113 protein-coding genes and 2 tRNA genes (2 of these 115 only partly in view) are annotated in these 115,343 nt (G+C 39.4%); 29 read left to right on the plus strand and 86 right to left on the minus strand.

Features of this window, described 5'->3' with window-relative positions; translation table 11 throughout:
- From C9J51_RS05180 to flgK, 28 genes are all read right to left on the minus strand, one after another.
- Positions 1-599, minus strand: partial view of a MinD/ParA family protein gene (locus C9J51_RS05180; RefSeq protein WP_045036572.1) — the 5' portion only. 292 nt of this gene lie to the left of the window's left edge; only the first 599 of its 891 coding nucleotides appear in the window; it begins with the start codon at positions 597-599; its stop codon lies off the left edge, out of view.
- Positions 592-2,196 (minus strand): flagellar biosynthesis protein FlhF, encoded by a 1,605-nt coding sequence (flhF, locus tag C9J51_RS05185; protein ID WP_045036573.1) that lies wholly within the window; start codon positions 2,194-2,196, stop codon positions 592-594. Before flhF ends, C9J51_RS05180 begins: the two co-directional genes overlap by 8 nt.
- 51 nt (positions 2,197-2,247) lie before the next feature.
- On the minus strand, positions 2,248-4,344 hold the full coding sequence (gene flhA, locus C9J51_RS05190; RefSeq protein ID WP_045036574.1) for a flagellar biosynthesis protein FlhA: 2,097 nt from the start codon (positions 4,342-4,344) through the stop codon (positions 2,248-2,250).
- Positions 4,345-4,508: 164 nt separating this feature from the next.
- The gene (gene flhB, locus C9J51_RS05195; protein WP_045039249.1) at positions 4,509-5,639 is read right to left on the minus strand and encodes a flagellar biosynthesis protein FlhB; all 1,131 of its coding nucleotides are present in this window, start codon (positions 5,637-5,639) and stop codon (positions 4,509-4,511) included.
- Positions 5,640-5,736: 97 nt separating this feature from the next.
- Positions 5,737-6,519 carry a flagellar biosynthetic protein FliR gene (gene fliR / locus C9J51_RS05200; protein ID WP_045036576.1) on the minus strand — a complete coding sequence of 261 codons (783 nt, stop codon included), beginning with the start codon at positions 6,517-6,519 and terminating at the stop codon, positions 5,737-5,739.
- Positions 6,520-6,571: 52 nt separating this feature from the next.
- Complete coding sequence (gene fliQ, locus C9J51_RS05205; protein WP_036795654.1) at positions 6,572-6,841, minus strand: flagellar biosynthesis protein FliQ; 270 nt, start codon at positions 6,839-6,841, stop codon at positions 6,572-6,574.
- Positions 6,842-6,872: 31 nt separating this feature from the next.
- Positions 6,873-7,712 carry a flagellar type III secretion system pore protein FliP gene (fliP, locus tag C9J51_RS05210; protein ID WP_045039248.1) on the minus strand — a complete coding sequence of 280 codons (840 nt, stop codon included), beginning with the start codon at positions 7,710-7,712 and terminating at the stop codon, positions 6,873-6,875.
- Positions 7,699-8,055 carry a flagellar biosynthetic protein FliO gene (gene fliO, locus C9J51_RS05215; protein WP_045039247.1) on the minus strand — a complete coding sequence of 119 codons (357 nt, stop codon included), beginning with the start codon at positions 8,053-8,055 and terminating at the stop codon, positions 7,699-7,701. The genes fliP and fliO overlap by 14 nt, the downstream gene beginning before the upstream one ends.
- Before the next feature lie 9 nt (positions 8,056-8,064).
- A complete protein-coding gene (gene fliN / locus C9J51_RS05220; RefSeq protein ID WP_045036579.1) occupies positions 8,065-8,454 on the minus strand; it encodes a flagellar motor switch protein FliN in 390 nt (129 codons plus the stop codon).
- Between the two features lie 20 nt (positions 8,455-8,474).
- On the minus strand, positions 8,475-9,527 hold the full coding sequence (gene fliM, locus C9J51_RS05225; protein ID WP_045039246.1) for a flagellar motor switch protein FliM: 1,053 nt from the start codon (positions 9,525-9,527) through the stop codon (positions 8,475-8,477).
- 7 nt (positions 9,528-9,534) lie between these two features.
- Positions 9,535-10,002 carry a flagellar basal body-associated protein FliL gene (fliL, locus tag C9J51_RS05230; protein ID WP_045036581.1) on the minus strand — a complete coding sequence of 156 codons (468 nt, stop codon included), beginning with the start codon at positions 10,000-10,002 and terminating at the stop codon, positions 9,535-9,537.
- Positions 10,003-10,105: 103 nt separating this feature from the next.
- Positions 10,106-11,548 carry a flagellar hook-length control protein FliK gene (locus C9J51_RS05235; protein ID WP_052667748.1) on the minus strand — a complete coding sequence of 481 codons (1,443 nt, stop codon included), beginning with the start codon at positions 11,546-11,548 and terminating at the stop codon, positions 10,106-10,108.
- Positions 11,549-11,680: 132 nt separating this feature from the next.
- Positions 11,681-12,124: a flagellar export protein FliJ gene (gene fliJ, locus C9J51_RS05240; protein WP_045039245.1), complete on the minus strand. Its 444-nt coding sequence runs from the start codon at positions 12,122-12,124 to the stop codon at positions 11,681-11,683.
- A gap of 43 nt (positions 12,125-12,167) precedes the next feature.
- Positions 12,168-13,484, minus strand: a complete 1,317-nt coding sequence (gene fliI, locus C9J51_RS05245; RefSeq protein WP_045039244.1) for a flagellar protein export ATPase FliI — start codon at positions 13,482-13,484, stop codon at positions 12,168-12,170.
- On the minus strand, positions 13,481-14,305 hold the full coding sequence (gene fliH / locus C9J51_RS05250) for a flagellar assembly protein FliH (protein WP_045039243.1): 825 nt from the start codon (positions 14,303-14,305) through the stop codon (positions 13,481-13,483). The genes fliI and fliH overlap by 4 nt, the downstream gene beginning before the upstream one ends.
- 45 nt (positions 14,306-14,350) lie before the next feature.
- On the minus strand, positions 14,351-15,391 hold the full coding sequence (gene fliG, locus C9J51_RS05255) for a flagellar motor switch protein FliG (RefSeq protein WP_107274889.1): 1,041 nt from the start codon (positions 15,389-15,391) through the stop codon (positions 14,351-14,353).
- On the minus strand, positions 15,384-17,099 hold the full coding sequence (gene fliF / locus C9J51_RS05260; RefSeq protein ID WP_045039315.1) for a flagellar basal-body MS-ring/collar protein FliF: 1,716 nt from the start codon (positions 17,097-17,099) through the stop codon (positions 15,384-15,386). The genes fliG and fliF overlap by 8 nt, the downstream gene beginning before the upstream one ends.
- Positions 17,100-17,190: 91 nt before the next feature.
- Entirely contained in the window at positions 17,191-17,502 is a 312-nt protein-coding gene (gene fliE, locus C9J51_RS05265) for a flagellar hook-basal body complex protein FliE (protein ID WP_045039242.1), read from the minus strand.
- Between the two features lie 62 nt (positions 17,503-17,564).
- The gene (locus C9J51_RS05270) at positions 17,565-18,956 is read right to left on the minus strand and encodes a sigma-54-dependent transcriptional regulator (RefSeq protein WP_045039241.1); all 1,392 of its coding nucleotides are present in this window, start codon (positions 18,954-18,956) and stop codon (positions 17,565-17,567) included.
- 38 nt (positions 18,957-18,994) lie between these two features.
- On the minus strand, positions 18,995-20,008 hold the full coding sequence (locus tag C9J51_RS05275) for a sensor histidine kinase (protein ID WP_045039240.1): 1,014 nt from the start codon (positions 20,006-20,008) through the stop codon (positions 18,995-18,997).
- A 316-nt stretch (positions 20,009-20,324) separates the two neighbouring features.
- Positions 20,325-21,770, minus strand: a complete 1,446-nt coding sequence (locus C9J51_RS05280) for a sigma-54 dependent transcriptional regulator (RefSeq protein ID WP_045039239.1) — start codon at positions 21,768-21,770, stop codon at positions 20,325-20,327.
- A gap of 250 nt (positions 21,771-22,020) precedes the next feature.
- The gene (fliS, locus tag C9J51_RS05285) at positions 22,021-22,422 is read right to left on the minus strand and encodes a flagellar export chaperone FliS (RefSeq protein ID WP_045039238.1); all 402 of its coding nucleotides are present in this window, start codon (positions 22,420-22,422) and stop codon (positions 22,021-22,023) included.
- A 55-nt stretch (positions 22,423-22,477) separates the two neighbouring features.
- The gene (locus C9J51_RS05290; protein WP_045039237.1) at positions 22,478-22,777 is read right to left on the minus strand and encodes a hypothetical protein; all 300 of its coding nucleotides are present in this window, start codon (positions 22,775-22,777) and stop codon (positions 22,478-22,480) included.
- Positions 22,778-22,789: 12 nt separating this feature from the next.
- On the minus strand, positions 22,790-24,175 hold the full coding sequence (gene fliD / locus C9J51_RS05295) for a flagellar filament capping protein FliD (RefSeq protein ID WP_045039236.1): 1,386 nt from the start codon (positions 24,173-24,175) through the stop codon (positions 22,790-22,792).
- A gap of 15 nt (positions 24,176-24,190) precedes the next feature.
- A complete protein-coding gene (locus tag C9J51_RS05300) occupies positions 24,191-24,589 on the minus strand; it encodes a flagellar protein FlaG (RefSeq protein WP_045039235.1) in 399 nt (132 codons plus the stop codon).
- A gap of 87 nt (positions 24,590-24,676) precedes the next feature.
- On the minus strand, positions 24,677-26,101 hold the full coding sequence (locus tag C9J51_RS05305) for a flagellin (protein WP_045039234.1): 1,425 nt from the start codon (positions 26,099-26,101) through the stop codon (positions 24,677-24,679).
- Between the two features lie 745 nt (positions 26,102-26,846).
- Positions 26,847-28,103, minus strand: coding sequence for a flagellar hook-associated protein FlgL (flgL, locus tag C9J51_RS05310; protein ID WP_045039233.1), 1,257 nt, complete (start codon positions 28,101-28,103; stop codon positions 26,847-26,849).
- A 12-nt stretch (positions 28,104-28,115) separates the two neighbouring features.
- Positions 28,116-30,092: a flagellar hook-associated protein FlgK gene (flgK, locus tag C9J51_RS05315; RefSeq protein WP_249030600.1), complete on the minus strand. Its 1,977-nt coding sequence runs from the start codon at positions 30,090-30,092 to the stop codon at positions 28,116-28,118.
- A gap of 209 nt (positions 30,093-30,301) precedes the next feature.
- On the opposite strand from flgK, the gene C9J51_RS05320 reads away from it, so the two are divergent.
- Positions 30,302-30,487 carry a hypothetical protein gene (locus tag C9J51_RS05320; RefSeq protein WP_045039232.1) on the plus strand — a complete coding sequence of 62 codons (186 nt, stop codon included), beginning with the start codon at positions 30,302-30,304 and terminating at the stop codon, positions 30,485-30,487.
- Between the two features lie 102 nt (positions 30,488-30,589).
- Here C9J51_RS05320 and flgJ read toward each other — a convergent pair whose 3' ends face one another.
- The 11 genes from flgJ to C9J51_RS05375 form a co-directional block, all read right to left on the minus strand.
- Positions 30,590-31,582, minus strand: a complete 993-nt coding sequence (gene flgJ / locus C9J51_RS05325; protein WP_045039231.1) for a flagellar assembly peptidoglycan hydrolase FlgJ — start codon at positions 31,580-31,582, stop codon at positions 30,590-30,592.
- A 17-nt stretch (positions 31,583-31,599) separates the two neighbouring features.
- Positions 31,600-32,691, minus strand: a complete 1,092-nt coding sequence (locus C9J51_RS05330; RefSeq protein WP_045039230.1) for a flagellar basal body P-ring protein FlgI — start codon at positions 32,689-32,691, stop codon at positions 31,600-31,602.
- Positions 32,692-32,772: 81 nt separating this feature from the next.
- Complete coding sequence (locus tag C9J51_RS05335; RefSeq protein WP_107274899.1) at positions 32,773-33,495, minus strand: flagellar basal body L-ring protein FlgH; 723 nt, start codon at positions 33,493-33,495, stop codon at positions 32,773-32,775.
- Between the two features lie 91 nt (positions 33,496-33,586).
- A complete protein-coding gene (gene flgG, locus C9J51_RS05340; RefSeq protein WP_045036597.1) occupies positions 33,587-34,375 on the minus strand; it encodes a flagellar basal-body rod protein FlgG in 789 nt (262 codons plus the stop codon).
- 19 nt (positions 34,376-34,394) lie between these two features.
- A complete protein-coding gene (flgF, locus tag C9J51_RS05345) occupies positions 34,395-35,144 on the minus strand; it encodes a flagellar basal-body rod protein FlgF (RefSeq protein WP_045039229.1) in 750 nt (249 codons plus the stop codon).
- A gap of 160 nt (positions 35,145-35,304) precedes the next feature.
- Entirely contained in the window at positions 35,305-36,690 is a 1,386-nt protein-coding gene (gene flgE / locus C9J51_RS05350) for a flagellar hook protein FlgE (protein ID WP_045039228.1), read from the minus strand.
- 6 nt (positions 36,691-36,696) lie between these two features.
- On the minus strand, positions 36,697-37,443 hold the full coding sequence (flgD, locus tag C9J51_RS05355) for a flagellar hook assembly protein FlgD (protein WP_045036600.1): 747 nt from the start codon (positions 37,441-37,443) through the stop codon (positions 36,697-36,699).
- 17 nt (positions 37,444-37,460) lie between these two features.
- Positions 37,461-37,874, minus strand: coding sequence for a flagellar basal body rod protein FlgC (flgC, locus tag C9J51_RS05360; protein ID WP_045036601.1), 414 nt, complete (start codon positions 37,872-37,874; stop codon positions 37,461-37,463).
- 3 nt (positions 37,875-37,877) lie between these two features.
- Positions 37,878-38,273 (minus strand): flagellar basal body rod protein FlgB, encoded by a 396-nt coding sequence (flgB, locus tag C9J51_RS05365; protein WP_045039227.1) that lies wholly within the window; start codon positions 38,271-38,273, stop codon positions 37,878-37,880.
- Between the two features lie 205 nt (positions 38,274-38,478).
- Positions 38,479-39,306, minus strand: coding sequence for a CheR family methyltransferase (locus C9J51_RS05370; protein WP_045036603.1), 828 nt, complete (start codon positions 39,304-39,306; stop codon positions 38,479-38,481).
- Positions 39,307-39,358: 52 nt separating this feature from the next.
- The gene (locus C9J51_RS05375) at positions 39,359-40,300 is read right to left on the minus strand and encodes a chemotaxis protein CheV (protein WP_107236658.1); all 942 of its coding nucleotides are present in this window, start codon (positions 40,298-40,300) and stop codon (positions 39,359-39,361) included.
- 118 nt (positions 40,301-40,418) lie between these two features.
- Between C9J51_RS05375 and flgA the strand changes: the two genes are divergently transcribed.
- The 3 genes from flgA to C9J51_RS05390 all read left to right on the plus strand — a co-directional run bounded on the left by flgA (position 40,419) and on the right by C9J51_RS05390 (position 42,090).
- Entirely contained in the window at positions 40,419-41,126 is a 708-nt protein-coding gene (gene flgA, locus C9J51_RS05380; protein ID WP_082064165.1) for a flagellar basal body P-ring formation chaperone FlgA, read from the plus strand.
- A gap of 139 nt (positions 41,127-41,265) precedes the next feature.
- A complete protein-coding gene (gene flgM, locus C9J51_RS05385) occupies positions 41,266-41,574 on the plus strand; it encodes a flagellar biosynthesis anti-sigma factor FlgM (protein ID WP_045036605.1) in 309 nt (102 codons plus the stop codon).
- An 87-nt stretch (positions 41,575-41,661) separates the two neighbouring features.
- Positions 41,662-42,090: a flagella synthesis protein FlgN gene (locus C9J51_RS05390; RefSeq protein ID WP_045036606.1), complete on the plus strand. Its 429-nt coding sequence runs from the start codon at positions 41,662-41,664 to the stop codon at positions 42,088-42,090.
- Positions 42,091-42,093: 3 nt separating this feature from the next.
- Here the strand turns inward: C9J51_RS05390 and C9J51_RS05395 are convergent, their stop codons facing one another.
- Complete coding sequence (locus C9J51_RS05395) at positions 42,094-42,540, minus strand: LPP20 family lipoprotein (RefSeq protein WP_107236656.1); 447 nt, start codon at positions 42,538-42,540, stop codon at positions 42,094-42,096.
- Positions 42,541-42,551: 11 nt separating this feature from the next.
- The gene (locus C9J51_RS05400; RefSeq protein ID WP_045036608.1) at positions 42,552-43,187 is read right to left on the minus strand and encodes a FlgO family outer membrane protein; all 636 of its coding nucleotides are present in this window, start codon (positions 43,185-43,187) and stop codon (positions 42,552-42,554) included.
- A 146-nt stretch (positions 43,188-43,333) separates the two neighbouring features.
- Between C9J51_RS05400 and C9J51_RS05405 the strand changes: the two genes are divergently transcribed.
- On the plus strand, positions 43,334-44,470 hold the full coding sequence (locus C9J51_RS05405) for a flagella assembly protein FlgT (RefSeq protein ID WP_045036639.1): 1,137 nt from the start codon (positions 43,334-43,336) through the stop codon (positions 44,468-44,470).
- Between the two features lie 46 nt (positions 44,471-44,516).
- Positions 44,517-44,593: transfer RNA gene (locus C9J51_RS05410), tRNA-Arg, on the plus strand.
- Positions 44,594-44,651: 58 nt separating this feature from the next.
- Here C9J51_RS05410 and wecA read toward each other — a convergent pair.
- The 13 genes from wecA to C9J51_RS05475 all read right to left on the minus strand — a co-directional run bounded on the left by wecA (position 44,652) and on the right by C9J51_RS05475 (position 60,720).
- Positions 44,652-45,731: a UDP-N-acetylglucosamine--undecaprenyl-phosphate N-acetylglucosaminephosphotransferase gene (gene wecA / locus C9J51_RS05415; protein WP_045039225.1), complete on the minus strand. Its 1,080-nt coding sequence runs from the start codon at positions 45,729-45,731 to the stop codon at positions 44,652-44,654.
- Between the two features lie 150 nt (positions 45,732-45,881).
- Entirely contained in the window at positions 45,882-47,048 is a 1,167-nt protein-coding gene (locus C9J51_RS05420; protein WP_045036610.1) for a nucleotide sugar dehydrogenase, read from the minus strand.
- Between the two features lie 10 nt (positions 47,049-47,058).
- Positions 47,059-48,171, minus strand: coding sequence for a glycosyltransferase family 4 protein (locus tag C9J51_RS05425; protein WP_045039224.1), 1,113 nt, complete (start codon positions 48,169-48,171; stop codon positions 47,059-47,061).
- A gap of 9 nt (positions 48,172-48,180) precedes the next feature.
- Positions 48,181-49,188: an NAD-dependent epimerase gene (locus C9J51_RS05430; protein ID WP_045039223.1), complete on the minus strand. Its 1,008-nt coding sequence runs from the start codon at positions 49,186-49,188 to the stop codon at positions 48,181-48,183.
- Entirely contained in the window at positions 49,188-50,060 is an 873-nt protein-coding gene (locus C9J51_RS05435) for an ATP-grasp fold amidoligase family protein (protein ID WP_045036613.1), read from the minus strand. The genes C9J51_RS05430 and C9J51_RS05435 overlap by 1 nt, the downstream gene beginning before the upstream one ends.
- A gap of 9 nt (positions 50,061-50,069) precedes the next feature.
- Positions 50,070-51,077: a sugar-transfer associated ATP-grasp domain-containing protein gene (locus tag C9J51_RS05440; RefSeq protein WP_052667742.1), complete on the minus strand. Its 1,008-nt coding sequence runs from the start codon at positions 51,075-51,077 to the stop codon at positions 50,070-50,072.
- 364 nt (positions 51,078-51,441) lie between these two features.
- Positions 51,442-52,452: a sugar-transfer associated ATP-grasp domain-containing protein gene (locus C9J51_RS05445; protein WP_045036615.1), complete on the minus strand. Its 1,011-nt coding sequence runs from the start codon at positions 52,450-52,452 to the stop codon at positions 51,442-51,444.
- A 127-nt stretch (positions 52,453-52,579) separates the two neighbouring features.
- Positions 52,580-53,740: a glycosyltransferase family 4 protein gene (locus C9J51_RS05450; protein ID WP_107249577.1), complete on the minus strand. Its 1,161-nt coding sequence runs from the start codon at positions 53,738-53,740 to the stop codon at positions 52,580-52,582.
- Positions 53,741-53,746: 6 nt separating this feature from the next.
- Positions 53,747-54,817, minus strand: coding sequence for a glycosyltransferase (locus C9J51_RS05455; protein ID WP_045036617.1), 1,071 nt, complete (start codon positions 54,815-54,817; stop codon positions 53,747-53,749).
- 44 nt (positions 54,818-54,861) lie between these two features.
- Complete coding sequence (locus C9J51_RS05460; protein ID WP_170073306.1) at positions 54,862-56,250, minus strand: lipopolysaccharide biosynthesis protein; 1,389 nt, start codon at positions 56,248-56,250, stop codon at positions 54,862-54,864.
- Positions 56,251-56,268: 18 nt separating this feature from the next.
- Complete coding sequence (locus tag C9J51_RS05465) at positions 56,269-57,480, minus strand: hypothetical protein (protein ID WP_146144491.1); 1,212 nt, start codon at positions 57,478-57,480, stop codon at positions 56,269-56,271.
- Positions 57,481-57,625: 145 nt separating this feature from the next.
- Positions 57,626-58,525 (minus strand): ATP-grasp fold amidoligase family protein, encoded by a 900-nt coding sequence (locus tag C9J51_RS05470; protein WP_107274891.1) that lies wholly within the window; start codon positions 58,523-58,525, stop codon positions 57,626-57,628.
- An 86-nt stretch (positions 58,526-58,611) separates the two neighbouring features.
- Positions 58,612-60,720, minus strand: coding sequence for a polysaccharide biosynthesis tyrosine autokinase (locus C9J51_RS05475; RefSeq protein ID WP_045036622.1), 2,109 nt, complete (start codon positions 60,718-60,720; stop codon positions 58,612-58,614).
- Positions 60,721-61,599: 879 nt separating this feature from the next.
- Here C9J51_RS05475 and C9J51_RS05480 point away from each other — a divergent pair.
- Complete coding sequence (locus C9J51_RS05480) at positions 61,600-62,136, plus strand: hypothetical protein (RefSeq protein WP_045036623.1); 537 nt, start codon at positions 61,600-61,602, stop codon at positions 62,134-62,136.
- Between the two features lie 51 nt (positions 62,137-62,187).
- Here the strand turns inward: C9J51_RS05480 and C9J51_RS05485 are convergent.
- The 6 genes from C9J51_RS05485 to zipA form a co-directional block, all read right to left on the minus strand.
- Positions 62,188-62,263 (minus strand) — tRNA-Ala (locus C9J51_RS05485).
- Between the two features lie 136 nt (positions 62,264-62,399).
- Positions 62,400-63,824, minus strand: coding sequence for a glutamate--tRNA ligase (gene gltX, locus C9J51_RS05490; RefSeq protein WP_045036624.1), 1,425 nt, complete (start codon positions 63,822-63,824; stop codon positions 62,400-62,402).
- 174 nt (positions 63,825-63,998) lie between these two features.
- Positions 63,999-64,187 carry a hypothetical protein gene (locus tag C9J51_RS19400; RefSeq protein WP_128081749.1) on the minus strand — a complete coding sequence of 63 codons (189 nt, stop codon included), beginning with the start codon at positions 64,185-64,187 and terminating at the stop codon, positions 63,999-64,001.
- A gap of 132 nt (positions 64,188-64,319) precedes the next feature.
- Positions 64,320-65,729, minus strand: coding sequence for an OprD family porin (locus C9J51_RS05500; protein ID WP_045039215.1), 1,410 nt, complete (start codon positions 65,727-65,729; stop codon positions 64,320-64,322).
- Between the two features lie 524 nt (positions 65,730-66,253).
- The gene (gene ligA, locus C9J51_RS05505) at positions 66,254-68,272 is read right to left on the minus strand and encodes an NAD-dependent DNA ligase LigA (RefSeq protein WP_045036627.1); all 2,019 of its coding nucleotides are present in this window, start codon (positions 68,270-68,272) and stop codon (positions 66,254-66,256) included.
- A gap of 137 nt (positions 68,273-68,409) precedes the next feature.
- A complete protein-coding gene (gene zipA / locus C9J51_RS05510; protein ID WP_107274892.1) occupies positions 68,410-69,783 on the minus strand; it encodes a cell division protein ZipA in 1,374 nt (457 codons plus the stop codon).
- Positions 69,784-70,135: 352 nt separating this feature from the next.
- Here zipA and cysZ point away from each other — a divergent pair, with 352 nt between their 5' ends.
- The 5 genes from cysZ to crr all read left to right on the plus strand — a co-directional run bounded on the left by cysZ (position 70,136) and on the right by crr (position 75,051).
- The gene (cysZ, locus tag C9J51_RS05515) at positions 70,136-70,897 is read left to right on the plus strand and encodes a sulfate transporter CysZ (RefSeq protein ID WP_045037606.1); all 762 of its coding nucleotides are present in this window, start codon (positions 70,136-70,138) and stop codon (positions 70,895-70,897) included.
- 245 nt (positions 70,898-71,142) lie between these two features.
- Positions 71,143-72,111, plus strand: a complete 969-nt coding sequence (gene cysK, locus C9J51_RS05520; protein WP_045037605.1) for a cysteine synthase A — start codon at positions 71,143-71,145, stop codon at positions 72,109-72,111.
- Between the two features lie 319 nt (positions 72,112-72,430).
- The gene (locus C9J51_RS05525) at positions 72,431-72,718 is read left to right on the plus strand and encodes an HPr family phosphocarrier protein (RefSeq protein WP_045037604.1); all 288 of its coding nucleotides are present in this window, start codon (positions 72,431-72,433) and stop codon (positions 72,716-72,718) included.
- Between the two features lie 55 nt (positions 72,719-72,773).
- Entirely contained in the window at positions 72,774-74,498 is a 1,725-nt protein-coding gene (gene ptsI / locus C9J51_RS05530) for a phosphoenolpyruvate-protein phosphotransferase PtsI (RefSeq protein WP_045039214.1), read from the plus strand.
- A gap of 43 nt (positions 74,499-74,541) precedes the next feature.
- Positions 74,542-75,051, plus strand: a complete 510-nt coding sequence (crr, locus tag C9J51_RS05535) for a PTS glucose transporter subunit IIA (RefSeq protein ID WP_045037603.1) — start codon at positions 74,542-74,544, stop codon at positions 75,049-75,051.
- Between the two features lie 251 nt (positions 75,052-75,302).
- On the opposite strand, the gene C9J51_RS05540 is transcribed toward crr, so the two are convergent.
- Positions 75,303-75,719 carry a hypothetical protein gene (locus tag C9J51_RS05540; protein ID WP_231579413.1) on the minus strand — a complete coding sequence of 139 codons (417 nt, stop codon included), beginning with the start codon at positions 75,717-75,719 and terminating at the stop codon, positions 75,303-75,305.
- A gap of 20 nt (positions 75,720-75,739) precedes the next feature.
- Positions 75,740-76,186, minus strand: a complete 447-nt coding sequence (locus tag C9J51_RS05545; protein WP_045039213.1) for a DUF2919 domain-containing protein — start codon at positions 76,184-76,186, stop codon at positions 75,740-75,742.
- Between the two features lie 449 nt (positions 76,187-76,635).
- Here C9J51_RS05545 and C9J51_RS05550 point away from each other — a divergent pair, with 449 nt between their 5' ends.
- Entirely contained in the window at positions 76,636-76,980 is a 345-nt protein-coding gene (locus tag C9J51_RS05550) for a DUF2956 domain-containing protein (protein ID WP_045039313.1), read from the plus strand.
- Positions 76,977-77,447 carry a DUF1499 domain-containing protein gene (locus C9J51_RS05555; protein ID WP_244907429.1) on the plus strand — a complete coding sequence of 157 codons (471 nt, stop codon included), beginning with the start codon at positions 76,977-76,979 and terminating at the stop codon, positions 77,445-77,447. The genes C9J51_RS05550 and C9J51_RS05555 overlap by 4 nt, the downstream gene beginning before the upstream one ends.
- A 92-nt stretch (positions 77,448-77,539) precedes the next feature.
- Here the strand turns inward: C9J51_RS05555 and C9J51_RS05560 are convergent, their stop codons facing one another.
- The 6 genes from C9J51_RS05560 to napF all read right to left on the minus strand — a co-directional run bounded on the left by C9J51_RS05560 (position 77,540) and on the right by napF (position 82,156).
- Positions 77,540-77,677: a TIGR02808 family protein gene (locus C9J51_RS05560; protein WP_082064212.1), complete on the minus strand. Its 138-nt coding sequence runs from the start codon at positions 77,675-77,677 to the stop codon at positions 77,540-77,542.
- Between the two features lie 14 nt (positions 77,678-77,691).
- Complete coding sequence (locus tag C9J51_RS05565) at positions 77,692-78,267, minus strand: NapC/NirT family cytochrome c (RefSeq protein WP_045037600.1); 576 nt, start codon at positions 78,265-78,267, stop codon at positions 77,692-77,694.
- 29 nt (positions 78,268-78,296) lie between these two features.
- Positions 78,297-78,824 carry a nitrate reductase cytochrome c-type subunit gene (locus C9J51_RS05570; RefSeq protein WP_045039212.1) on the minus strand — a complete coding sequence of 176 codons (528 nt, stop codon included), beginning with the start codon at positions 78,822-78,824 and terminating at the stop codon, positions 78,297-78,299.
- Between the two features lie 68 nt (positions 78,825-78,892).
- Positions 78,893-81,379 carry a periplasmic nitrate reductase subunit alpha gene (gene napA, locus C9J51_RS05575; protein WP_045039211.1) on the minus strand — a complete coding sequence of 829 codons (2,487 nt, stop codon included), beginning with the start codon at positions 81,377-81,379 and terminating at the stop codon, positions 78,893-78,895.
- On the minus strand, positions 81,376-81,648 hold the full coding sequence (locus tag C9J51_RS05580) for a chaperone NapD (protein WP_045039210.1): 273 nt from the start codon (positions 81,646-81,648) through the stop codon (positions 81,376-81,378). The genes napA and C9J51_RS05580 overlap by 4 nt, the downstream gene beginning before the upstream one ends.
- 25 nt (positions 81,649-81,673) lie before the next feature.
- Positions 81,674-82,156: a ferredoxin-type protein NapF gene (gene napF / locus C9J51_RS05585; RefSeq protein ID WP_045037596.1), complete on the minus strand. Its 483-nt coding sequence runs from the start codon at positions 82,154-82,156 to the stop codon at positions 81,674-81,676.
- A gap of 308 nt (positions 82,157-82,464) precedes the next feature.
- Between napF and narQ the strand changes: the two genes are divergently transcribed.
- Together narQ and C9J51_RS05595 are read left to right on the plus strand one after the other, a co-directional pair.
- The gene (gene narQ / locus C9J51_RS05590) at positions 82,465-84,177 is read left to right on the plus strand and encodes a nitrate/nitrite two-component system sensor histidine kinase NarQ (RefSeq protein WP_045039209.1); all 1,713 of its coding nucleotides are present in this window, start codon (positions 82,465-82,467) and stop codon (positions 84,175-84,177) included.
- 4 nt (positions 84,178-84,181) lie between these two features.
- Positions 84,182-84,808 carry a response regulator gene (locus C9J51_RS05595; protein WP_045037594.1) on the plus strand — a complete coding sequence of 209 codons (627 nt, stop codon included), beginning with the start codon at positions 84,182-84,184 and terminating at the stop codon, positions 84,806-84,808.
- A gap of 61 nt (positions 84,809-84,869) precedes the next feature.
- Here the strand turns inward: C9J51_RS05595 and C9J51_RS05600 are convergent, their stop codons facing one another.
- Positions 84,870-85,151: a winged helix-turn-helix domain-containing protein gene (locus tag C9J51_RS05600; RefSeq protein WP_036795756.1), complete on the minus strand. Its 282-nt coding sequence runs from the start codon at positions 85,149-85,151 to the stop codon at positions 84,870-84,872.
- A gap of 236 nt (positions 85,152-85,387) precedes the next feature.
- On the opposite strand from C9J51_RS05600, the gene C9J51_RS05605 reads away from it, so the two are divergent.
- The 4 genes from C9J51_RS05605 to C9J51_RS05620 all read left to right on the plus strand — a co-directional run bounded on the left by C9J51_RS05605 (position 85,388) and on the right by C9J51_RS05620 (position 87,853).
- A complete protein-coding gene (locus C9J51_RS05605; protein WP_107236648.1) occupies positions 85,388-85,741 on the plus strand; it encodes an ArsC family reductase in 354 nt (117 codons plus the stop codon).
- A gap of 13 nt (positions 85,742-85,754) precedes the next feature.
- Positions 85,755-86,885 (plus strand): succinyl-diaminopimelate desuccinylase, encoded by a 1,131-nt coding sequence (dapE, locus tag C9J51_RS05610; protein WP_045039207.1) that lies wholly within the window; start codon positions 85,755-85,757, stop codon positions 86,883-86,885.
- A gap of 220 nt (positions 86,886-87,105) precedes the next feature.
- Entirely contained in the window at positions 87,106-87,318 is a 213-nt protein-coding gene (locus C9J51_RS05615) for a DUF2897 family protein (RefSeq protein ID WP_045039206.1), read from the plus strand.
- Positions 87,311-87,853, plus strand: coding sequence for an NUDIX domain-containing protein (locus tag C9J51_RS05620; RefSeq protein ID WP_045037591.1), 543 nt, complete (start codon positions 87,311-87,313; stop codon positions 87,851-87,853). The genes C9J51_RS05615 and C9J51_RS05620 overlap by 8 nt, the downstream gene beginning before the upstream one ends.
- A 100-nt stretch (positions 87,854-87,953) precedes the next feature.
- On the opposite strand, the gene C9J51_RS05625 is transcribed toward C9J51_RS05620, so the two are convergent.
- From C9J51_RS05625 to C9J51_RS05650, 6 genes are all read right to left on the minus strand, one after another.
- Entirely contained in the window at positions 87,954-89,195 is a 1,242-nt protein-coding gene (locus C9J51_RS05625) for a glutamate-5-semialdehyde dehydrogenase (RefSeq protein ID WP_170073307.1), read from the minus strand.
- An 80-nt stretch (positions 89,196-89,275) separates the two neighbouring features.
- Positions 89,276-90,430: a glutamate 5-kinase gene (gene proB, locus C9J51_RS05630; RefSeq protein ID WP_045039205.1), complete on the minus strand. Its 1,155-nt coding sequence runs from the start codon at positions 90,428-90,430 to the stop codon at positions 89,276-89,278.
- A 246-nt stretch (positions 90,431-90,676) separates the two neighbouring features.
- Positions 90,677-91,087: a sigma factor-binding protein Crl gene (crl, locus tag C9J51_RS05635; protein WP_045037589.1), complete on the minus strand. Its 411-nt coding sequence runs from the start codon at positions 91,085-91,087 to the stop codon at positions 90,677-90,679.
- A gap of 254 nt (positions 91,088-91,341) precedes the next feature.
- Positions 91,342-92,601, minus strand: coding sequence for an esterase FrsA (gene frsA, locus C9J51_RS05640; RefSeq protein ID WP_045037588.1), 1,260 nt, complete (start codon positions 92,599-92,601; stop codon positions 91,342-91,344).
- Between the two features lie 184 nt (positions 92,602-92,785).
- Entirely contained in the window at positions 92,786-93,244 is a 459-nt protein-coding gene (gene gpt, locus C9J51_RS05645) for a xanthine phosphoribosyltransferase (RefSeq protein ID WP_045037587.1), read from the minus strand.
- A gap of 69 nt (positions 93,245-93,313) precedes the next feature.
- Positions 93,314-94,603, minus strand: a complete 1,290-nt coding sequence (locus C9J51_RS05650) for an NCS2 family permease (RefSeq protein ID WP_045039204.1) — start codon at positions 94,601-94,603, stop codon at positions 93,314-93,316.
- Between the two features lie 1,091 nt (positions 94,604-95,694).
- Here C9J51_RS05650 and C9J51_RS05655 point away from each other — a divergent pair.
- Positions 95,695-97,155 carry an aminoacyl-histidine dipeptidase gene (locus C9J51_RS05655; RefSeq protein WP_107274894.1) on the plus strand — a complete coding sequence of 487 codons (1,461 nt, stop codon included), beginning with the start codon at positions 95,695-95,697 and terminating at the stop codon, positions 97,153-97,155.
- Between the two features lie 82 nt (positions 97,156-97,237).
- Here the strand turns inward: C9J51_RS05655 and dinB are convergent, their stop codons facing one another.
- The 10 genes from dinB to bolA all read right to left on the minus strand — a co-directional run bounded on the left by dinB (position 97,238) and on the right by bolA (position 106,718).
- Complete coding sequence (gene dinB / locus C9J51_RS05660) at positions 97,238-98,311, minus strand: DNA polymerase IV (protein WP_045037584.1); 1,074 nt, start codon at positions 98,309-98,311, stop codon at positions 97,238-97,240.
- Between the two features lie 267 nt (positions 98,312-98,578).
- On the minus strand, positions 98,579-98,800 hold the full coding sequence (gene nqrM, locus C9J51_RS05665; RefSeq protein ID WP_045037583.1) for a (Na+)-NQR maturation NqrM: 222 nt from the start codon (positions 98,798-98,800) through the stop codon (positions 98,579-98,581).
- 11 nt (positions 98,801-98,811) lie between these two features.
- A complete protein-coding gene (locus C9J51_RS05670) occupies positions 98,812-99,837 on the minus strand; it encodes an FAD:protein FMN transferase (protein WP_045037582.1) in 1,026 nt (341 codons plus the stop codon).
- A gap of 162 nt (positions 99,838-99,999) precedes the next feature.
- Positions 100,000-101,223 (minus strand): NADH:ubiquinone reductase (Na(+)-transporting) subunit F, encoded by a 1,224-nt coding sequence (nqrF, locus tag C9J51_RS05675; protein WP_045037581.1) that lies wholly within the window; start codon positions 101,221-101,223, stop codon positions 100,000-100,002.
- Positions 101,224-101,246: 23 nt separating this feature from the next.
- A complete protein-coding gene (gene nqrE / locus C9J51_RS05680; RefSeq protein ID WP_045037580.1) occupies positions 101,247-101,843 on the minus strand; it encodes an NADH:ubiquinone reductase (Na(+)-transporting) subunit E in 597 nt (198 codons plus the stop codon).
- Positions 101,844-101,850: 7 nt separating this feature from the next.
- On the minus strand, positions 101,851-102,483 hold the full coding sequence (locus C9J51_RS05685; protein WP_036795778.1) for an NADH:ubiquinone reductase (Na(+)-transporting) subunit D: 633 nt from the start codon (positions 102,481-102,483) through the stop codon (positions 101,851-101,853).
- Complete coding sequence (locus C9J51_RS05690; protein ID WP_045039203.1) at positions 102,476-103,267, minus strand: Na(+)-translocating NADH-quinone reductase subunit C; 792 nt, start codon at positions 103,265-103,267, stop codon at positions 102,476-102,478. The genes C9J51_RS05685 and C9J51_RS05690 overlap by 8 nt, the downstream gene beginning before the upstream one ends.
- A complete protein-coding gene (locus C9J51_RS19565; RefSeq protein ID WP_045037578.1) occupies positions 103,257-104,501 on the minus strand; it encodes an NADH:ubiquinone reductase (Na(+)-transporting) subunit B in 1,245 nt (414 codons plus the stop codon). The genes C9J51_RS05690 and C9J51_RS19565 overlap by 11 nt, the downstream gene beginning before the upstream one ends.
- A gap of 3 nt (positions 104,502-104,504) precedes the next feature.
- Positions 104,505-105,845, minus strand: a complete 1,341-nt coding sequence (locus C9J51_RS19570) for a Na(+)-translocating NADH-quinone reductase subunit A (protein WP_107236754.1) — start codon at positions 105,843-105,845, stop codon at positions 104,505-104,507.
- 558 nt (positions 105,846-106,403) lie between these two features.
- Positions 106,404-106,718: a transcriptional regulator BolA gene (bolA, locus tag C9J51_RS05700; protein WP_045037577.1), complete on the minus strand. Its 315-nt coding sequence runs from the start codon at positions 106,716-106,718 to the stop codon at positions 106,404-106,406.
- A gap of 150 nt (positions 106,719-106,868) precedes the next feature.
- On the opposite strand from bolA, the gene C9J51_RS05705 reads away from it, so the two are divergent.
- The 8 genes from C9J51_RS05705 (at position 106,869) to C9J51_RS05740 (ending at position 113,917) form a co-directional block, all read left to right on the plus strand.
- Positions 106,869-107,993, plus strand: coding sequence for a methyltransferase (locus tag C9J51_RS05705; RefSeq protein WP_107274895.1), 1,125 nt, complete (start codon positions 106,869-106,871; stop codon positions 107,991-107,993).
- An 82-nt stretch (positions 107,994-108,075) separates the two neighbouring features.
- Complete coding sequence (locus C9J51_RS05710) at positions 108,076-108,651, plus strand: YajG family lipoprotein (protein WP_052667731.1); 576 nt, start codon at positions 108,076-108,078, stop codon at positions 108,649-108,651.
- The gene (locus tag C9J51_RS05715) at positions 108,651-109,202 is read left to right on the plus strand and encodes a peptidylprolyl isomerase (protein ID WP_045037575.1); all 552 of its coding nucleotides are present in this window, start codon (positions 108,651-108,653) and stop codon (positions 109,200-109,202) included. Before C9J51_RS05710 ends, C9J51_RS05715 begins: the two co-directional genes overlap by 1 nt.
- A 48-nt stretch (positions 109,203-109,250) precedes the next feature.
- Complete coding sequence (locus C9J51_RS05720; protein ID WP_045037574.1) at positions 109,251-109,619, plus strand: hypothetical protein; 369 nt, start codon at positions 109,251-109,253, stop codon at positions 109,617-109,619.
- 179 nt (positions 109,620-109,798) lie between these two features.
- The gene (locus tag C9J51_RS05725) at positions 109,799-111,187 is read left to right on the plus strand and encodes an AmpG family muropeptide MFS transporter (RefSeq protein ID WP_045039201.1); all 1,389 of its coding nucleotides are present in this window, start codon (positions 109,799-109,801) and stop codon (positions 111,185-111,187) included.
- 308 nt (positions 111,188-111,495) lie between these two features.
- Entirely contained in the window at positions 111,496-112,302 is an 807-nt protein-coding gene (locus C9J51_RS05730; RefSeq protein WP_045037573.1) for a nucleoside-specific channel-forming Tsx family protein, read from the plus strand.
- 108 nt (positions 112,303-112,410) lie between these two features.
- Positions 112,411-113,316 carry a 2-dehydropantoate 2-reductase gene (gene panE, locus C9J51_RS05735; protein WP_045037572.1) on the plus strand — a complete coding sequence of 302 codons (906 nt, stop codon included), beginning with the start codon at positions 112,411-112,413 and terminating at the stop codon, positions 113,314-113,316.
- Complete coding sequence (locus C9J51_RS05740; protein ID WP_045037571.1) at positions 113,309-113,917, plus strand: DJ-1 family glyoxalase III; 609 nt, start codon at positions 113,309-113,311, stop codon at positions 113,915-113,917. Before panE ends, C9J51_RS05740 begins: the two co-directional genes overlap by 8 nt.
- 100 nt (positions 113,918-114,017) lie before the next feature.
- Here the strand turns inward: C9J51_RS05740 and thiI are convergent, their stop codons facing one another.
- Positions 114,018-115,343: the 3' portion of a tRNA uracil 4-sulfurtransferase ThiI gene (gene thiI / locus C9J51_RS05745; RefSeq protein WP_045039200.1), read on the minus strand. Its footprint extends 126 nt past the window's final position; 1,326 of the gene's 1,452 nt are visible here — the last part of the coding sequence; its start codon lies off the right edge, out of view; its stop codon occupies positions 114,018-114,020.

Genomic DNA, 115,343 nt, shown 5'->3' on the forward strand with positions numbered 1-115,343 from the left:
TCACGATAACTTCGAACCATATTGGCAACAATCTTAAACCGTTGAATATCGTACTCACGACTCAAAATTTTCATTAATGCGTATGCATCTGTGATCGATGTCGGTTCATCACAAACAACAATAACAACATCTTGAGCTGCGCGAGCAAAACTCAACACCATGTCTGAAATACCCGCAGCAGTATCAACTAAGAAAAAATCAAGATCATACTGTAAGTTACTAAATGCTCGAATTAGACCGATATGTTGCGTCGGGGTTAATTCAGCCATGTTCTGCGTACCAGAAGCCGAAGGGATAATTTTTACGCCATAAGGTCCTTCGATAATAATATCTTCAAGTTCACACACCCCGGCAAGTACATGCGACAGATTTCGTCCCGCACGCAAACCAAGCATTACGTCGACATTTGCTAATCCAAGATCAGCATCAAGTACCATGACCCGCTTACCTTGACGAGCCATTGAAATTGCCATATTAAGGGTGACATTGGTTTTACCCACGCCGCCTTTACCACCTGTAATAGTAATGACTTTCGTCGACGTTAATTGGGTCATTCGACGTAAACCACTCGCTTGATCGTACATGATATTCTCAGTCATAAAAATCAGCCGAAATGTTATCTGAGCTATCACTAGACCAGAGATGAGATTGCTGTGAAAGTTCTAGCTCTAACAACTCATTTGCGCGCGAAACAAGATAATTTCCAGTCGCCACTTTCAAATCTTCAGGAACCCGTTGACCATCCGCTAAATAGGCAATAGGTAACGCATTTTGAATAGCGACACCGATGATTTCACCCAAACTCAACGATTCATCCAACTTAGTTAACACACAACCAGATAAAGGAATACGACGAAAATGTTCAAGTGTTTCTTGTAGCACTCGTCGTTGTGATGTCGCTGGCATAACTAAATAGCTGCGAATTTTGGCGCCACTATTTTGCATTAAAGTATCTAATTGCTCTGATAATCGAATATCACGCTGTCCCATACCAGCAGTATCAAGCAGCACTAATCGGCGATGACGTAACTGATGAAGTATATCGGCCAGTTCCTGTGCATCTTTAGCAACTCTTACAGGGCACCCCATAATTCGCCCATAAGTGGCCAATTGTTCATGGGCACCAATTCGATAATTATCAGTAGTTACTAATGCTATTTGCTGAGGACCAAACTCCATTGCCGCACGCGCAGCCAACTTTGCGACTGTGGTTGTTTTCCCAACCCCAGTAGGGCCAAGTAATGCCACCACACCGCCAGCTTCTAAAATACAATCATTGGTGGTGATGAGTTGATCGGCTAATAAATCGAGTAAAGCGGGCCATGCTTCATTAGTGGGTAAATCTTCAGGTATATAACACGCTAATTGATCCGCTAATTGATCTGATAAACCCATTTTTTCAAGCCGCTTGATCATCATCGCTCGCATCGGTTCTTGGCGTTCAACTTCTTGCCACATTAGCCCAGATAATTGATGTTCTAATAAGCGTCGAATAGAAACGATATCTGCTCGCATGGCATCTAAATCATCTTCTTTTCTCATGCCTTTAGCTTCATAACGACTCGGATCTAAACGTGGTTTACGGGCGTCATTACGGCTCACCGTTGTCTCGCGTTCATAATGTTTTGATGATGGACGAGCATAGTCGCCGACATTGAGATTGTGTGCAGGATCATCATAACGACGAGCGGGTTTTAATTGCGGGGATAACCTTTGTCTGTCGGTGCTAGCATGTTGACGCTGTTGTTCATGACTATCACTGTGATAATAATGCTGTCGAACTTGATCACGACTAAGATCACTTGAACTGTTCGCTTGGGGTTGTTGCTGATGTTTAGATTGGCGTTGCAATAAAGCGGTTAATGAATCAACTGACGCCATATTGTCAGTCCCCTCTGTCGCAGAGGCATAATTTTGCAACACGCTGGCAAACTGCTTTGATATTGAAGGACTAACATTAACTTTATCATCGGCCAGTTTGCGCCGAGCTTGGCCTAAGCCTTGTTCTAATTCATCGCGTGCTACATGATTGGTTTTCACCGCAGGTTGGCTAGTCTCGACATCAACCGCAGCGACTATTTCAACCCCACCTGAGACTTTTTTATTTGACATAATCACCGCATCGGGGCCAAGTTCTTCTTTGACTTCGCTAAGTGCGGTTCTCATATCCTTGGCAAAAAATCGTTTAATTTTCAAAATTAATTCCCTATCAGCAAGTGCTTAAATTAGTGTTCACTTTCAACATTATTAATGACCCACGGCATTAACAATTCGAATTTGCTTTTCATCGGGCACTTCTTGATAAGAAAGTACTCTCAAGGTCGGAATGGTATTTTTGACAAATTTTGCCAAGGTAGAACGCAAAACACCGGAAGTTAATAACACCGCAGGTTCACCTTTTAGTTCTTGTTGCTGAGTCGCTTCTGTTAACGAACGCTGCAAACGCTCAGCTAATCCTGGTTCAATACCTGACGATTCGCCCCCCGCAGACTGCATCGTTTGATGCAATATCTGTTCCAACTCAGGAACTAACGTAATAACGGGTAATTCTGCTTCTATTCCATTGATTTCCTGACAAATTAAACGTTTTAAACCGATACGTGCAGCGGCAGTTAAAATGTCAGGATCTTGACTCTTACTCGAATACTCAGACAAAGTTTGAACAATGGTTCGAATATCCCGTAATGGAATCGCTTCGTTAAGTAAGTTTTGCATCACTTTCACAACAGCCCCAAGTGGCAATTGATCTGGAACAAAACCATCAACCAATTTAGGTGTTGATTGCCCCAGCATTTCAAGCAAGTTTTGTACTTCTTCATGGCCCAGCAATTGAGCAGCATGGTTGGTGAGTAATTGACTTAAATGGGTGGCAAGTACAGTGGCAGAATCCACCACGGTGTACCCTAACGCTTGGGCATGTTCACGTTGGGAAATTTGGATCCACACCGCTTCTAAACCAAACGCAGGATCAAGCGTACGTTCACCATCAATACTGCCAAACACTTGACCGGGATTAATGGCTAAATCCATATTGGGGTGAATATTAGCTTCACCACAGGTGACACCCATAAGGCTGATACGGTAACTATTAGGCGGGAGTTCTAAATTATCGCGAATATGTACCGGTGGTACGAGGAAACCAAAATCTTGAGACAGTTTTTTACGTACGCCTTTAACGCGTTCTAGTAACTCGCCACCTTGGTCTTTATCTACCATTGAAATAAGTCGATAACCAACCTCAAGCCCAATGGTATCAACTGGCTGAACATCATCCCATGACAACTCTTTCATCGGTTGAATCATCGCCATATCATGCGTTGGTGGTTCTTTTTCAACTAACGCTGCGATCTGATCTTTTTTGTAACGCCAATAAGCCGCGCCACCAATAATAGCGGCCAAAAATAGAAACGGCACATGGGGCATGCCAGGAACAATTCCCATGACAAATAAAATAACCCCAGTAATAATCAAGGCTTGAGGGTTATTAAACATCTGAAAATACATCTGCTGGCCCATATCCTCGTCAGTATTTTGACGAGTAACCAACATCGCGGCACCAATAGACAACAACAACGATGGAATCTGTGCGACTAAGCCATCACCAATGGTGAGTAGACTATAAATCTCCATCGCTTCCATAAAGCCTAAGCCGTATTGCGTCATACCAATGATCAAGCCACCAATAATATTGATAAACAAAATCAAAATACCAGCGATCGCATCCCCTTTAACAAACTTAGATGCACCGTCCATCGAACCATAAAAATCCGCTTCTTTGGTCACTTCAAAACGACGCGTTCGTGCTTGCTCTTGATCAATTAAACCTGCATTTAAATCCGCATCGATCGCCATTTGTTTACCGGGCAAAGCATCTAGCGTAAAGCGAGCACTAACTTCTGAAATACGCCCAGCACCTTTGGTAACAACCATGAAATTGATGATCATAAGGATAAGGAATACCACCAAACCGACGGCATAGTTACCACCAATAACTACCGAGCCAAACGCATCAATCACCTGCCCTGCGGCATCTGAACCTTCATGACCATGCAATAACACCACCCGTGTTGAAGCCACGTTGAGGGCTAAACGTAATAAGGTCGCGATAAGTAATACGGTAGGAAAAGCGGCGAAATCGAGAGGACGACGGGTGTAAACAGTCACTAACAACACCACTAATGACAACGCAATATTAAAGGTAAATGTCATATCCAATAATAATGGTGGCATTGGCAGAATAATCATCGCCAAGGTGGCTAACACCATCACTGGTGCACCAATAGCGGGCATATTCTGTAAACGCGCTAACGGTAAGCGCGAAGCAAAAGGAATTGAAAGCTTCATTCTATTGTCATCAAATCACGATTATTTACATAAAAGTGAGGTTATGACTCTATACAGAACCATAAGCCATCACGAAGACTTATGGTTAAGCAATTATCATGCCGCATAATTATGCCATTATTTTGACAGTAAAATTATACTGTTAGTGTTCGGTTCTATTTTTATTAATGACGTAATTCTTCGGGGATATTCGTGGCAGCAGCTGACAATATTGGCCTTTGCCCTTTACCACGTCGATAGGCTTTTAATTGAAAAACGTAAGCAAGCACTTGCGCTACTGCAACAAACAACCCATCAGGCACTTGTTGATCTAACTCGGTGGTGTAATAAATCGCACGTGCTAATGGTGCCGCGGGAACAATATCAATGTTGTGCTTGTTGGCGATTTCACGAATTTTCAGGGCTAAGTGATCGCCACCTTTGGCAATCACTACTGGCGCGGCATCTAATTTAGGATCATAACGCAATGCCACTGAAAAGTGTTCAGGGTTGGTGATCACAACATCCGCTTGAGGAACATCCGCCATCATCCGTCGCTGTGCCATTTCGCGCTGTAGCATACGAATACGGCCTTTAACTTCTGGCTTACCTTCTGAGTCTTTATATTCATCTTTAATTTCTTGCTTGGTCATTTTTAATTGATCGCTAAAATGCCAAATTTGATACGGCACATCAATCGCCACCACAATCAGCAACGAACAACAGATCAGCAATACAAAATTCAATAGAATATCTAAGGCATGAAAATAATTAGCCGGAAAAGTTTCGATACTGAGCTGAAAAAAATCATTCAAACTTGAATAAATTAAATATCCAGCCACACTCGCCACTAACCCAACCTTGAGTATCGATTTAATTAATTCAACCCAACTTTGACTGCCAAACATGCGTTTAAGGCCGCTCATTGGGTTCATTTTTGATAATTTCGGCATCGCCGCTTCAGAAGAAAAGCGCACGCCACCTAACCCCGTAGCACCAATCAAGGCTGCAGTAAATAAAAACACTAGAATAATAACCAGCGGTAAAAACACCTGCCATATCGCCGTAGAAATTACCGAAAACAGTAGCTGGACATCAAATGCTTCCTCTCGACTAAGAGTAAACATTCGACTCATGACCTTGCCTAATGCCGTCCCTAATCCATCACCAAACCACATTAAACCCACAGCACCCGAAACCAATACGGCTACGGAGGCTAATTCTCTTGAGCGCGGTACTTGACCTTTTTCTCGCGCCTGCTCGCGTTTTCGCGCGGTGGCGTCTTCGGTACGTTCTTGACCGTCAGCATCCGACATTGTGATTCGTCCATGGTGAATTAAGCTGGTGAATGAAGAAGATGAAGATAATAAAAAATAAACAACGCAATAATCCGCTATAAAACGGAAATTAGCGTTAACAATCTAGCCGAGCTAAACGACAAACTTGATCGAGCCCTGTTTGCCAAATAGCCTCATATTGCGGCACGATCCCCAGCACAATAAACCAACTGATCGCAAGCCCGAGTAACAACGCAAATGAAAAACCTAATGAGAAAATATTTAGCTGGGGCGCAGCGCGGGTCATCACACCAAATGACAGGTTAACGGTTAATAATGCAATAACACCAGCTAGCGCCATATCAACCCCAGCTTTAAAAATATGTCCAAACCATCCTGCTAATTGGTGATAGTCAGCGGCAACTAACATGCTGCCGCCTACGGGTAAGGTCGAAAAACTCAGCACCACCACATTGAGCATCGTCAAATGACCATCCGTGGCTAAGAACAATAATATCGCCAGAAACATATAAAACTGCCCCAGCACTGGCGTATTTTGACCATTGGCAGGATCCACCATTGAGGCAAAACCCAAACTGGATTGCATGCCTAATATTTGCCCTAACAATACAAAAGTTTGCGTAATAAACTGCGTAACCAGCCCCATCGCTACCCCAATAATAATTTGTTGAAAGGTAACAATAAATCCTGCCAAAGAGAGCAATTCAATATCGGTCGGCACTTTAGGTAAGATTGGCATTACGGCAAAAGTGATCGCTAACGCAAGGTATAACCGAATTTTAGGTGACACAAAGCGCGCCCCAAAAAAGGTCATTGCCATCATCATTGAAGAAATACGAGTAAACGGCCAAAAATAATTGGCAATCCACTCTAATAACACGCTGGAGGTATAGTGCATAAACAGTGATTACTCACGAAACAAACACGGTAACGTGCTGCTATCAATACAATTAGTACAGCAATTGTGGAATTTGATCGATAATACGAAAAAAATAATCCATCAACATGCGTGTCATCATGTGACCAAAAAACATCAGTGCTAATAACGTCACCACTAAACGCGGTAGGAAACTCAATGTTTGCTCGTTAATCGAGGTTGCCGCTTGAAATACCGCCACCACCAAACCAATTAATAAGCCGGGAATAACGATCGCGCATACCATGATCAATACCATGTACAACGCTTCTTGAAAAATGCCGACAAACGCTTCGGGAGTCATCGTCTATTTATCCTTACTCTTTAAGTAGGCTTTATAAGGTGCCAAAACTGGCGGCTAACGTAGACAGAATTAAATTCCAGCCGTCGACTAAAACAAACAACATCAACTTAAACGGCAATGACACAATCATCGGAGAAAGCATCATCATACCCATAGCCATTAATACCGACGCCACCACTAAATCAATAATTAAGAATGGTAAAAACAGCATAAATCCAATCTGAAACGCCGTCTTAAGTTCAGAAGTAATAAAGGCGGGCACCAACACCGTGATAGGAACAGTTTGTGGATCCGTCGCAGTTGAACCTGAAATATTAACAAAGGTTTCCAGATCTTTAACTCGCGTTTGCTTCAACATAAACTGTCGCATTGGGGCTTCAGCGTTGGTTAATGCTTGCTTGGCGCTGATCTGTTCATTGATATAAGGCTGCACTGCATCGGTATTAATTTTATCGATAACTGGCGACATCACAAAGAAAGTCAAAAACATCGCGATACCAATAATGACCTGATTTGATGGTGTTTGTTGTAAACCCATCGCTTGACGCAAAATTGACATCACCACCACAATACGAGTAAATGACGTCATTAAAATCACCACCGCAGGCAAAAATCCCAACGCGGTCATTAACGCTAATATTTGCAAGGTGATGGAGTAATCTTCACTGCCATCAGGGTTCATGGTGACGGATAATGCAGGAATACCACCATGGCCAGTTCCTGCGATTAAATGTGAAGCACTACTTTCCGCTATCATCGCCGCTTGAGTAATGCTCTCGGTTGCCCAAACGGGGGGTGTTATGATCCAACTGCTGCTCAGCAACAATAATAAAGCGATTTTGAAATACATTGCGGGGCTATTTTTTATCATTGGTGGTTATCAATCGGCTCAGCTGAGATGCAAAATCGTTGGCTGGCACATCTTCCATGATTAAAGGTTGTTCAAGCTTACTCAGCAACGAAATATTATGCTGGGTGATGCCGACTAACAGCTGTTCATCACCCACTTGAATCAGCGCAATTCGCTCTCGTTGCCCAAGTGTTAGCTGCTTTACAATTGTGAGTCGCTGATCACTACTGTGCACACCCACTAAGCGCATTTTTTTTAACACCCACGCCAAAAATAGAATAATAACAATCACCAACACCAATGACGCTAAGGTTGTGGCTAAATTAAGGTCGGGGGCTTGCCCTAAGGTCACTGACTGATCCATCGTTAGCTCTTACCGTAATTTTTTAATGCGTTCGGTTTGGCTAATCACGTCGGTTAAACGAATACCAAATTTATCATTGACCACCACCACTTCACCGTGAGCAATCAAAGTACCATTAACCATCACATCCAATGACTCACCCGCAATTCGATCAAGCTCAACCACGGAGCCTTGGTTAAGTTGCAATAAGTTACGAATGCTAATTTGTGTACGGCCGACTTCCATTGAAATCGTTACCGGAATATCCATGATGGTATCAAGTTTACGACGCTCATCATCAGAGATAGGCGAAGTATCATCAGTTAACTCTTCCAGTGGTGCTGGCTGAACACTGTCTTGTTGTTCGGCAAGGGCTGCCGCCCAATCATCTGCCATTTGTTGATCATTTTGAGGCATTATTATTCCTACTGAGGGGGCAATTAATGAGAGTCATCGGTGTTATTCATTTCTAATAAGGTCGAGCTTAATAATTCACGATCTAAAAAAGCCAAGTCGGTTTTCACCATATTGGGCCGTTTTAATTTATCAGTAATTTTAAGTGCTACGTTATCGCCACTTCGCCCCATTTTGGCACGATAAGTCGGTAAATCTTCCACGAAAATAGTTGCAGTTTCAGGCATTGAGATTGGAATAACATCCCCCGTTTGTAACTCCATCAAATCGCGTAACGAGATATCAATATCCAATAATTTAGCCCGTAAGTTGACAGGCACATCCATGATTTCATCGCGCAGTGCGTGGCTCCAACGGACATCGGTATCCATCTTGTCGCTTTGCACACCTGCATCAAGTAATTCACGGATCGGCTCAACCATTGAATACGGCATCACCACATGAAAATCACCGCCACCGCCATCAATCTCAATATGGAATGAGCTCACAACAATAACTTCTGTCGGGCTGACAATATTCGCCATGGTTGGGTTAACTTCAGAGTCGATATATTCAAACTCAACCGACATCACGGGTGACCATGCTTCACGGTAATCTTCAAACACCAATTTCAGTAGCATTTGCACAATACGCCGCTCAGTCGGGGTAAATTCACGCCCTTCAATTTTGGCGTGAAAACGGCCATCACCACCAAAAAAATTCTCAACCAAAATAAACACTAATCGTGCTTCCATGGTGATCAATGCGGTTCCTTTTAATGGTCTAAAACGCACCATATTTAAACTTGTCGGCACATAAAGCGTATTTTGATACTCACCAAACTTGATCATTTGGACGCCATTGATCGACACTTCAGCGGTTTTACGCAGCATATTAAATAAGCTGATCCGCATATGGCGCGCAAAACGTTCATTAATCAATTCAAGGGTCGGCATTCGTCCACGAACAATCCGATCTTGTGAGGAAAAATCAAAGGCTGTTATACCAGAGCCTTGATCACCATCATTTGCATCATCATCGGGCTCATCAACACCATGCAATAGTGCATCAATTTCATCTTGGGTTAATAAATCACTCACAGCGCACCTATTGCATCACAAAGCCAGTAAATAACACCCGTTCAACCACAGGCATATTGGTCATCTTGTTCATTGTTGCTTGTACTGTTGTCAATGCTTGTTGTCGTAACTGTTCACGTCCTTGTGGTTGGCGTAATTGCTCAACCGTGGCTGCCGCAAAAGTTTGCAACAACACACTTTCAACTAATGGCACATGCTTATTGGCTAATGCTTCATTTTGTTCACCTCGAACCATTAGCTGTACTTTTATTTGCACCACGCGATCACGCTCTTTACCACTAACATTAAAAATAAAAGGTTCAGGTAGCACGATATAATAAGCCGACATTTTCAATGGCGTTTGGGTTGATGAAACCTCAGCCGCTTTAACTTCTGTCGACGCTAAAGACAAAAACCAAACGCCGCCGCCAATCACTGCGATAACTAATAGAATCACCACGCTAATAACGATTTTTTTTCTCTTTCCAGCTTCCATTATTTATCCTGATCGCTATTTACTACGGTCTTTAGTGCTACATGACATTGCTGCATGGTTTCCCTTATTCATTAAATATTCACTATTAACATGATTAAAAACGCTAAGCGTAGTAATCAACTTGATCTTTATTTTCTTTTACATACATGCTGATAGAAGAATCAGGCTGATTACTCTCTGCTATTAATAATCCGTCATCAGCCATCGACCTTGCTGATGATTGCTGTCCCGACTGCGAATGCGCGGAACTATTACTTTGGTGACCCGTAAATTGCTGACTACTGTCTTGTTGTACTGAACTTTGAGCGAGTTGCAGCCCCTGTTGTTGCAGCATTTCTCTTAGCCGTGGCATCGCTTGTTCAACAATATCGCGGGCTTGATGATTGTTTACCGTAAATTGCACCGATGCTTGATCTTGGTTAATACTCAATTTAATCTGAAGTTTGCCTAGTTCAGGTGGATCTAATCGAATATCGACATATTTTAGGTTCTTCGCCATCATCATATTGATCCGTTCATGAACCTCTTCGCCAGCTTGTTCACGCGTAAGGACTAATGGAGATTGAAGGGAATTAGTGATGGTAGGCTGCTCAGGTTTCAGCATTGGTGTTGTTGATGCAGTCGTTGATGTCGACGCTAATCCCACCAATTGTTGAGCCAACGAGTCTTCTTGAGTATTACTATTGATGCTTTGATAACGGCGATGATCATCCGTCGACAAAGAAGCGCCATCAAACACAGCAGGGTTAATTAACATATCGGTGCTGGATGTTGTCGCAGATAAAGATCCGTTAGCAGCTAGCAGTGGCAAATTATTGACACTACCATCAGAAATAAGCTCTGCATCACTATTTGCGCCAGATTTTTGTCCATCGATATTATCTGGCATTATTGTCGTTAATGATGCTGCCGTTGTTGTCACAGCGGCCGCCGTAGCTGGCATAATAAACGCAGCACTTCCATCGGTGGTTTTAATGGCAGTTTGAGCTAGTACCAATTCATCTTGAGTCAGTACAGCATCTGTTGTTGGCATGACGACCGATGGCAAGCTTTTGCCGCTCGCATCAACGCTATTCACTTCTGTTTTATTCGTAGAATTAAGCTGTTGATTAGATTGTGTTAATTGCTGTAAAAACACATTACCAGCCACCATTAACTCTTCAGCGTCATCAATCGCTATCATCACGTCATTAGCACACATTAAAGACTCATCGGTTACTAAATCTGTTGTTGTGTCGACTATTATCGAGTCAACAGGTGCCGTTTCTGTATCAGTATTTGTATCAATAACATCAGGAATGTTGGTTACCGAAGTCTGAATATCGCTACCATTATTCATTATTTCAGTACGAGTAACGGCCACATCATCGGTTGATGCAGATTGACCACCAACCACGGCTAAAGGTGGCGTTTCATCAATCGCTTGCTGATATTGTTCTAAAAACACTCCCTCACTCACCGTTACCATTTCAGATGAAGGACTAGAGACCGAGCCAACCGTTACAGGCTTTGGCGTTTGCGCAGATGACACATTAAATAGATTCATAGTAACTCTTTTAATACGTGTCGCGACAGACGACAAATAAATGAATAACTGTTTGATATAAAGCGTCAAAAAAACGTTTCATTCAAAACTAATGCTCTATCCTAATGCAAAAAGTAAACCAGTTTTTTAGTTCTAGCGTTGTTGACGCCGTGCAAATTGTAACGTTACAAATTCATCCATCATTTTTTGTTCTTGTTTATTCAAAAAAAGCTGTCGTTCACGCTGTTTTTTTTCCAGTAACCATTCAATACCACGTTTTTTTTGCTGCATGGCTTGCCAGTGCTGACGGCATTGCTCAATTTGATTAGCAAAATAGCCCCCCGCCTGTTTTTGCTTCTCTAATGTGGTATCAAGTTGAGTTAAGAATTTTTGTAAATGGCTATATTGGCTTGCACTCAGCCCTTGTTGCCCACGATCAGAAAGTTGACGACAATAATCTAACCGGTACTGTTCAATTTGGGCTAATTGCTGTAAATAATTTTGCTGTTCAAGTTGCGCTTGATTAAGGGCGAGACTGGCTTGATGTTCTTGTTGTTGTGCTTGCTCTATTAATAATTCAAATGTTTTCAATGGCATACTATAACGACCTTGTCTTCGATTACCTGATTGCCGAGTTCCATTAACCGCCTAATGTGGATCGCAACATATTGACGCACATTTCATACGGTACGGCTTCTTTCATTTCTTGCTGTAAATAACTGTCTAATTTCGGTTTAAAACTAAAAGCTTGATCAATCGTTGCATCAGTTCCCGGTTTATAGGCACCAATAGCAACCAAATCTTGATTTTTACGGCAAATAGATAAAATTTGGCGTACGGCTTTAGACATTAGCATGTGTTCATCACTCACAATGGCAGGCATAACACGACTAACGGAACGCTCGACATCAATTGCTGGATAATGCCCCGCATCCGCCATTTCACGCGATAACACAATGTGACCATCGAGGATCGCACGTGAAGCATCCGCAATCGGATCTTGCAGATCATCACCTTCACTTAATACCGTGAAAAAAGCGGTGATCGATCCTTGATTTTCATTACCATTACCCGCCCGTTCCACCAGCGCAGGTAGCTTAGCAAACACCGATGGTGGATAACCTTTGGTTGCCGGCGGTTCACCAACAGACAATGCAATTTCACGTTGCGCCTGAGCAAAGCGGGTTAATGAATCCATCAGCAGCAACACATCAAACCCCTGATCGCGAAAATACTCCGCAATGGTGAGTGAGGTTTGGCAGCCTTTTAAACGCATTAATGGCGAAGCATCGGCAGGCGCCGCTATCACAACGGCTCGCTCTCGGCCTTCTTTACCTAAAATTTCATCAATAAATTCTTTTACTTCTCGACCACGCTCACCAATAAGCCCCACCACCACAATTTGCGCACTGGTACCACGAGTCATCATGCCTAGCGTGACCGATTTACCCACACCAGAACCAGCAAAAAGACCAATTCGCTGTCCTTTTCCGACAGTCAATAAACCATTAATAGCCTTAATACCAACATCCAGTGGCTCTTTAATCGGCTTGCGTGATAAAGGGTTTATAGGTGTCGAGGTAAATGCAGCCCGCTGTTCGGTAATAATAGGCCCTAATCCATCAAGAGGATTACCAATGCCATCAATAACACGCCCTAACAATTCAGGTCCGACGGGAATACCATTATTATGCAAAATAGGGGTGACTTTAGCACCCGGCATTACCCCTAACAGTTGCTCACTTGGCATTAAAAATAGCGTTTCTCCCGCAAAACCAACCACTTCAGCGTCTAACTCCCCGTTAAGGGTTTCCACTTTACAAACACTGCCAACGGGAGCACGGCAGCCAATCGCTTCAAGGGTTAGTCCTACAACACGATCCAACCGACCTGAAGCGACAGGTTTACAAGCGGTATTCGCGGTTTGATAGCGACCTAAACGTTCAGCAAGCGTCATAACGTGGGTTCTTTTAAATTACTGTTGAGCTCATTAAACGTGGTCAGTGAATGCAAAATGCGATCATCAATTAAATAATCAACACTAGAACTGCCACACGCCAACTGTAAATCCCCTCGTTGTAAGCTCGGCTCTGCAATTAATGACCATTGACGTTGTTGCAGATCAGCCTCATCAAAACTGGCATGAATTAACGCAACATCTTCTGGATGTAAATGCATTTTAATTTCTCGCTCAGCTATCGGTAGCGTTGCTACAACTTCGCGAACAGTATTGAGTAAGACTTGAGGATTGGTTTTAACTTCAACGCGAATCAATGCTTTGGTTAAGCCATTCACCAATAACAATAATTGTTGTTCTACTTCACTATCGACTTGAGCAATCGGATCCGCAAATTTATCCATCACCGCCACAAGTAACGCCACTTGTTGATCAATTTGTACTTGGGCTTGTTCAAGCCCTTGTTGTAATCCTTGTGCCACCCCTTCATCATGCCCGGCGGTAACACCTTCAGCATGACCTTGACTAAATCCTTCGCTATGCCCCGCTTGACGACCTTGTTCAACCCCTTCGTCATAAGCGGATTGCTGCATGGCTTCAAGCTCTGCTGCGGTTATCAGTGGCGGTGGTGGTGGCTCTGATTGGGATAATTGCTGTTGTTGTAATTGCTGTTGGTCAAGATAGGATTGATGATCATAATTAAGCGCATTTTCAGATTCATGATCACGGTCATGGCTGTAATCAGGGTATGCCCAACGTTCAAGCTCTTGTGCTTGATGTTCAGGTACGCGCATAAAACCACGACGACGTTCATCATTCATGGCAGAATCCTATCATTAGGCTCACATTGAAACACAATGCCCCTGTTATAAAAATTCATCAGCACCACCATTACCCGTTAGCACTAATTCACCTAAATCAGATAAACGACGCGCAATAGATAAAATTTCTTTCTGTGCCGCTTCAACATCAGCCACACGAATAGGTCCCATGGCTTCTAAATCTTCTTGTAGCATTTCACCCGCACGTTTAGACATGTTGCGATAGAACTTATCGCGTAACATATCATCTGCACCTTTAAGGGCTTTTTGTAATAGATCTTGCGGCACATCTCGCAATAGAATTTGAATGCCACGATCATCAACTTCAATCAGATTATCAAACACAAACATCAAATCTTGAATTTGAGTCGCGGTTTCTTCATCGTTTTCACGAATTTGATCCATCAACAGCCCTTCAACATTATTATCGAGATAGTTCATGATTTCTGCTGCGGCTTTTAAGCCACCAATTTTGGCTGCTTGTGCACCCGCTTGACCCGCAAACTGTTTTTCCATAATGTCGTTTAATTCATGCAGTGCCGCAGGTTGTACTTCTTCCAAATTAGCAATACGCATCATCAAATCTAATCGCACGCGTTCAGGAAATTGCGATAAAATTTCAGCGGATTGTTCAGGCTCTAAATAAGACAACACGATGGTTTGAATCTGTGGGTGCTCATTTAAAATAATGCTGGCAACTTGGCGCGGATCCATCCATTTTAAAGAATCAAGCCCGCGCGAGCCGCTACCCATTAGAATTTGATCAACCAAATTATTGGCTTTATCTTCACCTAATGCTGCCACTAACGCATTACGAACAAAATCTTCGCTGCCCATACCAATGCTGGTGTATTTTTGAATTTCTTCTAAAAATGAACGATGAACACTAGAGACTTTATCTTGATTTAAGTTCTTCATGCTTGCCATCGAGCCGCCGACTCGCTGCACCTGCTTCGGATCAAGGTGGCGAATAATACTCGCGGCATCTTGTTCATTAAGGCTTAATAATAAAATCGCGGCTTTTTCTGTGCCATTAAGGCTTTTAATATCAAATTTATTCTCGATTGGTGCTACATCATTAGTCATCTTCATTCATCCAGCTTTTCACGACTTGTGCGGCAAGATCCGGTTCATTGGCAACCAACGCTCGCACTGCTTTCAATAAATCTTCATCTTTATGTAAATTAGGCAGATCTAAACTACTACTGCTTAACTCAAAACTTTCATTTGGATCTAAGTCACCACCGATTAAGCTGGTGCCATCACTATGACTATTGTGGGTTAAAATCGGTAAGCCATTTTCATCTAACGGCGTGCCATTGGCCGTTTGATTTGGGTATAAAAGCTTATTCATTGCTGGACGCACCAAGACGATGATCACTACAATAATCACTAATGCGGCCGCTAACCAACGAATCCAGCTACTAAAATTAGGATTATCCCAAATGGGTACATCAGCCAATAACAGTTCTTCAGGCAGAGCAAATGGCATCGATAACACTTCTAATAAATCGCCACGCGCCTCTGAAAAACCAATTCCTCCCATTAATAAACGGCGAATCTTAACAATTTCAGCTTCGGATATTGGCACTCGCGTAATCTCACCTGTTTTAGGATCAACTATCGATTTATAATCAATCGCGACTGACACTGTTTGGCGATCAATAACGCCTGTTTGCGCGCGTTTATGGCTTATCGTGGTATCTAACTCATAATTACGGGTTGATTCACGATGCATGCGACCATTGCCGCTGCTTGTACCAGCTTGCATGTCTTTTATATTTTCAGGAATCGCACTACTAACGGGGGGTTGATTGCTCAACGCACCAGGAATACCTGCCACCACTTGACCACCATTGCTATCTTCACGTGTAAATTCACTTCGAGTAGCCGCAGTTGCGGGATCATAACGTTTACGGGTTTCTTCTAAGGCTGAGAAATCCATCGCGATATCAACTTGTGAGGTGTAATTCCCCAGCCCTAAAACAGGCATCAAAATGGCATCAATTTTTTCCCGTAAAGATTGTTCTTGTTTACGCTCTAATTCGTATTCTTTCCGTTTAGCGGTTGAGGATGGATCTTCCGTGCCTGAGCTTAATAAACGCCCGTGTTGGTCGGTCACCGTAACGCGGGTAGGACGTAAACCAGGAACTGCGGTTGCCACCATATCAACAATGGAATCAACTTCTTGCTGCCCTAGTGCTCCACCTGATGCTAAGGTCAGAAAAACCGTCGCGGTGGCATCTTGATTATGACGCACAAACACACTTTGTTTTGGCATCGCCAGCAACACTTGTGCTTTTCTCACTTGGCTAATTTGTTCGATAGCACGGGCTAATTGGCGTTCACGACTTAATTTTAAACGCTCATTTTCGAGCCGTTGTGAAACACCAAATCCCATGTCTTTTAATAAAATATCATCGCCTTCAGCAGTACGACTGTTTAAACCACTGCGGGTTAAATCTAATTTTATGCTGCTGTATTTATCCGTTGGCACTCGAATAGTATTACCATCAAGTTGGTAATCAATTTTCTTTTGATCAAAGTGATCCAAAATAGGAATCAATTCTTCGGTTTCGTAACTCCCCAATGGTCGCATTTCTGGCTCTTTTATCCACACCACGACCATGACGATTAACGCGACACAAATCGCAACCGATAACACTAAGATCACCTGCCGTAACAGATCAAGATTGCCTAAAATACTGTCGGTACGCGAGGCTTTCTTTTCTGCAAGATCGGGATCTTGGGCAGCATCGCGTAATACTGGTGAGGTATTATTATTTGCAACCATAACGGGTTGATTAACAATTTGATCTGGCACTATTTATTTCTCACACATATAACAAATTAGGCGCTATCACACCGACAGATAACGACGATACTTATACTGGCATATTCATTAATTCTTTGTAGGCTTGTACCATTTTATTACGTACTTGCACCGTCGCTTCAAACGCTACACTGGATTTATTACGCGCAATCATCACATCAGATAACGACACACTACGATCACCTTGATCAAATCGCGTCGCCAGATCACTTGATTGGCCTTGAAGCGTATTTACCGACTTAATGGCATCATTTAATAAATGGCCAAAATCAGCACTGACTTGCTGTCCGGTTGCAGGACGAATATTATTTTGAGCATCTAAACGCATTGTCTGCATTTCGGCCGCTAATCCATTAACTTTCATTGCAAAATCTCACTGTGTTTATCGCTATTATAAAAAGGTCTGTTATCTCTAGAACCCATCAATTATGCGGGGAGTTCAATGCCAGCATCACGCATTTTGGCTAATTTATAGCGTAATGTGCGTGGACTAATACCTAGCTTATCTGCCATGTCTTTACGGTTACCTTGGCAAGCAACTAAGGTGTCTAAAATAATGTTAAATTCTTGGCCGCGTAATTCATGACCTAAACTTTCAGCCACTATTGATGATGATGTAGAATCGATTGCCGTGGTTGCAGAGGCTAGAATTTCGCAATCAACCACCGTTGAAGGCATAGCCATTTGTAACCAATCAATCCCTTCAACCACAATATGTTGCTCAGTTATCATAAGGTTATCGTGAATGATTAACGCGCGTTGAATCACGTTATCAAGTTCACGTACATTTCCCGGCCATGTATATTGTAATAATTTGTTGAGTGCACATTGCGCAATGACAGGGATAGCCATCCCTTGTTGACTTGCATGGCGTTGTAAAAATAACTGCGCTAATGGCACAATATCGCCTTTACGCTCCGTTAATGCTGGCCATGTAATAGGAAAAACATTTAAGCGGTAATACAAATCTTCACGAAAAAGACCTTCAGCAACAGACTTTTTCAAGTCACGATTACTGGTTGCAATGATCCGTACGTTCAATTTAATGCTTTTACGTCCACCCAAGCGTTCAACTTCACGTTCTTGTAATACCCGCAATAATTTGGCTTGCAAGTTAACATCCATTTCACTGATTTCATCCAGTAAAATCGTGCCTGCTTGAGCTTGTTCAAACTTGCCCGGACACGCTTGTACCGCGCCTGTAAAAGCCCCTTTTTCATAACCGAAGAGCATTGCTTCTAGCATGTTTTCAGGGATCGCCGCACAGTTAATCGCAACAAAAGGGCCATCACTGCGTAAAGAGTGCTCATGAATATAACGTGATAACACTTCTTTACCCGATCCGCTAGGACCTAAGACCATCACGCTGGCATCTGTTTTGGCTACTTTTTCTGCCATCGCTAACAGATGTAAACTTTTAGGATCCGCCGCTATTGTATTGGTGGGGTTGGATCTGATCGGTGCATAGCGCCCAACCATATTTAACAAAACTTGCGGAGCGAATGGCTTCGCCATGTAATCAATCGCACCCTCTTTCATCGCGACAACTGCATCTTCAATATTGGCGTAGGCGGTCATTAATAGCACTGGCATTTTCGGCCACTGTAATTTAATACTGCGCAATAAAGCTAAGCCGTCCATCCCAGCCATTTGCACATCAGAAACCACAATATCAATCGCCTCAGATTTCAATAACACCAATGCGTGTTCTGCACTTTCTGCTTCTAGCCATTGATAACCCGCTAATGCAAGCGTATCGACTAATGCTTCACGCAAACCTTCGTCATCTTCTACGACTAATACTCGCGTTTGACTCATGCTTCACTCTCCATAGTTAACTCGAACCATTATGCGGCTTAAACTGATGTGACTAACGGTAACTGCAAGGTAAATGTTGCCCCTTGCCCCAATTGTGAATGTAATCTCAAGCTACCGTTATGGGCTGATACCACCATCTGTACCACCGCCAATCCTAATCCAGTCCCTTGTTGGCGAGTGGTAAAAAAAGGCTCTAACACTTTTTGATGATTTTCCGCCGCAATACCAGGGCCGTTATCTGCCACACTGAGTAATAACATTTGATCCTGTTGTTGGCAGCGCACTGCGACTCGACAGCCTTTGCCTGCCATTTGAATCGCATTGGTGATCAAATTCCCTACAGCACTTGCTAACGCGTTTTCATTGCCCATTAAGCGTAATGCTTCATCATCACAATCAATACTAAAATCGACATCATGACTCAGAACTTGGGCTTCTATCATTGCTTCTAAACTGTTGAGTAAACTTTCAATCGTAAATTCACTCACCACTTTATTGTCGCCACCTTTGGCAAATAACAGCATATCGTTAACTTGTTTTTCCAGATCGTATAGTCGATCCACCAGCTTGGTTTGAAAACGATGTCGAGTCGCGGAGGTTAACCCTGATGACGCTAAGTTAGCCGCATACAACAATGCACTGGCTAACGGAGTACGCACTTGATGTGCCAACGATGCCACCATTCGCCCTAACGACGACAAACGCTGCATTTCACTTAAACGTGATTGTAATTGTCGAGTTTCAGTTAAGTCAGTGATCACAATTAACTGCCCAGCCGCTGACGCTGAAATAGCTAATTTCACTTTACGACCACTACGCAGAGAAACTTCATGTCCATCATCATCTTGCGGAGCAAAACTGCGTTGAATAATCTCGCCCCAACGTTGGCCGATTAATGGCTCGCCAAGTAACCGTAATGCTTCTTGGTTGGCTTCACTAATCACACCTTTTTCATCCAATAAAATGACCGCAACAGGCATCACTTGTAATACTTGTTGATAACGCTCAACTTGTTTGTTTAACGCCGATAATGTTATGGATGAGTCACGCATGATTAATCTGCAACGAACAACAATAGCAATGGTTATGCAAATAACATACCACTAATAATTCATATTTATCATGGTGTTAGATTAGTGGCGCGTTAATTTTTAATGTCATTTTTATGACACTAATGACACAATTGTGTTTGTGGGCACTCTTTTTAGCTTATGAGGACATATTTATTATTAAATCCATCGCGGTATCATAGCTAAGCGCTATATTTAGCGGATATTGATTAAGCAATTATCGTTAAAACAACATAAAAAAAACCACCGCCAAATTAATGGCGGTGGCTTTTTTATATTGAAAGAGAGTTAAGGAAAATTAACTGTCTTTCGATAAACCATATTTACGCATTTTTTCAACTAACGTTGTACGACGCATACCCAACATATCAGCAGCACGCGCAACAACACTTGATTGCGCATCTAATGCTTGGCGAATCATTTCAACTTCAAGTTCAGCCAGCATCTCTTTAAGATTTAATCCTTCTGGCGGTAAACCGTTACCTAGTGGCGAACTATCATTTTCTTCAACCGCAAACAGATCGGCTAACGCTTGCTGTTCTTGTTCTTCAATAGACATCATGCCGCTTTCTGGCACAAAATCAGGTAACTGACTATAACGGTATTTTATTGGCAAATGATTAACGTCCACCATTTCACCAGGATAAAGAATCGTTAATCGTTCCACCAAATTCGCTAATTCACGAATATTCCCCGGCCAATCATGCAACATTAATGAGGCAATCGCACGTGGTGTAAAGTGGATCCGTTTCGCGCCTTCTGCTTCCATACGGGTAAGCAGCTCTTGTAATAATAACGGAATATCTTCAATACGATCACGCAACGCAGGCATATCTATTGGGAATACATTTAAGCGGTAATATAAATCTTCTCGGAATAATCTATCCGCGATCATTTTATCAAGATCACGGTGGGTTGCCGCCACAATACGCACGTTAGCTTTAATGGTTTGATTGCCGCCAACACGTTCAAAACTACGTTCTTGCAATACGCGTAATAATTTAACTTGCATCGACATTGGCATATCACCAATCTCGTCTAAAAATAAAGTACCGCCTTCGGCTAATTCAAATCGACCTTTACGGGTTGAAATAGCCCCAGTAAATGCCCCTTTTTCATGGCCAAATAATTCACTTTCAAGTAAATCAGCAGGAATAGCACCACAGTTAACCGGCACAAATGGACCTTTGCCACGCTCAGAATGGTAATGCACGTTACGCGCAACCACTTCCTTTCCTGTGCCTGATTCACCTAAAATCAATACACTGGCGTCACAAGCAGCCACTTGTTCAACTAAACGACGAATATCACTGATCGCTGTACTGCGGCCAACCATGCTTCTAAAGAGCATGTTCTTACGACCAAGGGATGGTACTTGATGAGTGCGTTTACCTAAATATTCTTGGCAATGACGAAAGGCATCGGCGAGTTGGTTGTAATGCAGCGGAAATTTAAGGTCACCAATATAATTGGGTAATTCAGCCAATAATTCATGATGATTAGTTAATGCAACCACTGGAATCTGCGGATACATTCTCAGCATATTAATAATACTACTGAGCCTTTTGGGATTGGTGATTGTTCCCAGCAGGCACACACCCCACTGTTGTTCCCATAATGACACGGTCAAATCTTGTGATGACAGCGCGTTATGATGTTCACCCATAAAGTTGAGGATGACACCTAAATCATGACGTTGCTGTGGATCGTCATCAATAACAAGTGTATTTACTAAACCGTGCATAGATGGATATTGCCTTTATAAGATTACACCCTGACGGTATATTCAATGTAGCGAAGAGAACAACAATCAAGAAGAGAGTAGATACATTGTAATTAATGTGCACCATAAGGCAAGATTTGACGTATAAAAGCTGTGATGCCAATACAAATAACAATGTAATTGATCAGGTTTTATGCCAATTAATGACTAAAAATACTTAAAAAAAACATTATCGGTAATACTGATTAGCATTACCGACAACAAAAATCAGTCAATTAGTTTCAGTAAGATAGTGATATTCCGTTGGAATTTGATCCCAAGCTGACTTTATTTCACGCAGCATACCCATCACATCATCCAAAGGCTGAGTGACATTTTCAGCATTTGCACGGGAAATCTCGCTACCCATAAAATCATAAAGTGCATCAAGGTTTTTAGCGATATCACCGCCATCTTCCATTGATAAACAATCACGCAGGCTTAATACAATATCTAGCGCTTTGGTTAAACGTTCACACTTAACCGCAATATTACCTTGTTCCATTGCTGCCTTACCCTGAATCAGGCGTTCTATCGCCCCAGCGTATAACATTTGAATGATACGGTGCGGTGAGGCGCTGGCGAGTTGTGCATTCACTGAAACTTGCTTATATGCCTGAAGAGAACCACGCATGTTGTTATCCTTTATTTAATAGCGACACATTATCAATAAACATCAGGTTTAGAGATTATTGTCCGTGTTGTTGAATATTGCTGTAGAGCGATAATGATTTTTGGCTTTTTTTCGAACGCACTAACTGCGCGCCAATACGATCTTTATGTTGTTGTAATAACGCTTTCATCACTTGAGTACGCGCCACCACATCATCAAACACTGCCCGTGATAGATCTGCTTGTTTAAGCACAATTTCCACTTGCTGATGACGCAATGCGACTAAGTTTTCAAGCTGCTGCGGAAAATCATCAGGGTAATCTTCTGCGAGTAATAATTGTTCAATTTGGTGTTCTAATTGGGTTAATTGCTGCATGTGTTATCCATTTTAAAAGACCATCAAGCTCATCATAGTATTGAGCTGATTATTCATTTTTCCTATCGCTGCATCCATCGCAGTAAATTGCTGATAAGTACGTTCTTCATAAGCTTTCATGCGCTCATTGAGTGACGTCATATCATCTTCAAGCCGAGTTTGTTGTTCTTTAATGGTTTTTTCTTTATTGGTTAACACACCATCCGTTGAACTGGTAAATGATTTAAAAATACCTTCTGCTTGATCAAGAAAACCATCTTCTTCAGTGTGAAAAAACGCATTAAAGGCTTTAAAATTATCTTTTAATGCTTCGTCGAACTTTTTGTCATCAATTTCAACTTTGCCATAACGATCGGTGGTAATTCCAAGATCACTCAAGCTATAGCTTTGACCATCAACCTCAATGGTTTTATTCATCAAATTTCGCATTTGACTACTGATCGAACGGGTTAAACTGTCACCATTTAGCGGGCCACTGGTTTTCTTTTCTACATCGTATTTACTGAGATTATTGGCGGTATCAATCAAACCATTATAGGCTTCAATAAAACTCTCAAGTGACGATTTTGCATCTTTGGTATTATCCGTAATATCAATCGTAACGTGCTTAACATCATCGGTATCTGTTAGCTTTTTCAGATCAAGCGTTACGCCTTCAATCGCATTTTCAATCTTATTACTACCACTACTAATGACAGTATGATTATCAATCCGTATTTGAGCATCTTCACCTGCCTGCATTTGTACCATTTCAGCATTAGCGGTTGGATTAGCAGGATCAAAACTTAATTTAGCTAACTCCCCTGTCATCTTAGAAGCATCAATCGATATTTGTTGATCTTTTCCTGTTTCTGAACTTGAGAAAACGATCTTCGCGCCCTTATCATCATTGATAACGGTTGCGGTCACACCGGGGTTATCTTTGGCATTATTAATCGCATTAACGATATCTTTAAGGCTGCTTTTTTCTTTATTGATATCCAGTGATAGCGTTTTTCCATCAATGGTAATATCTAATGTTCCCGATCCAAGTTCCGCTTTAGGATCAGAATCAAATGAATTATTTGACATCACTTTATGGGATTTAGCTAACGCAAGTACTTCAATGTTATAGCTACCATTTTGTGCATCAGCAGAGGCTTCAACACCAACAAAACCACTTTCAGATGAGGTTGCCGATTGACCAGCAAAGACTTTATCTTCGGCAAATTTTTTAACCATTTCCTCTAAACCAGAAACCGCAGATTTAATTTGCCCATAGCCACTCAGTTGAACTTCTAGCTTTTGCTGCTGTTCTTTGATCCGCTGTTCTTTCGGGGCACGTTCTGCTGCTACTAATTGTTGTGTCATTCCAGCAACATCTAATCCAGACGCTAAACCACCTGCACTTAATCCCATAATTTGCCTCTTTAACTACACAGTACGGCTTAAAGAACTCAAGCTATGCTTGGCTAAATTTTTGTTTAAGTCTAGCAATTCTTGTGCCGGAACTTGGCGAATAATATCACCGGTTTCTTTATCAACAATAGTGGCTATTTGTTTGCCACTGTCATCGTCAATATGAAACCGTAAGATGCGATTAACCTGTTGTAATACTTGTTCAATCTGCTTAATTCGCTCTTGCTCTTCGTGATTATCAAGATTGAATGAATTAAGCAGATTGTCATCATTATTAGTCGTTTCGGTTTTATTGACAGTTTGCTGTAATGGCAAGTTATTATCGAGAGCCTCTGACAGTTGAATCTTATCAACAGGAGATTGAACATCATGAGGATGATATAGAGATAAGGGCGGTAGAGGATTGATCGCCATAGCCAGTTCCTTGAACATATTTGTTAGCGATTAAAATACAACAATGCCCTGCTTGATATACCAAGCAAGGCACGACAATATTGCGGATTAACCTAGTAGACTAAGCGCAGATTGTGGAATTTGTTTTGCTTGTGCAAGAATCGAAGTACTTGCCTGTTGCAAGATTTGATTCTTAGTCATGTTGGTAGTTTCTGATGCGAAATCGACATCTTTAATACGACTGTTTGATGCTGTTACGTTTTCGTTTATGTTAGCAAGGTTACTCAACGTATGGTTAAAGCGGTTTTGCACCGCACCTAAATCTGCACGTTGTGAGTCAATACCTGCGATTGCGGCATCGATAACATCAAGGGCTCCTTGAGCTCCACTTTGACTGGTAATATCAAGATCTTTAACTGTACTTAACTTAGAGTTACCAGCTGCAGTCGTAATATCAGTAGCTGTACCACCAATAGTAAACTTATCACTAGAATCAAATTCTAATTCAGAGTTAACAACAACCCCTTTATCATCTACGGCAGCTGCAGTTCCAGCTAAACCTGTTACTGAATCAATTGTAGCCATAGTCAAAGTAGGTTTACCCGCAGCCGCAGGACCTACAGCTTTAATTCCGGCAACATCATCAGCTTGAATTTGTAATTTACCCGTTGATTTATCAAAAGTGGCATTAAAACCATCTTTATTAATATCACTGGCTAACTCTTCCATGTTGCCATTGTAAGTACTTAAATCATAACTTGTTGTTCCAATATCTAACTTTCCGGTATCTGCTGCTGTCAAATTATCCAATTCAACGTGAGCTGAAGCCTTAACATCAACACCTGTCCCTAAATTATTTAATGTTTCAGCTGCTGCTTTTGCATCCATACCTTTAACTGTTGTTACTTTTGATGATCCATTTGGACCACTTAAAGTTATATCCTCAGATGTACCAGTACCAAAAGCAAGGCCTGCTGCCGCTGCTGCACCAAACACAGTACCTTTACCACTTTTTTGATGTTGACCAATATCACCGGCAGAAACACTTGAAAGTGATACTCCAATAGTTTCATTTGCATTAGAACCAACTTGGAATTGTTTTGTTCCAAAAGACCCATCTAATAATTGCTGCCCACCAAAAGTCGTTGTTTCAGAAATACGCGTCATTTCTGTTTGTAATGCACTAACCTCTTTCTGAAGAGCTTCACGATCTTCTGTTGAATTAGAACCATTAGCTGCTTGTAATGATAGATCACGCATGCGCTGTAACATATTAGTCGTTTCTGACATTGCACCTTCAGCAGTTTGTGCCATTGAGATACCATCATTGGCATTACGCATTGCTACGTTTAAGCCGTTAGTTTGGCTAGTTAAACGGTTTGAAATTTGCAGACCAGCAGCATCGTCTTTGGCAGAGTTAATGCGCAAGCCAGATGATAGTTTTTCCATGCTACTTGCGACGCCATTGCTTGCACCATTTAGGTAACGCTGGGCGGTCATTGCAGAAACGTTAGTATTAACTGTAACAGCCATAGTTGTTGCTCCTTAATTTGATACCCAGCAATCCCGGGCGAAGACAGTTTTATCTGTTGTGCTAAAGTTAACGGCACCTTTTGGCGAAGCTTTAGGATTATTTTTAGGTTTTTGTAGGCGAGGTTAACGCACACCCCACCCCCGTCATTCCCTACAGTGAGGTTACGAACGCGATAGGGAATCTACTGTTAACGCGTTGTAGAATGAATGTGTTGCGGTATCTGTTATAGGTTTTCACTGGCGTCTTTAAGGCTCAAGCTCGCGTTGAGTAGATCACGGATAGCCCTCGCCCCTCGGCTTCCGAGATGACGAATAATGGGCTAAGTAAGTACCAAGCCCCTCCCCCGTCATTCCCTACAGTGAGGTTACGAACGCGATAGGGAATCTACTATTAGCGCGTTGTAGAATGAATGTGTTGCGGTATCTGTTAATAGGTTTTCACTGGCGTCTTTAAGGCTCAAGCACGCGTTGAGTAGATCACGGATAGCCCTCGACCCTCGGCTTCCGAGATGACGAATAATGGGCTAAGTAAGTACCAAGCCCCACCCCCGTCATTCCCTACAGTGAGGTTACGAACGCGATAGGGAATCTACTACCCACGCGTCGTAGAGTTACTGTGGTTGTAATACGGTTTTCACTGGCTTGTTTAAGGCTCAAGCTCGTAGTGAATAGATCACGGATAACCTCGTCCCTCGACTTCCGAGATGTGAATAATAATCCCCGTCATTGCCTAAAAACATCAAATCTAAATATAATTAAACAATGACAATTGCTTGGTTTGCCCAAACGCTTGTTGCGAGGCTTGCAATGCCATCATTTGTTGGTTCATATTCATGATTGCTTTGCTGTAATCGAGATCTTCTAACCCACTTTGGGCTTGATTTAGGGTTAATTCAAAATCCAGATGCTGCTCTTGTTGGCGATCAACCTGCTGCATAATGGTGCCAACTTCTGAACGCTGTTGGTTCATATGCACAAAACCACTGTCGAGATCATCAATCACTCGTTGTAAGTTTGCTTCTGCTGCGGGCGATGAAGTTAGACGCTCTGCGTTATCAATCGCACTCTGAATTGAATCAAAAATATTGATGGTTTGGGCTGGCTTTAAGCTAATATTATCGCCACTACTGATATCACCAAATTTTAAATTAAGAGTGGCGCTATCGGCAGCTACAGGATCTTTATAAACGATGCCTTGTTCTGAATCATAAGCTTGATTTGCAGCGACGACTTTGCCCCCAACGGTTAAATTATATTGCATCTCTTTGGTTGTTGTACCATCCGCCGCTGCGACATCAACTTCATTGAAACTCACTTCAATAGCTTCAGCTGAACTAAAATCACTGGTAGTGGCAGAAAGTAGGTGCAGTTTAGAACCATCGGTTAAGCCACCAGCACCATCGCTAAAGACAGGTCGAAAATCACCGTAACTATTAGGGACATCGGTAAATAATTGATCCCCAGGTAAACTGGTTTTTACGTTAACTGATTTATCTATTTGAGCATAACGTGACTGGCTATCGCCGTAATAATCCATGCTGCCATCAGTGGCTTCCATAAACGGTTTGGTATCAGATTGATTACCCGCAAACACATAGTTGCCGGCTTCATCACGGCTATTGGCTAGTTCAAGTAAGCCATCACGCAAGCTAATTAATTCATCTTTAAATGCGGTGCGGTCGTTACTTGCCATCGCACCATTGATCATACCAAGTACTTTTTGCTTGGTTGCGCCAAGGTTATCTTCAACCCCCGCAATTGCGGTTTCCATAGTCTGAAGACGATTATTTGCTAGAGTGATAGCACTATTATATTGATCAATTTGGGTTAGCTGTTGGCGGTAATTTTGAATCGTCACCGATGACACCGGATCATCCCCTGCGGTTTCAACCCGTTTGCCGCTAGATAATTGACCGTTAGTTTGATTCAGTTCGCCTTGCTTACGCATTAAGTTGGAGGTCAGATTTTGGTACTGACTGGCGGTTGAGACGCGATTGATCATAACAACTCCTCGTTATACTGCGCGCATTAAGGTATCAAAGGTTTCTTTCGCCACCGACATAATCCGTGATGACGCCATATATGATTGTTGGAACTTCATTAGATTAGCGGCTTCTTCATCAAGGTTGACCCCGGATAAATTAGACACTCGCTCTGAGGCTGAATCAAAATCAAGCTGATTCACTTCACTTAATTTATCGGCATTTTTTTTGAGCATCCCAATATCAGTGGCTAAGCCCTCAAATAAATCAATCACACTTGATTTACCGTCTGCCATGGTCTTTTGATGCTGCACTTGCTGCATCGCCAAGAAGTTGCCATTACCGCCTTGAGCATTTTGAGTGCCGAGCTCAACCTCAAAGCTATCGTTAGCTTTTGCGCCAGCAGATAAAGTCATTACAGGGATTGACGAAGTAGCGCCCGTTTTAAAAGCAATGGTTGCACCTTTCTCCGCAGAGTATTGATTATCGGCTAATTCAATATTGGTATTCGTTTTTAAATCGGTAACGGTAACTTGATCGCCAGCGGCGTTTAACTGTAATTGATACCGACCTGCGGCATTATCAGACACAGCAGTCGCTTTGGTGATGGTTGCCGAGCCCAGATTAGATTCAGCCGCTATTGCTGTTAATTGACGGTGTCCCGCCAGCCCACGAGGATCAGTTAAGGCTAAACTAATATCCGCTGCACCACGACGTAAAGGTTGAATGATGACGGTTTCCGTTTCACCAGCCATTAACGTGGGTGGTTTATTAATGGTAATTTCTAAGCCATCAACCTTCGCTTCAAATTTGCCTTTGGCATTCGCGGTTAAGGCCGTTTTATTACCTTGTTGATCAATCAGCGTATGGCTGGTCGCATCACTGACTAATTGATAATCACCGATTTTAAGTTGATTAATATCATCAATTTTAACGCTAATATCACTGCTACTACCAAAGGGTTTAAGTGCGCGTTGCGACATCGCATTAGGGCTATTAATGTCATTGAATAACGCTTGTCCTTGCTGACCTTCAAGATCAACACCTTGCTGTTGAAGATCGTTCATTTGCGACGCAAAGCCAAGCGCCATTTGTCCGAGTTGATCCAAACTTTTATCAATAACATCATCACGCACGGTTAGCATCGCGCCTAAGCTACCGCCAATGGTGTCGCTTTTTATTGGCTTACTGTTATTGCCATTGATTAACGCGATTTGTTTATTGGCAATATCAGGATCGCCATCAACGAGTTTTAACTGTGATGCACTCACGCCAGAAACTAAGGTATCCCCGCTACCAATAATGACCGTGTTGGCTAAACTACCTTTATCTGCCAACACGGTCACTTGCGTATATTGGGCTAATTCATTAATCAGAGTACGTTGTTGATCAAACAGATCATTACTGCCATCGCTGCTAGATTGTTGCTGCAAACTGGTATTCACGGCGGCAAGTTCTTGCCCTAACGCATTAACGCGATCTAAAGAGACACTTAATTGCTGATTAACATCAGTACGAATATTGGTTAGTGTTTCATGGGAATTATTTAAGTTAACCGCCGCTTGATTGGCATGTTCTAACACCGTTTGACGACTACCAAGATCGCTAGGATTATCAGCCAATGAGCGCACTGAATGATAAAAATCATTCATACTGTTAACGCTATTAACGGCACTTTTAGAGGTAAAATCATCTAACATCGCTAAATGCTGTTGTTTAACATTAGCCTCTTCTAGTTGAGTAGTGGAAAGCGTCAGTTCGCGAGCAGCAAATTGGTCATAAGCACGGCTAACGTTATCTATATAAGCACCGGTGCCATAGTAACTATTACCGTTCCATTGTGCATCATCGGCTTTTTGTTCAACGACTTGACGGCTATAACCCGGCGTATTAACGTTGGTTATATTATGACTTGCTACATCTAATTGTTTTTGAGATGTGCGTAAGCCACTCACACCAATTTGCATCAAATCTAACGCCATCGCCTGTTGCTCCCCACTAAAATTCAAACCATTATCAGCAACAATCGTGCGATAACGCTGCTGCTAATAAGCAAGATCTGAACCACTTTTAAATAAATTCCATTTATAACGTCATTGTTTAAATAAATACTGTTAATTGGCATTTATTTACTTATACTTTTGCCGTTGCTGCCGATATAAACAAAACACCGACAAAAGCAATGGCAAAACAGCCCCTATAACAAAGGATATCGTTAATGAATGTTTTACTTTCGGGACTTATTGGTTACGCAATAAAAGAAGTGGTGGTGCCATTAATCACTGACAGCGATGATGATAAACAAGATAAAAAACAAGTCTCTGATAAGGAAGTAGATGGGGCATTATTTGAAAGTAACGATCTGATCAAGATGGTCTCGAGCTTAATTGATATAGTGGTGTAATCATAACGACTATTTGTGACTTAATTACCCCTGCTATTGCTGCCCTTTTCTTTAATCACCGTTAACGCTGTGACAATCCTCTCTGTTAACAATAAATCCCATTCACAATAAGCTCTGCACTTTTTTCATGACAGCCAACACCTTATTGCTGTAATTGGGATCGGTGGCATACCCCGCCTGATGAATTTCACGAATAAATTGCTGCGGCTGGTTACTGTGCGTTAATGCTTTTGAATAACGCGGGTTATGCTGTAAGAAATTAACAAAATCATCAAAGCTATGCTGGTAGGAATCATAAGACCGAAATGCCGCCTGCTCTTGAACGGCAATACCATCATGAAATTCCAATGTTTTTGTGGCAACCTTTTGCCCCTGCCAACGCGAATCCGCTTTAATATTAAATAAATTATTGCTCGAACCAAGGGCATTGTTAATCACCTTCTTTCCCCACCCTGTTTCTAATGCTGCTTGCGCAATCAACAATGCAGGATCAGTACCTAATGTACGTGCCGCCTTTTGAGCATAGGGCTTCATATAACTAACAAAATCTTTTGCCGAAGAAAAACTTGTCGGCTTTTCTGACTTAACAGGCAAAATTTCATCTGTAGTCACTGGAGCTATCTTTAATGATAACTGCGATTGAGGTAATGGCGGCAGTATTAATGATTTATCTACCGTACGGGTTGATAGCGGTAACGCAATCGCATCAGTATTAATCGGACGAATTGAGAACGGTTGTGGCTGTTGTTGTGGGTACAAATCAGTTGTTGGTTGATGCTGGCTACTATCTTGCGGTTCACCACCTAGTTGTTTAACAATCATATCCGCTAGCCCAAGACGACCAGTAGTACTTAGCTGCGATGATAGTTGTTCGTCATGCATCTGTTGATAAAATTTGCCATTATTACTGCTCATTAAATCGGATTCAAACGCACTATTGGCTTCACGCATCGATTTAAATAACATCTGCGTAAAAATAGATTCAAATTGAACCGCGGCTTCACGTAAAGAGCCTTTTTTATCCTCACCAATGCCTGCCCGTAGGCGATCAAGGCTACTTAAATCATGAATAAAACCAGGCTCTATTTGTTTCATTGCCGCTCTCTTAAATATTAGATAATAATAAGCTGGCCTTCAATGGCCCCAGCTTGTTTTAATGCTTGTAAAATGGCCATTAAATCTGATGGTGCAGCGCCAACTTGATTAACCGCTCGCACTAATTCATCCAATGTCACTCCGGGCTCAAATTTGAACATTCGTGCATCTGATTGGTTAACTGTGATCTGAGAATTAGGTACCACCACTGTATCGCCACCAGCAAAGGCATTAGGTTGACTCACTTGTGCATTTTCTTTAATTGATACCGTCATACCACCATGAGTGATTGCTGCTGGGCGTAATTTGACATGTTGTCCGATAACAATGGTGCCAGTACGTGAATTAACAATGATTTTTGCTGAACCTTCAGCAGGATCAAATTCCAAATTTTCCACGGTCGATAAAAACGCAACGCGCTGACTGACATCACGTGGAGCACGCACACGAATAGACGTCGCATCGACAGCTGACGCCATCTGTGGCCCTAAAAATTGATTAATCGAATCGGACATCCGTTGCGCGGTAGTAAAATCAGACTCATATAAATTAAAAGTTAAATAATCACCACGGCCAAAGGGGTTTGAAACTTCTTGCTCAACCATTGCACCATTAGTTATTCGACCAACGGTAGGCGTATTGCCGACGACTTTAGAACCATCAGCCCCCTCGGCACTAAAACCGCCCACCACTAAACTGCCTTGTGCAATCGCGTACACTTTACCGTCCAGGCCTTTTAGAAACGTTTGTAATAATGTGCCGCCACGTAAACTTTTCGCTGAACCAATCGAAGACACAGTAATATCAATGGTCTGCCCTTGTTTAGTAAACGCTGGCAAGGTGGCATTCACCGCGACCGCCGCAACATTTTTGGTTTTGGGTTTAGTGCCTGCTGGCAATTGAATCCCAAAATTTTGCAGCATCGCATTAAAAGTTTGCTCTGTAAAAGGGGTGGTTTCGCCAGTTCCCGGTAAACCGACGACTAAGCCATAACCGACCAATTGGTTACTCCGTACGCCAGCAACTGCTGCAACATCTTTAATGCGTGCCGCCTGTGCTGTCGAGGCAAATAAAGTGACAGCCAATAAACATATTGTCGAAATTTTCAAATGACTCTCCGAGACAAGTTAAAACGATAACGCAACTAACCTTATGCAAAGGTAAGATGAATAATAAGATTAAAAATTCTATTAAAAAGCGACATTAAAAAAGCGTGATAACCAATTTTGCTGCTGAACATCTTGGCGATCGCCAGTACCTGAATATTGAATGCGCGCATTAGAAATACGGGTTGAAGCAATGCTGTTATCTTGATCGATATCATCAGGTCGAATATTGCCACTCACGCGAATATATTCTTCGCCCGTATTGAGCATTAGCCATTTCTCACCGCGAATAACCAAATTGCCATTACTGAGCACATCAACAACTTCAACTGAAATAGAACCTTTAATACTGTTACTTTGATCTGCTGACGTTGAACCTTCAAAGGTATTATTATTCGCCATCGCATAAGACAAGGTGTAATCGCTTAAAGTAACGGGCTTACCCCCTAGTTCTATCGGCTTCATGTGAAGATCGGTTTTCTTATCAAGATCTGAACTGGCATTTTTCTTCGCCGTAGTTTTTTCTTCAAGCAAGATTGTCACAATATCACCAATACCGCGCGGCTTGGTGTCATCATATAAATCTTGCGCTTGATCTTGATTAAATAACGATCCGGTTGCAGTTGCATAATGTTCAGGCTTGTCTTGCGGTCGAACCGGATTCCATGCAGGATCATTCATTTGCGCATCTTCACGTGAGCGTAAACGGTCAATTAAACTCTTTGATTCAGTTTGCTTACCTTCAACGGCATCAACATTAGTGGTCGCTTTTTCAATATCACTACCCACTGAATCTGGCGTTGACATACAACCGCCTAAACTACAAACAAGTGCAATCAGTAGCCAGCGTCTATGGTGATTTGAATGTACTTTCACGGCGATTTCCTAGCTAATGAACTTATAATTGCTGATTAACGTAACTCAACATTTGGTCAACGGTTGAAATCACTTTGGAGTTCATTTCATAGACCCGTTGCGCTTCAATCATATTTACGAGCTCTTCGGTCACATTGACATTGGATGTTTCAAGCATCGATTGGCGAATAGAACCAAAACCTTCTAAACCCGGCGTGCCTTCTTGAGGATCACCGCTAGCCCCCGTTGGTAAGAATAAATTCTGTCCAATCGGCTCTAAACCTGCGGGGTTAATAAAATCGGTGGTGGTTAATTGTCCTAACACTTCATTCTCTTGTTGATCACGAATACGCGCCGACACTTCGCCATCAGTCCCCACAGTAATACCCACCGCATTATCAGGTACCACAATTTCAGGTTGCACCGGATAACCACTACCGCTGGTGACTAAAATGCCTTGATCATTAATGGTAAATTGACCATTACGGGTATAACCAATATTGCCATCAGGCAGTAACACTTGGAAAAAACCATCGCCTTCAATCATCATATCCATAGCGTTATTGGTGGTTTGAGTATTACCTTGAGTAAACACTTTTTGAGTCGCAACCACTTTGGCACCAGCGCCCAACATTAAGCCACTTGGCGAAGTAGTATCTTGAGTTGATTTACCGCCGGGTTGATTGATATTTTGATAAAAAAGATCTTCAAAAACCGCACGACTTTTCTTAAAACCTATGGTCGATGCGTTAGCTAAGTTATTAGAAATAGTTGAAATATTGGTTTGTTGGGCATCTAAACCCGTTTTACTGACCCACAATGCTGGATGCATGATGATCGTCCTTTAGTAATTAGCTGATACGCATCAGAGAAGAAGAAGATTTATCCATTTCTTCGGCTGTTTTCATTAACTTCACTTGCATTTCAAAGTGACGTTGTAAATCAATCATGCTGGTCATTTCAGCCACTGCATTAACATTACTACCTTCAAGCATGCCTTTGGCTAAACTGACGCTAGCATCCGCATCTAATGGATCACGATTGCCGATCACTTTAAATAAACCATCGGTATCTTTAAATAGGCTACGATTTTCAGGTTTCACTAACTTAATACGATCAACAATTACCATCACATCAGATGGCGCACCTTTAGGGATTACCGAAACCGTACCATCTTGACTAATTTCAATTTTATTAACGGGTAGAGGAATAAAAATAGGACTGTCATTGCGCCCTAAAACAAGCTGACCATTGCTATTTTGGAGCATGCCCATTTGATCAACATTAAGATGTCCTGCGCGGCTATACCCTTCTTTACCACCCGCATCTTGCACCGCTAACCAACCATCGCCTTGTATCGCAATATCAAGATCACGCCCAGTACTGATCACTGAGCCTTGAGCAAAATCGTTACCTGTTCGTTCAGCCATGGTAAACACACGACTCGGCACCCCTTCACCAAACACCTGCATACTACGCGCTTGCTGTAAGTCAGCACGAAAGCCTGTCGTACTAACGTTAGCAAGGTTGTTAGCATGTACTCGCATGCCTTGCATATCTTGTTTTGCCCCGCTCATCGCGAGAAACAGCGCCCGATCCATTTTTTGACACTCCTCTGTGCATTAGCCGATTTAAAGCAAAAATTACGCCAAGATGTGGATAAAGAATAACAACGGCTAAGAATTGAGAACTGAAGATACAAAAACGCCACCGATAACGGTGGCGTCGAGCAATTCATAAAAATAATGAACGCATTTGAAATTAACGAATCTGAAGAATGTTTTGTTGCAACTGGTTATTAACATCCAATGCGCGTGAACTGGCTTGGAAGTTACGCTGAGCACTGATCAGATCCACCAGCTCTTGAGTCATATCAATGTTGGATTGCTCTAAAGTACCACTTTTGATGGCGCCAAATGAACCTTGAGATGCATCACCCCAAACCACTTCACCGGATTCTTGAGTGGCATTCCACAGCGAACCACCAAGTTGAGTTAACCCTTGCTCATTGGCAACTCGTGCCATCGCCACACGACCAACAACCAAATCTTTACCATTAGAATAAGACGCCATAATATTGCCATCAGGATCGATATCTACTTTTGATAAATATCCTGTTGATGCACCATCCGTATCTTGGAATTTACGCACTTCAAACGCAGACGCATACTGAGTTGGATCTTCATAATTCATGGTGATTGCTTGAGTCCCATCTGCGCCACCCACATCAATAGCGGCCTCAGCAAAACTTTCCATTTGAATATTTAATGGCGTTCCTGGAATAGCAGCGTCAGGCGGTACTGCTGGTGTTTCTTTTAGTGGTTGTCCATTGGCATCAAACTTCATCATATACCCCAGATGACCATTTGAACCTGTCACTGAATATCCCGCGGGTAAAGACTCTGCTTTAGCATCTAATGCTTTTTCTTTGCCATTATTATCGGTAACGGTTTGATAAACTTCCCATGAATTGGCATTGGTAGGATTAGGCGCAACGGCATTAGGATCATATTTTGCCACATAATAAGTGGTCATTTTATACGGCTTACCGAGTGAATCATAAATTGTTGATGAGGTAGAACGGCTAAATGACTCTGGCTTACTAAAATCAAATGGCTGTGTTTTAGGTACGGTTTCTTTATTGGGTAGATTAAGCGATACCTTAATATTTTTAGATGCCGTTGGCTGTCCAAAAACATCATCAATTTTCAAAGATTTCGCTTCATAAGAGGCAACGGTATTTGAATCTTGATTAACAGGATAGCCAAGTAAAAACTTCCCTTCCGCATTGACTAATTCATTTTCATTGTTTAATTGAAACGCACCATTACGAGTTAAATTACTGTTCGAGGCTTCATTCTTATTATTTGCAACCGCAAAAAAACCTGCACCAGATACCCGTAAATCTAAGGGATTATTAGTATAAATGCTTGAACCTTCATGAAACTGCTGCGCTACTGTTGCCGTTTGTACGCCACCACCGGTGGTAGTTTTAGCGTTTGAGAAGATGGAATTAGAATACACATCCCCAAACTCTGCCCGTGACTCTTTAAAACCAAAGGTATTGGCATTAGCAATGTTATTACTGGTGGTGTTTAAGTCCTTTTGCGCAGCACCCAAGCCACTTAATGCGATATTCATGCTCATCGTAAATTATCCTTGTTGTGTACTAAGTGGTGCCGCTGATTGTGCACTTTTACCAATTTGTAAGACTTCAGCTAAATTGACTGGTTTGGTCACCCCCGCCAGATTTAACATTACTTTACCGTCACTATTGCCCAGTAAAACACTGTTAACATTGGCGTGAGTTAATACTTCAAATTGCTGACTTTCGCCGCCGACAGTTCCCGATACCGAAAAGTTATATTTGCCTTGTGGCATCACATTGCCAGCATCGTCTTTACCGTCCCATGCAAACGGATGTTCCCCTGCGGATTTTGCACCTAGAGTAACGGTTTTTACCAATACTCCTTGCTCGTTTTCAACCCGCAGAATGGCGTTATCGACCCCTTGTTGCATGCGTACCATGCCCGCCATTTCACCGTCATGGCTTTTCAATGCCGATGCGCTTGGAATAAGCACATCTTGTCCAACTAACGATGAAGCTTGCAGCGCTTGGTTTGATGTCATGGCACTATTAAGTGAACCAAATTGCTCATTCATTTTATTGATACCATCAACGGTAGCAAAAGACGCCATTTGAGCGATCATCTGATCATTACCCACAGGCTTAAACGGATCTTGTTGCGCTAACTGTTTAGTTAACAACGATAAAAAATCGTCTTGTTTTAATTGATTAGTACCCGTAGTCGGTTGTTCTTGAGCGATCTTTTTATCTTGCATGCCTTTTAACTGGTCAAGGTAAGAAAGAGATTGCCCAGCGCCATTAATGGTTGTCATAACACAAACTCCTTAGCTTATTTGCCCATCTGCAAGGTTTTCATCAACATTTGCTTACTTGCATCTGCCACTTGAACATTATTTTGGTAAGAGCGCGATGCAGAAATCATATTGGCCATTTCTTCCATTACATTGACATTAGGTTTATAAATATAACCAGCACTGTTCGCTAATGGATGCTCAGGATTATATTCCGCACTTAATGGCTCATTACTTTCAACGATCCCTTGCAACTGCACTGGCACACTAGCATCGCCTTGATTAGCACTATCAAGCGCTGCTGCAAAAATAGGATAACGTGCTTTATAGGTTTCCTGGGCTGAACTACTAACGCTATTGGCATTGGCTAAGTTACTAGAGGTGGTATTAAGTCGTACTGATTCTGCACTCATGGCAGAACCTGTAACATTGAAGATATTAAATAAACTCATCCATTATTCCCCTTTCAATGCCTTGGTTAAATTCTTAAATTTAGAGCCTAAAAAATCGAGCGATGCTTGGTATTCAATACTGTTTTGCATAAACAAGTTTTGTTCTAATTGCGCATCAACAGTATTACCATCACCAGTATCAGGTTGAGTTGGCACTCGATAGAGTTGCTCGCCACTCGCAGCAGGAGAGGCAGTAATATGCCGCCCATTGGTACGATTAAGGCCAACGTTTTCCCCTGCGGTTGCCGATTGCAGGACGCGGCTAAAGTCGACATCTTTTGCCTTAAAGCCGGGAGTATTGACGTTAGCAAGGTTGCTCGCCAACGTTTCCGCACGTGTTGCTCGGGCGCCAACGGTATATTGATGAATACCTAATGCTTTATCAAAAGAGATCGACATGCTTTGCCTCTACGTGAAATTCATTGTCACTATGACAACAGCAGTAAAGCAAAGACAATGCCAAGATGGGAAAGGAGGTGGAAAATGTAGGGAAAGCAGGGAAGCAGGGAAGCAGGGAAGCAGGGAAAGAATGCAGATATTGGGACAGGGTATCAAAACTTGAAACCTTGCCCCTAAATCACAGACACGTCCCTTGCTGGTAAGATTATTTTAATTTGTAAATAATACCGGGATTACAACGTACCATTTCAAACCGATCACACAACCCCGTTAATGATTCAGAAGCCCCCAAAAATAAGTAACCACCAGGATTTAAACTGGCTGCTAATTGATTTAACACTTTTACTTTGGTTTCAGGTGAAAAATAAATGAGTACATTTCGGCAAAATATTACGTCAAATTTACCCAATAAAACGTAGCTGTCTTTTAAATTTTGAGTCCTAAAATTAACCAGCTGTTTTACGCGTTGGTTAACTTGCATCCCCCCACTGATATGCGCTTCAAAAAATAGTCTTCGACGCTCAACTGATAAACCACGACTTAACGCGAGATTGTCGTAAACCCCGTTACGACACATATCAAGCATAGTTTGTGAAATATCTGTCGCCGTGATCTGAATACTCGGTAATAACCCCGGTCGTTTCAATTGTTGTTCTAAAATAGTCATCGCCATTGAATACGGTTCTTGCCCTGATGAACTTGCCGCTGACCATATCTTTAATGGTCTTCTATTGGCTGCAAGTTCAGGCAAGATCTTATCGGCTAAAACAGTAAACGGATAACTATCACGAAACCATAACGTTTCATTCGTTGTCATTGCATCGACCACTGCAACTCGTAATTCACGGTTTCGGCCTTTCAGGGTGTCTTGCAATAAATCGGATAAGGAAAGTAATCCAAACCGTTTAACTAAAGGACTTAAACGGCTTCGCACTAAATATTGCTTACTGTCCCCCAAAACGATGCCACATTGTGCTTCGAGGAAATGACAAAAGTCATAATAATCTTGATCATTTACCGTTAATGTTGTCATCAATCACTCTTTCTTGTTTTTGTCATGTATTACACGTCGACTATATTTATTATTAAGAGCTAACACTAACGGCTGTCACTGTGGTCATTGCATTTTTTACTGCACGTCCTAGCTCATCAGGATTAAACTTAGGAATAAATGCATTAGCGCCCACACGTTCAACCATCGCTTGATTAAATACCCCACTCAATGAAGTATGTAAAATAACATGCAGATCTTTTAACGCTGGATCGTTACGAATAGCGGCAGTTAAGGTATAACCATCCATTTCTGGCATTTCAATATCAGAAATAACCAATGCTAGCTGATCATAAATACTGCCATTTTTAGCCATCATTTGTAGTGTTCGAAGTGCTTCTTTACCGTCTTTGACGCAAATACAATTACACCCTATTGATTCAATTGCTCGCTGAACTTGCTTACGTGCCACCATCGAGTCATCTGCTACTAATACCGTTTTTACGGTTGGTGTTATTAAGCTAATTTCATCCAGTAATTCACTCGATAATCGAGTATCTACGGGTGAAATTTGATCAAGGATCTTTTCTACATCAAGAATTTCTACTAGTTCATTCTCAATTTCAGTGACGGCGGTAAGATAATTATTTCGTCCAGCACCTTTTGGCGGCGGTAAAATCGCTTCCCAATTTATATTAACAATCCGCTCAACCGCTGAGACTAAAAATCCCTGCACCGAGCGATTAAACTCAGAAATGATAATAAAACAATTACTGACATCATCAACAGGTCGCCCTCCTGTTGCAAGGCTCATATCTATCACTGAAATTGTTTGTCCACGAATATAAGCAACACCTTTAACAAATGGATGTAAATGGGGCATCGATGTTAGTTTAGGACACTGTAAAACCTCTTTTACTTTAAAGACATTAATCCCATATCGCTGGCGTCGATTAAGTCGAAAAGTCAGTAACTCTAATCGATTTTGTCCTACTAACTGCGTACGTTGATTGACTGAATCTAAAATACCTGACATCTAAAAGGATCCCTGTCTAAAAATATTAACCACACCAATACAAGCAATTTTGCAAATAATTACTTATGATAAGCCACTTAATGAACAAATTACTGACACCGACAGAGAGCATAACGCCGTGATCACTCATCGATATTTACATTTAGTTTGCTTGGTTATCGGCAGTTTATTGCTGATCTTTAGTGTTAATATTCATGCCACACCGATCTCACAACACAACCTTATTCAAAAAACAGCCACTGATCTCGTCAAACACAGTATCACTGAACCTGAATTTGGCAGTATTAACATTACCGCTGCCACATTAGATACTCGATTACGATTTACTCCCTGCTCTAGTCCACTGACGGCAACCCTTCCAGGTAAACAAACGTTATCCGGTAATGTTACGGTACTGGTACAGTGTAATAGTGAAGATTGGCAGATCTATGTACCCGTCAATGTCCAACAAACACTGCCGCAAGTGATCGCCACCACCCACCTCGGCCGTGGCGCTTTACTCAGTGCTGCTAATATAAAAGTTGCCATGATAGAAAACCGTTTTCAGCGAGGAGTCAGCTTTACTGATCCACAACAAATTATCGGTTCAAAAGTCAAACGTACCGTGAAAGCAGGTGATGTCATTCAAGCAAATGATATCTGCTTAGTATGCCGTAATGACAGTGTGTTAATTCGAGCAAGCCAAACAGGATTAGCCATTGTTACCACAGGAAAAGCATTATCAGATGGTGCAATCGGTGATGAGATTCGCGTACAAAACAGTAAATCGAAACGAATTATTGATGGGGTAATTACTGCGGTTGGAGAAGTGTCGGTAAAATATTAATTGCCCTATAAAATAGGCTTACTAAACTCAAAATAATAAGCCATAATATTTTGAGTTTAGTAAACAAAAAAAGCTAAAGTTTATAGCCTATACGTCGATAATTGACTATAACTCTATTGGCATCGACAGGTACTACATTATGACAAATATTGATCATCTCCGTGGTGGACAACCACTTAACACCAGCCGTACGGCTAATCAAACCAAAACAGCTACCACAAATACGCCACAAGCAGCCGTGGTTGAACCTCAACACGATGCCGTATCATTAAGTTCTCAAGGTAAAGCGGTTGGTAAAATTCATCAACAATTAGCCGCAGAAACCAGTTTTGATGCAACAAAAGTCGCTGAAATTAAACAAGCTATCGCAAATGGCAGCTATACTATTGATGCCGACAAACTCGCAAGTAACATGATAAAATTTGAAGATGAACTCAATGGTCTTTAATACTGATGTCATTAACAACTAATATTATTAAACGCTAATGTTGTTAAAGACAAATGCTATTATGCACTCATTAAAAGGATCTTGGTTATGAAATACACTATTGAGCAATTGCTTGAGCTTCAACATACAGCTTTGGTATCACTTGCTGAATTACTCAACCAAGAGAAAACAGCCATCGCTCATCGACGTGCATTAGAAATAGAACAATTTGCTAAAGAAAAACTCACACTGATCAATAGTATTCAACAACATGATTACTTACTCGCAAATCACCCGCAACGACAACAATTGCAAGATGACCAACTACTCAGCCAACATGTTGATGCGATTCAACAATTAGTGACATTATGTAAACAACGTAATGATATCAATGGCGAGGTTTTACAACGGGCGCAATTAAGTTTTCATAAACTCAATAACCTGTTCCAACAAAGCCGAGGTCGCCACCAAATGACCTATAATTGTGATGGTAAGGCGCAAAATGTTCGCTCATTAGGCACCAACCTTAAAGCTTAAGAATTAAAACATCACTTGCTGGTTATTGGGCACATGAAACACTTCACCGTGTTGCTTCATCCGTTCCATCAAACCTAAATTCAATTCCATTTCTGTCACATAGCTATCACCCACGGGATAACTGCGAACCACTTTTGCACCACGAATAATGCCATCAACCGCACCATCAGTATTTTCAGGACCTAGCTGTTGATTTGATAACGACGTTGTTGCCGATATCCGTAAACCATAAATCTGCTCAGAAAGTTCACGATATGCATCCACTTTTGATGCCCGCATTGCCCGTAAACTTTTTTCTTCTTGAGTGCGCCCATTTTGCTCACTAATAGATGCATAACCAACCGCAAACACGATTTCATTACTACGCGTTAAATCGGGATTAGTCGCACTATTTGACGCTGAACACCCAGATATGACAATTAATAACATCACTGCTAGCCATTTACTCATGAAGCTTATCCTTAAGGTCGTAACACGATATTATTAGTGGTTGGCTGTTGTTGTTCAGTTCGAATAATAACGCCATTACGTATTTGAATCTTATTCATAAAATCTAAATCACGCCCAATACGCTCAGCAGGCAAAAATCCTTGTGCAGTGGCAATCACAACATGCGATCGCATACCAATAATTCTCGCATTCACAAGTACACCGCCGCTTTGACGTAACATCGTTCCCGTTAACACATAATCAACCGGTTGTTGCGCTGATAGCTCTTGCCAATTACGACTAATACTAAAGTCACCATTACGCGTCACTTTAATTACGCCCGTTGACTTGTAATCAACCACCGTAAAACCGCGTTGTTGCATTTGAAACATGAAATTTTCACTGACCACATTGCCCAACCAATTGGTTGCACCCATATCTTGTAAATCAACAAATGACGTCACCGCTAAAGGCGTACTTGCGGTTAAATATTGATTTGATTCAATCAACTGATTGGTTAATCCCTCTACAAAATAATCAACCGTATGACGAGGCGTCGTTGTTAACGAATACCCTGTTGAAGAGAATTGTTCTTTACCGTTATACACTTGGGGTCCAGTACAAGCTGTTAATAGCAACGCACACACTACCCATATAATTTTGTTCATTGTTGGCCACTCTTGCGACGTGTGATAGGAATATATCGTTCACGAATACAATTTCTTTAATGAGAAACACCAATTGGGAACACTCTTTGCATTCCGTTATGGTTATGTCTCGATTAAAGCAAAAAACATACCTAAACTGGCCTTTTATGAATAAAAAAATATTACTCTGTTTGTGTGCGTTGAGCCTGTTCGTTTCACACTCTAGTCACGCCCAATGGGTACAAGTGACAGGTGAAGCGAACATTCTTGAAAGTAAAGCGACAGCACGCGTCAATGCCTTAGAGAATGCGGTCTTCCAAGCGATGACATTTACGGGGGGTGAGATTGCCAGCCTACCCATGCTTAAAACTTATCTACAAGAAAATCGGCAGCAATACCGTTTTAGTGGCAATGAAATTCGGCATATTAGTGTATTAGAACAGAAAGATGTTGGCGGCAAGATATATGTCACAGCCAGAATAGATATTTACCCATCGGCAAAAAGTTGCCACAAGGTACAATATAAGAAAGGTTTATTACTGGGGAAGTTTTCACTGGCGGAGCCGCAACAAGCAGCAATGGGGAGTATTTATCAACTAGGGGATGATTTTTCAAAGGTTTTACAAAAAAACATTCAGCAACGTTCACAAAGTTTTTTAGTCACAGGTATAACTCAAGTACCGTTTAGTGCCAACCATGCAGATGCGATGATGATGTTAGCAGAAGATAATGACGCGCAATATTTGATCAGTGGTGAGATCACAGATATATCAGCAACGATTGATGACCATATCTTGCAGCCCAACACCATTAATCGTCAATTTGCGATATCTCTAGATATTATGGATGGTAAAACAGGTGAAATAATCTATCAAAATAGTTATCGTGATATCGGTTTATGGCCTTTTGCTCGCACAAGTAATGTTGATACTAAAACCGCACGATTTTGGGTATCACCTTATGGACAAAGTATTCAACGCGTCACCCAAAATATGATGTTAGATATCGAAAGTGCGCTTTCATGTCGTGCTAGCCTACCTGAAATAATTAATATTCATCAAGGGGTTGCTCAGATCAATGTCGGTCGTATTCATGGCGTACACAACGGCGATCAACTCAAATTATGGCATAGCGCAGGGTTTATCGATCAAAAAGGTATTCCACGTAATCGCATGGTTGAAACCGCCATTACATTGACAGTGAATCGAGTCTATGAAAAATCTGCTGAGCTTAGCGTTAACCAACCACAGCTGGCATCTAGCATTCAATCTGGTGATTTACTGACCAAGCAGTTGAATCAATAACACTATTTTCTTAAACTCTGTTGATTTTCGTGTACACTGTGCGAATGCTCTCTTAGCTCAGATGGATAGAGCGTCCCCCTCCTAAGGGGAAGGCCGCTGGTTCGACTCCAGCAGGGAGCACCATATTAAACAAAGGCTTAGTAATCATCGATTGCTAAGCCTTTGTTGTTTCTAGGGTAAATTAATTCGCTTTCGCTTTATTTGTTTTGATCCCTAAGACGTTACGTACAAAAGTCACAATACGGAAAATATAACTAATCGCAGTGAAGTAACATACAAACATCACTAAGAAAGCCACAAACATTGTTGACTCTGCAATACCAAGATAATCAGTCCACAAACCAATGATCGAACATACTAGTGCCATTGAACAAATCGTCAATAATGTCTGACGAGGTGATAATCCAAGACGTTGGAATATATGGTGTAAATGTTCACGGTCAGGCTTAAATGGCGATTGTCCTTTACGAATACGACGGATCATAATCGTTGCCATATCCATTAATGGAATAGCAATTAACCATAATGCAGTAACGGGTTTAAATGCATAGAGCTCAGGATCTTGAGTTGCTTTTATCAATAACCACACAACAGTGAAGCCGATAAACATACTCCCCGCATCACCCATAAATACTTTAGCTTTAGAACCAAAAGGAATGCCAAGGTTAAGCATAATGTAAGGAATGATCGCAGTAACAATTAAACCACAAACAGTGCCTAAATATGTATTACCCGACAAGAAGAAAACAACCCCCATCGAGCCAATAGTTACCGCTGCTAATCCACCTAATAAGCCATCAATACCATCGACCATATTAAATGCATTAATCGCACCAATCACACCAACAACAGTGATGATATAACTAGTGAATACCGACAATTGAATAGTTTCACTACCCATTAGAAAGCCAAGGTTGTGAAGGCTATGACCGCCAATCACAATCATCGCGATAGAAATAGCAGCTTGGACAATTAATCGTATTTTGAAACTAATATCTAAACGATCATCAAATGCACCAAGAATAATAAGTACTAAAGCTGAACCTAAATATAAATACAGATCACGGGTGTGAGGTAAAAATGATAAAAAGGTAACCGAGATAGCAGCAAAAATAGAGATACCACCAACTAAAGGGATTGCTCCCTTATGGTGTTTTCGTTCATTTGGTTTATCAACCAAACCAACTCTTTTCGCTACAACTCTCATCACAAACAAAAAAATCAATGATGAAATAAAGATAAAGCAATATCCAATAAACATAACACACACTTTTTTAAATCTGAGACATTCCGCATATAAAAAAGAAACAATAGCGATGATAATAGTAAACTATTACATCCCTATTGTTACAATTATTTGCGATCATTAATCAATGAAACTTATATAAATATAATAATTCATTGATTATTATTAATCTTCTTGGAAGATATCTCTAGTATATACTTTATCAGCTACATCACTCAATTCTTCAGCCATACGATTAGAAACAATAACATCACACTCATCTTTAAATTGATTTAAATCTTTAATAACTCGAGAGTGGAAGAATTCATCTTCTGTTAGTACTGGTTCATAAATAACAACTTCAATACCTTTCGCTTTAATACGCTTCATAATACCTTGAATACTTGAAGCACGGAAATTATCAGAGCCCGACTTCATGATCAAACGATAGACACCAACACGTTTTGGATTACGACGCATAATTGAATCAGCAATAAAGTCTTTACGCGTTGTATTTGCATCAACAATAGCGCCAATAATGCTGTTCGGTACATCTTGGTAATTAGCACGTAATTGCTTAGTATCTTTTGGTAGGCAGTAGCCGCCGTAACCAAATGATGGGTTATTATAGTGACTACCAATGCGAGGGTCTAAGCCAACACCTTCAATGATTTGACGAGCATTCAAATCATGACTTTCAGCATAAGTATCTAGCTCATTAAAATAAGCCACACGCATTGCTAAATAAGTGTTTGAGAATAGTTTAACTGCTTCAGCTTCTGTTGAATCAGTAAAAAGTACATCGATATCTTCTTTAATTGCACCTTGCTGTAATAACCCAGCAAATACTTTAGCACGCTCACTTTGCTCACCAACGATAATACGTGATGGGTATAAGTTATCGTATAAAGCACGGCCTTCACGCAAGAATTCAGGTGAGAAAATAATGTTTTCACAACCAAACTTTGCTTTAACTTCTTTAGTATAACCCACTGGTACTGTTGATTTAATAATCATCACTGCCGTTGGGTTAATCGCCATAACATCTTTAATAACCGCTTCTACTGAAGAGGTATTAAAGTAGTTATGTACCGTATCATAATCCGTAGGTGTTGCGATAATGACATATTCAGCGTCTTTATATGCTAATTCTTTGTCTAACGTCGCAACAAAGTTAAGTTCTTTGTTTTCTAAGAAATATTCAATTTCACGATCAACAATTGGTGATTTTTTATTATTAAGAAGATTTACTTTTTCTTCAATAATATCGATAGCAATAACATCGTTGTTCTGTGCCAATAACATGGCATTTGACAGACCTACGTAGCCTGTACCTGCAATAGTAATTTTCATGAAATCTCTCTTAGATAATACTTTCAATAGCCGTTAGGTATTTATTAATTATAATTTTTTCATCGAATTCGCTTTCAATCTTTCGACGACTCGCTAAACCCATATCAAGACGTTCTTGATGAGTATGCTCAATGATTTTAGTGAGCATTTCCACCAAACTTGCAGTAGATCGTGTTTGACAAAGATAGCCATTAATCCCATGGTCAACTGTTTCGCGACAACCAACATTATCAGTCGTAACAATAGGTTTACCCATAGCACCTGCTTCAAGCAACGATTTTGGTACGCCTTCACGATAGAAAGAAGGTAATACCATACAATCTACTTTTGCTATCTCAGCTTCAACAGTATCTGAAAAACCAAGGTAATTAACAATGCCTTCATCAACCCATACTTGCATTTCAGCTTTTGAAACAGCTGATGGATTATTCACATCAAGAAAACCAAGCAAATTAAATTGTACTTTATCGCCGTAACGTTGCTTCAATTCACGCGCAGCTTCAACATAGTGACCAATACCTTTATCATAAAGCATACGGGCTACTAATAAGAAAGTGACTACACCATCATCAGCCGCTGGTGATATTGCAAAGCGTGAGAGGTCTGCACCAGAACCAGGTAAACGATCCGTCTTTGAAATATCTGCCAACTTATTATCAATGAATAATCCGCGATCATCTTCATTTTGAAAGAAAATTTTATTGGCTCGACGTTGACTAAATTTATATAAGCCTCGAGCAATCTTCGCCGTCATATTTTCATCAATAAAGATAATCCCAAGTCCGGCAATATTATTAATGACTTTAGTACCATTTCTCGACGCTGCTACAGTGCTATAAATGTTATTTTTAGGCGTGAAGTTTAATACTACATCAAACTTTTCAGTCTTATAAATAGCGTTAAAAGCAAAGTACGTTTTAGCATCGTTAATTGGATTAGTTCCACCTTGATCAATATCAATGTGAATATATCGCGCCCCTAATTGCTCAAGTTTTACTGAGTAATTATCTCGAGGAGAAATGGCTGTTACGGTATGACCCGCTTCAATTAACGATAATATAGTGTTCTTTCTAAAGTTAAATAAATACCAACTCGTATTGGCTGATATAGCTATCTTTGCCATGGGATCGGATCACTTATTATAAAATTCTTTATACCAACGAACGAGGTTCGCAACGCCTTCTTTAACACCAACTTTTGGAGTATAACCAGTCACCTTAAATAGGTCCTGAGTATCTGCATAAGTTTGGTATACATCACCAGGTTGCATGCCACGGAAGTTTTTAGTGGCTTCAATGCCTAATTCAGTTTCAATGGCTTTAATAAATTCCATTAAATTAATTGGGCTACCATGTCCAATGTTATATATGCTGTAAGGTGCAGAGCTTGATGCTGGTGTACCTTCTTCCACTGTCCACGCATCATTACGAGCAGGAACAATATCAGCGATGCGAATAACACCTTCAACGATATCATCAATGTAAGTAAAGTCGCGCCACATATCACCATTGTTGTTGATATCAATCGTTTCGCCATCCAAAATTTTCTTAGTGAAAATATAAGGGGCCATGTCTGGACGACCATAAGGACCATAAACAGTAAAGAAACGTAATCCAGTTGTAGGCATGTTGTACAAGTGAGAGTACGAATGCGCCATTAACTCATTAGATTTTTTCGTTGCTGCATAAAGAGATACAGGGTGATCTACAGTATCTGATGTTGAAAATGGTGTTTTTGCATTAAGGCCATATACTGAACTTGATGATGCATAAACAAGGTGACCAACATTATTATGACGACAACCCTCTAAAATATTAAGGTGGCCAACAAGGTTACTGTCTGCATATGCCATTGGGTTTTCAATCGAGTAACGTACACCTGCTTGAGCGGCAAGGTGAACAACACGATCAAATTTTTCATCAGCAAATAAATCAAGTACATCTTGCGAATGAGCAATATCAATTTTTTTGAATACAAATTTATTATTGTCTAATAATGGCGCTAAACGTGCTTCTTTTAACGCAACATCATAATAATCATTAACGATATCAATACCGACAACGTCATGACCTTTTTTTAATAATTCTTCACTTACCTTTGCACCAATAAAGCCGGCAGCTCCTGTCACTAAATATTTCATTATTTCACCTTATAATCTTGAGTCCATAGATCACCGATTTTTAAATCCCAATCATCAGGCATAGTTAAAAAACCAGATGCTGAATACATTGTCAGCTCACTGAACGTTATTTTTCCATTATAAAAATATAAGTCGACTCGAACGAAATCGTATTTCTGACCAATCTTTTCGGCAATACGGATCATTTCATCGATATATTCTGGTTTTGGTGGCGCGGGGTGACAACGAGGGTGATGATACTCAAACCCAAGCTCTTCCCAATTGGCGTCATAAAGGTTACGCGTCATATCGGTAAAACGGCCAGAATCTAACTGAATAAAGCCCACTTTGCCGTTGAATACATATAATTTGTAATCATCAGGCTCATGACCATCAAATTCTAAATATTCTTCAATAAACACTCGCGGTGGAATATTTTCATATGCCCACTCACCTAAAGCACCCGACTGATCTTTTTTTAACCAATCTTTTGCTAACGTTTTCATCTTCGATTTAGGAAGATGATTACCATGACGAATAATTTCAATCGTCTGGCTTGTATGGTTAGCTTTATATACATAATCTTTAGGTAATGTTGATAAATCTAATTCATCAAGAGACTCTGGTGAATCTCCTACCCAAAGCATTTTTGGTAAATATAATTCAGGAACAATTTCTTTAACAAAATCTTTAGCTTTTATTTTATCAGCACCAATCGTTAATAATTCACTACGATCTGCAATCTTTTTACACTGAATTTTTTCGTTATATGTCCGAGGATTATCAAAATTGATAAATCGTTTAAATTTACGAAAAAATAAAATTTGCAATCGTGTTTTAATTGGTATTTTAGAGATGATCTTAGAGAACAATCTAAATTCTAGACTTTCCACTTTACACCCTCACTTATTAATACAACTTATATGTTTAATATGATTTTCAAATATGGGACCATTATTTGCTTGATGGAAATTAATTTCTCCCCACCCCGCATTATATTCAATAATTGACATTTTCCCGCTATTATCGACAGTCAAGTCCCATGAAATTATACCGTGGCTTTTTAAAAACTTATGTTTATCTTTAACTAGTTTCAACAACTCATTAAAATAAGGAATAAAATAACCATCTGAAAATTTAATTGATGTTCCCGGATGTTGATAGTATTTTTTAAAATCGTGATCAATCGCGAAATCACGTAACTTACCGGTATTATCGACACCAATAGATATTCCCCCAGCAGCCGAATTATCTATACGACCACCATTCCCCATTCTCAATACGGTTGAAACAGGGAAAACATTACCATTGTAGGCAAAAGTCATCACTCTAACAGTATTAATTGAAGATGGATTAAAAATAGCCAAACCATCATGCTGCATTATAACTGGTTGAATTACAAAGTCATATTTAGCATTAAAATAGTTTTTTAAAAATGGAACAACATGATTTGCAGATCCAATTTCAACACCATTACCACCGCCAGTACCAATACTACGTTTGATAACAAACTCTACATTAGGTTCTGATTGTTCAAGTAATACGATTAAATCATTCAATTCAATAACGTCATTATTACCATCATAAATAGTTCCAGAAATACAATTTGCAATACTTAATATAGTATTACTATTTAGTATGTTTGAAATATAGCCTTTATGATCTAAAAATTTATTAAGATCAAAATCGTTGACTTTTGCTTCTAATTTATTGTAAAAATAAGGTTCAGATAAATACTTATCAGATTCAATACCACAAACATCTTGGTATCTATAGCTCCAAAAACGTCCTGTTAATGGACTAAGCATATTTTCACACTTTAGAGATTTGGGGTTTTTTATACCATATTTAATAAATTTGATATTGGATAAAACCTCATACATAAATCGACGAGTAAAACTATTTTTCATTTCTGAACCTTATTAGAACAATTTTATTATTCGCACAATTCAAAATTGTGCATTATACACTGGTAATTATTAATTAATATATCAAACTCATTATTGAATTGAAGTATGAAATAATAACACCAACAATACATACAAAAAATGAATAACAAAAAATGAATCTATATATCACTATATCAGCTAGTCGTTAAGTAGTAATTAACACGCTAACAACTAAGCATTCAGTGTTAGGTATTTAATCATTTACGTTCTGATAAATTAACTAATAATTTAAGCTAATAACTAAATTCAGGATAAATAAACAATATTAAGTGTAAATGTTTATCAAAAAAGATAATTTATGTGTTATCAATAATAAAAACCGATGTTATCGATTAATATTATTTATATATTCCATATGTTCTCTAAACACCGGTCCATGGAAAGCTTGATGTGATTCTAATCCACTCCAAGCAGTATTACATTCCACAATAGTGACATAACCATCATTATCGACACTTACATCCCATGATATAATACCATGGCTTTTAAATAACTTATGTTTATCTTTTACTACTGCAACCATTTCATTAAAATAGGGTATTTCATAGTTACCAGGAAACTCAAGTTGTGTTTGTGGATGACAATTAGTCTTATTTAAATAACAATCAAACCCAAAAGTCGTTAAAGAACCATCCTCTTTAATTCCAATACACAAGCCGCCAGCACTGACATTATCAATTCGGCCCCCTGGTCCACCCATTTTCACCATACTAGAAACATGATAAACGTTATCATCATAAGCTAATGTCATAATACGAACAGTATTAAGTGATGATGAATTAAAAGCGGCTAACTGATCATGCTGCTTAACTAATGGTTGAATAACAAAATCATATTTCTTTTTAAGATAAAGGTTAAAGAATGGAATAATTTTATCCGCATCACCAATTTCAACACTTTCCCCACCACCAGTACCAACACTACGCTTAATCACAAATTCAGAATTAATAGGATCGTTACGTAATCGGTCAGCTACAGCACTAACATTAATAACTTTATCATTAGCATCATAAATAACCCCTGAAATACAATTGATAAGCAATGGGATTGCATTTGATTGTAAAATAGCGGGTAAATAACCTTTATGGTTAAAATAATCACTTAATTCAAAGTTATTTATCTTTGCTTCTATCTTATTAAAATAAAAACAATCAGAAACATAATCATCAGATTGTATTCCAGAAAGTAACTCAAATTTATAAGATGAAAATCTACCCATTAGTGGACTAAGATTATTTTTTCGTTTAAAAGATTCAGGATTTTTCATTCCCCAAATTAAATCTTTTAATGTTACACGGATTTCAAAAAAACGACGACGCAAAAAACTGTTTTTCATTTAAATCGACCTGGCACTTATCAATATTTATTTTATATCGTTATTTAATAAACCGATAAATAATTAAAATAGTAAAGCAATATTTAAATCCGTTTTATACTGTTAATACCAAAAATAGTTAAATTAATTATGCAATTATTCTTTCAACATTTGATATATAGCTATCATTTGAATAATCTTGATAAAATTTATCTAACGTTACTTGTTTCTCTTTACTTGTATTCAGTTGATCAAAAACCATCTGAATAGATGTTAAGCTAAAGTCATCCATTAAAATAGATTCATCAAGCTTATTTGCAATCTCAACCATACCACCATAATTCATGGTTAAAATTTTACACCCAGCAAAAACACCTTCAATAAGTGTTAATGGTGCATTTTCATAGCAAAGTGAAGGCAATAATACATAGGATGAATGTTCAAAAAGAGATTTAACTACTTTAAAATCTTGTAAACCATGTAATACAATATCTATGTTTTGATCTTTTAAGGAATCTTTTAGCTTCTCTATATTATCAAAATAAGAGCCTTGTCCTATTATATTTATAATAAGATGCTTTGTAGATACAAGTTTCGAATCTACAATTGATTTCAGAAAATCATAAATTCCTTTATCTTTACTTAAGCGTCCAGCAAAAGTAATAACTACATCATCATTATTGCTAATAGGACTCGATGAAATCGTTGCAGAAGTAGGATTATATACAATACTTACAAGTGAAGGATCAAAGCGTTTTACTACTTGCTTATAAATAAATTCACTAGGGCACATAAAATGATCAAAAACTTTCTGTAGATTTAGCCCTGAATAATATGGATACCATTGTATTAAACGTGCTAACCCATAAATATAACCACGTCTATCCAATTTTTTAGTCACTAAATCTTTAAATGATGGTGGATTCTTAAAAAACTCATTCTCACCATGTTCATAATAAGATAAAGAATTAGAAGCAGAAACAATATGATAATCATGAACTGTCATAATTACTTTTGCACCCGTCTTTTCTTTATATTTATTAATTTCAATTAAAAATAATGGACTCCATAAATGATCAAAATTATGAATTAAAATAATATCAGGTTTACTACTTGCTAATTTTTTTCTAATTATATCAATCGCATTAATATTACAACAATACCCTAAAGCATTAAACGTAAAGAAATCATCACCAAAAATGTAGTCAACATCATAACCTTGTTCTGAAAATAAGACTCCAGACTGTGTTGCTACATGACCAGCCCCTCCTCCTCGATGATCACTAATAACTAGAATTTTTTTATTCATTATTGTTTACTCTTTATTAATCAATTCTTCTAAAAGGTTAAAACTATTTTTACTATTAAAATCTCGAATATCTGGTAGCTTTTCACCATTAAGAACTAATTCTAATTTATCAACAAATACTTCAGTATTAAAACATGGAACCAAATAGCCATTTATTCCATCACGAATAATTTCATCAGGTCCACTTTGGCAATCAAAAGAAACAACAGGAGTACCTGCTGTTAATGATTCAGCCAATACATTGGGATATCCCTCATAAAGAGATGTTAAGATTGTTGCTTTAGCACGATTATAATAACCATTAACATCATTAGTTGTGCGAACTCGTAATATTTCAATATTATATTTCTTTTCAATGATCGATAATTCTTTATCTAGTTCATCTTCAAGAACGCCTTTACCAACAATGCAAACTTTAGCACCAACTTTATCTATAATACTATCGATAACAGAAACTAAATATGGTAACCCTTTTTGCTTGCTTATTCGGCCAACAAATAAAACATCAATATCTTTCTCTATATTTTCTTTTTTATAAATACTAGTCGATACTGGGTTATAAATAACTGTAATCTTACTTTCAGGTACAGAAAGATAATTTACCATATCGTTTTTCATATCATTACATTGAGCAATAAAACAATCAATTCGACGGTATATTATTTTTGTTAATAAAATAGTTACCCATTTCTTTATTGAATTTTTAGATGTGTGTAAATCTCGGCTTAAATAATTCACATTACGCGCGATTAATTTGAATTTTTCTTTACTGCTAAACTGACGATAAAACCATAATGCAATAGACATTTGATGATTAAATGCCATAACCGTCTCAGAAAAAGTAAATTTTGTAGATTTTATCTTTTTAATCATTGATGATGCATCATGACAACCTAAAGATATAATCTCAACACGGTCATCTAAAAGATCAATATACGAATCTTCATATTCTTTAAATATAACGATCCGTACTTTATAACCATTATCGACTAAATAATTTGCATAATTAACACAAACTCGTTCAGCACCACCTTTTCTTATTGCATCTATAAATAAATCTATATTTTTCTGTAACATAATTAAACCGAATAAAATAGTGGAAAAAGAAATAAATCTATTATTTAAACTTTTTCTTTAGATAATAAAAATAAGATACAAGCAGGTATGATCATACTTACGATTAACTTCACAGTTAAATCACCTATTATTGAATCTATATGAATATAATAATCAACTAAAAAGCTTGAAACAATAATTGGAATAATAATTATAGTTAATCTCTTAAAATAGTCAAAAACAGGGAATTTAAAATATTTATATGAGACAGCAATATTAACAAGCCATTCAAAAACAGTCGCGAAGATAATAAAAAATAATACAACGAAAATACCATAAGAGTGAATAAGAACAAAGAACACTCCAAGACTAAATTTAACATAGAGTCTTATTTTAAAATATAAATCAGTACGACCTTCAACTGATAGTATATTACCAAGCAAATTAGATAATGGCACAATAAAGAAAGCAATAGCTAATATTGATAAAAATGGACTAGCACCAATCCAGCGCTCACCCAATAATTTTAAAATTATGTCATGTGAATTAAATGATAACCATAAAGAAACAGGTAAATAAATAGCTGTAATATAAGACGCTATATTATTCAAATTACTAAAATAACACTTATCGTTATTTCTTAATTTACTAATAATAGGATAATTTACTCGACGAACAATCGATGTGATCGTCATTGATGGTACTTCTGTTAATTTTGTCGCCTGATTATAAAAACCAAGATCCGTTACAGAATAAAATTTACCAATACCTAAATTAAACATATACCGATATGCAACATCGATAATATTACCTAATAGTAATTTATAACCAAAGTTAAGATGCTCTAATAATAATGGCATTTTAAAATGCCCCGTTGGTCTCCAACCAATCACATACCAAAAAATAAAGCATCGAACTACTGTTAATACAACAGATTGAACGATTAGGGCCCAAACACCAAAACCAAGATTAGCTAATATTAATGCTATAATCCCACTAAAAACAACAGAAAATAATGTAATTTTAGCCTGTGTTTTAAAATTCAGATCTATAGTTAATTTTACCCGTTGAATTTGTTCAAACGCAGTAAAAATAATACTTAATGCATATACTTTAAGGTAGATTTCTGCTTGAGGTAAATTTAAAAAATGCGCTAAAAATCCTGATGAACAGAAAATAATAACATAAAGAGAAATACCCAAAGTTATATTAAAAACAAACACCGATGTAAAATCATCAACCGATGGTTTTAATTTTCTGATTAAACTATTATTTAAACCACCATTACCTATAACATTTGATAGATATACCACAACTGAAATTAAACCAATCACACCAAAATCAGCGGGAGTTAGTAATCTGGCAAGTAGAATAGTAATAACTAACTGGCTACCTTGAGAGCCAACACCATCAATAAAGCTCCAAAAAAAAGCTTTGAACTCTCGAATATTCACAAAAATATCTTCCTTGGTTTACTCGATTTCACTTTCTGCATCATTTTCTGGCTCCTCTAATACGGCTTTATTATTAAATACTAAAAATAAATAAAATATAAATCCAAAATATAAAAAACTTAATTTAGTTAGAAATATAACTAGAAACATAATTCTATTTAATAATGATTTCGATTTAAAAAACAGATACGCCGTTATCGTTGCTAAACCAAAAAATCCGAATTTAATGATAAAAAACAACCACATACCATTATCATTTAATGAGGCTATGCCTAATCTAAAAATAGCACCTGTTGTATTCATTACATGGGCTGCGGCAGACATAATACCTAAAGCGCCATTACCAAAAATTAAAACAGGTAACTGCTGAGAAAAAACCATATCATTCAAATTACTTCGAATATCTTGTGCATCTCCGCCTAATGAGGTTAAACGCTGGATAGCAATAGCAGCAATAGCGGCAACAAGTAATGGAGATAACAAAAATAAAATATATTTCAGGTAACTAGCTTTACTGCGTAAAAGGAAATAACCAATAATGATTAAACCATAAACAATAGCAGCAACAGAAAAAGACAAAATAATAGATAATGCAGATAAAATAACTAATTTATCTACTTTCGGATTTAAATAAAGTTTGGATGCTAAAAGAACAACAATAAATCCGGCATACGTTGATGGTTCTTCATAGAATCCAGTACAACGATATATATTACCAATAAGAGGGACAAAGATATCACTACCATATCGTGATGACTCCCCTGTTATTAATTTTAATGGATCAATATAAATACCAGTAGGGAATACTATTATAAATTGAATAAAGAACATCGATAAATTAAGAATTAAAACATATTTAATCATTCTTTCTAATTTATCGGTATCCCCTTTTAAAAATACAAAAGTACTATATACCGAGAATAACTTTACGATCATACCTACAGTAAAACTATAATAGGTATATTTTATTAGATTATGTACATGAGGATAAATTTTAAGTAATGAGGGTAATGCAATTAATGCAATAATTCCAGAAAGTAAGATAAAAGACTTGGTACTCTGACTATCAATTTTATGATTACTATAAGTAAAGTGTAATACCCACCCAATAGCTATTAATGGAATCATTATATCGTATCTTAACTCATTAATATTCTCCATAAATCCGACAAAGATAATTACTACAGATATCCAAAATACAACTTGGCTTATTTTAGCATTTGACATCATATTTATTAAATCATAATGTGAGGTGAGATGTATAATAAATTACCAACTTATATTTTATAAATTGGTAATCTATTGTATATATTATCAATAAATATAATGAAAAATGAAGTTGAATATTTAACTTTATATTTAATCAATATGGAATTTAATAAGAGGGGTCGCCTTGCCATAAGCGGCCAAGCCAAAGATCATATGCTTTATTTGTAAGCCCAGAACGACCACTTCCTTGAGCAAACGTTAATTCACCAAAATAAATGGCGCCATCAACATTATAAAGATCAACACGAACATAACTAAAAGGTTCGGCTAATTTTTTAGCAGCGGTTAACATTAAATCATAATTTTTTGGCATTTTAATTGATGTTTTAATACAAACACCAGTATCAGCATACAATGTATAGAATGGAAGCCAATTTAATTCATCATCAAAGAAAGAACGACTATGATTACCACTACGTTCAAAATCTATTTGTACAATGATTTTAAAACTACCATCATTTTGTTTGAAAACATGGAATTTATAATCACGAACATCAGTTTCGCCTTCTTGAGGAGATAGCCTTTTTTCAACTAATACACCTCGTTTTATGTCACTATACCAAGGTTCATTTAGCTGCTTACCATAATCTACTTTTAATTGATTATTTACATCATCAACCTTACGAGTAATCTCATCATCTGTAGCTTCAGTTGTGATTAAATAAACTGGTCCAGAATTATGATTAGCCTTTAATAGTAAATCACCTTTATCTGCAAGAATTTCTTTAATTTTCTCTACAGTAATACTATCGCCAACATAATAGTTTTCAATGATATAATCTGAAGATAATTTTTGTGCAACATATTCTTTAGACTTTATTTTATCCGAACAAACACTAAACAATTCATTTTTAGGATTATTCTTACGGTAGTTTATTTTTTCATTATATGTTTTAGGATTTTTAAATGATGGTACATACCCAGTTGCTCGTATGAAGCTAATGTTATATCTTAATTCACGAGCTAATTTGCTTTTACTACAAATTAAATTGACTATTTTTCTCATTTTCTACTCATATTTTTTTTACATAAGATAAATTATACTTATGACAACTTAGTTGCCATAAGTATTTTTAAATTAAAACTAGCATATCAATATTTTTTAAATATTGCTTGATTACTTGTTTTCTTTATCGTGTTATTTAAAACGAAACCATTAACTTCAACACCATTATCTTCAAAACTTTGTTTTGCTTGTTCAATCTCTTTTAAAGAATCGATACCATAAGAACCAACCATAACAGTTGTTCCAACAGCAGCACCGATAATCGCAGCATCAACAACAGCAAGTACAGGTGGAGTATTAACAATCACAACATCATAATGTTCAGCACCCCATGCAAGAAGTGTCTTAAATTCATTATGAATTAATAATTCAGCAGGTGAGTTAGGCTTTTCACCACCAGAAATATAATCAAGATTAGTTATAGATGATGTTTTAACCACAGTTTTCAGATCATTTTTACCACTAAGCAGTTCAGCCAAACCATTTGCTTGCTTACCATTTAATGCTGCTGCGATTTTGCCTTTACGCATATCAGCATCAATAATTAACACTCGCTTACCCGCTTCAGCCATCAACACTGCAACATTAGTAATGACAAACGTTTTTCCTGATTTCGTAATTGAACTAGCACTTGTTAACAATACTGTATTGTTATTTGTGTTTTCCATCGCTAAAAAGATACGATTACGTAGCGTACGTAGTGCTTCAATAGAAATATCACTTGAATCAACTTCAGCTAAAATAGCATTGGGTAATTTCTTTGTTTTTGGAACTAAAGCAAATACAGGTAAACCTATTGCTTTTAATTGTTGAGGATCAACCACTTTATTATTTAAAATTACGCGGAATAACGCAATAAGCACGCCTAGAATTAAGCCTAGGATTGCAGGTCCAACAACTAACATTACACGATTAGGCGCAACTGGTTTAGCACTACTTGAAGCACTATCGATAATTTGAACACTCGCAGAACTACTTGCCTTAACAATATCAAGCTCTTGAATTTTATTAAGAATCTGCATATATGTTTGCTGATTAACATCAACATGACGAGTTAAACGAATAATCTCACGTTGCGTTTCTGGCATTTGATCAATTTTACGAGTTAAACGTGTTTTTTGAGCCTGCAAATCATTACGCTTTTCAATTAATGCTTTATAAAGTGGATGCTCTTTAGTGTAGCTGCGTGAGATATCTGCTTCTTGGAAGCTTAACTCATTAATCTGACCATCTAAAGCAACAAGCTCATCAAGTGATGATTTAGCCTGCATTTCAATATTAACTGATTGATTCGCTTCACGATATCCATTTAACTTGTTTTCAGCATTCGTTAGTTCAGTCTTAATCGCGGGCAAACGTTCATTTAAAAACTCTAAACTCTTATTCGCACTAGCGGCTGCTCTATCTGCATTTAATTGATAATAGTTATTACTAATGCTATTTAAAACTTTCTGTGTTTTTAATCTATTTTGACCATCTAATGATATTAGAACAATACCTGTATCTTTACCTTTCTCAGTTACACTTAATGATTTCTGATAATAAGCAATAACGTCAAAACGAGGCAATTTTTTAACGGTAAAGGTATCGTTATTAGCACCTGTTAATGCTGTTATTAACAAATTGTAACCTTGCTCTTCAACCGGCTGCCCGACAAAACCTTTAAGCTCAACACTTGCATTATCTTCATCAGTTAATACAAATTCACCAGTATCTACATTGACAATTTTTAACTGGTAACTATTACTCTTTGCATTAGCTGGCATAATAAAACGAGCAACAGTAGCACTGCTCTCCTTACCTGCTAAACGCGCTATTCCTTTACCAATAATAGGAAGGTAGTCAGGTACAACCGACGTTGTTAAGTTTAACTTATCAACCGTTTTACCGATTACTCGACGGGACTTAATTAACTCCATCTCAGTAACCGCTGATGAGTCAGTTAAAAATTCTTTTTCCATCGATTCTCCATATGCAGGAGAGCCATCACTTTTTGAGTCAACTTTAATCAAGACATCAGATTTATAGATAGGAGTAGCAAAAATAGAATAAATCAGACCTAGTAAAGTAAATACAATGGTTATCGCAAGAATAGATTTTTTACTATCTCGCAAAATACCAAAAATCTTACCTAAATCGATCTCTTCATTCGCTGTCGAAGTGGACTTTACGGGTTTATTACTAATGGCAGTCATGAATGGTTTCAATCCAATATGGTTAACTAAAAGGAATTTCAAAAATTTTTGATTAAATAATAAGAGTATTTAACTACATCCAAGACATTCTTTACTCTATCGATGCGTTGTCATAGTAGGAAAACAATCAAGATATATGCTAATGATTAAATACGCTACCGCCCTAAGGTTACAGCCCCTCATTTGCGTTTATCTTACTTCATCTTTTATTTTTTCGTGTTAAATCTATTTATACCCATATAAAAACCATTGGAATTACGGATATATATGGGCTTAATTAACAATCACATTAAATAACAAAATTCATTAACCAATAAACGTTTAATGGTTAATTAATTTCCATTGACACAATTGTTTTTAAACATGTTCCACAATAAAGAAAATAATAAACCAACACCATTTAAATCTTTTGAATTAACCAGAAAACGCAAAATAAAAAAAATAAAACCATTAAAAACAACAATATACAAAGTAGTAATCACTAACAATAAATTAAAATCAAAAAGAATATTAAAATAAAAAAAAGAATTTAAGCACTAAAAACAATCACAATAAGCGATATTTATATACATTAACGGAATAACATTCATCAACCCAATCAATTAGGTTGTGTTATTTGTTCCTTTCAAATACAATGTAAAAGAAATGAATATATTTGTAATAACAATTACTTATGATTGATGGGGTAATTTCATTATTTAATAAAACTTTTACTTATATATGTATATATATTTTTAAATGAGAATAATTGAAAAATATTTATTCTACATCAATTTAAACAAACTTTTTTTATTTGTTTAGTAATAGTAACTATATATATTATTATATTTGATATAAGATTTTTTAAATATTAATGACAACCAATACTGAGATTTTCATATGAAATTAGCTTATGCAATAATTGCCTTAACAACGACTGTTCTATCACCGATAGCAATGGCAGCGACACCCGTTCAACTTTCTGTACCAGGCGTAAATCTACCAGCAGGTAATGTTTCTGGCGTTCGTTTAAACGTACTTTATGGACAAACAAGCCAAGTTAAAGGTGTTAACTTTTCACTATTAGGTTTATCGTCTATCAATAACTTTACTGGTCTTAACTTTGGTTTGGCATTTGGTGTTAACCACACTACATCAAGCATGACAGGTTTAGAATTTGGTTTAGCTAACTGGAACGAAGGCAATGCTACAGGTGCTGACTTTGGTTTAGTTAACTACACTGCCAATAACTTCACTGGTGCTCAATTTGGTACCTTTAACTATGCTGGTTCTCTGAATGGCCTTCAGTTCGGTTTTGTTAACGCAACAGATCACATTAATAAAGGTGTGCAGATTGGTTTAATTAACTACGATAAGTCAGGTACTTTTGTAAGTAAAAACCTGCCAATCTTCCCAATTATTAATGCGCGTTTTTAATCGTTACTAAACGCAAAAAACCTCGCCAGTTAACTGACGAGGTTTTAAATTTGGTGGAGCTAAACGGGATCGAACCGATGACCTCTTCGCTGCCAGCGAAGCGCTCTCCCAGCTGAGCTATAGCCCCAATATACGGCTTATAATATTGATATTTTTAAACAATGTCATTATCGTAAAACAAAAAATGTGATCAGCTTTACGTTCGTTATAAAAAAACGGAAGCATCAATGACACTTCCGTTCTTATTAACAATAAACTAATGTTTACGCGTTAGCTTCACGAGCTGCAATATAATCTAGTGCCATCTTAATACGTGTAACCACACGCTCTTTGCCTATCAATTGCATTACTGCATCAACTGATGGTGATTGACCTTGACCTGTAACCGCAACACGTAATGGCATACCCACTTTACCCATGCCTAATTCAAGCTCTTCACAAACTTGAGCAATAACAGCATGTAGATTTTCAGTTGTCCACTCTTCTAGTGCTTCAACTTTCACAAGTGCTAATGCCAATGCATCTTTAGCGACTGGGCGTAAGTGCTTCTTAGCCGCACCCGCTTCAAACTCACTAAAATCTTGATAGAAGTAACGTGATTGCTCAGCTAATTCGATCAGTGTATGGCAACGCTCACCCACAAGAGTGATCACTTCAGTAATTGCAGGACCATTTTCAATTGAAATTTGTTTTTGATCTAAATGCCATTGCAGGTATTTAGCAACATATTCAGGCGCTGCTGTTTTAATGTAATGGTTGTTTAGCCATAACAATTTATCAGTATTGAATGCTGATGCTGACTTACTTACAGACTCAAGCGTAAAGCAATCAATCATCTCTTGTAGTGAGAAAATTTCTTGGTCGCCATGAGACCAACCTAAACGTACTAAGTAGTTTAATAGAGCATGCGGTAGGAAACCGTCATCACGGTATTGCATTACACCAACAGCACCATGACGCTTAGATAGTTTAGCGCCATCATCACCAAGGATCATTGCACAGTGTGCAAACTCAGGCACTGGTGCACCTAATGCTTTGTAAATATTAATTTGACGAGGGGTATTGTTAATATGATCTTCACCACGAACAACTTGAGTGATACCCATATCCCAGTCATCAATAACAACACAGAAATTATATGTTGGGCTACCGTCAGTACGACGAATGATCAGATCATCTAATTCACTGTTTGAAATTTCGATGTGACCACGGATCTTATCATCAAAGATCACTGTGCCTTCTTTTGGATTACGGAAACGAATACAGAATGGAGAATCTGCTGTTGCTGCCGCATTTGCTGCAATAATTTTAGGATGATTAGCATCATAACGTGGCTTAACACCATCTGCCATTTGTTGCTCACGAATCTCATCAAGCAGTTCTTTCGGGCAGTAACACTTATACGCTTTATCTTCTGCTAGTAGTTGATCAACCACTTCATTATAACGATCAAAACGCTTAGTTTGGTAGTAAGGACCTTCATCCCAACTTAACTCTAACCACTCCATGCCTTCCATAATCGCATCAATCGCTTCTTGCGTTGAACGTTCGATATCTGTGTCTTCGATACGTAATACGAATTCGCCGCCCATATGCTTAGCAAATAGCCATGAATACAATGCTGTACGCGCACCACCAACGTGCAAAAAGCCAGTTGGGCTTGGTGCAAAGCGAGTTTTAACCGTCATTGAGATTACCTTATGAATGATGGATGACACAGTAAAAGCTACTGTGCTAAATCTATTGGTAGGTATTCTAGCACTGTGGGCTAATTCTACAATAATCAGGAAGACGAGAGCGTAAAATAGTCATAGCGAATGAGTCACAATAAAAAATTAGAGAGTCCATTCTCTATTATCAAATCAAAAGTCGTATGATTCACCACCGTGTTGCTTGCATATGAACCAAGGAACAAAAACCGTCTCATTATTTGATAAATGACAGTACGTTTGACCAAAACCACCAGCGCCATTTGAACCACCTGATGCAAAGACGCTTGAACTAACTGTTAAGACCATCGCAGCCATAATACCAATAATATATTTTTTCATATAATCACCTTCGTTAGTTGAGTTACCTAACTCAATTGTAGGAAGAAGATGAATAATCCAGTTCTCTTTTTTAAGATAATAAAAAAGCCCATCGAAATGGGCTTTTAAATTCATACCTAACTAATTGTTATATTAGAAAGTGTAAGGAATAATAACTTGGAAACGTAAATCTGTTTCATCAGCAGAAGCTGCACCAGCAAACTCATCACGCTCTAGCATTGTTGCGTGTAGACGAATGGTAGAACCTTTAAGTGCACCATTTGGTACTGAGTAAGAAACTGTACCGTTAACTGCATACTCGCTCTCGTAATCCCAGTCACCCATAGCGCCATCAGCTGCTGACTTGCTACCAGAACCATAACCGAAGCCTAGGTAGTAGTTCCAACCATTGCCTTGGTCATATGATAAACGGTTGTAGATCGATACTTCGCCTGATTTGTTCCAATCAGATAGTGCATCCCACCATAGTGAATATGTACCATTTGTCATACCGTATGTGTAAATCATACGAGGGTTAACATCACGATCGTTATCACTCTTCGCGTATTGAAGATCTGTCATCCATGAGAACTGACCGAACTTAGCGTTGAATGATAGACCTGTGGTGTAACCAAGACCGTCATATTGTACGTCATCATTTACACCGTAGAAATCGTATGCAAGTGACATGTTTTCATTAATATTGTACTTAGCGTAAACTTTGTAACCTGTTGTATCAGTCTTATCATGGTAACTAGTTACCTTATCTGCATCCCAATCAATACCATTCGCATATTGAATATCAGTTACTTGACCAATACCAAATTGTAAGTATAACGCGTCAGTTGCATTACCTTGTAAACCTAGCGAGTGTGCAATACCCCAAGATGTATCAGACCATAATGCAGGTGCATAATCATTTTTACTTAGTAACCAAGGAGCCGTGAATTGGTCAGCAATAAAGTAAGTTGCTTTAAAATTACCAATGTTTGCATTCAGTTCAGCACCACGGTATGTACCAGGAACGAAAGACCATACGTTGCCTAAAACACCATTACCATTTGATTGAGTAAAACCAAAACGACCATCTACGTTCTCACCAGCTTTAAATTTTAATGCTGCTTTAGTGATCTTAACTTGGTTACCGTCACCAGCACCCCAGTCAAGGTTATTTGATGTAGAGATTTCATTCGCTAAATATTCACCTTTAGCATTTTGAAGGCTATCATTGTACAAATCACCAGATAGATAACCACCAATATCAGCACCTAACCAACCGTTATGGTAACCAGAAGTAAAATCTAAAATTAGGTTGTAAGCAGAGTAATTTAGACGACTCCACGTATCGCCATCTTCACCGCCAGGTTTACCAGTAGTACGAGTACGAGAACGCGTATCAACAACAGCAACACCTGCTAATGTTGAATCATCAAGAAATTCATTAACAGCTACCACATATTCTGGACCTGCTGCACTGTCTTCGGTTGCCATAACAGGCGCGGCAGATAATGCACCGACCATTGCTGCGGTTAAAGCCGAAACTTTAAAAAACTTTGATTCCATGGAATAACTCCTAAAAGATATTAGCTGTTTACTTGCCCCTGAAAGGTTGGCCGCCGAAGGTGGCAAGTAAATCTCCTATATGTCAGTCGAATCAATTCGACCAATGCATATTATTTCGTTTTAAATTGAACTTTAAGTAACTTCGGTATTAAGACTACTTTCGCAGCGCAAAACATCAATAAGAACTTACTTTTTAATAGCAAAAATATGATTGAGTGCAAACTTTTAGCGCTATCGTGATCAATGTCATATGTTTTAAGTATCACAACAAAAAACAATAAAATTCAATCAAAAACAAATACTTACCGTGTGGTTATTTTATTGTTGTGAACAGTGTCGTATTTTATAAATACTCTCATGAACAAGCGAGATTTTAGAAAAACACGACTCTTACTATGAAAATATTTTTATTATCACCATTAAATAAACACTAAAAATTAAGTCTTTCATCAATAAAACATGCCATTATTTACTCAAAAAAAAGCCCCACAAAAGTGAGGCTTTAATATCAAAGGGGCGTATTTTTATGCATTAGCCATTAAATCAACCAGCTGTTGTTCATCCCAAATTTCAATATTTAACTCTTGAGCTTTAGCTAATTTAGATCCCGCCGCTTCCCCTGCAACCAATAAATCAGTTTTTTTAGAAACACTACCCGTTACTTTCGCCCCTAAAGCTTGTAAGGCTGCTTTAGCATCACCACGAGTCAATTGTGATAATGAACCGGTTAGTACTACCACCTTACCTTCTAATGGTAATTCAACTCCAGCTTGAGGTTTTTCAATGGCCGGCCAATGAATGCCTTGTACTAATAAATCATCAATAACGGCCGTATTATGTGGTTCACGGAAGAAATTAAACAAATGCGCGGCAACAACGTCACCCACATCAGGGACTTTAATCAGCTGTTCTTTAGAGGCCTGACTGATCGCGTCTAAAGTTTCAAAATAATTAGCGACATTGGCAGCGGTTGCTTCACCCACTTCACGAATACCTAATGAATAAATAAATCGTGCTAACGTCGTTTGTTTTGATGCTATCAGCGCATCAATTAATTTTTGAGCCGATTTAGGCCCCATACGCTCAAGTACGGTAACCTCTCCAGCACTAAACTTAAACAAATCGGCTGGTGTTGTAACCATTTCACGATCAACTAATTGCTCAATAACTTTTTCACCACAACCATCAACATCTAATGCTTTACGTGAGACAAAATGTTTAAGTGCTTCTTTACGCTGTGCTTGACAGAATAAGCCGCCAGAACAACGCGCAACAGCCTCTCCTTCAACGCGTTCAACTTTAGACTGGCACACTGGGCATTCTGTCGGAAAGACTATCGCAACAGCATCAGCAGGACGACGAGACTCAACCACCGCAGCAATTTGAGGAATAACATCACCTGCACGACGAATGATCACCGTATCACCAATCATTACCCCTAAGCGTGACACTTCATCTGCATTGTGCAACGTCGCGTTACTAACGGTGACTCCGCCAACAAATACCGGTTCAAGTTTTGCTACTGGTGTTATTGCGCCTGTGCGGCCAACCTGAAATTCAACATTATTTAAAATAGTCATTTCTTCTTGGGCTGGAAACTTATAAGCAATCGCCCAACGAGGTGCACGCGCAACAAAACCCAGTTGCTGTTGCAGATCTAATTGATCAACTTTGATCACTACCCCATCAATTTCATAACCTAATGATTGGCGCTTATCACCGATCATTTGATGATATTCAATCACCGCTTCAATGCTATCAACACAACGAATTTCTGGACACATTGGCAGTCCCCACGCTTTTAACTGACATAAACGTTGATATTGCGTATCGGCTAACTCTCGCCCTTCTACAATACCCACCGCATAAGCATAAAAACTTAACGGACGCGTTGCTGTAATTTTAGGATCGAGTTGACGTAAACTACCAGCAGCGGCATTACGTGGATTAGCAAACGTTTTAAGGCCTTTTTTAAGCGCGTTAGCATTGAGTTCATCAAAGCCTTTTTTGGGCATAAAAACTTCACCGCGCACTTCAAGTCGTTGCGGCCAATCATCACCCCGTAAACGTAATGGGATCGCACCAATAGTACGTACATTATGAGTAATATTTTCACCCGTAGCACCATCACCACGCGTTGCTGCTTGAATAAGCACCCCGTTCTCATACAGTAAACTAACGGCTAAGCCATCTAATTTAGGTTCACAACAATAACTAATACTGCTGCTATCACGTAATCGATCTTGAAGTCGCTTTTGAAAATCACGTAAATCATCATCATTAAACGCATTACCTAATGACAGCATCGCAATCTCATGGGTTACTTGAGTAAAACCATCAAGCGCACTACCACCCACTCGCTGGCTTGGTGAATCATTGGTTATCCACTGTGGATGCTCAGCTTCAATCGCCAATAACTGTTGCATCAAACGATCGTATTCAGCATCAGGTATCTCTGGGTTATCTTCAACGTAATAACGATGGCCATGATAATCTAGTTGTTGTTTTAAGCTGGCAAGTTGTTGCTGAAGATCGGTGCTCATTTCAATTCCTACCTGAAGAAAATGTTGATTAATGACTCTGATTACAAAACAGTAAATTTTTATCGTTATATCAGTAGATACAATAAAATTCAGGCCCCCGAAGGAGCCTGAATTTTCATCAATAATAATCTATCAACTTAGCATTGATTATATTTTACTGATTTTTCTCGATATGCTGCAATACGATTTGGTGTGATCATGACACGATCTTGATCCATTACATCAGCATTAAGTTGATCAGCAATTTGCTGTGCTGTTTGTAACATCATATTGAAGTTACTTGATGCTTTACCATGACATGGCAACATTAAGAAAAAGCCAATGCCTGGTGTTTCAAAATGCTGGTAGTTCGTTTCAGGAAACGTACCGGGATTAAGCAAGTTAGTCACTGAAAAAATAACTGGCTCAGTACCTGCTAAATCAGCATGTCGATGGAAAACTGAATTTTCACCGAAAATCAAACCATTACGCTCTAAACATGCAAATAATGATGGCCCACGAAGTACCTTACCCTTACGTGCATGTACACAAACAGATAAATAACTTGGTGGTAACGGTTCAGGCTCAGGTAGCACTTCCGGCTCTAAAATTACTTCTGGCTCTAAAATTACTTCTGGCTCAGGAATAATTTCCGGTTCAGGAGTTACAACGGTAACAACTTCAGCGTCAATGTCTTCTTTATCATCTACAGGCGTAAAAATAGGCGTTGGCGCGACAGTCATTTTTTCAGTCACTGTTGGTTGAGGCGCAACACTTGGCTGAGGCGCAACACTTGGCTGAGACACAACACTTGGCTGAGACACAACACTTGGCTGAGACACAACACTTGGCTGAGGCGCAACACTTGGCTGAGGCGCAACACTTGGCTGAGGCGCAACACTTGGCTGAGGCGCAACACTTGGCTGAGGCGCAACACTTGGCTGAGGCGCAACACTTGGTTGAGGCGCAACACTTGGTTGAGGCGCAACACTTGGTTGAGGCGCAACACTTGGTTGAGGCGCAACACTTGGTTGAGGCGCAACACTTGGTTGAGGCGCAACACTTGGCTGAGGCGCAACACTTGGTTGAGGCACAACACTTGGCTGAGGCGCAACACTTGGTTGAGACGCAGAACCAATATGCATTTGTGGCTCAATACGTTCATGAGTCACAGCTTTAGATGTTGCATTGATATTTTGAGAAACAGTCTCACCCAACAATGGATCTTGTTGAGGACGTTCACCAAAACTAAAACCAGGTTCTTTACGCTTTGGCGCTGATTTTGTTGCAGTAACATCAGGTTGATTTGACTTAGCTTCTGTCACTTCCGGTGCGCTATTCACAACACGGACGTCACTAACACTCTCTTTGGCAATATCTTGACTTTCAAGATTCGCTTCATCTATTTTACTTAGTGGTTTCTCACCAAATTTAGCTGGTTTCTCTTTTCTACTTGTCCATAGACCATGAAAAAGAAGCGCTGCAATTGCTAACGCACCAACAATAATAAGAACCAGACGCAATTCCTGCATATGAATACTCTAAATTAACTCGTTGTCCCTTTACGGGGTTAATAATAGAAAAAAATCTACTAGGAAACTTAATATCTAGTTAGAATTTCTCACCGAATGACTTACTGTACCAAAACTCGCTTGACAATGAGAAGATGAATATCGAGATTCCATCAAGGATAGTGTCAGCTTGACGTTTTTTGTACAAATTTACCTCATTTTTGTATTGTGACTCATCATTTTTATTTTGTTGTTAAAGTAGTGACAACAATTTTGTTATTTGATTCCATCCTACCTCTACCGTTAACATTGATAAAGAAACCTAAACAAATGAACAGTAAAATATTAAAAAATGCTTGTTCAGGAGAAAGAAATGCCACAACAGCATAATATAAAATCAACGACCAGCGGCGCTGGTTATTTTTTCCAAGGCTTAAAACTCGCCTCTCAACCAGGTACGCGACGTTTTGTCCTCATTCCTCTATTAATAAATATTGTATTACTTGGTAGTGCTTTTGCCACATTATTAGATCATCTAAGTGGTTGGATTAACCATTGGCTAAGTTACTTACCGAGTTGGCTTGATTGGCTGTCTTATATCTTATGGCCATTACTTGCGATTGCCGCACTTGTCTCATTCTCCTATTTTTTCAGTACTATTGCTAACTGGATTGCAGCACCCTTTAATGGCCTGTTAGCTGAATATCTTGAAGCTCAACTGACAGGACAAGCCCCTCCCGATGATAGCTTCAAAGCACTAATAAAAGATCTACCTCGCACCATGGGTAGAGAGTGGACAAAACTTAAGTATTATCTACCCAAAGCCATTGGATTACTCATTTTAATGTGGATCCCAGCGATTGGCCAAACTGTCGCCCCGGTATTATGGTTCTTATTCAATGCTTGGATGATGACCATCCAATATGTAGATTATCCGTTTGATAACCATAAAGTACCCTTCCCTGAAATGCGCGACGCACTCAAGCAAAAAAGAGGTCAAGCACTCAGTTTTGGCGCAGTCGTGATGTTGTTAACCATGGTGCCTATTATCAATTTATTTGTAATGCCAATCGCCGTTTGTGGTGCAACAGCAATGTGGGTTGATCATTATCGTACTCAATTTAAACGATATTGATTTAAATTTATGTAGTAGCACAGGCCGATAGTGATTTTCTATTGGTCTGATTACTTTTATTGGTAATAAAAAACCTCACTCAAACGACAAAACAACATCAAAATTTACAAACTAGACATCAATTAAAGCAATAACTATCACATAATAACAATAAGATATAACCATTAATTACTTTGCAAATATCGAGACAGGTATATGCTTAATCTATTCATCATTGAGTCTAATTTGTCATGAAGGAACGAAGTATGAGCAAAATATACGAAGATAACTCTCTCACTATTGGTAATACCCCACTGGTACGCCTAAATCGTGTCAGTAATGGCAAAGTACTCGCAAAAATTGAAGCACGTAATCCTAGTTTCAGTGTTAAATGCCGTATCGGTGCTAATATGGTATGGGAAGCAGAGAAAAATGGCCTTTTAAAAGAAGGGATCGAACTTGTAGAACCAACCAGTGGTAATACCGGTATCGCACTTGCTTTTGTAGCAGCAGCCCGCGGCTATAAACTTACCCTAACCATGCCAGAAAGCATGAGTATTGAACGTCGTAAATTATTAAAAGCGCTTGGGGCAAAATTAATTCTTACCGAAGCGGCCAAAGGCATGAAAGGTGCCATTGATAAAGCAGAAGAAATTGTTCATTCAGATCCAGATAAATATCTGCTATTGCAACAATTTAACAATCCAGCTAACCCCGCTATCCATGAAAAGACCACAGGCCCTGAAATCTGGGATGCCACCGACGGTGAGATTGATGTTTTTGTTTCAGGTGTTGGTACAGGTGGCACGATTACTGGTGTTAGCCGTTATATTAAACAGCAACAAGGCAAAGCAATTACCGTTGTTGCCGTAGAGCCCACCGAATCACCAGTGATGACTCAAACCGTAAATGGTGAAACGATTAAACCAGGGCCACATAAAATTCAAGGTATTGGTGCAGGCTTTATTCCTGGTAACCTTGATTTAACACTTATCGATGAAATTGAACAAGTCAGCTCAGAAGATGCAATAGAAATGGCTCGCCGCTTAATGAATGAAGAAGGCATATTAGCTGGAATTTCATCCGGTGCAGCTGTTGTTGCTGCGAATAATATTGCAGCTCGACCAGAATTTTCCGATAAAAATATTGTCGTTATTTTACCCAGTTCTGGCGAACGCTACTTATCAACAGCGCTTTTTGCGGGTCTCTTTACAGAAAAAGAAACCCAACAGTGATCACACTTTGTGATGTTATATAGGTATATCCACACTCAAAAAGGCCCTTTGCGGGCTTTTTTGTTGCATTTTATTCTCAGCTTTACTATAAAGCTGATGCGATTTATTTTTAGCATCAAAATAAATGACCGATTATTAGTCAATTTTAATTAATTCAAAAAAAAAGTTTCTCATAAAACTTTGACTTGGATTAAAGCTAAGACAGTATATTATTAGGTAGTTTATACTGCTTGAACAATATGCTGAGACTATAATCACCACGGTTATAGATCACGAAGCAACTATTAATATAACAACTATATCTAATTTGGGGTGAAATATGTATCAGAAGCAAGTTGAAATTACTGCACCAAACGGCCTACACACTCGTCCAGCGGCACAGTTCGTTAAAGACGCAAAATCATTTGAAGCAGATATCACTGTAACTTCAAACGGTAAAAGCGCAAGCGCTAAGAGCTTATTTAAGCTTCAAACTCTAGGCCTAGTTAAAGGTGCTGTTATTACTATCGCGGCTGAAGGTGCACAAGCTCAAGAAGCAGTAGATAAGCTAGTAACTCTTACAGAGCTACACGATGGCGCTGAAATCGCAATGTTCCGCGAAATCTAAGCTAAGTTTGTATACAAACGCGTTTCCAGTTTTTAGTTAATTTAAAGGTAAGGCTATGATTTCAGGCATCCTGGCATCTCCTGGTATTGCTTTCGGTAAAGCATTGCTATTGCAAGAAGAAGAGATTGTTTTAAACAAAACTCCTATCGCTGCAGACCAGATCGATAACGAAATTCAACGTTTCTTCGACGCTCGAAAAAAATCTTCTGAGCAACTTGAAGTTATCAAAGAAAAAGCACGTGTCACCTTTGGTGAAGAGAAAGAAGCCATCTTTGAAGGTCACATCATGTTGCTTGAAGATGAGGAGCTAGAAGAAGAAATCATAGCCCTTATTAAAGATAAGCATTCAGCTGATTATGCGATTTATTCGATCATTGAAGAACAAGCACAAACTCTTGAATCTCTTGATGATGAATACTTAAAAGAACGTGCAAGTGATATTCGTGATATCGGTAGCCGTTTTGTTAAAAACGCATTAGGCATTAATGTTATTAATTTAAGTGCTATTAATGAACAGGTAATTTTAGTCGCTAACGACTTAACACCGTCAGAAACAGCACAAATTAATCTAGAGTTCGTTCTTGGTTTTATTACTGATATTGGTGGTCGTACTTCACACACCTCTATCATGGCGCGTTCACTAGAAATTCCTGCAATTGTAGGTACAAATAACATTACATCTTTAGTTAAGAACGGCGATATGTTAGTTCTTGATGCAATCAATAATCAGGTTGTTATCAATCCAACTGATGATGAACTAAACAAATTTAAAGCTATCCGTGATGCTGATAAAGCAGAGCAAGAAGAACTCGCTAAACTAAAAGATCTTCCTGCTATTACACTGGATGGCAAGCAAGTTGAAGTATGCGGCAACATTGGTACAGTTAAAGACTGTGCTGGCGTTAGTCGTAATGGTGGTGAAGGCGTTGGTCTATACCGTACTGAATTCTTGTTCATGGACCGTGATTCTCTGCCTACAGAAGAAGAACAGTACCAAGCATACAAAGAAGTTGCAGAAGCAATGCATGGCGAGCCAGTGATTATCCGTACTATGGATATCGGTGGTGATAAAGATCTTCCTTACTTAGATCTTCCTAAAGAAATGAACCCATTCTTGGGTTGGCGTGCGATTCGTATCAGCCTAGATCGCCCTGAAATTCTTCGCGATCAATTCCGTGCTATTCTGCGTGCGTCAGCTCACGGTAAAGTTCGTATCATGTTCCCGATGATTATTTCGGTTGAAGAAGTACGTACATTAAAAGCGGCTATTGAAACATTTAAGGTTGAATTAACAGCTGAAGGCTTAGCGTTTGACGCTAACATCGAGATCGGTGTTATGGTTGAAACACCAGCAGCCGCAGCAATTGCACACCACTTAGCGAAAGAAGTTTCTTTCTTTAGTATTGGTACCAACGATTTAACCCAGTATACTCTAGCAGTTGACCGTGGTAATGAGCTTATCTCTCATCTCTACAATCCACTATCGCCTGCAGTACTTACTGTGATCAAGCAAGTTATTGATGCTTCTCACGCTGAAGGTAAGTGGACAGGTATGTGTGGTGAACTTGCTGGCGACGAACGTGCTACTCTACTTTTATTAGGTATGGGTCTAGACGAGTTCAGCATGAGTGCTATTTCAATCCCTCGCGTTAAGAAAGTTATCCGTAATGCTAACTTTGCTGACGTTAAAGCAATGGCAGAGTATGCTTTAACTCTTCCAACTGCGGCTGAGATTGAAGAGCACGTAGAAAAATTCATCGCAGAAAAGACCATCTGCTAATAAAATAGCGGCAGATAAAATAACAACGCTTAGGAGCAACGATATGGGCCTGTTTGACAAATTAAAGAAAATGGTTTCTGACGACAGCAGTGAAGCTAGTGTAATTGAAATTATCGCACCACTTTCTGGCGAAATCGTTAACATCGAAGATGTGCCTGATGTAGTATTTGCTGAAAAAATTGTTGGTGATGGTATTGCTATCAAACCAACTGGCAACAAAATGGTTGCACCAGTAAACGGTACTATCGGTAAGATTTTCGAAACTAACCACGCTTTCTCTATTGAGTCTGACGATGGCATCGAGCTTTTTGTTCACTTTGGTATTGATACTGTTGAACTTAAAGGCGAAGGTTTCACTCGCATCGCTGAAGAAGGCCAAACTGTTAAAGTTGGCGACACTATCATCGAATTCGATCTTGCACTTCTAGAAGAGAAAGCTAAGTCAACATTGACTCCAGTTGTTATCTCTAACATGGACGAGATCAAAGAGCTAATCAAGCTATCTGGTGCAGTAAACGTTGGTGAAACACCAGTACTACGCATCAAGAAATAAGATTGTTAATATCTTAATAAAAAACGCAGCTTTCTAGCTGCGTTTTTTTTTGTGAAAATCCATCTAATCATCTATGGCAACCCTCCTCATGCCAAGTTATTATGTACAAACGCTTCAGCGTAATTACAGGCTTTATGATTAATATAGAACAGCACCATAAAATACAGCCATAAAATACAGCCATAAAAAAACGCCACTATCAAATAGTCGCGCTTCTTATATATCATCATAACTCATATTTAATTGATGGCTTATGCTGTCATCACCTCAACTTGTAATTTAACATGTTCACAATTAGGTTCGCCCGATTCAAATAGCATTGGCATATTTAATCCTGTTGATAATGTTTGCGCTAAAATAGTCCGCCAGCCACCATCATCTAATCGTTCTTGCACTTGTAATGCAATCCTAACGCTTTCAGCGGAAACATCTAACAATTGTGCACTACCCACCACTTCACGGTATGAATGATGATTATTTTGGCTTAAGCCTTCAAAAAAGATAGTTTCTTCACCAGGTAGCAATGACAATGAAGTATTCACCGTTTGTCGTAGTCGACAAGCACTGTGCATTTCAAAACTTACATCTAATAGCCAATCAGCCATTGCTAGTGGGCTCAATAATGTACTTAAAAATAATTGCCCTTTACCCATCACTAACGTTTCCATTACGATTACCTCTCTACAAGCTAATGTGCAAACACATCTTTTACTCGCGAGCTTAGAACCAGATATAATCCTAGCCAAGCAGTTAATAACAAGGTTAATGCACCAACCCAAGAGAATGCACCTTGACTCAACACGAGATGATATATTTGCAAAGCAAAATCAATACTGTAAGCAGCTATTAATATTTTTTTTCCCTGCTGCCACAGATAATGTGTAACTTTATTATTGTTATTGCGCTGACCCGATAACCACATTAATAATAAGGCAGGACTTCCCAATACCATGCCTATATAAAGTGTCTCTCGTAGCGGATAAATCAACTCCAGTAATTCACCACCTTGAGTACGACTAACCCCTGCCATGATAAAAATCACCAACGCTTTCGCATTAAAAATCAGCACCAGCCATAGCATTTTATTTAATTTTAACTGCCCATTATCATCGTAGGCATTGATAGGATAAAGCAAACAACCTTCCTCACATGTGTTCAACTCAATACGTATCAATCTAGATAACATCAACATACGATGGCTTATTTCGACTCTAATCGATCAATACATATTTAGTACTAACAACGCGTTATTTTTGTGGATTACCGCACTTTTCATTTCTATATATTGCCGAGCAAGTCACGTTTTTTGATCTAAAACCTACAGAATGCGCTTATTTATTGAGCGATGGGTATTTAAAAAATATTGAGTAATTCTTTCCAATCATAAAGTTACAATATGAATATAGCATTAACACTATATTCATCTAAAACTGGAATTTTCATACAAAAAAAACAAAATACATCAATATAGACACATTTAACAATAATCAAACATCTAACAACGCTACTGCTAAAATTGAATAATTAGATATAATTACCACCATCTATCATTCATCAGTAAGGTCAATAGTGCGCATGACGACTATGAAAAAAAACATGACCCCTTCTACAGATACACAAATAGAAGCATTACGGGTAGCTAAAGCGACCCAAAAAGAAGGTCAAACCAAAGAGCAAACAAAACTGATCGCACAAGGAATTCAGAAAGGTATTGAACAATACAAAAAACAGCAAAAAGCCAAAGCTAGAGAGCGCGATAAATTAAAAAAGAAAAATATTCAAACTAAAAATACTTCATCTGAAGATGTTGCAGATATTTCAGCATTAACCCCATCAATCATCTATAAACAACATTGGTTACCATGGGGTATTGTTATTATCTCTTGGATTGGTTTTGGTGCTTATTTAACGTATGGCAGCGTACTATGATGAGAACAAATATGAAGATTATTGGCTTTATAACCGCATTAAGTGGATTAATCAGTGGCTGTGCTGATCCACAATCAACGCCATGGCAGCGTCAAATAGACACACCATGCGATAATAAATCCCATTGTGTATCCACGCTTGAACAGCGTGAAAAATTTAAGCTAGCCCCTTTTACGCTTACCGCTAAGGGAATACAAAAGTGGGCAGATATTGTTGCTATTGCTCAAACATTACCAGGCGCAAAACTGATCGAACAGGATGATCATTATTTTCATATTGAAGTTCGCAGTGCGGTGTTTGGATTTATTGACGATTTTGAAGTTAAACAACAAGCCCAGCAGCTTCAAGTAAGATCTATATCTCGCAGCGGCTATTCTGATTTTGGGGTCAATCGTAAACGAGCACAACAATTTAGAACATTATTAATCGACCAACAATTAATACACGATACATCCACCAGCAACTGATTCACTAACCACAATAAACATAACAAAAAGCCATGGCCGCCTTAGTGTTAACTATGGCAACCATGGCTTGACGATCAGACTGTTATAACTATTTAATCCAAATTTTTATCTTTACCTAACGACAATAACCACACACTTACCGCAGCTACAGCCACAAAACCAGACAAAATAATCATTGGCATCGCGATATAACCCAACGTATGCCAAATTACCGATTCTAGCGTACTCATCGTTTCTCCTTAGCTTATTGCCATCCAGCTACATCTTTCATATCAGGTAACTTATGGGCAATCCCTTTATGGCAATCAACACAGGTTTTATCACCCGATGCTAATGCGGTTGAGTGCTGTTTTGCACTACGAGGGGCTTGCTCAGAAAAATCCATATAGTTGAACTGATGACAATTACGACATTCTCGAGAGTCATTATTTTTCATACGTTGCCATTCTCGTTCCGCAAGATGACCACGACGAGCATTGAATTTTTCAGGCGTATCAATCGTACCCATCATATGCGCGACGATTTCTTTTGATGCCTGTACTTTACGGACAATTTTATCAGTCCAATTATGAGGTACGTGACAATCTGAACAAATAGCTCTTACACCAGAACGATTTGAAAAGTGAATCGTTTCTTGAATTTCTTTAACGATTGGCGCATGGCACCCAGCACAAAATTCTTCTGAGTTAGTCTTTTCCATCACGGTATTAAACCCGCCCCAGAATAATAACCCACCCATAAACCCCATAAAAAGCACTAATCCAACTGCTACTTTACTGGGTGTTTTTAGCCGTAACCAAAATGTTTTTAACCACTTCATAGATAAACCCTTTTACTACTCAGTCACGATTAACGTAATGCGCTTACACGTTTAAAATCATTCTCAACTAATGGCTTAGCGTCGGCTTGAGGCACATGGCACTGCAAACAAAAATAACGGCTTGACGATACATCAGACAACACTTGACCTTGTTGTGGTGACACGTAATGGGTCACACTGATCTTAGTTGCACCCATCTCTTTGGCATTTTTCCAGCTATGACACGCAAGACATTTATTGGCGTTAAGTGACACTTCATAATGGCGAATGCTATGTGGAATTAATGGTGGTTGGTAAACATAATCACTATCAATTACCCCTTGATCTTTTGGGTAATGCTTCATTAAATCAGCTGGGCGTGTCGCTTCTATCTCAGCAAGACCACGTAATGACTCAAGCCCACCAATACCACCGGGATTGTCTAATTTAGCCGCAGCAGCAATATTTGCTGTTGTCGTAGCTGCTTCTGCGGTTACTGCTGCATTGTTATCGTCACTATGTGCAATACCACTAAGCATTAGACCTGCAACTAATGCTGCAAAAAATAATCGTTTCATGCTGTTCTCCGTCTCTAGGCATATTCTAGTCACAGTGAACGACCACTGCCGTTCACTGAATTAATGGATTAGATCTTGGTGATATTAATAGGACATTTTTTAAAATCTGTCTGTTTCGACAATGGATCCGTCGCATCCAAGATCAACTTATTAACTAAAATATTAGCATCGAAAAACGGTACAAAAACGAGTCCAACAGGAGGACGATTACGACCACGGGTTTCTACTCGACAACGTACTTCACCACGACGAGAAGCTAATAACACTTCATCACCACGACGAAGATTTCGTTTTTTTGCATCTTCTGGATTGATATAACACCACGCATCAGGCACTGCTTTATATAATTCAGGTACACGACGCGTCATGGTACCGGTGTGCCAATGTTCAAGCACTCGTCCGGTACATAACCACATATCATAATCTTGGTCAGGCACTTCCGGTGGCGCTTCATATGGCGCTGAAATGATTAATGCTTTGCCATCCGGTTTACCATAAAAGTCCCAGCCTGTGCCTTTTTTAGCATAGGGATCAGTGCCTTCTTTAAAACGCCACTGGGTTTCTTTGCCATCAACCACAGGCCAACGTAAACCACGGACCTTATGGTAAGTATCATAAGGTGCTAAATCATGCCCATGACCACGACCAAAACTGGCATACTCTTCAAATAGCCCTTTTTGAACGTAATAACCTTGTGCTTGCGCATCATCGTTTAATGGCTGCGCTTCGGTTAACGGAAACTTATCAACATGACCGTTAATGAATAAAATATCGTACATTGTTTTACCACGGTACTGAGGCATCTTATTAAGTAATGCTTCATCCCACACTTCTTCAACTTTAAAGCGCTTAGAAAACTCCATGATCTGCCATAGATCAGATTTAGCTTCACCCGGCGCTTTAACTTGTTGATACCAAGCTTGAGTACGACGCTCGGCATTACCATAAGCACCTTCTTTTTCAACCCACATTGCAGTCGGTAAAATCAAATCAGACGCTTGGGCAGTAACCGTTGGGTAAGGGTCAGAACAGACGATAAAGTTATCGGGATGACGATAGCCAGGTAAACGCTCTTGATTAATATTAGGACCCGCTTGCATATTGTTATTACACATTACCCAATAAGCATTTAGTTTTCCGTCATTCAGCATTCGATCTTGCTGCACAGCGTGATAACCCGGTTTCGGTGGAATAGTACCTTCTGGTAGCTTCCAAATATTTTCAGCAATAGCACGGTGCTTAGGGTTAGTCACAACTAAATCAGCAGGTAAACGGTGAGCAAATGTACCCACCTCACGGGCAGTACCACACGCAGACGGCTGACCTGTTAATGAAAACGGACTATTACCCGGTGTTGAAATTTTACCCGTTAATAAATGCAAGTTATAAACTAAACTTTGCATCCACACACCACGGGTATGTTGGTTCATTCCCATGGTCCACAGTGACGTTACTTTAAGGTTAGGATCGGCATAGTATTTAGCTAACTCAACTAATTTCTCAGGTTCGACCCCTGACATTTGTGACGCTTTTTCAAGGGTATACTCCGCGACTGATGCTTTGTATTCCTCAAATGTCATTGGGAATAATTCGCCAGAGTTAGGGTTTGCCGCTTGCTTTTGCAATGGATTATCATCACGTAAACCGTAACCAATATCCGTTTGAGCACGCTTAAAGTGGGTATGTTTATTAACAAAATCCCAATTAACCGCGTCATTTTCAATAATGTAATGCGCAATATAATTCGCGATAGCTAAATCAGTTTGCGGGTGGAAAATCATGCCGTTATCAGCTAATTCAAACGAGCGGTGCTCATAGGTCGATAACACATTCACTTTGACATGAGGGTGACTCAAACGACGATCAGTCAGTCGTGTCCACAATACAGGGTGCATTTCAGCCATGTTTGAACCCCAAAGCACAAACACATCCGCATGTTCAAAATCATCGTAACATCCCATGGGTTCATCAATACCAAAGGTACGAATAAAACCCACCACCGCTGATGCCATACAGTGACGCGCATTAGGATCAATATTGTTTGAACGGAAACCGGCCTTCATCATTTTAGAAGCAGCATAACCTTCCATAACGGTCCATTGACCAGAACCAAACATACCCACACCCGATGGGCCTTGCTTCTTCAATGCTGCTTTCCACTTTTCAGCCATCACATCAAAGGCGTGATCCCATGACACTGGGGTAAATTCACCTTCTTTATGATATTCGCCATCTTTCATGCGTAATAATGGCGTTTGTAAACGATCTTTACCGTACATTATTTTCGATAAAAAATAGCCTTTAATACAATTAAGACCTTTATTTACGGGTGCTTTTGGATCACCTTGCGTTGCAACCACCCGTCCATTTTTAGTCCCGACTAACACTGAACAACCCGTACCACAAAAACGACAAGGCGCTTTATCCCATTTAATTTCAGTTTCATCAGAACTCACAATTAAATTCGTCGCTGATGCTGGTAACGAAATACCCGCTACCGCAGCCGCTGATGCTGCTGCATTTGCTTTCACAAATGCTCGTCTTGTCATTTTCATAGCTTACCCTCAGCTTGTAGCTCGTAATTCTCAATATGGTGATAGACCAAAAAAGTGATCAATACATGGTCTAAATTATTAATTTTATCAATTGCATCAGTTACGTAGCCTTGGTTCTCTGTCTCAAGTACTACGATAATTTTACCTTCTTCACTTGTCGCAGGAATTTCAGTATTCGGTATTGCTAAAATTTGTTGGCTAATCGTTGCCAAATATTGTGGCTTAACGTGAACGATAAGGCTTGAGGTATGCACTTCATGTAATGTCATGTTTACTCTCTAATAATTTTTAAATTTAAGGCGTTATCATTTCAATCGCAGCCACAGGACAGCCGCTTATACACGCACCACATCCACTGCAATCAGCCTTGTTGATAACAGGCTGAGCAACCTTCGCCACTTGTAAAGAAAAGGTAATTGCTTGTGTTTCACATTGATCACCACAACTACGACATTCAATATTATTTAATGCGATACAAGATGAATTAATTGTCGCAGTTTGAGTCCATGGTTGTTGTTGCTGTGGTTCAAATAAAGGTTCAGGACAGACATCTGCACATTGATAACAAAAGCTACATTCACCCTCGCCATGATGAAAATCCACCACCGGAAAGCCACCATCACCTTTTACAATCACTTTTGTTTGACAAGCATTAACACAAGCATTACAACGCAGACAATGATCAGTAAACGTGTTTTCGTCCTTTATCCAAGGCAAACGTTGTTGCTGGGACGGCTGTTTACGAGTAAATAATCCTCGGCGGGAATGATTAATCACAGCCCTCTCCTTTTATAATTAAACATTAAATAATGGCAAATCATTCTCTTTGTTGCCATTCACTTTCTATTAATGTTCTTTTACGTTATTTTTAAATATCGTCATAACTGCGAACATACCCCCTTAGAGGTAATTGCCCCTATACTTTGATCTTGATCAATAAAACATAGTGGATAACATCTAATATTTGCAAATTTATCGTGATATCAATTATTAAAAAATAAGTAGGCTAAATATAACGACAAGAAATAATTACTACCTCCCCATTCCATTAACAATAATTCATATCTATAGGTCGTCGACAATCCATGCAGCAACAAAAAGTGAATTCTGTTACCACCACCATTGGTCGTTCAATGGTTGCTATTCTATTTTTGGTCTCAACCACGATCAGTTTAGCGTTGTGCATATTAGTCTCGAGTCTAAATGATGCCGCAGCCATCAATACCGCAGGCTCTTTAAGAATGCAGAGCTATCGATTAGCCTTTGATATCGAAACCCAATCACCATTACTTAACACCCATACGATGGAGTTTGATCAATCACTGACCTCGCCAACCATGCAGGAATTACATCGTTGGTATACCCCTCAAACAATACAACACCATTACACTGAATTACTCTTAACATGGCAGGCGGTACGTTCAGAATTAGATCAAAGAGATAAAGATAGCTATTTAATTCAAGTCGCCCCTTTTGTTGAGCGTATTGATCAATTTGTGTTTGAATTACAACAATCATCTGAAAATAAATTGCACCTTTTGGCGTTTATTAGTGCGGTTGGTTTATTACTTATTTTAATGGTGGTGTTATTTACAATTCAATTTACACAGCGCCAAATAGTTGTGCCGCTCAATCAATTAATGGCAGGATGTAAGCGAATTAAACAGCACCAATTTTCATTAACCATTAATAATAATAGTAATAATGAATTAGGTATTCTTGCGCGTACGTTTACTCAAATGGCCGCAGATTTAAATAATTTTTATGGGGCTTTAGAACAAAGTGTCAATGAAAAAACCCATCGCCTTCGCCATGCTAATAAATCGCTTAAAGTGTTATATAACTGTTCACAACAGTTATCTGTTAGCCGCTTAACCCACCAGCATTTTCAGCATATGTTGGAAACTTTAATTGCGATTGATGGGTTAACCGCTGCAAAATTGATCATTGAAGAATCAAACGGCACCACCACAAAAATCACAGTTGGTGAATACCAATCAACAACTTGGCACCAACAACCCTTATTAATTGATGATGAAATAATGGGCCAACTATGGTGGCAATATCAATTACCTTGTCCAGATCTCGCCTTAATTGAAAATATTGCCAATATTTTAAGTCGTGGTATTTATTACAACCGAACGCAAAAACAAACTGAACAATTATTATTAATGGAAGAGCGTGCGACAATTGCTCGTGAGCTGCATGACTCATTAGCACAGTCATTGTCGTATCTTAAAATTCAATTAACGATATTAAAACGGCAACTCAATACCAATACCAATACCAATACCAATACCAATGATAATCAGCAACAAACAGTACAAGTCATTGATGAAGAACTCTCTAATGCTTATACCCAATTACGCGAGTTATTGAGTACCTTTAGATTAACCATTAAAGAGGCTAATTTTAGTGAGGCACTCAATCAATTATTGACGTCATTACAAGATCAAACCTCAGCGCAATTTCAGGTTGATAACCAATTACCCTCAATGGCATTAATTGCCCATAATCAAGTCCATTTATTACAAATTATTCGTGAAGCCGTATTAAATGCCATCAAGCATGCCGATGCCAATCAAATCAAAATTTCATGTCATCAACAACACGGCATTATTAATGTTGAAATTGCTGATGATGGGGTTGGGTTTGATCCCTCAAACTCAAAACTTAATCACTATGGCTTAAACATCATGCAAGAGCGTGCTTCTCGCTTAAAAGGAGAATTAACCCTTCATTCTCAAATCGGCGTTGGCAGTCACGTTAAATTACAGTTCGCATTATCAGAAGGATAAAAAGATGACACCTTGGAAAGTAATGATCGTTGATGATCATCCATTAATGCGCAGAGGTATTGGTCAACTATTGAGTTTTGATAGCGCTTTTGATGTTATTAGTGAAGCAAGTAATGGCAATGAAGCCATTGCCCTTGCTCATAAACTGCCCGTAGATCTGATTTTGTTAGATCTCAACATGAAAGGAATTTCAGGTTTAGATACCCTGATTACATTACGCAATGAAGGTATAGATGCCTGTATTGTGATCCTTACCGTGTCTGATAATCATGCTGATATCAAAACGCTTATCGACGCAGGGGCTGATGGCTATTTACTCAAAGATACCGAGCCTGATGAATTAGTCGCTTTACTCAAAACGGCACTAACGGGGGGTAAAGCATACAGTGAAGTTGTAACCGCATTTCTGAATAACAATGGCACTGAAAACTCGCTATTCTCAAGCTTAACAGAACGAGAAAAACAGATATTACAAGAAGTCGCAAAAGGCTATAGCAATAAAACCATTGCCGATTTACTGTTTATTTCAGAAGCAACCGTAAAAGTACATATGAAAAGTTTATTACGTAAACTGCAAGTCAAATCACGTACAGCTGCCACGGTACTTTATCTACAAACATTAGGTTATTAATACAATAAAAAACCGCAGTGATAAACGCACTGCGGTATTTAATCATTATGATAGTGATAGCCTACAACGCTAAAGATGTAATTAAATCCTGTTCACGCGATTCAACCCATTGCAGATCAAACGGTCCCCAATCACTTAATTTATAATACCCATCATTATGACGTCGCCCATCTTGAATAAAGGTCAATTCAATACCTAGCCCAGGTAAGGCTTTTAATACATCTTGAATTGTCCGTCGGGGCCAACCTGTTTGTTCTATTAAGCGAGGAACATTAGGACGTTCCGTATGCTCAACAAGTAATGCCAAGTAAAGTCTACGAGCAAAAACTGGATTCAGTTCCATTGGTGCCTCCATAATATACTATGCCTATTATTGCCCGTTCTTAAACAAGGGTGTTGCGTTTGATCAACGAGACATTCGGTTTCATCATTATGAATACAAATAAAAGTGAACTTGCTTCCATTCTTATCACTATTGCACATTACCGTAAATAACAATCAATAAAGTACAACAGTTGCGATAAGCTAATAATCTCGCTATAAAAGATAATCTACTTATTATAAAAAAGTCAGCCAAATATGAACACTATCGCTTACGGTATAAAAAACTGCGACACCATCAAAAAAATGAAGCAATGGTTTGCCACTGAAAATATCGCTTATCAATTTCATGACTACCGCACTGATGGGCTTGATCTTGCACAACTTGAAACCTTTGAAGCGGCACTTGGCTGGGAAGCTATGGTTAATAAACGCGGCACAACTTTCCGTCAATTAACCGCAGAACAAAAAGCCGACCTTAATCGTGAAACCGCCCTGCAATTAATGTTAGAACAACCAGCAATGATTAAGCGCCCGTTATTACAACATAATAATCATTACTACTTAGGTTTTAAACCTGACCAATATAACGCTATTTTTCTTACTAAATAACAAGGATACAAGGATGTCTGACAGTCCCGTTATTACACTAGCAAAAGATCTAATGTCTCGCCCTTCAATAACACCTGAAGATGCGGGTTGCCAAACTGTAATGATCAAACGATTACAGGCACTAGGATTTATTATAGAAACAATGGTGTTTGAAGATACTGTCAATTTATGGGCTCGTCGTGGTACTCAAGCACCATTGTTTGTGTTTGCAGGTCATACCGATGTTGTGCCTTCCGGTCCTGTCGACCAATGGCACACACCACCTTTTGAACCCACCATTATTGATGGCTACTTACACGGACGTGGTGCTGCTGATATGAAAGGGTCGCTGGCCTGTATGGTTGTCGCAATTGAACGTTTTATTGCACAAAATCCTAATCATAATGGTTCGATTGCACTGCTCATCACCTCTGATGAAGAAGGTCCATTTATTAATGGCACCACTCGTGTTATTGACACACTTGAAGCCCGTAATGAAAAAATAGACATGTGTATTGTTGGTGAGCCATCAAGTACCCATGCCGTTGGTGACATTGTTAAAAATGGTCGACGTGGATCAATTACTGGTGATCTGATCGTCAAGGGAATTCAAGGCCATGTTGCCTACCCACATTTGGCCAATAATCCGATTCATAAAGCCCTGCCCGCGTTAGCTGAATTAGCCACAACCCATTGGGATAACGGTAACGACTTCTTCCCGCCAACCAGCTTTCAAATTCCTAATATCACAGCCGGAACGGGGGCATCAAATGTCATACCGGGGCAATGTGAGGTGCAGTTTAATTTCCGTTTCAGCACAGAATTAACCGATATCGATATTAAACGTCGCGTCCATTCAATTCTTGACGCGCATGGCTTAGACTACGATTTAAAGTGGACCTTAAGCGGCCATCCCTTCTTAACCGACAGTGGTACATTAGTTGATGCGGTTGTTGCTGCTATTACTGACATTAACCATACTCCACCACAATTGCTGACAACCGGCGGCACATCAGATGGGCGTTTTATTGCACGTACTGGTGCTCAGGTAGTGGAACTAGGACCGGTTAACGCAACCATCCATAAAGTAAATGAATGCGTTAAAGTCACCGATCTTGAAAAACTGACTGATATGTATCAGCGGATTTTAAATAATATTTTATAATCACGCACAGCGCTTGTTCGTCATCATTAATGCTGTTCAGATAACATTACTGAACAGCTAATAATGCGATATTTGATAGATAATTATGCATTGTTATTATCATGAACCCATCGTAGCTAACGCCTATTCTTGATACTCTATGACAATGATTTGTGACTTATGATCAATCTCGCTCATGTGATGCAGTGGATTGATATAGACATTATAGTGCGAGGTGAATATGGAATGGTTTTTTAATCCTTGGGTTATCTGTGTGATTATTATTGCGGTGATCGCCAGTAATATTGCCGCGTTAAAGTACACCGCTTATATGCGAACTGGACTCAAAAAAAGACAACCGCCACAATCACCACCCGATGATTCTCTAACATCTGCACGATCTGATCATAATGACTTACCCAAGAGCAATAACACTCAGGATAAAAATGACTGATATAAAAACATTAGACAGCCGCATTGTGTACCAAAATAAATGGATGACAGTACGCGAAGATAAAATTCAGCGTCAAAGTGGTGCTGAAGGTATTTATGGCGTAGTAGAAAAACCTGATTGTGCTGCTATTTTAGCGATTGATAATGGTCGTATTCACTTAGTACAACAGTTTCGCTATAGCATTCAACAACGGTGTTGGGAAATTCCACAAGGCGCGTGGGAAGCAAACCCGGATGCGGATCATCTTGATCTAGCAAAAGGTGAACTGCAAGAAGAAACAGGATTAATTGCCGATAACATGGTTTATCTAGGTAGCCAATTTATTGCTTATGGTTTTTTAAATCAAACTTGCCATATTTATTTAGCGACCCAATTACACGCAACGTCAGAGCAACATCGGGACCTAGAAGAAGAAGATCTCATCAGCCAATCTTTTTCTATTACTGAATTTGAAGCCATGATCATTAACGGTGAATTAAAAGATAGCGTCACCATTGCCGCTTATGGATTAGCCAAGCTTAAACAGGCAATTTAAACCCTTAATCCGTTATTTTATCGAATAAAAAAGCTGCCATTTTATCGGCAGCTTTTTTTTGATATTTATTTTCGTCTAATATTAATCAGTGTGGCTTTTATTACGGACGAATTAAATAATCAGCAATACCAACCCATTTATAACTGGTCAGTTCTTCTAGGCCCATCGGCCCGCGTGCATGCAGTTTTTGCGTAGATACTGCAACTTCTGCACCTAAACCAAATTGCGCACCATCAGTAAAACGGGTTGATGCATTTACATATACCGCCGCAGAACCTGCTGCATTAACAAATCGCTCAGCCGCTTGAATATTATTGGTTAAGATTGAATCTGAATGGCTGGCGTTATGTTTACGCATATGAGCAATCGCTTCATCAACATTAGCCACAACCTTGACGCCTAACGTATAACTTAACCATTCAGTATCAAAATCACCCGCTTCCGCTTTACGTAATAAACTTGCTTTACCGTCAAATAAATTAAACGCAGCATCATCAGCCACCAAGGTTACTTGGGCTTGATTCATACGCTCAACTAAACGTGGTAAAAAAGTAGCGGCTATCTGTTCATTAACCAATAACGTATCAAGAGAATTACACGCAGAAGGGCGTTGTACTTTCGCGTTTTCAACCACATCTAATGAGCGAGATAAATCTGCACTATCATCAACATACATGTGACTAATACCAAAGCCACCAATAATAACGGGAATGGTACTATTTTCTTTACACATCTTATGTAAACCAGCACCACCACGAGGAATAATCATATCAACATATTGATCAAGCTTGAGTAACTGCGAGACATATTCACGGTCAGGTTGTTCGATATATTGCACAGATGCTGCGGGCAAACCGGCTTTTGCTAACGCTGATTGAATCACTTTAACTAGCGCCATATTCGAATGGAAAGTCTCACGACCACCACGTAAAATACTCGCATTACCCGTTTTTAGACATAACGCGGCGATATCAATAGTTACATTAGGACGTGCTTCATAAATGACACCAATAACACCTAATGGCACTCGACGACGACTTAAACGCATACCATTTTCAAGGACACGACTATCAAGTTCTGCGCCAACAGGATCATTTAAGTTGATAACATTACGGACATCATTGGCAATAGCGCAAATACGTTCGTCATTAAGTAATAAACGATCGATTAACGCATCAGACATACCACTCGCAATCGCGGCATCAGTATCTTGCTTATTTGCCGCAAGAATCGCTTTTTTATTCGCTTCTAATTCATCAGCAATAATCGCTAATGCGGTATTTTTTACTGATATTGCTGTCGTCGCTAATTCAAACGCAGCTTGCTGCGCTGCTTGTCCCATTATTTCAAGATTCACAATAATTCCTTACTTAAATTTGAATTCAATGCCTGATGAGGTATCAATATGAATCATCACTACGACTAAATAACAACCATATCATCACGGTGAATCGCAGCATGCCCATATTCATAACCTAAAACTTGATGAATATCATGACTATGCTTACCCGCAATCTTAATCATATCTTCACTTGAATAACGGCTAATACCCCGTGCCAGTAAGACATTTTTATTATCAAAGATTCGAACAACTTCACCACGCTCAAATGTACCCTTTACGTTGGTAATACCTTTAGCAAGTAAACTACTGCCTTTTTGCTGCACCGCAATTACAGCACCATCATCAATCACAATATCGCCCGCTGGCGGTGGACCGGCAAGGATCCATTGTTTACGCCCTTCAAGGGGAGATTCTAACGGCAGAAAACGCGTACCCACCGCTTTACCAGCAGCAAGATCCACAATCACATCAACCCGACGTCCAGCAGCAATGATCACTTCAATACCCGCGCGACAAGCCACTTCAGCAGCTTGTAACTTCGTTGCCATACCACCAGTACCTAATCCACCAACCGTACCACCCGCTAATTTACGTAACTTATCATCAATGGTATGTACTTCATGGATCAATTCTGCATCAGGATTACTACGTGGATCGGCAGTAAATAAACCCGCCTGATCTGTCATTAACAATAGTTTATCTGCACCGCCTAAAATGCCCACCAGCGCAGATAGATTATCGTTATCGCCCACTTTGATCTCAGTGGTTGCAACGGCATCGTTTTCATTAACTACCGGCACAATGCCATTATCTAATAATGCCACCAGCATATCGCGTGCATTTAAATAGCGTTCACGATCGTTTAAATCAGCACGGGTTAATAACATTTGACCAATGTTGATCCCATAAATACCAAACAAGGTTTCCCATTCTTGAATTAAACGGCCTTGTCCAACAGCGGCAAGTAACTGTTTGCTCGCCATGGTTTTGGGGAGTTCGGGATAACCTAAATGCTCACGACCCGCCGCGATCGCACCAGACGTAACAATGATAATTTTATGGCCTTGACTACGTAACATTGCGCATTGACGCACTAACTCAACCATATGGGCACGATCAAGTTTTAGTGTGCCACCTGTTAGTACGCTAGTACCTAGTTTGACGACAATTGTATGGGTTGCAGCACTAGCGGCAACATCTTGCTGTTGAGCATGAGATTTTTTTGAATCAGCCATGAGATCAAATAGATTGAAATAATAAATGTCCTTTGTTGTATCAATCCCTACCGAAAAGCACAAGAAAAAAACAATGACAAAATCAATATTAACGGGGTTTAGGAGGTTGTTTAAGCATAAGCAGCATTAATTAATAACCATAACACCACATAGCGACAATATTAGTGCGTATTGATGAGTATTTTCTAATAGCACGACCTAGTGTCGCCAGTGGTAATAATTTTTATACTTAACAATAAATCAGGTTCAGTGCGTTGATAATTCAGCCAATGGTACTTGAGTTAATCCGACAGCTGGCACCAACGTTAGCTCGCATTCACCAACAACAAAAGGGGTTAATTTAGAATAAAAATCAACGAGGGTTTTTAACACAGCCTCTTTATGTTTAGCCGGTAATTTACCATTCGCCCACTCACCCGCAGCATTAAAACGACCAAAATCATATTCGTACTCATAACCTGAGTCTGTTGCCGTCATCACTAACCACCACCCCCAAAATTCACGTAATTCTGGTGCCTTTTCTGCATTAACACAACTGGCTAAACAATCAAAAAAGAACCGTTGAGGTTGGGATTTTTTTTCACGAAGATAAGGACCAATTGCCGTCAATTTAGACATTAAACGGCCATGCGGTGGAAAGCTTGTTGCTATTGTCATAATGTTGTCCATCCATAGTCAGCAGTATTGAATATGCTTGTAAAACTAATTACCTTTTTATCATCCATGGCGCATTAAAAAACACACTTAGCATAATAATAACTCATTACAGTATGGATAATATTTAACAAAATAACAAACTATAAACCCCAGTTTTGCTAACAATATCATGGCAATATATTTAACAAAAAAAAACGGAATCACATCATCATGTAATTCCGTTATTGTTAACTATCATATTATCGCGATGATAATTACTTCATTTTATCATCAAGCCATTTAACGACTTCCGTCATCACGCGATGGTAACCATCATAGATAGGTTTTGCAGGAAGCATAATCGCTTTACCACCATAACTTGATAACGCAATAAGTTGATTATCGATTTCAGGACAAACGGGATCATTTTTCAAACCAATACCTAGCATTGGAATATCAACTCGACGACGACCTAAAATACCCTGATTTTTTAATGACCACGCAGGTAAATGTGACTTAATACTGGCTTCTGCTTGACCGTTTTTACCCATGCGAGATGCCAATACATCCAAATACATCCGTGGAATGTTATCCAATAGCTTCGGCTGAGTAAGAAAACTATTAATCGCACCACCAATACTGACACAGGTTTTTAAGCGTGTAGGCTCCATAAAACCAAGTCGAATCGCAGCATTGCCGCCCATACGTAACCCAAGCATCGCAACATTACGATTATCGACCCATGGCACATCACGAATTTGTTGTAATAGTGCTTGGTGTAAACGGCTAGTATCTTCGGTTAAATTCCAACGATCACTGTGACCTACCGATGGCATATCAAGTGTAACCATTGCATATCCAGCAGGGCCTAAATAATCTTGATATAAACGCCACAGATCACTTTGTAATGTTGCTAAGCCACCACTGACAATAACAGTTGGTAATAACTTGTCAGTGCGAGGAAGATGAATAAATGCCTCAAAGGTCTTATTTTCATATTTAACGTCAATTTTACGCATATCATGCGGACGTAATTCAATCGCTTCACGGTAACTTTGATTAGCTTGTAACTCAGCTTGATCTGCCAGCTGATCACCCTTTATATAAGGGTATGCTGCAATGCTATAATGGGTACTGGCTTTAAATAGCAACTCAGATGCTGCTAATTTATCACCATTATTAGCCGCAGTACGGGCTAATTGCTGATAATTTGAGCCTAACTGTGACCATTCGTAAGTCCAGTTACCCGGACGATAGCCAATAACAGTGTCTAATAAGTGCTCACTTGTACGAGGTGCAGTTGAAGCCGCAATCCGGGCTAAAACAGCTTCTTGCTCAACAGGATCAACGCCTTGCCAGATCCATTGAGGACGACGTAAAACGCGATACCATTCAAGCTGACTTTCACCATCAAGTGCATTGTTTACATCACCACTACGGACATGTGCAATTTTAACAATATTCGATGTCTCTTTACTGGTTTGACGTGGCGCAAATAGCTTCTCTGATAAATTTTGTTTTGATGGTTCCGACACGGCATCCTCCAACGTATATATCTTTCTCTTAATAGACCTAGATAATATACCTAAACGGCAGCCAATAATTAAAATCCAAAAAAAAAGACGCCAACAAGATGGCGTCTTCGATAAAATTTCGTTTTTAAGCGCGATAATCACCACAACATTAATCTGTTATAGGATCCACACTTAAATCACATCATTACTTTTTCGCAATAGGATCAACGAAAGTAACCGCCATATCCCACGGTTGTTCAATCCAAGTATCTTGTGGAATGCTAACAACAAAATCATCAACTAAATGTTGACCAGCTGGCTTTGCACATACGGTTACGAACTTAGCGCGAGGGTACATTTCGCGGATTTTTTCAGCAGTACCGCCAGTATCAACCAAGTCATCAACTACGATAAAACCTTCACCATCACCGTCTGCTTTCTTGATCACTTTCATATCACGTTGATGATCATGATCGTAGCTTGCGATACATACCGTATCAACATGACGAATACCTAATTCGCGCGCCAAAATAGCAGCTGGCACTAAACCGCCACGGCTAACTGCAATAATTCCTGTCCACTGCTCAGCCGGTAGCAATTTTTCTGCTAACTGACGCGTGTACATTTGCATGTTATCCCAAGTGATTACGAATTTATTACTCATAGTAAAACAACCTCTGAAACAGCGATTTAAACATCGCATAAATTTATGTAAGCGTAAATAACATTACACTTATAAGAAAATAATCTTCGCAAGAAATAACGCAGAAATAACCCAAACACTGATATTTACTTCACGTCCCTTGCCACTTAATGCTTTAACAACTGCAAATGTAATGAAACCAAGACCAATACCTTCTGCAATTGAATAAGTTAAAGGCATTAGCAAACACACAACAACCACTGGAGCCGCTTCCGTTAAATCTCGCCAATCAATCGATACCAAGCCTGACATCATCAAAATAGCAACATAAAATAACGCTCCGGCGGTTGCATAAGCAGGTACCATTCCAGCTAGCGGTGCAAAAAATAACGCTAATAAGAATAACACGCCAACGGTAACCGCTGTTAGACCTGTACGTCCGCCAACTGCGACACCCGACACACTCTCAACAAAAGATGTGGTATTTGACGTTCCCAGTAGTGCACCAATAGAGGTTGCAGTACTGTCAGCCAATAGTGCTCGGTTTAAACGCGGTAATTTGCCATCTTCACCAATTAAGTTGGCTTTAGTTGCCACACCAACCAATGTACCTGCGGTATCGAACAAATCGACAAACAAAAAAGCAAATACAATTGAAATCAACCCCACTTCCATTGCGCCTGAAAAATCAAGCTGCATAAAGGTAGGTGCAATACTTGGTGGCATTGACATAATGCCGTTGTAATCCACTTCTCCGGCAATAATACTGATTGCCGTTACAATTAAAATCGCTATCAATACGGCCGCTTTAAAACCACGTTGTACTAAAGAAATCGTCAGGAAAAAACCTAGCGCAGCCATCATTGCCGAAAAACTGGTTAAATCACCGGCGGTCACTAACGTTGCTGGACTTGCAACCACAATGCCGGATGTTTGCAGTGCAATAAACGCTAAAAACAAACCAATACCAGCAGAAATACCAATACGTAATGAATGAGGGATCGCATTAATGATCCATTCACGGACGCGCATAACACTCAGAGCAATAAAGCAGAGGCCAGATAAAAATACTGCCGCTAATGCCACTTGCCACGTATGCCCCATACCTAATACTACGGTATAAGTAAAAAATGCATTGAGTCCCATACCTGGTGCTTGTGCTACTGGATAGTTCGCATAAAAACCCATCACAAAACAACCAATCATTGCGGCTAAACAAGTTGCAACAAACACTGCCCCTTGATCCATTCCTGTGCTGGCTAACATAGTGGGGTTTACAAAAATAATATAAGCCATTGTCAGGAAGGTAGTGACACCCGCCATAATTTCAGTGCGTACGGTAGTTCCATGTTCAGTGAGTTTAAATAACTTTTCTAGCATGCTTCTCGGTTCCTTAGAGAGATACAATAAAGTAACAAACAACGCCAACAAATAGAAAACGATTGCGCAATCCATTTCGGAGCTGATTATAATCATGCGATCACGCAATTTCCAGATTTTATCGATGAAAACCATAAAACAATAACTAACATCATTAACAATTCTTGATGAAATCAAATTTTAATCTTAATTATCATCACGTTAATATAATTACAGGCTTGTTTATTTTTTGAACGTTTACTTTTTTAACCCTAAAATTAAGCGTTAATAAAGACCGATAACTAAAGTAACAAGGGGGGAAATAAGGTAGGAACAAAATACAGCAGCAAAAAAAACGCCACTTCAAATTGAAGTGGCGGCAGAATGTTGCAGATAACTGGATAGTGTTATCGAGATATTCTTAATTTAAGGGGATGAACAAACTTGCATTTGTTTCGTTGAAAGCAACAAAACAATAAAATCTAATTAGTAACGGTACGGCGTTGGGTAATGGAAGTTACTTGTATATACAGTACGGTTATTCCAAAAATGTGTCATTGAAGAAAAAATTTTCATTTAAATCACCTTAGTCATAAGTACACCAACGTCATCGTTAGTGGCTTGCCATCGCGGCTCACTTATTCTCGGTTCCTTGGAGGCGATATATCGGGTTCATCCTGAACATGTAGTGTTAATTCTTAAGCCAATCAACATGGCTTGACTAAACTATAGCCAAAATGAAATAAATTTACAACATTTATTTTAACTAGCTCACACTTTTTGCATCTATTACTTGAGATCTGTGTTTTCATGTAAATTTATTACATTATTTTTTAGTTATATTTCAATCTATCTCTTTATGGGTATTTTTCGGCACATTTGATCATAAAAAAGACATAACCGCCATTATGATTAAGGATAACGGCATCAGTCGCGTAATAATCGCAGAAATAAGTGCTATAAGATTTTATTATTTGCCCTATCTCCCCCAAAGACAGAGTGATATGCTAAAACCAAAGCGATAAACATACTCGCTACCTATTTGTCATTTTACGGCTAAAACCCTACAAAATGACACTAGCCCAATCTCGTATATAAAAAGGAAGGCTACCGTGTCTGAAATTACTCAACTATCACCAACAGCTGTTTGGCATTTCTTTGATCAGATTTGTTCAATCCCTCACCCTTCTAAATATGAAGAGCAACTAGCACAATACATTGTGTCGTTCGCACAAGCTGAAGGGTTAGATGTTCGTCGCGATAATACGGGTAACGTTATTATTAAAAAACCAGCGACTGCTGGCATGGAAAACCGTAAAGGTGTCGTACTTCAAGCACACATTGATATGGTGCCACAGAAAAATGAAGATACCGTACATGACTTTACTCAAGATCCAATCCTGCCATTTATTGATGGTGAATGGGTAACAGCAACAGGTACAACACTAGGTGCAGACAATGGCATGGGCATGGCAACCTGTCTTGCAATCCTAGCGGCTAAAGACATCGAACATGGTCCATTAGAAGTATTACTAACCATCGATGAAGAAACAGGCATGACAGGCGCTTTTGGCTTGGAAGCTGGCTGGCTTGAAGGCGATATTCTATTGAATACTGACTCTGAGCAAGAAGGCGAAGTTTACATGGGTTGCGCAGGCGGTGTTGATGTCGCGTTAACCATTGATATTCAACGTGAAGCTATTCCTGCTGAACATCAAGCAATTAAGTTAGTCGTTAAAGGCCTAAAAGGCGGTCACTCAGGCTGTGATATTCACACCGGTCGTGGCAACGCAAATAAAATAATGGCGCGTTTCTTAGTGGGTCATGCTAATGAGCTTGATTTACGTCTTAATAACTTCATCGGTGGTAGCCTACGAAATGCTCTACCACGAGAAGCAACCGTAATTGCAACGTTACCTGCGGCAAATATCGATAAGCTTAATGCGTTATTTGCTCATTACCAACAAATCGTTAGTGCTGAATTAGGCCATGTTGAAACTGACATTACCTTATTTACTGAAGCATGTTCATTGCCTAGCGATGTTATGGTACTGGCTGACCAAACACGTTTAATGCATACGTTAAATGTTTGTCCTAACGGTGTTATTCGCATGAGCGATGATATTGAAGGCGTGGTTGAAACATCATTAAACATGGGTGTCATCACGACTGAAGCGAATACCGTAACGATCCTATGTCTGATCCGTTCATTGATCGATTCTGGTCGTAGCTACGTTGAAGGAATGTTGCAATCATTAGCAGCACTTACTGGCGCACAGTGTGACGTATCTGGTGCATACCCAGGTTGGAAGCCTGATGCTGATTCTGAAATCATGCAAGTGTTCCGTGATACCTACCAGCAAATGTATGGTAATAAACCGAATATTATGGTGATCCACGCGGGTCTTGAGTGTGGTTTATTTAAAGAACCTTACCCAGAAATGGACATGTTGTCATTTGGTCCTACCATCAAATTCCCTCACTCTCCTGATGAGAAAGTGAAAATTGATACTGTACAAATGTTCTGGGATCAAATGTTAGCGATTCTAAAAAATATTCCTGTTAAAAAATAACACTGAATATTAACGCTAACACCTGATCATAAACGGGCCTAGTGCCCGTTTTTTTATGGTTCAGCATCCACTGTATAATAAATTAAAAACCAAACGACAATTGTTGAGCCTTTAATCCTTGCTCTAGACCAACGCTTAATCCAATTAAACGAATTTCTCGTCCTTGCTGACGTGTCAGTGCTTCTGTTAACAGTGGAATAAATTGTTGTTTATCCAATAGCGGGCAACTATGCTCTACCGTTGTTTGCTGAAAGTCCGCAAATTTTAATTTCACCCCTTGTTTCGCAATATTCAACTGGGGACGCACTTTTCGCAATCGCTGTTCAAGCTCTACATGTAACTGCTCAATCACCTGCCAACATTCATCATAACTGGCTATATTTTTACTAAACGTACGTTCAACGCCAACCGATTTTCGCTGACGTTCCACAATCACTTCACGCTCATCAATACCATGAGCGCGTAACCATAATGATTGTCCAAACTTACCGAACTGTTGCAATAACTGCTGTTGGGCGTAATTTTGCACATCACGACCAATATACAACCCTTGTTGATGCAGTTTTTTAATAGTGACTTTCCCCACCCCTGGAATTTTCTCCAGTTTAAGCTCGGCGACAAAGTCATCCACTTGCTCAGGAGTAACAACATATTGACCATTGGGCTTATTAAGATCAGAGGCGACTTTTGCTATAAATTTAACCGGAGCAATCCCAGCAGATGCGGTCAATTGCAGTTCTTGTTCAATCGTATGGCGAATATGTTGTGCAATTAAGGTCGCAGAACCATGGAGCATCTCGCAATCACTGACATCAAGATAGGCTTCATCTAATGACAACGGTTCAATTTTATCGGTATAACGAGCAAAGATAGCCCGTATTTGTTGAGATACTTGACGATATATTTCCATTCGCCCATGCACTAACGTTAAATGAGGACACAGTTTCATCGCTTGTGCGGTTGGCATTGCAGAATGAATACCATATTTACGTGCTAAATAATTGCAGGTACTGACCACGCCACGTTGTTCAGAGCGACCACCAATAGCAATAGGAATATCACGTAAGGCAGGGTTATCGCGCATTTCAACAGCCGCATAAAAACAATCCATATCAACATGGATAATTTTACGTTGGATTGGCAATGGATTGGTCACAGTAAATACTCATCAATGAACACAGCAAATAACTGTTTTTATATACAGTTATTATACGCTAATTTACTTAATCACAGTCAATATAGCAATGATCCATTTTTGCTAATAGTAACGATTGATAACGCGAGATCAGGTATGTCACTACAGTTCTTTATCAATTTAGCTTTCACTTAAATTACACCCATAAAAAAACCTAGGCATGACAGTTTTATTGTCGTACCTAGGCTTTAATGTAAGTAATGGCTTACATAGTAATGTTTAAATCAGTTAAATAATCTGATTTTTCTTCCATTCAGCTTGACGTGCTGCGCGGGCTTCACGCTTTTTACGCGCATCACACGGTTCAGGGCAATCACATTCTTTCGCGATGCCAATCCCGTCTAAACCACCACAGCTGCCACTAACAGACTTACGCTGAAAAATATAACCTACTGCCATTGCAACAATAACCAGTAGAAAAACAGCAAATGTTACTAAATAAATTGCCATGGATGCCTCTATCATTTTTTATCTACATATTGGTTAAAGGTGTTTGATTTATATTCAACAAAGCCATTTTTGGTTTTTACAATCAACATGACTGGAATATTTTCTTTGTTTGCTAATGCAATCGACTCATCTTCTCCCATTACAGAAAAGGTGGTCGCATAAGCATCAGCCGTCATGCATGATGGCGCAATAACAGTTACCGACACTACATGATTATCAATCGGACGACCAGTTTTAGGATTAATCAAATGCGAATAGCGCACGCCATTTTCATCAAAGTAATTACGGTAATCACCTGATGTTGCGATTGCCATATCACCCGCTTGCAGAATTTCTTGTACCGCACGCTCATTCTCTACTGGTTTTTCAACGGCAATTCGCCATAAAACATTGGCTTGATTTTTACCTTGTAGGCGTAATTCACCACCAATATCAACCATAAAGTTTTTAACGTGCAAGTCATCTTTTAGATAATCCGCAATCACATCAACCCCATAACCTTTCGCGATTGACGATAAATCTACATATAACTTAGCTTCATCTTTCATCAGCTTATTATCAGGTAATACTTTCACATGCTGATAGCCCACTTCAGATAAGCGAGCAGTCACTTCTTTATCGGTTGGAATTGATTCAGGGCGCGCTTCAGGACCAAAGCTCCATAAATTAACCACAGGTCCAACAGTAACATCATAAGCGCCATGGCTAGCTTTAGAGATGCGTAATGCTTCAGTGATCACTTTTGCTGTTGCCGCTGAGACTGGAAAAGGTTTATTCGCTGGCGCTTGATTAAATAAACTCAATTCAGATTGAGGACGATAAGTCGACATTTGATCGTTAACGAGCTCTAGACGACGATCGATCTCTTGTTGGATCAATTTTGTTGCTGGCAAACCATCTTGATTAATAATTTTAATTGAATAATAGGTTCCCATTGTCGAGCCATTAATAGTGATTTGCTGACGCTGATCACTACAGCCGGCAAGCGCTAACAATGCTGTAATCACAAATACAGCCCGAATAAGGAACATTTTCATTCAACTACTCCAATGAAATAAAAGGTAATTTTTACTCTAGTGACCATAGTTAGTCATCACTAACTGATAATAACCACAATAAAAATAACATTACTATTCATTAATAATGAAAAAGGCTGACCTTAATAGGCCAGCCTTCTTTTCAAGGCGAAGAGCTAATAATTAGCCACCGAAATCATCCAATAGGATGTTTTCATCTTCAACACCAAGATCTTTCAGCATGCTGATAACAGCAGCGTTCATCATTGGTGGACCACACATGTAGTACTCACAATCTTCAGGTGCTTCATGATCACGTAAGTAGTTTTCATAAAGAACATTGTGAATAAAGCCAGTGTAGCCATCCCAGTTATCTTCAGGCTGTGGATCAGACAACGCACAATGCCATACAAAGTTAGGATTTTCAGCTGCTAATGAGTCAAAATCTTCTTCATAGAACATTTCACGCTTAGAACGTGCACCGTACCAGTAAGACATCTTACGCTTAGAGTGTAGACGCTTAAGTTGGTCGAAGATATGAGAACGCATTGGCGCCATACCTGCACCACCACCGATGAATACCATTTCATTTTCAGTATCTTTAGCGAAGAACTCACCAAAAGGACCAGAAATAGTACACTTGTCACCTTCTTTAAGTGACCAGATGAATGATGACATTTGACCAGGAGCTACATCAGGATTATTTGGCGGCGGCGTAGCAATACGCACGTTTAGCAAAATAATACCGAACTCTTCTGGGTAGTTAGCCATTGAGTAAGCACGGATGATATCTTCATCAACCTTAGACTCGTAGCGGAACAAGTTAAACTTATCCCAGTCGCCACGGTACTCTTCTGGTACATCAAAGTCTGAATATTTAATGTGGTGAGCAGGTGCTTCAATCTGAATGTAACCACCAGCACGGAAAGGTACTGTTTCGCCATCTGGAATTTGAAGCTTAAGCTCTTTGATGAAGGTTGCTTTGTTATCGTTAGAAATAACAGAACATTCCCACTTCTTCACACCGAAAATTTCTTCAGGAAGCTCGATGTCCATGTCAGATTTAACGTTAACCTGACACGCTAGACGTTCGCCTTCACGTGCTTCACCTTTAGAAATGTGATCAAGTTCTGTTGGTAGAATATCACCACCGCCAGATTTGATTTTTACACGACACTGACCACAAGAGCCACCGCCACCACATGCTGATGATACAAAAATACCGTTAGCAGAAAGTGCTGTCAGTAATTTACCGCCTGCACTTGTGGTGATCGCTTTTTCTGGATCGCCGTTTACTGAGATAGTAATGTCACCTGATGGTACTAGCTTAGATTTAGCGAATAAAATCACTAAAACTAGAGCCAGGATAATCAAGGTAAACATGCCTACGCCAAGAATAATATCCATTGACTATTCCTTCCTTATCCTGATTACAGCTGTACGCCAGAGAAAGACATAAAGCCCAACGCCATAAGACCAACAGTGATAAAGGTAATACCTAAACCACGAAGACCCGCAGGTACATCTGAGTATTTCATCTTCTCACGGATACCCGCAAGCGCAACAATTGCCAACATCCAACCAACACCAGAGCCGAAGCCATAGACAATTGATTCTGTGAAGTTGTAATCACGCTGCACCATGAAAGATACACCACCGAAGATTGCACAGTTAACTGTGATCAACGGTAAGAAAATACCTAGTGCGTTGTATAGCGGCGGGAAAAAACGATCCAGAACCATTTCAAGGATCTGAACCAATGCCGCGATAACACCGATGAACGTAATAAAGTTCAAGAAGGTAAGGTCAACACCTGGGAAAATCGCACCATCTTTAAGTACATAGTTGTACACAAGATTGTTTAACGGTACAGATAATGTAAGTACTACGATTACCGCAACACCCAGACCAAAAGAGGTCTTAACTTTCTTTGAAACTGCTAAGAAAGTACACATACCCAAGAAGAAAGATAACGCCATGTTCTCGATAAAGATCGAGCGAACCAATAGGCTTAAATAATGTTCCATATTCCTCTTACTCCTTCGCTTCTATTTGTTCTGGACGGAAAGTACGAATAATCCAGATCATGAAACCAATTAGGAAGAACGCAGAAGGAGCCAATAGCATTAGACCGTTCGGGTGATACCAACCGCCATCAGAAGCCAGTGGCAATACCTGCATACCAAATAACTTACCAGAGCCTAAAAGCTCACGGAAGAAAGCAACAGTGATCAGTACGAAACCATAGCCTAAACCGTTACCGATACCATCAATAAATGCAGGTACTGGTGCAGATTTCATTGCATATGCTTCCGCACGACCCATTACGATACAGTTAGTAATGATCAAGCCAACGAATACAGATAGTTGCTTTGATACATCGTAAAGGTAAGCACGTAATACTTCGTCAACCACGATTACCAATGATGCAATAATCGCCATTTGCGCAATAATACGAACGCTGTTTGGAATTTGATTACGAACTAATGATACAAAAAAGTTCGAAAATGCAGTTACTAATGTCACTGCAATTGTCATTACAAACGCAGTTTCTAGCTTAGTAGTTACCGCTAACGCTGAACAAACACCAAGAATTTGTAATGCAATTGGGTTATTGCTGATAAAAGGTCCAAATAGGATCTTTTTCATTTCTTTAGTATCAGCCATTATTCAGATCTCCTGCACGTAACTTAGCAAGGTAAGGACCAAAGCCCTGTGCACCGAACCAGAAATCGAAGGTATGCTGTACGCCGTTACTTGTTAGCGTTGCACCAGAAAGACCATCAACTTGGTGATCAGTACCTACAGGTGCACCACCCTTAAGGATTTTAATTGCAGGTTTGAAGTTCATATCATACAACTTCTTACCAACAAACTGCTCACGCCATGTTGGGTTTTCAACTTCACCACCCAATCCAGGAGTTTCCGCCTGATCGTAGTAAGTGATGCCGTCAATAGTATTACCATCTGTTGCAACAGCAACGAATGCATACATCATTGACCATAAACCGTTACCGTGAATAGGTAGGATCACTTTAGTTAACGTACCAGCTGCATCTTTAACAAGATAAACAGTCGCCACATTTGCACGACGAATGATCTTTGCTAAATCTTCGTTAGTTGGAAGTTTGATAGATTCTTTATCATTCTTCGCCGCGTCGCGTTGATTATATTTAGCTGCATCTTCGCCAGCAACTTCAGCAACATAATTACCGGTATCAATGTTAACCAATTTAGGTTCAATGAAATCCTTATAGGTTTGCGGAATGTTAGTGTCTTTATTTAGCAGACCTGCAACAGCAAGAATGTTACGTTGTACGTCAAGTACTGCATTTTCTTGTTGTTTTGGACGTAGAACCACTGCTGCTGTAGATACGATGATTGAACACACAAGGCTCAATACAACTACAAAAATCAGCGTTCTTGAGAAGCTATCCTTATTACTTGCCATGACGAGCCAGTCTCCGTTTGATGTTGCCTTGAACAACTAGGTTGTCAAATAGAGGTGCAAATAGGTTAGCAAATAGAATCGCTAGCATCATGCCTTCTGGATATGCAGGGTTAACTACACGTACCATTACAGCCATTGCACCTATCAGTGCGCCGTACCACCATTTTGCTTTATTGGTGAACGCAGCCGACACTGGATCTGTCGCCATAAACATCATACCAAACGCAAAACCACCTAGAACTAGGTGCCATTGCCAAGGCATGTTAAACATTGGGTTAGTATCAGAACCAATGATGTTAAATAGCGTTGCAACAACGATCATACCGATCAATGTACCAGCGATGATACGCCATGAAGCAATGCCCATAACAACAATGAATATGCCACCAATAAGGATAGCGAGAGTTGATACTTCACCAATTGAACCTGGAAGATGACCAACAAATGCGTCCATCCAAGTGATTGATTGACCAGTAATAGTGTTAACTACGTCTGCTTGACCACCTTGAGACCACTGACTTAGCGGTGTCGCGCCAGAAAAACCATCCGCCGCATTCCATACTAGGTCGCCAGAAATCTGACCTGGGTATGCGAAGAATAGAAAAGCACGACCAGCAAGTGCTGGGTTAAGGAAGTTACGACCGGTACCACCAAAAATTTCTTTTGCGACAACGACACCAAAAGTAATACCTAAAGCGGCTTGCCAAAGTGGTAGTGTTGGCGGAACGATCAAAGCAAATAAGATCGAAGTAACAAAGAAACCTTCGTTAACTTCATGCTTACGTACCATACAGAACATTACTTCCCAGAAACCACCGACCGCAAATACAACTGCGTAGATAGGTAAGAAGTAAGTCGCACCCAGTAGCATTTTGCTACCCCAACCAGCAGTCGCTGATAGAGTACCGCCTAGCATCTGGGTAAACCAGTAATGCCAGTCAGCAGCAATTACTGCTGTTAATTTGTCTGCTGTGTATAAATGGTTAAGACCAGCAATAGCTTGATCACCCACATTATACATACCCCAGAACATTGCTGGGAAAACCGCAAACCATACCATGATCATGATACGTTTAAGATCAATACTGTCACGAACGTGCGCAGATGAACGCGTCACTTGTCCTGGCGTATACATAAGAGTGGCAAACGCTTCATATAACGCAAACCAACGCTCATGCTTACCACCTGGTTCAAAGTGGTGCTCGATGCCTTCGAGGAAATTCTTGAAACCCATGAATTACCCTTCCTTCTCAATTTTGTCCAAACACTCACGCATCATTGGACCAAACTCATATTTACCAGGACACACGAACGTACATAGTGCTAGATCTTCTTCATCTAGTTCTAAGAGGCCCAATTGTTGTGCACTGTCAATATCACCTGCACAGATATCGCGCAGTAATAATGTTGGTTCAATATCAAGTGGCATTACTTTTTCGTAATTACCAATTGGCACCATGGCACGTTCACTACCGTTCGTCGTTGTTGTCATATTAAACAACTGACCTGGGAAGAACTGGCTCATGAAAGCACGAGTAACAGAAAACTTGTTTTTACCAGGAACAATCCAGCCTAAGAATTCTTTCTCATAGCCTTCACGTAAAGCAGAAACTTGTAAGTGGTAACGACCAAGGTATCCATGAACACCTTCAGCTTTAACACCGTTAAGCACTGAACCTGATAGTACACGTAATTGGCCAGGCATCATTTCTGAATCAGTTAAGTCAGAAATAGAAGCACCAATTTGAGTGCGAACTAAACGTGGATTAGTCACAACAGGACCAGCCAACGCGACAACACGACCAGTGAAAATTTCACCAGTAAGGAACAACTTACCAAACGCAATCACGTCTTGGTAATTGATATTCCATGCAATATTCTTCGCATCTGCACCAAACAACATATGAATATGTGTGCCGGCTAAACCTGCTGGGTGTGGACCATTAAACACGTGCTCTTCAACATTAGCTTCAGCTGAACGAGGCAGGCTTGCACCTGATTTACACACGTAAACTTTGCCACTGGTTAAACGTGAAAGCACAGTTAAACCCGCAATGAACGCTTCACTTTGTTCATTGATGATTACTTCTGGGTTAGCCGCTAATGGATTAGTATCCATTGCAGTAACAAAAATAGCTTTCGACTCTGAACCAACAGCGGGTACTTTACTGAACGGGCGCGTACGAAGCGCTGTCCACATACCTGATTCAACTAATTGATCAACCACAACGGCACGATTTAACTGTGCTAATTGCGCTGCATCATATTTGTTAAATGTGATTTGCTCATCACCTTCTACATCAATAACTACTGATTGTAGAACGCGTTTAGCACCACGGTTAACTTCTATTACCTTGCCGCTAGCTGGCGCAGTGAATTTAACACCAGGATTCTTCTTATCTTCAAAAAGAATCTGACCTTTTTTCACTACATCCCCTACGCGAGTATGCATTGTAGGACGCATACCAACATATTCTTCGCCAAGCAAGGCGACTTTAGAAATGGCATTGCCATCGTGTATCGCCTGGGCCGGAGTCCCTGATATTGGGATATCCAAACCCTTTTTTATTGTAATCATACGCACTTGCACTACATTAAAGGGAAAAAAGAATTTTCATATTGCGTAATTAAGATACTACGTTCCTTGGCCTGATATCGATGAACAGGCAGTGGACCTAACCACTGAACGACTCCGTATCGCAACATCCAGTTAACTACCTCGCTACAAACATTAATGCGCGAGTAATTTTTCAGCCCGCGATTCTACCATTAATTAACTCATTTTTTCTATGGTAATCCACTCGATTCCGTGTGAAAACCAAGCAACAAATGAGACGCAATAGGTTTATTAACTAATAAATATGATCAACTGCACATTTACGGGATTTTTTTACATAAATATTAAATTTCAAACACGTTCATTTATTTAACAAAACAGTAAAAAAAAACACCCATCAACACATCACGTCAACATAAATACAAATTTATTACCAACTACGTGATAGTTAGTTTTATTTTAACTATAACATTAACATTACAGTAACAATACCGTTCGACAGTAGTTAATACGATAACCGCTTAAAAATGTCATAAGAAAAGTCGTTTTATTAACGACTTTATAATACTAACACAATTATCAGTTATCCAGTGTTGAACCACCATGACACGGTGGTGATACGGGTGCATTACACTGTTGCTGCCACTCTGATTCTGTATAAGTATGGATAGCAAGTGCATGAATATGGTTTGCTAACTCATCGGCTAAACACTGATTTACCGCACGGTGACGAGAAATAAGACGTTGACCTTCAAATTGAGCACTCACTACCACTACTTTGAAATGGCTTTCTGAACCTTCAGGAACGTTGTGCATATAACTTTCATTAAGAACGTCAAGATGCACAGGTGCAAAGCTATGATTTAACTTTGCTTCGATTTGGGGCTGAATCATAATATCCTCAACTAAAAAAGCAGTTTTTCACCACTAATAATAACAATTCCTCATTATTATGGTGTTAACTTGATAGATTTCCTTTCAAGCGTTTCTCTGTTCTGCGAAAATGCTCTACTATTTCGCCAACATACTCGAAAGTTATTCTTAATGAAACCAGAGCTAACCTTGCACCAACGTACTTTAACGCTAACCCGTTTCCCTGTACGCAAAAATGAAACCCTGCAAGCATGGGATGCCGCAGATGAATACTTGATCAATCATTGTCATACAATAGATATTGATCCTCTACGGCCAATATTGATCCTCAATGATAATTTTGGTGCATTAAGTTGCTGGTTTGCAAATCAAGCACCCGTTACCACTGTGACGGATTCTTTTATCACCCAGCAAGCCATTATTAATAACCTAAGTGTCAATAATTTACCGACAGCCACTATTATTGATTGTCTCGCTGAATTACCCGAAAATCCACAACTAGTATTGATTAAACAACCTAAAAACAATCGTCTACTTAGTTGGCAATTACAACAACTTTGTCACCTATTACCGCAAGATTGTGTAGTGATCACAACGGGTAAAGTAAAAGAAATTCACTCTTCAACTTTAAAATTGTTTGAGAAATATTTAGGCACGACCAAAACCTCTCTCGCGGTTAAAAAAGCACGATTGATATTCACTACCGTCAATAAATCACTAGCGATGCCAATGCCACAGCCTACGAGCTGGACAGTACCTGAGCATGATTTAACGATGACTAATTATGCCAATGTATTCTCTAGTGATAGTTTAGATATCGGCGGTCGTTTTTTATTAGATTTCATTCCCAAAAATGCTCAATATAATGACATTATTGATTTAGGATGTGGTAATGGTGTGATTGGTATTAAAGCGGCTCGCTTAAACCCACACGCTAATATTACCTGTGTTGATGAAAGCTTTATGGCCGTTGCTTCTTGTCGTGAAAATGCACGATTAAATCTTACGACAGCTGAAAAATTTAACGTACTGGCATCAAACTGTCTTGATGATTTTGATAATCAAAGTGCTGATCTGGTGTTATGTAATCCGCCCTTTCATCAAAACAATACCATTACTGATCACATTGCTTGGCAAATGTTCTGTGATGCCCAACGAGTATTACGTCAAAATGGTGAATTAATTATCATTGGTAATCGCCAATTGAAATACCATGAGAAATTAAACCGCATTTTCACCAAAGTTGATACTATTGGTCATAATGATAAGTTTGTTGTATTACGTGCAATAAAATAAACCACGGCTTATTGTCGTTTAAATCAACAAATAAACGACAATAATTATCTTTTATTACTAATTTAAGCAAAGGGAATGCTTTATGATCAAAAAATACTTTGTTCTTGTATCAACATTAGTATTAAGTGCATGTGCAACAACACCACCAGCACCGGTTACATTGATGCCCACTGCCGTCTTTACATCACAACCATGGGCCAATAACAAAGCGCTTAACTTAACTTGTGTAGATCAAGCCTCAAACAGTTATATTGCTGTCATTGACAATGGTAGTACTGAAAACGTACAAATCATCCAGCCACAACAACCTATATCATTAACATTGCGTCAAGCATTAGCCCAACAACTTACAGGTCAAGGATTTAGCATTACAAATAATGCAACATCCACCATGACAGTTAAGGTTGAAAAAGCGTTAGTGACCGTCAATCAAGGGTTGGTAAAATATAACATGCACAGTGACCTACAATTGCAATTAATGGTTAATACACCAGCGGGTCAATTTAGTAAACGTTACTCAGGCCGCTCAAGTCGTGAGGATGCACTAACAGCATCGAATAAAGATATCGCAACAAGCATGAATAAACTCATGAATTCTGTACTCAACGAAATCGCTAATGATAGTGAACTAAATAAATACCTTACGGAGAATATATAATGTCGCGTTTTTTATTAGCTTTATGCTTACTGGTTGCATTACCCGTTAGTGCTGCCACCAAGGTACTGGTCACAACAAATATTGGTAGCTTTACTGTCGAATTAAATGAAGCAAAAGCACCCATTACAACTAAAAACTTTTTACGTTACGTTGATGATGGCAGTTATGTCGGCACTATTTTCCATCGTGTTATTCCCGGTTTTATGGCGCAAGGTGGTGGTTTTGATCAAGCGTTAAAACAACGTCCTAGTTACCCACCAATCAAAAATGAAGCGGATAATGGTTTACCCAATGATATGGCAACCATTGCAATGGCTCGTACTCAAAATCCAAACTCAGCCACCCGTCAGTTTTATATCAATCTCGCAAATAATGCCTTCTTAAATACTCAAGGTAACCGAACAGGCTATGCTGTATTTGGTAAGGTAATAAAAGGCTTCCCTGTGGTTGAAAAAATGGCAACCATCCCAACAACCTCAAACCCACAAACAGGTATGAGTGATATTCCACAACAACCGATCATTATTGAAGCCATGAAAGTCATTAAATAATGTGATTACGTCACCTGTACGTAATTACTCACGTAACAGGTGACGTCTATGTTGACACTTGCTTATAATCGTCCCGCAATCCCCGCACAAGAACGGTGCTTACAACAATTTATTGTCGATAACGCGCCAGTTTTAGCACTCAATGCTATTGCTGCTAGTCACGGACAAATTACTTATGTTCAACTTCAAAATTTATTTAACCATCAATTAGCGCAATGGTGGACACTCCCTCATGATAATCCACAACCCGCCAATCAATATGAAGCCAGTTATTGGTCTTTAATACAAACATTGAATGGCATTAGCGATTATCAGTTAATGGGGGATCGCTTTATTCAACACAAAGTCGCCACTATCAGCTGTTATTTACTCAATATTGGCCCTTGCCCACAACTTACAACAATAAATCGTCCTTAATGCCATTAATTTATCTAAATCTGCATTAAAACAGAATTTAAGCGTAAAATCTTTGTCAGATAACCATCACGTCGATGCGCACGTTTTTGATAGCTGCTAATCTTTCGTTTTACAATAAAAATCTCAAATATTCAGTACGCTAGCGACAAGTATTGTTACCTTCATTTCCAGAGGAAGATATGGATAAAGCGACACCAATAGAAACCCCTAAGGGTTGGCGAATTTACGCTAACCCTAAAGCCTTGATCATGTTAGCACTTGGATTTTCATCCGGATTACCGATCTTATTAGTGTTTGGTACTCTGTCTTTTTGGCTTCGTGAAGCCGACGTAAGTAAAACAAGTATTGGCTTTTTTAGCTGGGTCGCCTTAGCTTATGGTTTTAAATGGGCATGGTCACCCTTGGTGGATCGTTTTCCATTACCGATATTTTCACGCTTATTTGGCCGTCGTCGCGGCTGGATGCTATTTTCACAACTTATTATTATTTTATCATTATGCGGCATGGCATTAAGTAACCCGCAAACTGATTTATTTCAATTCGCTATTTTTGCCATCATGGTTGCCTTTGCTTCTGCCACACAAGATATTGTTATTGATGCTTTTCGTATAGAACTCGCAACAGAACGTATGCAGGCAGCGTTATCGGCTACGTATTTAGCAGGTTACCGCTTAGCGATGATCATGGCGGGTGCGGGTACATTGGCATTTGCGGCTTGGTTTGGTTCAAATACGGGTTATGACCCGAGTGGCTGGAAAAGTGCTTACTTTATGATGGCGGCAATGATGCTCATTGGCGTTATCACCACGTTTATTGTCAAAGAACCTACGATTGATAATAGTGCCATCAATAAAATAGAAACCGACTACAAACTGCAACTTATGGATAAAGGCTATAATAAACACCATGCCAATTTAAGTGCTTGGTTTTATACCGCCGTTATTATGCCATTTCGAGATTTCTTTCAGCGTTATGGTAAAAATGCCCTCTTGATATTACTTTTAATTAGTTGTTACCGCATTTCAGATATTGTAATGGGGGTGATGGCTAATGTGTTTTATGTTGATATGGGCTTTACTAAAAATGAAGTCGCTTCCGTCTCAAAAATCTTTGGGGTAGCAATGACGCTTGTTGGTGCCGGTTTAGGGGGAATTTTAGTTAATAAATTTGGCACCCTTAAAATACTCGCTTTAGGCGCATTACTGTCGGCTATCACTAACTTATTATTTATTATGTTTAGCTATGTCGGCAATAACCTTGAAATGCTAACACTGGTTATTTCAGCGGATAACCTTGGGGCAGGTATTGCGACGGCTGCCTTTATCACGTTTATGTCAAGTTTAACCAATGTCGCATTCTCAGCAACCCAATATGCGTTGTTTAGTTCGATAATGGTATTATTCCCTAAATTTCTTGCGGGGTTTTCTGGCATTTATATTGACCACTTCGGTTACAATGTGTTTTTCTTAACCACCGCTTTAATGGGTGTTCCAGTATTAATATTAATTCGAATTTTAGCTAATAATTCGGCGCTTAATATTATAACCAAACCAACCGAATCATCTTAAAGACAATCATATCGCCACGGAAGTTAGCCACAAGTCGCTAACTTCCGTCACCGACTCGCTCAAACTCACTGCTTTAATTGCGCGCCCGTTAGTCTATCAAGACAATTTAAAGTTCATTCTAATCTTTCGTCAGTGGATCAATGTCACATTTTTAGTTAGTGTAATCGATTACATTAGATCGTGATCACAAATGGTAAAGGATTGCGCAATCGTTTCATTCCCAAACGAGTAATAAAGCACTAGAATCAGCGCCAACAAACGGGGCGGCCAGAATCCACCATCTAGATCAACATGAGCGAGATAACAAGATGCGCAAATCACTAGTAGCATTAAGCGTTTTAGCAGCAACAGCATTACCTTCGTTAGCTAATGCGGCAGATTACTCTGACAACATCCACAAAAATGATTATAAGTGGATGCAATTTAACTTAATGTACGCGCTAAAAGAATTACCTCGCCCAGCAGATGCACATTCAGGTCACGATTACCTAGAAATGGAATTTGGCGGTCGTTCAGGAATTTTCGATCTTTATGGTTATGTTGATGTATTTAACCTAACTAACTCTGATAGCAGCGATAAAGCATCAGCAGCTGATAAGATGTTCATGAAATTTGCACCGCGCATTTCTCTTGATGCATTAACCGGTAAAGACCTATCTTTCGGCCCAGTAAAAGAACTTTATGTAGCAACACTATTTAACTGGGGCGGTAACAACGGCGGCGTTAATAACTACTTCGTTGGTTTAGGTTCTGATATTGAAGTGCCATGGTTAGGCAAAATGGGCTTTAACGTTTACTCACTATATGACATGAACGAAAAAGACTGGAACGGTTACCAAGTATCAACTAACTGGTTCAAGCCTGTTTATACCTTTGAAAACGGTACTTTCATCTCTTACCAAGGTTACATTGATTACCAATTTGGTATGAAGAAAGAATACGCATCAGCAAGCAATGGCGGCGTGATGTACAACGGTATCGTATGGCACACAGATCGCTACGCAGTTGGTTACGGTCTAAAAGCTTACCATAATGTCTACGGTATTGATGACGGTACTTTCGGTCTTAAATCATCAGGTGTTTCACAATACTTCAGCCTATCTTACAAGTTCTAAGCTGACGGTATAACACCATAAAAAAAGGCGCTGATAGCGCCTTTTTTGATCGCTGTAATTAGCCACAATGTTATCATGCAGCAAATTAGGCTAATAACGGATTCGACTGTGAACATAACCCTGTTAGGCGCTGGTGCTATTGGTGCATTATGGGCGGTAAAATTAACCCAACAACAGCATACTGTACAATTGTGGACTCGACATTCTGAGACTGAAACAACACTGCATTTTAGTGAATTAACCTCACCAACCACAACCGATAGCCATCACTTCAACTGTAACGATCCTCATGCTCTCGCAGCCAGTGAACTACTTATTGTTACTGTTAAAGCGTTTCAAGTTGTTACCGCACTGACGCCGCTATTACCTTATTTGAATACCGATTGCGTGGTAATTATTATGCATAATGGCATCGGTACTCAGTCGCAGGTTCAACAATTATTGCCGCATAATCCGATTATCTATACCACTACCTCTCAAGCAGCTTTTAAACCTACCCAGACAACGATCCAGCACACAGGCTTAGGGCAAACCTCACTGGGCGCTATCAATGATCCTGCACAATCTCAGTCCCATATAGCCATTCTGTTTGATGCTGCTTTAGCGCCTGCGCAATGGCAAGCTAATATCTATCAGCCGCTATGGCAAAAACTGGCCATCAATTGCGCCATTAACCCGCTCACTGCGCTTCATCAATGTTGTAATGGTGATTTAGCACAAGCTTGTTATCAATCACAGCTAGATGCTATTTGCTTAGAAGTTGCACAAGTCATGACCGCTGAAGGCTTTACGACTACCCAACAACAGCTACGTCACCAAGTTGATAATGTTATTAAAGCAACAGCTAGTAACTATTCATCCATGAATCGCGATATTTTTCATCATCGCCTCACCGAAATCGATTATATTAACGGTTATTTGGTTCAACAAGCCCAACGCCACAAGATTGATACACCAATAAATAATCAATTATGGCAGGCAATTAAACATATGGAGTCACTAAACCATGCCTGAATTATGTCCTCGCGTCGTCGTTTGTATTGCCCCCGGCACTGAAGAGATGGAAGCAATTAATGCTATCGCTATTTTAAAACGGGCTCAATTTGAGGTTATTGTTGCCAGCGCAGCTGAAGATGGTGCATTAATTGTTGATGGGTCACGTGGCATTAAACTGGTTGCTGATACCGCATTAATCGCCATTGCAGATGAACAATTTGATGCGGTGGTATTACCCGGAGGCGTTGCAGGAGCAGAGCATTTTCGTGATAGCCCGTTGGTGGTCGAATTTGTTAAACAACACCATTATGATGGTAAATTAATTGCCGCTATTTGTGCCACACCTGCCATTATGTTTGCCGCTAATGGCATGTTTACTAAAGCGCTAATGACCTGTCATCCCGCTTTTCATGATCAAATTCCAACGCCACAATTACGCCCTAAGCGCGTGGTGTATGATAAACATGCTCGATTACTGACGAGTCAAGGCCCAGGTACAGCACAAGAATTTGCGCTTGATATTGTGACTCAGCTAACCAATAAAGCCAGAACAGCCACGATTGCTGAATCAATGGTGGTGTGGCCAAACATGCATTACGATATTATGCCTGAGCGTTAATGTCGCACCATCAACATTAAAAAAAGCCCTCAATGATCAGATCATTGAGGGCTTTTTTGATGTCACAAGCGCGGTATTACATCCGCGAATATGGCATTAATTATAGTGGACGATATACTTTTACGTTTTCGAAGCCATGCTCTTTCAAGTATAAAGCTTGTAAACGACTCATCACACCATGAGCACAGTAAAGTAAGTAAGTCTTCTCTTTGGGTAAGTCACCAAACTGAGTTGCTAACTTGTAGAATGGAATATGCTTCACTTCCACGCCATCAAGCTCTAGCGGACTTTCATCTTCTTCATCTGGACTACGAATATCAAGTACAACAGCATCAGCTGAGATGTTCTCGACTAATTCAATTTCAGGGGCTTGTTCTTGGCTCTGTTTTTCGATTTCACGAATATCCATCACTCGTGCCTCATCTATAACGCGATCAAGAATAGTAAAATCAAATTTCTCTTCTTCAATCTCAAGCTTTGATTTTACAGCTTTAATTGTTGGGCTCTTTGAAATTACACCACAGAATTCAGGCATAGTTGCCGCAAAATCTTCAGTACCAATTTGGCGTGATACATCGATAATATCTTCTTTATCCCAGTTGATCAGCGGACGAAGAATTAACGTATCAGTCACGTTATCAATCATACGAAGGTTAGTCAGCGTTTGGCTTGAAACCTGACCTAACGCTTCGCCAGTCACTAATGCTTGAATGCCGAACTTCTCAGCAATACGACCCGCAGCACGCATAAACATACGCTTTAGGACCACACCCATTTGACCGTTATCGACTTTTTCTAAAATCTCACCAACAACAGGATCAAAATCAACAGCGATAAATTTAACTTTGGCAGATGAACCGTATTTTTTCCACAAGAAGTGAGCAACTTGCTTAACACCGATCTCATGAACAGGGCCACCAAGATTAAAGAAACAGTAATGCACTTTACTGCCGCGTTTAATATGAAGGTAACTTGAAACACCAGAGTCAAAGCCACCAGAAATAAGGCTTAATACATCTTCTTGTGTACCAAGAGGGAAACCACCTAAACCTTTATGGCGGAATAATACTTGGTTAAGTAAATTATTCTCAATCTCAATATTAACCGTAACATCAGGTTTTTTAAGTTTTACTTTTGCGCTCTCAATCGCTTGATTCAGACCACCGCCAACATAACGTTCTGCTTCAATCGAAGTAAAGTCATGTTTACCTACACGTTTTGCACGCACACAGAATGTTTTACCTTCAAGACTGTCACCAACAAGTTCCAGTGTTTTCTCAAAGATATTATGAAGATCAGTAAATTCCGTCTGTTGAACTTCAAGTGAGTGGTGAATACCTGGTGTTTGCGTTAGGGCTGTAAGCACCATGTCGCGTTTAGTTTCATCAGGTTCGTTCACTTCTAACGAAAAACGACGGTTATAAAC

The organism is Photobacterium iliopiscarium (assembly GCF_003026395.1).
GTDB classification, from domain to species: Bacteria; Pseudomonadota; Gammaproteobacteria; order Enterobacterales; family Vibrionaceae; genus Photobacterium; species Photobacterium iliopiscarium.

Bases quoted from the DNA above. Each gene is read 5' to 3' on its own strand.
- fliJ (WP_045039245.1), bottom strand. From the start codon at position 12,124: ATGCCATTGAAAACATTTGAATTATTAATAGAGCAAGCACAACAACAA.
- C9J51_RS05720 (WP_045037574.1), top strand. From the start codon at position 109,251: ATGTTGACACTTGCTTATAATCGTCCCGCAATCCCCGCACAAGAACGG.
- gltX (WP_045036624.1), bottom strand. From the start codon at position 63,824: ATGACGGTTAAAACTCGCTTTGCACCAAGCCCAACTGGCTTTTTGCAC.
- fliE (WP_045039242.1), bottom strand. From the start codon at position 17,502: ATGAAAGTTAATGGATTAGCGGCCGAAATGCAGACAATGCGTTTAGAT.
- flgL (WP_045039233.1), bottom strand. From the start codon at position 28,103: ATGATCAATCGCGTCTCAACCGCCAGTCAGTACCAAAATCTGACCTCC.
- gpt (WP_045037587.1), bottom strand. From the start codon at position 93,244: ATGAGTAATAAATTCGTAATCACTTGGGATAACATGCAAATGTACACG.
- C9J51_RS05440 (WP_052667742.1), bottom strand. From the start codon at position 51,077: ATGAAAAATAGTTTTACTCGTCGATTTATGTATGAGGTTTTATCCAAT.
- C9J51_RS05540 (WP_231579413.1), bottom strand. From the start codon at position 75,719: ATGGAAACGTTAGTGATGGGTAAAGGGCAATTATTTTTAAGTACATTA.
- C9J51_RS05335 (WP_107274899.1), bottom strand. From the start codon at position 33,495: ATGTCAACGCCAGATTCAGTGGGTAGTGATATTGAAAAAGCGACCACT.
- C9J51_RS05470 (WP_107274891.1), bottom strand. From the start codon at position 58,525: ATGAGAAAAATAGTCAATTTAATTTGTAGTAAAAGCAAATTAGCTCGT.
- nqrM (WP_045037583.1), bottom strand. From the start codon at position 98,800: ATGGCAATTTATTTAGTAACATTTGCTGTTTTTCTACTGGTTATTGTT.
- C9J51_RS05290 (WP_045039237.1), bottom strand. From the start codon at position 22,777: ATGCAGCAATTAACCCAATTAGAACACCAAATTGAACAATTATTACTC.
- flgD (WP_045036600.1), bottom strand. From the start codon at position 37,443: ATGACAACCATTAATGGCGCTGGGCAATCTCTTTCTTACCTTGACCAG.
- C9J51_RS05570 (WP_045039212.1), bottom strand. From the start codon at position 78,824: ATGAAACGATTATTTTTTGCAGCATTAGTTGCAGGTCTAATGCTTAGT.
- flgJ (WP_045039231.1), bottom strand. From the start codon at position 31,582: ATGAAACAAATAGAGCCTGGTTTTATTCATGATTTAAGTAGCCTTGAT.
- C9J51_RS05455 (WP_045036617.1), bottom strand. From the start codon at position 54,817: ATGTTACAGAAAAATATAGATTTATTTATAGATGCAATAAGAAAAGGT.
- fliL (WP_045036581.1), bottom strand. From the start codon at position 10,002: ATGGAAGCTGGAAAGAGAAAAAAAATCGTTATTAGCGTGGTGATTCTA.
- C9J51_RS05275 (WP_045039240.1), bottom strand. From the start codon at position 20,008: ATGCGTGACTCATCCATAACATTATCGGCGTTAAACAAACAAGTTGAG.
- C9J51_RS05280 (WP_045039239.1), bottom strand. From the start codon at position 21,770: ATGCACGGTTTAGTAAATACACTTGTTATTGATGACGATCCACAGCAA.
- crl (WP_045037589.1), bottom strand. From the start codon at position 91,087: ATGACAATAGCAACAAGCTTTCCACCGCATGGCCGTTTAATGTCTAAA.
- C9J51_RS05580 (WP_045039210.1), bottom strand. From the start codon at position 81,648: ATGACATTACATGAAGTGCATACCTCAAGCCTTATCGTTCACGTTAAG.
- C9J51_RS19565 (WP_045037578.1), bottom strand. From the start codon at position 104,501: ATGGGTTTCAAGAATTTCCTCGAAGGCATCGAGCACCACTTTGAACCA.
- cysZ (WP_045037606.1), top strand. From the start codon at position 70,136: ATGCCACAACAGCATAATATAAAATCAACGACCAGCGGCGCTGGTTAT.
- C9J51_RS05405 (WP_045036639.1), top strand. From the start codon at position 43,334: ATGAATAAAAAAATATTACTCTGTTTGTGTGCGTTGAGCCTGTTCGTT.
- C9J51_RS05595 (WP_045037594.1), top strand. From the start codon at position 84,182: ATGACACCTTGGAAAGTAATGATCGTTGATGATCATCCATTAATGCGC.
- C9J51_RS05395 (WP_107236656.1), bottom strand. From the start codon at position 42,540: ATGAGTAAATGGCTAGCAGTGATGTTATTAATTGTCATATCTGGGTGT.
- C9J51_RS05430 (WP_045039223.1), bottom strand. From the start codon at position 49,188: ATGAAATATTTAGTGACAGGAGCTGCCGGCTTTATTGGTGCAAAGGTA.
- C9J51_RS05450 (WP_107249577.1), bottom strand. From the start codon at position 53,740: ATGAATAAAAAAATTCTAGTTATTAGTGATCATCGAGGAGGAGGGGCT.
- C9J51_RS05305 (WP_045039234.1), bottom strand. From the start codon at position 26,101: ATGGCTGTTACAGTTAATACTAACGTTTCTGCAATGACCGCCCAGCGT.
- C9J51_RS05300 (WP_045039235.1), bottom strand. From the start codon at position 24,589: ATGGCGATCAATCCTCTACCGCCCTTATCTCTATATCATCCTCATGAT.
- C9J51_RS05565 (WP_045037600.1), bottom strand. From the start codon at position 78,267: ATGAAGTGGTTAAAAACATTTTGGTTACGGCTAAAAACACCCAGTAAA.
- fliQ (WP_036795654.1), bottom strand. From the start codon at position 6,841: ATGACTCCCGAAGCGTTTGTCGGCATTTTTCAAGAAGCGTTGTACATG.
- wecA (WP_045039225.1), bottom strand. From the start codon at position 45,731: ATGTTTATTGGATATTGCTTTATCTTTATTTCATCATTGATTTTTTTG.
- C9J51_RS05690 (WP_045039203.1), bottom strand. From the start codon at position 103,267: ATGGCAAGTAATAAGGATAGCTTCTCAAGAACGCTGATTTTTGTAGTT.
- flgF (WP_045039229.1), bottom strand. From the start codon at position 35,144: ATGGATCGGGCGCTGTTTCTCGCGATGAGCGGGGCAAAACAAGATATG.
- C9J51_RS05480 (WP_045036623.1), top strand. From the start codon at position 61,600: ATGAAATTAGCTTATGCAATAATTGCCTTAACAACGACTGTTCTATCA.
- C9J51_RS05400 (WP_045036608.1), bottom strand. From the start codon at position 43,187: ATGAACAAAATTATATGGGTAGTGTGTGCGTTGCTATTAACAGCTTGT.
- C9J51_RS05560 (WP_082064212.1), bottom strand. From the start codon at position 77,677: ATGAGTACGCTAGAATCGGTAATTTGGCATACGTTGGGTTATATCGCG.
- C9J51_RS05625 (WP_170073307.1), bottom strand. From the start codon at position 89,195: ATGGGACAAGCAGCGCAGCAAGCTGCGTTTGAATTAGCGACGACAGCA.
- dapE (WP_045039207.1), top strand. From the start codon at position 85,755: ATGTCTGACAGTCCCGTTATTACACTAGCAAAAGATCTAATGTCTCGC.
- C9J51_RS19400 (WP_128081749.1), bottom strand. From the start codon at position 64,187: ATGAAAAAATATATTATTGGTATTATGGCTGCGATGGTCTTAACAGTT.
- ligA (WP_045036627.1), bottom strand. From the start codon at position 68,272: ATGAGCACCGATCTTCAGCAACAACTTGCCAGCTTAAAACAACAACTA.
- C9J51_RS05730 (WP_045037573.1), top strand. From the start codon at position 111,496: ATGCGCAAATCACTAGTAGCATTAAGCGTTTTAGCAGCAACAGCATTA.
- C9J51_RS05555 (WP_244907429.1), top strand. From the start codon at position 76,977: ATGATGAGAACAAATATGAAGATTATTGGCTTTATAACCGCATTAAGT.
- C9J51_RS05715 (WP_045037575.1), top strand. From the start codon at position 108,651: ATGTCGCGTTTTTTATTAGCTTTATGCTTACTGGTTGCATTACCCGTT.
- flgC (WP_045036601.1), bottom strand. From the start codon at position 37,874: ATGAGTTTATTTAATATCTTCAATGTTACAGGTTCTGCCATGAGTGCA.
- nqrE (WP_045037580.1), bottom strand. From the start codon at position 101,843: ATGGAACATTATTTAAGCCTATTGGTTCGCTCGATCTTTATCGAGAAC.
- C9J51_RS05500 (WP_045039215.1), bottom strand. From the start codon at position 65,729: ATGGAATCAAAGTTTTTTAAAGTTTCGGCTTTAACCGCAGCAATGGTC.
- C9J51_RS05465 (WP_146144491.1), bottom strand. From the start codon at position 57,480: ATGATGTCAAATGCTAAAATAAGCCAAGTTGTATTTTGGATATCTGTA.
- fliO (WP_045039247.1), bottom strand. From the start codon at position 8,055: ATGGATCAGTCAGTGACCTTAGGGCAAGCCCCCGACCTTAATTTAGCC.
- C9J51_RS05615 (WP_045039206.1), top strand. From the start codon at position 87,106: ATGGAATGGTTTTTTAATCCTTGGGTTATCTGTGTGATTATTATTGCG.
- fliP (WP_045039248.1), bottom strand. From the start codon at position 7,712: ATGATAAAAAATAGCCCCGCAATGTATTTCAAAATCGCTTTATTATTG.
- bolA (WP_045037577.1), bottom strand. From the start codon at position 106,718: ATGATTCAGCCCCAAATCGAAGCAAAGTTAAATCATAGCTTTGCACCT.
- C9J51_RS05475 (WP_045036622.1), bottom strand. From the start codon at position 60,720: ATGACTGCCATTAGTAATAAACCCGTAAAGTCCACTTCGACAGCGAAT.
- C9J51_RS05270 (WP_045039241.1), bottom strand. From the start codon at position 18,956: ATGAGTCAAACGCGAGTATTAGTCGTAGAAGATGACGAAGGTTTGCGT.
- flhB (WP_045039249.1), bottom strand. From the start codon at position 5,639: ATGTCGGATGCTGACGGTCAAGAACGTACCGAAGACGCCACCGCGCGA.
- crr (WP_045037603.1), top strand. From the start codon at position 74,542: ATGGGCCTGTTTGACAAATTAAAGAAAATGGTTTCTGACGACAGCAGT.
- fliH (WP_045039243.1), bottom strand. From the start codon at position 14,305: ATGAATGATGAACGTCGTCGTGGTTTTATGCGCGTACCTGAACATCAA.
- C9J51_RS05445 (WP_045036615.1), bottom strand. From the start codon at position 52,452: ATGAAAAACAGTTTTTTGCGTCGTCGTTTTTTTGAAATCCGTGTAACA.
- C9J51_RS05725 (WP_045039201.1), top strand. From the start codon at position 109,799: ATGGATAAAGCGACACCAATAGAAACCCCTAAGGGTTGGCGAATTTAC.
- fliD (WP_045039236.1), bottom strand. From the start codon at position 24,175: ATGGGATTAAGTGCAGGTGGTTTAGCGTCTGGATTAGATGTTGCTGGA.
- fliR (WP_045036576.1), bottom strand. From the start codon at position 6,519: ATGCACTATACCTCCAGCGTGTTATTAGAGTGGATTGCCAATTATTTT.
- C9J51_RS05525 (WP_045037604.1), top strand. From the start codon at position 72,431: ATGTATCAGAAGCAAGTTGAAATTACTGCACCAAACGGCCTACACACT.
- C9J51_RS05550 (WP_045039313.1), top strand. From the start codon at position 76,636: ATGAAAAAAAACATGACCCCTTCTACAGATACACAAATAGAAGCATTA.
- napA (WP_045039211.1), bottom strand. From the start codon at position 81,379: ATGAAAATGACAAGACGAGCATTTGTGAAAGCAAATGCAGCAGCATCA.
- fliS (WP_045039238.1), bottom strand. From the start codon at position 22,422: ATGCGTGGTTCTCTTCAGGCATATAAGCAAGTTTCAGTGAATGCACAA.
- C9J51_RS05420 (WP_045036610.1), bottom strand. From the start codon at position 47,048: ATGAAAATTACTATTGCAGGTACAGGCTACGTAGGTCTGTCAAATGCC.
- ptsI (WP_045039214.1), top strand. From the start codon at position 72,774: ATGATTTCAGGCATCCTGGCATCTCCTGGTATTGCTTTCGGTAAAGCA.
- narQ (WP_045039209.1), top strand. From the start codon at position 82,465: ATGCAGCAACAAAAAGTGAATTCTGTTACCACCACCATTGGTCGTTCA.
- proB (WP_045039205.1), bottom strand. From the start codon at position 90,430: ATGGCTGATTCAAAAAAATCTCATGCTCAACAGCAAGATGTTGCCGCT.
- nqrF (WP_045037581.1), bottom strand. From the start codon at position 101,223: ATGGATATTATTCTTGGCGTAGGCATGTTTACCTTGATTATCCTGGCT.
- C9J51_RS05605 (WP_107236648.1), top strand. From the start codon at position 85,388: ATGAACACTATCGCTTACGGTATAAAAAACTGCGACACCATCAAAAAA.
- C9J51_RS05235 (WP_052667748.1), bottom strand. From the start codon at position 11,548: ATGAATCTATTTAATGTGTCATCTGCGCAAACGCCAAAGCCTGTAACG.
- C9J51_RS05740 (WP_045037571.1), top strand. From the start codon at position 113,309: ATGCCTGAATTATGTCCTCGCGTCGTCGTTTGTATTGCCCCCGGCACT.
- cysK (WP_045037605.1), top strand. From the start codon at position 71,143: ATGAGCAAAATATACGAAGATAACTCTCTCACTATTGGTAATACCCCA.
- C9J51_RS05710 (WP_052667731.1), top strand. From the start codon at position 108,076: ATGATCAAAAAATACTTTGTTCTTGTATCAACATTAGTATTAAGTGCA.
- C9J51_RS05670 (WP_045037582.1), bottom strand. From the start codon at position 99,837: ATGAAAATGTTCCTTATTCGGGCTGTATTTGTGATTACAGCATTGTTA.
- C9J51_RS05425 (WP_045039224.1), bottom strand. From the start codon at position 48,171: ATGGCAAAGATAGCTATATCAGCCAATACGAGTTGGTATTTATTTAAC.
- C9J51_RS05685 (WP_036795778.1), bottom strand. From the start codon at position 102,483: ATGGCTGATACTAAAGAAATGAAAAAGATCCTATTTGGACCTTTTATC.
- C9J51_RS05650 (WP_045039204.1), bottom strand. From the start codon at position 94,603: ATGCTAGAAAAGTTATTTAAACTCACTGAACATGGAACTACCGTACGC.
- C9J51_RS05390 (WP_045036606.1), top strand. From the start codon at position 41,662: ATGAAATACACTATTGAGCAATTGCTTGAGCTTCAACATACAGCTTTG.
- fliG (WP_107274889.1), bottom strand. From the start codon at position 15,391: ATGACTAATGATGTAGCACCAATCGAGAATAAATTTGATATTAAAAGC.
- C9J51_RS19570 (WP_107236754.1), bottom strand. From the start codon at position 105,845: ATGATTACAATAAAAAAGGGTTTGGATATCCCAATATCAGGGACTCCG.
- flgM (WP_045036605.1), top strand. From the start codon at position 41,266: ATGACAAATATTGATCATCTCCGTGGTGGACAACCACTTAACACCAGC.
- C9J51_RS05370 (WP_045036603.1), bottom strand. From the start codon at position 39,306: ATGACAACATTAACGGTAAATGATCAAGATTATTATGACTTTTGTCAT.
- fliF (WP_045039315.1), bottom strand. From the start codon at position 17,099: ATGGTTGCAAATAATAATACCTCACCAGTATTACGCGATGCTGCCCAA.
- flhA (WP_045036574.1), bottom strand. From the start codon at position 4,344: ATGAAGCTTTCAATTCCTTTTGCTTCGCGCTTACCGTTAGCGCGTTTA.
- zipA (WP_107274892.1), bottom strand. From the start codon at position 69,783: ATGCAGGAATTGCGTCTGGTTCTTATTATTGTTGGTGCGTTAGCAATT.
- flgG (WP_045036597.1), bottom strand. From the start codon at position 34,375: ATGCATCCAGCATTGTGGGTCAGTAAAACGGGTTTAGATGCCCAACAA.
- C9J51_RS05375 (WP_107236658.1), bottom strand. From the start codon at position 40,300: ATGTCAGGTATTTTAGATTCAGTCAATCAACGTACGCAGTTAGTAGGA.
- fliI (WP_045039244.1), bottom strand. From the start codon at position 13,484: ATGACGCTTGCTGAACGTTTAGGTCGCTATCAAACCGCGAATACCGCT.
- C9J51_RS05320 (WP_045039232.1), top strand. From the start codon at position 30,302: ATGAATGTTTTACTTTCGGGACTTATTGGTTACGCAATAAAAGAAGTG.
- C9J51_RS05620 (WP_045037591.1), top strand. From the start codon at position 87,311: ATGACTGATATAAAAACATTAGACAGCCGCATTGTGTACCAAAATAAA.
- C9J51_RS05600 (WP_036795756.1), bottom strand. From the start codon at position 85,151: ATGGAACTGAATCCAGTTTTTGCTCGTAGACTTTACTTGGCATTACTT.
- flgE (WP_045039228.1), bottom strand. From the start codon at position 36,690: ATGAGCATGAATATCGCATTAAGTGGCTTGGGTGCTGCGCAAAAGGAC.
- flgB (WP_045039227.1), bottom strand. From the start codon at position 38,273: ATGTCGATCTCTTTTGATAAAGCATTAGGTATTCATCAATATACCGTT.
- C9J51_RS05705 (WP_107274895.1), top strand. From the start codon at position 106,869: ATGAAACCAGAGCTAACCTTGCACCAACGTACTTTAACGCTAACCCGT.